Source organism: Actinomadura chokoriensis (assembly GCF_041463665.1).
Taxonomy (GTDB): Bacteria; Actinomycetota; Actinomycetes; order Streptosporangiales; family Streptosporangiaceae; genus Spirillospora; species Spirillospora chokoriensis_A.
Genome location: NZ_JAXCEJ010000004.1, coordinates 1 through 112376, shown reverse-complemented (window position 1 = coordinate 112376; position 112376 = coordinate 1). Strand labels below are relative to the sequence as shown.

The following is a 112376-nucleotide window of genomic DNA, read 5'->3' as shown; positions in this document are numbered from 1 at the left end:
CCATGTCGATGAGATCATCCGTCGTGTCGCCCATGGCGGACACGACGACGACCACGTCGTTTCCGGCCTTCTTCGTAGCGACGATGCGCTGGGCGACCCGCTTGACGCCTTCGGCGTCGGCGACGGAGGAGCCACCGTACTTCTGCACGACAAGGGCCACGGGTGGGCGCTCCTCGGATCGGGGTCAGACGTTCCGGACGACGAGTCTACCGAGCCCCGCCCGATGGATCACAACGAGGTAACTTCCGCCCGTGGCCGGCGCCGTCGTGCTCGCAGTCCCCCGGGCGCCCGCATCGTGCCCGCGAGGGCGCCTGCAGGAGATGTCCGCCCCTGACACACAATGTACCGTGACATGAATTCCATGGGGCATAAGTAGAATTATCCTGATTGTTGGCTCCGGTCACGATGCGCGGGCGAGTGGCACACCGAGGGAGGCCCTGCGCATGAGCCGGCGGAAATCGCGAATACCTTTCGTGTCCCGATTCTCCGAATGGAGCCGCGAGCGCCCCTCCTGGATGCTCTGCGAAGCAGTTCGCGCGAACGCCAGGGAATTGGAAGCATCGCTGAAGGCCGTCCAGGCGAAGCGACCGGGTTCCGCCGAGCGCGCGCACCTCGTGTTCCACGCCCGCCAGGCATTGGACAGGGCGCGCACCGTCGTCGACTTCAACAAGCATCGGCGGGGCCCGACCGCCTCACACGTGACCACGGCGCAGATGCACGTGAATTCCGCGCGCACCATGTGGTTGAAGGCGCTCCCCGTCGAGGATCTCGCACCCCACCTGCCGGACCTGTTCGCCGTCATCAAGCAGCACCTCCCGGCCGGCGACACGCGCAGGATCGCCGCCGAGGACGTCGCGCGGAACATGGAGCAGGCCCGGCAGGCGAACAAGGACCTCAAGCCGTCCTCACACGAGTTGCGCGCCGTGCTGGAGGCCGTCGACGCCGCCCGGGAGGCATCGCTCAGGGAGAAGATGCGCGCCGTGAGCTTCGTGCGCATCGTCCAGTGGGTGACGGTCCTCCTGTTCTGCCTGGCGATCGGCATCGCCGTGGTCGGGTTCATCTGGCAGTCCGCCGTGCCGCTGTGCTTCACGCCGACGAACGGTTCCCAGGCGGGGTCCGTCATCGTCTGCCCCAGCAGGTCACGCGCGGTGCCCTCCGGCGCCCAGGCAGGGCCGCTCGTCGGCCGGGTCGCCACACCGGCGGACTACGCCATCGTCGAGATCGCCGGGCTGACGGCGGCCAGCATCGCGGCGGCCACCGCCCTGCGCAAGGTCCGCGGAACCTCGAACGGCTTCGGCATCCCCGTCGCGCTGGCCCTCCTGAAACTCCCCACCGGGGCGCTCGTGGCCGTGCTCGGGCTCCTTCTCCTGCGCGGCCAGTTCCTCCCGGGGCTGAGCGCCCTCGACACGTCCGCCCAGATCATCGCCTGGGCGATCATTTTCGGCTACGCGCAGGAGCTGTTCACCAAGTTCGTGGACAGGCAGGGCCAGGCGGTACTGGAAGGCGTGCGCGGAACCGCCGATCCGGAGCCGGAGCGGGAGATCGCCGCCCCGGCCGCGTCGGCGACCACGCCCACGCCGCCGGTACCGCCGGTGCCCCCGCCGAGCAGCGACGGCGCACGGAAGACCCGGTTCATGCCGGGCATGCCGGGCCGGCATTGAAGGTTGAATGTTCCATTTTTCAGCGCTTTGTCTGATATTCACCAAAGAATATCGTGACCCTACCTTTTACTTAATTCTGCCCTGGCCGACCTTGATACGTAAATGCTTCGGACGAATAGTGAAGAGGAGGGTAGCCGACGCACCGAAAGGACGATCATGACCGAGCACAAAGTTCAGCAGTCCGCAAAGGCCCCGCCGTGGCCCGGGCGATACATCAAGCAGCCGCCGCCCATGAAGGGCGATGACGTCCGCACCTGGCAGATGCAGATGCGCAAGCGCGGTTGGACGAGCGTCGTCGTCGACGGCATCTACGGCCCGCATTCGGAGGAGGTCTGCCAGGCCTTCCAGAAGGAGAAGAAGCTTCAGGTCGACGGCATCATCGGCCCGAAGACGTGGGACGCGACCTGGACCGCGCCGATCACGTGACCCGGCGTGGCACCCGGCGTGCCACCGCGATCACCGGAGGCGGACGTGCCGAACCCGTACGGCACGTCCGCTGACGCATGTCCCGCCCAGCAGGCCCTCCCGCATGCCCGCCCACCCACATTGCCGATCTTCTTCGCGGACCTCCCGGAAGTGGGGCAAGGCGTCTATGTAGTGGCGGGGGGCCGTGGTGCACCCCGTCCACTGGCGATCCGCCCTGCCCACGCCGGCACCCGCTCGGGGCGTGCGCGGCGGTGACCGAGCCGATGGGAGGGCCGATGGCCGCGTTCGATGAGCTGCCGCGCATGCGCAGGGGGCCGCTTCACGCGCTGTACGCGGCGCTGCGGCGGCGTGCGCCGCAGGTGTCCGCGGCACGACCGGACGCCGCCGGGGGCGGCACTGGGGACGGCGCAGGTGCCGGGCTGCGCGTCGCGTACCGCGGGCAGGCCGCCGTGGTCGTCTGGGACGACGACCTCGGCCAGTACGGGTGGAGCTTCGGTGACGCCGGCCGGCTCGGCTCGGATGTCGAGAAGGCCGCCGAGCTGGTGGCGTGGACGCTGGGCGCCACGGTGAGTTCCGGCGGCGCCGACTAGCCGAGCCGTGGTGTCAGGCGGTGGCGGCTTCGGGGGCGACGTCCAGGCGGGTGTTGGCGAGGAAGGCGTGCAGGGCGCGCAGGGCCGCGCCCGCGTGGTTGCCCCAGTGGTTGAAGTAGGAGTACTGCCACCACCACAGCGCTTCCAGAGGACGGTCCTGGTTGTAGTGGCGAAGCCCGTGGACGAGGTCGCTGGCGACGTCGACCAGGTCGTCCGACAGGCGGTAGGACGTGGTCTCGGTGTCCTTGTAGGGGTCGAACACCTCGACGTACTCGTCCAGCGCGACGAGGCGTTCGGACAGGCCCTGCCGGACGGCGTCGAGGTCGGGGTCGTCGCCGACCTCCGGCTCCCAGTTGTCCGGGAGGATGACGTCGGCGCTGGCGCCGAGCTGCGCACCCGCCAGGATGACCTGCGACACTTCGAGGAGGAGCAGCGGGATCGCGTGCGCCCCGCCGTCGCCGCGGGCGACCGCCTCGAGTCCGTTCAGGTAGTTGTCGACGTGGCACGCCACGCGCTCGGCGAGGGCGTTCCAGTCCTGCGGGCTGTTGGTGTCAGACATCGAGCAGCCTCCGTCCTTCGAATGCGCGGCCAAGCGTCACCTCGTCTGCGTATTCGAGGTCGCCACCCACCGGCAGGCCGCTGGCCAGACGGGTGACGGTGATGCCCATGGGCTTGACGAGCCGGGCGAGATACGTCGCGGTCGCCTCGCCTTCCAGGTTGGGGTCGGTGGCGAGGATCAGCTCGGTCACCGTCCCGTCCGCGAGCCGCTGCATCAGCTCCCGGATGCGCAGGTCGTCCGGGCCGACGCCCTCGATCGGGCTGATCGCGCCGCCGAGGACGTGGTAGGTGCCGCGGAACTCGCGGGTCTTCTCGATCGCGACGACGTCCTTGGACTCCTCCACGACGCAGATGATGTGGGGGTCTCGGCGCGCGTCACGGCAGATCCGGCATTCCTCTTCTTCGGCGACGTTCCCGCACGTCTTGCAGAACCGGACCTTGTCCTTGACCTCCTTGAGCGCCTTGCCGAGCCGTTCGACGTCGGCCGGGTCGGCGGCGAGCAGGTGGAAGGCGATCCGCTGCGCGCTCTTGGGGCCGACGCCGGGCAGCCTGCCCAGCTCGTCGATGAGGTTCTGGACCACCCCTTCGTACAACGGACCCCTCCTTTCCTAGTCTCCGGTCATCCAGGTCATTCTGGTCAACCAGGTCGTCGTCCTGGTCTGCACGGCACGATTGTCCTGCTCGTCCTGCTCGCGTCCGCTGGTCGTTCGCCGGTCAGGAGCCCTGGCCGCCGAGGCCGGGGAAGCCGCCGGGGAGGCCGCCGCCTCCGCCGCCTCCGCCGAGGCCCGGAATGCCGCCTCCGCCACCGAGCCCCTGAGCGAGCGGACCCATCTTCTCCTGCTGCAGCTCCTGCGCCTCGCGGACGGCGTCCCGGATCGCGGCGAGGACGAGGTCGGCGACGGTCTCCGCGGTGTCGGCCGGGTCGTCGACGTCGATGGCCTTCGGGTCGATCGACAGGCCCATGACCTCGCCCTGCCCGTTGACCGTGGCGGTGACGAGCCCGCCGCCGGCGGTCCCCTTCACCTCGGCCTCCGCGAGTTCGCGCTGCGCGGTGAAAAGCTGCTGCTGCATGGCCTGCGCCTGCTGCAGCAGTTCCTGCATGTTCAACTCACCACCGGGTTCCACGGTGCACTCCCTCTTCCGGCCCCCGAGGGCCTTCTCTCTGGCGCTCCGCCAGCCTCCGGACGTCCGTCCCCCGAGACTACGGGTTCGCGCCATGATGCGGTAAGTACGCCCGTCACGATCTTGGCGAGAGGACTCCCACACCAACGGCACGCCGAACAACCCGCTCAGGCCGGGTGCCCGGGGATCGCACCCCGGGCACCCGGCCTTTCGACGCCATCGTCCGGAGTCGTCAGCTCGCCGCCCGCTTCACGAGCTCGGTGATCTGGGCCTCGCTGCCGGCGGTCAGCTCCGTCAGCGCGAAGGCCGTCGGCCACAGGACGCCGTCGTCGAGGCTCGCCACGTCGTTGAAGCCGAGGGTCGCGTAGCGGGCCTTGAACTTCGCCGCGCTCTGGAAGAAGCAGAGCACCTTCCCGTCCTTGGCGTAGGCGGGCATCCCGTACCAGAGCTTCGGGACGAGGTCCGGGGCGGCGGCCTTGACGATCTCGTGGATGCGCTCGGCGATGGCCCGGTCCGCGTCCCCCATCTCGGCGATCTTCGCGACGACGTCGCGCTCCCCGTCCGCCCTGGCCTTGCCGCCGCGCGCCGCCTTCTTCAGCTCCCGGGCGTGCTCCTTCATCGCGGCCCGCTCTTCGTCGGTGAACCCGTCGAACTTGGCGGCGGTGGTCTTGGTGCTCTTGGTGTTCTTCGGCGTCGCGTTCATGCTGGGGTCTCCCTGTGCCTCGGTCGGTCGGTGGCGGAAGGCCGGGTGGTCAGCCCCACGCGCCGGCGATCTGCCGGGTGGTGGCGTTGAGCCGGTTGAACAGGTTGGTGACGCCGATCATCAGGACGATCGCGGCGAGCTGCTTCTCGTCGAAGTAGGTGGCGGCGGCGTCCCAGAGCTCGTCGCTCACCGCGTCGGGACGGTCGGCGAGACGCGTCGCGGCCTCGGCCAGCGCGAGCGCCGCGCGCTCCTCGTCCGAGAAGTACGGGGCCTCCCGCCAGGCGGCGACCGTGGCCAGCCGCTCGTCGCTCACGCCCGCCTTGCGGGACGTCTTGGCGCCGGCGTCGACGCAGGCGCTGCACCCGTTGATCTGGCTGACGCGCAGGTGCACGAGTTCCAGGATCTGCCCGTCCACCCCGCCGGAGTGCACGGCCTTGAAGACCTCCTGGATGGGCCCCATCGCACCGGGCAGGACGACGGCGGGGTTCTGCATACGGGACTGCATCTCGGTTTCTCCTCTTATGGGCCGGTGCCCCGTTCCTTCGGGGCATGACCCCATCACAGCCGGGCGGGCCTACGATGACGATGGCGGTGGGACGCCCTGGGACAGCTGGAACGGCTCTGAGCTGCGGCGATACGGCCCAGAGAACTCCCGCCAGGATGGGACGGCGGGGCGGGGGAACGGTGGTCATGCAACAGCCGGCGCGGAACGCCGAACCTGAGGAGGAACTCGCGGCCCGGCTGCGCCTGATCCAGGAGCTGTCCGGACGCGGCGTCCGGGCCCTCGCGCGGGACACGGGCCTCAGCTCGTCGTCGCTGTCGCGCTACCTCAGCGGCCAGACGGTGCCGCCCTGGCCCGCGGTGATCGCGCTCTGCCGCCTGGTCAAGCGCGACCCCCGCCCGCTGCGTCCGCTGTGGGAGCGGGCTTCCAACCCGCTGCCGGCGCCGCCGAAGACCAGCCGCCAGGTCCAGCCGCCGCCTCCCGGAGCGCCGCGCCCCGCCCGCAACGATCTGCCGCGCGACGTGCCCGACTTCACGGGACGCGAGGCGGAACTCGCCGCCGTGCTCGCCGCCGTGGAGAGCGACCGGGTGGTCGCCGTCGACGGCATGGCGGGCGTCGGCAAGACCTGCCTGGCGGTGCACGCCGCGCACCGCCTCACCACCGGCTACCCCGACGCCCAGCTGTATGTGGACCTGCACGGGTTCACCACCGGACGGGAACCGCTCGGCCCCGACCCCGCGCTGCGGACGCTGCTCGCCGCCCTCGACGTCCCGTCCGAGAGGATCCCGCAGGACGGCGGCATCGAGGCGCTGGCCGCCTGCTGGCGGTCGGAGCTGGCGCATCGGCGGGCCGTCGTGGTGCTCGACAACGCGGTGGACGCCGAGCAGGTCCGTCCGCTGCTTCCGGGCGCGGGCCCGTCCGTCGCGCTGATCACCAGCCGCAACCGGCTGCTGGGTCTGGACGAGGTGCCGCCGGTGTCACTGGACGTCCTGTCTCCGCGGGAGAGCGCCGAGCTGCTGGCCCGCGCCTGCGGCGACCCGGGCGGATCAGACGGCCGGGTGGCCCGCGAACCGGAATCGGCCGCCGAGGTGCTGCGGCTGTGCGGCCATCTGCCGCTGGCGCTGCGGCTGGCGGCGGCGCGACTGCGGCACCGTCCGGGCTGGACCGTCGGGATCCTCGTCGAGCGGCTGGCGGAGGGGGCGACCGAGTTCGACACGGCGTTCGCCATGTCCGTCCGGCAGCTGGACCGGGCGCGGCAGCGCTTCTTCCGGCTGCTGGGCCTGCTGCCCGGCTCGACGTTCGACGAGTACGTCGCGGCGGCGCTGGCGGAGGTACCGGTGCGCTCTGCCCAGACCATGCTGGAGGACCTGCTCGACGCGCACCTCGTCCAGCAGCCGTCGGCGGGCCGCTACCGGCTCCACGACCTGGTGCGCCAGCACGCGCGCCGCGCCGCCGCCGAGCAGGACTCTCCCGCGGATCTGGAACGGGCGCTGGGCCGCGTCCTCGACTACTACGTGCACACCGCTGCCGCCGCCGATGGCGCGATGTCGTACCTGTCCCCCGCCCGGGAGGTGTCCGCCGGTCGGCCTCCGTCCGAGTTGCCGAAGTTCACCGGCAAGCATGCGGCGCTCCTCTGGTTCACCACGGAGTACGCCAACCTGATGGCCGTCTTCGAGGCGGCGGCGGGCGCCGGAGCCGACGCGCACGTGTGCGAGCTGCCGCGTTTCATGCGGGCCTACTTCGCGCGGCGCTGCGGAACCACCCACCTGAACGTCCTGTTCGAGCACTCACTTGCCGCCGCCGAACGCCTGGGGGATCCGCTGCAATTGGCCGAGGCGCACAGCGACCTGGGCTTCGCCCGCTACAACGCGGGCCGGATGGCGGAGGCGGACGCCGCCTACACCGCGGCGGCACCGCTGCTGTCCCAGGCCGGGGACACCCGCTCCGAAGCCGAACTGGCCATGCGCCGCGGCTACCTGGGATGGGACGAGGGCCATGTCGAGGAGCCGCTCGACCTGTTCCGGCTGGCGGGCGAACTGTACGCGGACGCGGGCTGCCCGATGGGCTCCGCCCACGCGACCGCGTACGAGGCCTGGGCGAGGCTGCAACTGGGAAACCGCGAGGAGGCGGCACGTCTGGCCCGCAGTGTGCTGGACATCCCGCACACCGATCCTGCATGGCCCCCGGTGCTGACGGCCCGGATCACCCTCGGCGTGGCCATCGCCCACGACGAGCCGGGCGAGGCCACAGAGCAGCTAGAGCAGGCACTGGCGGCGTCCCGCGAGGACGGCCACAGGCACAACGAGGCCTGGTGTCTCAACTGCCTGGGCGTCGCGCTGCGCCACATGGGCCGGTACGAGGAGGCGCTGACCGCCCACCGCCAGGCGTTCACCCTTCTCGACGAGCTGTTCGAGGAACACTGGAAGATCCACTTCCTGAACGGCTACGCCGAGACCTGCCGCCTGGCAGGCCTCCCTGATGAAGCGCTGCCCCTGCACCGCCAAGCCTTGGACCTGGCCCCGAAACTGGGCTACCGCTACGCGGAGGCCCTGGCCCACGAGGGAATCGCCGCCATCCTGGTCTCAACGGCGCCGTCCACCGCCGCCGACCACCGCACGGCTGCCCGATCCATCCGCCAGGCCCTCACCCCCTGACGGCCGCGCCGCGCGAAGCCGTTCACCCAACGTCCTCGGGCTTGCTCAGCCTTCGCGCGATAGGGCGCTAAGACGTGGCCTTACAAGGACGAGTTGTCGATCTCGCGGATGATCTGGCCGCCGAGTTCGCGCTGGATGAGGGCCATGCCGTTCATCTCGGCCTCGCTGCCGTCGGCGTCCGCGTCGCCTTCGGGGTCGACCTCGTCGCTCTCGTCCACGGGCATGGGTTCGGGGGGCGGCGGAGGCTCGTCCGGAGGCGGCGGCATCGGCCCCGGGTCTGCCTGCCTCGACGTCCTCTCGCCGTTCGCCGGGCGGGGGACCGGGTTCGGGGACGTGTTCGACCGCGCGCCCTGGGACGCGGACTGCGGCGCTCGGGCCTGTTGCGCGTCACCGAAGCCGCCGGATGGGGCCGCCCCTCCGCCGTTTCCAAATCCGGAGGAGGACGACGGAGAGCCGAAACCGCTGCCGGGGCCGTTGCCTGGACCATTGCCGGCGCCTGGTCGTCCGCCGCCTCCGGGGCCCTGGTTCGGGGGACGTCCGCCCCCGGCGCCGCCTCCGCCCACAACGGTCTCGATGCGCCAGTCGACGCCCATCCGCTCCTTGAAGACATCGCGGAGGACGGTGTCGCGACCGCCGTTGACGAAGCCAAGACGGCGCCCTTCGGCATCGAAGCCCAGTGTCAGCACCTTGCCGTCGAGCGACACCGGCTGCACCCCGGACATGATGACCATCCAGGTGGCGCGGCTCTTCTGCTTGACCGCCTCGACGACGTCGGGCCAGAGCCGCTGAACGGCGGAGAAATCGAATCCGCCCTCGGCGGCCGCAGAAGACGCCCCAGAGGGGGTCTGGGCGGAGCCTGACGCGTTCTGGGGGTGGCCGGAGGTGTTCTGGGGAGAGTTTGACGTGTTCTGGGCGGAGCCTGATGTGTTCTGGGCCGGGCCAGCCGAGGTCTGGGCGGCACCCGCGCCGGGTGCGCTGTGGCGGTTATCCACAGAACCGCGTTCTGGCGGTGCCGTGGGGGGGCGGGGGTTGACACTAGAAGTGGGGTCGCCCCCCTGGGCGGGCGGGGGTTGCTCTCCTCGCGATTGAACTACCGCACCGCGTTCCTGTTCCTGGACCGGTGCTCCTTGCACTGAGGGCGCGGGCGGAGGCGCGGGCGGGGCAGGCGCGGGCGGGGCAGGCGCGGGCGGGGCAGGCGCGGGCGCGAAAGCCTGCGTCGGGCCGCCCCCGCCGCCCTGGCCCCCGGCGAAGCCGCCTTGGCTGGCCTGGCGTTCCAGGCGGTCGAGGCGGGCGAACATCGACGCCTCGTCCTCGTACGCCGCCGGCAGCAGGATGCGGGCGCAGATCAGTTCCAGCAGCAGCCGCGGGGACGTGGCGCCGCGCATCTCGGTGAGCCCGGTGTGCAGCAGGTCCGCAGCGCGCGTCAGCTCGCCCGGCCCCATCGAGGACGCCTGGCGCCGCATGGCCTCCAGTTCGTCCGGCGGGGCGTTCAGCAGGCCCGAGCCGCCGGCCTCCGGGAGGTTCGACAGGATCACCAGGTCGCGGACGCGTTCCAGCAGGTCGGTGGTGAAGCGGCGCGGGTCCTGGCCGCTCTCGATCACGCGGTCGACGGCGGCGAAGACGGCGGCGCCGTCCCGCGCCGCGAAGGCCGCGATGACCTCGTCCAGCAGGGCGGAGTCGGTGTATCCGAGCAGCGAGACGGCTCCCGCGTACGTGATGCCCTTCTCGTCCGACCCGGCGAGCAACTGGTCCAGGATCGACAGCGTGTCGCGCGCCGACCCGGCTCCCGCCCGCACCGCCAGCGGCAGCGCGGACGCCTCGTACGGTACGTTCTCCGCCTGCAGGATCTCCTCGACGAGTTCCTGCAACACTCCCGGCGGGATCAGCCTGAACGGGTAGTGGTGGGTCCGGGACCGGATCGTCCCGATGACCTTTTCCGGCTCGGTGGTCGCGAACACGAACTTCAGGTGCGGCGGCGGCTCTTCGACGAGCTTCAGCAGCGCGTTGAAGCCGCCGCTGGTGACCATGTGCGCCTCGTCGATGATGTACACCTTGAAGCGCGCCGACACCGGAGTGAAGAAGGCACGTTCCCGCAGGTCGCGGGCATCGTCGACGCCACCGTGGGACGCGGCGTCGATCTCGATCACATCGATGTGCCCGGTCCCGGACGGGCCGAGCGCGACGCATGAGTCGCACTTGCCGCATGGTTCGGGGGTCGGTCCCTGCTCGCAGATCAGCGAGCGGGCGAGGATCCGGGCGCTGGACGTCTTGCCGCAGCCGCGCGGACCGCTGAACAGGTACGCGTGGTTGATCCGGCCGTTGCGCAGCGCCTGCTGCAGGGGCTCGGCGACGTGCTCCTGCCCCTTCAGCTCGGCGAACGTCGCTGGCCGGTACTTGCGGTACAGCGCCAGACTCATCGGGGCCCGCCCTCCTGGAGAAGCAGAGCGTCAGAAGCGAAAGGACCCCCCGCACACCCGCCAGAGCCTGTTTATCCTTGCTGCCTTCCGGCCCTGGGGAGGTTCACAGGGTGACGCCATGCGAGGGGTCTGCTCAGAGTCTATGACATCCCCGACCCTGGATTGCCACGCTTCCCGCGTAGTCTCCGCCTCATGCCCACCTCGCCCCAGGACACGCTCCTGCACATCGCCGAACGAACGCACTGGGAATCCGCTCGCGCCACCGGTGTGTCGTACACCATGTCGACGCTGGGCCGGACGCTGGACGAGGAGGGCTTCATCCACTGCTCGTCCGACATGGCCCAGGTGGACGGCGTCCTCGCCCGCTTCTACGGCGCCGTCCCGAGGGAAGACCTGGTCCTGCTGCTCATCGACGTGCCCCGGCTGGACGTTCCCGTCCGCTACGAGCCCGTTGGCGGCGACTTCTTCCCGCACGTCTACGGACCGATCCCGGTCTCCGCCGTAATTGAGGTCAGGTCACTGCCCGGGAACCGGTAGGCTTTCCCGTGGAGGATTCGCCTAGTGGCCTAGGGCGCACGCTTGGAAAGCGTGTTGCGTGCAAGCGCTCGCGAGTTCGAATCTCGCATCCTCCGCCACACCGAGGCCGGTGCCCGACGCGGGCACCGGCCTTTCGCATCCGCACCGCACGCTGGACCGCGCGGCCACCCGCCAGCCGACGGACGGCGCAGCGATGCGCATGAGGATCCCGCCGCGCAGCTCAAGCGCCCGGGCGACGCGTCCGCCCCCCGGTCCGCCCCCTGATCCGCTCCGTCAGTTACGCCGCGTTCGGCGCGAAGACCCGCGCGACGCACCGCAATCCGTTCGTCGTTTCGGAACTAAGTGACGGATGCCCTGAGCTGGGATGTAAGTGGTTTACCGATTGCGCCAACTCAAGTGACGCGTGTTGTTACGTTGCCTTCTCCGGGAAAGTACGGACGCCGTAGACTCGAAGGGTGATCTTCAAGGCGGTGGGTGACGGAAGGCCCTATCCGGACCACGGGCTCTCGTCCCGGGACTGGGCCAAGATCCCGCCTCGCCAGATACGCCTCGACCAGCTCGTCAGCACCAAGCGCGAGATGGATCTGCAGTCGCTGCTGTCGAAGGACTCCACGTTCTACGGCGATCTGTTCCCGCACGTCGTCCAGTGGCAGGGTGAGCTCTACCTGGAGGACGGCCTGCACCGGGCGCTCCGCGCCGCGCTGCACCAGCGGCAGGTCCTGCACGCCCGCGTCCTGGACCTGGACGCCGTCGACCTGACCTGATCAGCGCGTACGGGCGGGTTCCAGCACGGGACGCTTCTCCGGCCGGGCCTGCGGACGGGCCGGGCGGACGAGCCCGGGGCGCGCGGCCAGCAGCCCGAAGACGACCTCCGGCGCGACCAGGACGAGCAGGAGGACGAGCGGGACGTCCCAGCCGCCCGTGGCGTCGTGCAGCACCCCGACCGCGAGCGGGCCGGCGGCGGCGAGGAGGTAGCCGCCCGTCTGCGCCATCCCGGACAGCCCGGCGGCCACGGACGGGCTCGATGAGCGCAGGCTGAGCAGGGTGTAGGCGAGCGGGAACGCGCTGCCGGTGCCGATGCCGAGGACGACGACCCACGTCCAGCCCGCCGACGGGGCGAGCAGCAGCCCGCCGATGCCCACGACCATGGTGGCGGCGACGGCGCCGACCAGGGGCCGCTGGTCGGGCAGCCGGGCGGCGAACACGGGGACGACGAAGCCCAGCGGAATGCCGACGATCATCATGGCGGACACCATCATCCCGGCGGCCGCGGGCGTGTACCCGGCGTCCCGCATGATCTCCGGCAGCCACGACATCAGGACGTAGAACATCAGCGACGCCAGCCCCATGAAGGCGGCGACGTACCAGGCGGTCGGTGAGCGCAGCAGGGATCCCTCGTCGCGCGGAGCCGAGACGGGGACGTCCGGTGCGCGGCGTCCGCGGACGGCGAGCGGCCCCCACACGAGCACGGCGACCAGGGACGGGACGGCCCAGACGGCGAGGGCGAGCCGCCAGCCGCCCGCCTCGCCCAGCGGTACCGCGAGCCCGGCCGCGATGGCGCCGCTGGCCGCCATGAGCATCATGGCGACGCCGGTGAGCGAGCCCACGCGGGACGGGAACGCGCGCTTGATGACGGCCGGCATGAGGACGTTGCCCATCGCGATCCCCGCGCCCGCGAGGACCGTTCCGGCGAACAGCGACACCGGCGACTGCACGACGCGCAGCACGATCCCCGTCGTGATCATGACCAGGGATCCGGCGATGGCGGCCTCGGCGCCGAACCGCCGCGCGACGACCGGCGCGACGCCGGCGAAGACGCCCAGGCACAGCACCGGCAGCGTCGTGAGGATCCCGACCTCGGTGCCGGACAGCCCGAAGGCGTCCCGCAGGTCGCCGAGCACCGGGGAGATCCCGGTGATCGCGGCCCGCAGGTTGACCGTCAGCAGCACCAGCCCGGCGAGCGACCAGACGGCCGTCGCACGGGAACCCGGAGTCGTCGCAGAACTGTTCATCTCACCTTGCTCGTCATCGCGTCATCCCGGCGTCGACCGCCGGGTCACATTCATGTACTGGCCGCGTTCATGTACTGACCGCGTTCATGTACTGACCGCGTTCTGACTGACCGTGCCGCCCGCCTCAGTCGCGGCGCGGCATCGTCCGCCCGTCCGCTCAGCGGGAACGGTCAGGGCCCATGCACGGGTTTGCGTCCCGGCTCGGGAGCGGACGGGGTGGTGGAGGCGAGGATCCGGTCGAGGCACGCGTGGGTGGCCCGGGTCGCGGCGTCGGCGTCGCCCGCTTCGACGGCGGCGGCGATGGGGCCGTGCGGGACGTCCGCGTGCTCCAGGAGGACGCCGGCGGCCCCGATGCTGGCCCGCAGCGCGACGCTGAAGTCGCGGTACAGGTCGGTCAGGACGCGGTTGTGCGTGGCCTCGACGACGGAGGTGTGGAAGGCGAGGTCCGCCTCGACGAAGGCGGCGTGCTCACCGGCCGCCCAGGCGGCGTCGCGGCGCGCGAGGGCGACCGCGATGGCGGCGATGTCGGCTTCGGTGCGGCGGGTGGCCGCGAGCCGCGCGGCCTCGACCTCCAGCCCGCGCCGGACCTCCAGGATCTCGATGAGCTCCGCCGTCTCCAGCCGCCGCCGGACGGCCCCGGACAGCTCGCTCGTCGCGCGCACGTACGTGCCGTCGCCCTGCCGGCTTTCGAGGAGCCCGGCGTGGATCAGGGCGCGGACCGCCTCGCGGACGGTGTTGCGGCCGACCCCGAGCGTCTCGGCGAGCACCGGCTCCGGCGGGATCTTGGCGCCGACCGCCCAGTTCCCCCCGACGATCTCGTCCCTGAGTTGGCCGATGACCTGGTCGACCAGCGACGACCGCCGAGCCGTGCGCAACGTCATCTCGAACCTCCGGTCAACCAGTCATCCCATGTTTAGCCTAAAGCCAGATCAGAGCGCGGATTGTTCCCATCCACGGGGAGATGCGTCACATCGCCCCGTCGCGAGGACGGGGCGATGGCGGTGCCGGAGAGACTCGCGTCGTCAGATGCCCGGGTCGTCGTGGGGGCCGTGCAGGGACGGGGTCCTCACGCCGGACGGCGTGGACGTGATGGAGGCCGAAAGGCCGGCGGCCTGGAGAGCCTTGCGGTACGCCGTGGCGGCGCGTTCGGTGTCCTGGACGAGCTCGAACAGTTCGCCCAGCTCCCGGAACAGGTGTGCAGCCGGACGGCCCGGGGGGAGCGTCCCGAGCTGGTCGGCCGCGGCGCGCAGGACGACCTGGGCGGCCGTGCGGTCGCCTTGCGCCACGCGTGCGCGCGCGAGGACGAGCCTGGCCAGAACGGTCTTCTGCGTGCGCACGGCGAGGTCGCTGCCGGGCTGCGGGGTCACGGTGTGGGCGCTCGTGGGGGCGGCAAGGGCCAGGCCGGTGTCGAGGAACCGTTCCAGCGTGGCGATCGCATCGTCCAGTTCGCCGACGAGGACCAGCGCGCGCGCCTTGGCGATGGTGCTCTCGGTGGAGTCGTCACCGTCGAGACCCGTCGTCCCTTGGAGGAGGTCCAGGGCCTCTTGCGCGGCCTCACGCGAGCCTTCTGGCCGTGGACGTTCGAACTCGCCGACCGGCATCGCCCCTGGCGGTGCGACGACCGAGAACGGGAAAACGCCCCTGAGCAGCGCCTTGGCGCCGGCGAGGGCGAGCCGAGCGCGGCTCTGCACGGGCGTGGCGTCGGTACGTGCCGCGAGGGCCTGGTCGGCGAAGTACAGGGAGTCGCCGACGGTCCCCCCTTCCAGCGCCCGCATGCTCGCCCGCTGGTAGTGGACGCTCACCGGCTCGGTCTCCGCGGACTGCTCCGGGTGGAGGAGGCGCCGTCCGAGCTCATGCGCGCGCGCCGGGTCCGAGCGATCCACGTAGGCGAGGAGCAGGACGCGTCCGGCCTCGGTGAACTCGCTGCCGACGCTGAGCCCGAGCTGTTCGAGCCGTTCGACGGCGCGCTCGCCGAGCGCGATCGCCTGCCCCAGGTCGCCGACGGTGTGGTAGCACCTGGCCAGCGCGATCACGGGCGGCAGCCAGCTGGCCCGGCCCGGGTCGCGTTCGGCCTGCTCGCGCAGCTCCTCGAACAGCGCGATGGCGGCGTCGGTCCGGCCGAGCTCCTCCAGGGCGCGGGCGCGGCCCCAGCGGGCACGGGAGGTCAGATCGGGGTCGTCGCTGCGGGCGATCACCTCGTCGAAGCCGGTCTCGGCGGTGGCGGCGTCGCCGCGCAGCAGCGCCAGGTGGGCGTGCCGCTCCCGGACCTCGAGGTGGGCGCGCTGCTCCGGCTCGACGCCCTCGGCGAGGTACTCCGGGGTGCAGCCGAGACGCTCGGCCAGCATGCGCAGGACGGTCGGGGTCGGCGTGCGCTTACCCGACTCGATCAATGAGATGTAGCTGTCGGAAAGGTCGTGACCGGCGAGCTGTGCCTGCGACAAGCGTCTGGTCAGCCGCAGGTTGCGGACACGTTCGCCGACATTGCCTGGACCCGGCATGTGGACTCACTTAGCGGAAGGAAACAGGCGGCTGGGGTGCCGACATGATTGCACATTGCGGGTAATCGCACATCGAGAGCAATGAAGCGGGGATCGTGCCGCGACGTCTGTCACCCCGCCGACGGTATCCGAACGGGCCCGCAAGATCTCGAACACCGCCGATATTGACCAGTCGGCCGCGCTTTCCGGCCACATGCCCGCCTCGGGGCGGCTGCTCCGGCGCGGGGCGGATCTCCCGGCGACCGTCCGGCACGGCCCGGGAGGACGTCTACGGCTCGGGGTCGGGGCCGCCCGCCGGGCCCGGGCTGGTCGGGACGTCGTCCTGCCGCTTGGGCCGGCGCGGCGGCGGGGGCGGGGGGAGCGTCTTCTCCACCGGCTCCGGGTTCTTGTTCGGGAAGATCATTTCGCAGACTTCGAGGTACAGCTGCTCGGGGTAGGGCAGGTAGTCCACGTTCGTGAGCGCCTGGTCCTGGCCGGCGGACTCCAGGATGAACTCCCCGTAGCCGAGCATGCGGCCCGCGATCGTCCGCTTGAAGCTCATGTCGGTGACCTTGGCCAGCGGCATCATCGCGACCTTGCGGGTGATCAGGCCGGTGGTCAGCAGCATCCGCTGGTTGGTGATCACGAAGTAGTCGACGGACCATTCCGCCACGCGCCAGACGAACCAGGCGAGCAGGATGAGCCAGCCCCACCAGATCCAGCTGATGACCGTCCCGGCGTCGCTGGCGACGGTGTTGCTCAGCACGCCCGCGATGATCAGGCCGCCGAGGACGAGACCGACCGGGACCATCAGCACGGCCGGATGCCGGCGCACCGTGATCACCTGGTTCTCGTGCGGGAGGAGGTACTTGTTGACCGACGCGGGCGCCGAGTCCCCGGGGGTGACGAGTCTCATGGCGGCCCCGTCAGGCGAGCGCGTCGACGAAGGTGGCCAGGGAACCCGCGGCGGACGCGAGGCCGTTGGCCGCGTTCTCGACCGACTGCGCCGCGCCGTCCGGCTGGTTGATGACGTAGAAAGCCACGAAGGCCACCGCGGCCCACGTCAGGTACTTCTTGGCGGGCACGGCAGCCTCCCGGAGCGTTGACCCAGACCCCGGGTTCAGTTTCGCACAGTGCGTCCTACCGGCAAAGCAAGGCCTGTGGCGCGTTGCCGTGACCGGATGGACGCCGATTCAGCACCCTGCGACGCAGGGCCGGCCGGACGTCCCGTTATGGGGCGTTGTCCAGCGACGACCTGCTCGCCTTGCGGCGCTTCTCGGCCGCGACCGTCGCGAGCACCTCCAGGTGCCGGCGCGCGATGCGTTCGACGAGGTCGGGGGGCGCCGCCCCCGTGACCTCCTCGGCGCCGTAGCGCGCGGCGGAGACGCACCGGTTCACCGTGTCGGCGCCGTGCACCCCGTCGAACTCCTCGGTGAGCCGCTCGCCGATCGCCGCGTAGCGCGGCAGATCGTCCCCATGGTGAGCCATCATGTTTCCTCGGCCTCGCTCGCACCGCCCGGTCCGTTACCGGTCCCCTGTGCCGGGACGGTGGAGGGGAACGCGCACCGGCGTTCCGTAGGAGGTTGTTACCCCTTGCGCCCCGGAACGAACATCGCTGGTCACGTCCGGTTTCGGGCCGCAGGCCCGGCCCCGCCGGGGGACGGGCCGGGGGAGGAGGTCAGACGGCGCCGTACAGGCGGTCCCCCGCGTCCCCGAGGCCGGGCATGATGAAGCCCTGCTCGTTGAGGTGGGAGTCGATCGCGGCGGTGACCACCCGGACCGGCGCCGAGATGTCGGCGAACGCCTGTTCCAGGTACTTCAGCCCCTCCGGCGCGGCGAGCAGGCAGATCGCGGTGACGCCGTCGGCGCCGCGCTCGAACAGCAGCCGGATCGCGGCGGCGAGCGTCCCGCCGGTGGCGAGCATCGGGTCGAGGACGTAGCACTGCCGCCCGGACAGGTCGTCCGGCAGACGGGTCGCGTACGTCTCCGCCTGCAGCGTGCCCTCGTCCCGGATCATGCCGAGGAACCCGACCTCGGCGGTGGGCAGCAGCCGCGTCATCCCGTCGAGCATCCCGAGCCCGGCGCGCAGGATCGGCACGACGAGCGGCTTCGGGCTGGCGAGCTGGACGCCCTGAGCCTCGACGAGCGGGGTCTTGACGGTCGCCTCCACGACCCGGACGTCGCGGGTGGCCTCGTAGGCCAGGAGGGTGACCAGTTCGTCCGCCAGGCGCCGGAAGGTGGGGGAGTCGGTGCGGACGTCCCGCAGCGTGGTGAGCTTGTGCGCGACGAGGGGGTGATCGACGGCGAGGGTCTGCATGGGCTCACCGTAGCCCAGCGGGCCGCTCGGGCGGGACCGGGCCGATCTAGGATAGGACGCCGCTGAGCTGGGCACCATGGCGATATGAACAGCGAGAGCGATCAACAGCCGGGAGGACCGGCGCGGGCGGGCGAATCCGCGCCCGATCCGCCCGATCCAGCCGGTCCGGCGGTGCCCCCGCGCAAGGCCGCCGCCGCTCCCGGACCCTCCGAACCCCCTGCCACCGGCCCTGTTTCCGGGGCCGCGCCCCCGTCCGCGGACGCCGCGGTGACCGATGTCACAGGTAAGGCCGGAAGCCAGACCGACGCCGCGAGCAGGACCGACGCCGCAGGCGAGGACGTCCCGGCGCGGCCGGGCCCCCAGGGCGACATCTCCCCCGAGCAGGTGCGCGATCATCTGCGCCGCCGCGCGATCTTCCTGCGCGAGCTGGCGGAGGCGCGGGAGCTGCGCCGCCGGGTGACGCCGCACCGGTCCCGCCGCGCGCGGATCCACGCGCAGCTGCGCCGCCGCACCTTCCGCATCAATTGATGCGGATTGGATAGGTTCTTGGCGCCAGGTACCAATATGTGGTGCCGCCTCCCGGGCTTGGCCGCGGGTGCGGCGCCGAGTTTGACGGTGGGGCACGCGAGCGCGCGCCGCATCTGCGACCATGCCCTGGCAGGAGACGCGCCGGTGGGGTGGAAATGACGGATGTGGACGCGACGGACTTCGCCGTCGTGGTGTACCGGGAAGACGAGGGCTGGGAGGCCGAGATCCTCCCGGTCGCGTTGACCGAGGACCTCGCGGGGCTGATCCATGCCCTGCGCCAGCAGCCGAGCCTCGGCGGCACGGTGGGGCTGGTCTCGGTCGGCGACGACTTCTTCGTCGCGATCCGCCTGCTCGGCGACGAGGTGATGGTGTTCCTGTCGGACGTCACGGCCTCGGTCGACTGGCCGCTGGCCCGCCAGGTCCTCGACTACCTGGACATCCCGGTCCCCGACGACGAGGAACTCGACCAGGTCCTCCCGGTCGGCGACATGTCGATCTTCGCCGATCTCGGGCTGGACGAGATGGAACTCGGCGCGATCTCCGGCGACCTGGAGCTGTACCCGGACGAGATGCTGCTGAGCATCGCCGGCCGCATCGGCTTCGCCCCCGCCTTCGAGCGCGCCCTGGACGCCGTCGCCTGACCGCGCGGTCAGGCGGGTCGGGCGGGTCACCCGGCGCCGGGGAAGCCGTGTGCCCGGGCGTAGGCGTTGAGGCCCGCCCAGTCGTCGCCGGTGTGGCTGTGCGCCGGGTCCAGGCAGCCGAGGCTGATCGGGCGCCTGGCGTCGTAGCGGGGTGCGCGCAGGTCGGGCGGGCCGGTGAAGTCGAGCACCTCGGCGATGTTGCGCGCGGCGGCGTCCCGTACGGTCAGCGGTTCCAGGCCCCAGCGCCACTCGATCGCCTTCAGGACGGACGTGTGGTCGTACACCTCGTGCGCGACGGCGCCGCGCCGGGCCCGCGGGGAGATCAGCAGGCAGGGGACGCGGAAGCCGCGCAGCCCGGTGCCGAGGTCGGGACGCGGGTCGGGCCCGGCGGGCGGCGGGACGTGGTCGAAGAACCCGCCCCACTCGTCGTAGTTGATCACGAACAGGGTGCGCGGCCAGTTCGGTGAGCTGACGACGGCCGTGTAGACCTCGTTCAGGAACGCCTGCCCGAAGCGGATGTCGGCGAGCGGATGCTCGTCCTCCGACATCCCGGGCAGGAAGATCTCGCCGAGGAAGCCGGGCTCGACGAAGCTGACCGCGGGCAGCCGGCCGTTGCGGGCGTCCCTGCGGAACTCCCCGATGTTCCGGCTGATGTCGAGGTGGCGCAGTCCCCAGATCGCCGTGAGCGGGACGTCGCTGAAGTAGTAGCGGCACGAGATGCCCTTGGCCTTCAGGCGGTCCCAGATGGTGGTGGTCTCGGAGATCGTCAGCGTGTTGGAGATCCGGTCGGTCTGGCCCGCGTGCTGGAAGATCCGGTTGGGGAACGTGCACGACATGACGGCCGGGAAGTAGCGGTCGCAGACCGTCCAGTCGAGGGCGGCGCGGCCGTGGAAGCCGAGGTCGGGTGCCTCGTAGTAGCCGATGGAGAACACGTCGTTGTCGCCGGCCCGCAGCCATCCGTCGCATGCGCCGTCGTTGTACTCGACGCGTCCGCCCTCGTAGGAGTGATCGGGGTCGGAGAAGCCGCAGCCCCAGGGCGCCTTCAGGTGGTGGGTGGCGTGCTCGTTGCCGTCGGCGTCGGCGAAGGTGAGGCCGGCTTGGCGGCCGTCCGCGCCGGGCAGCCAGCCCATGTAGTGGTCGAAGGACCGGTTCTCCATCATCACGACGACGATGTGATCGATGCCGGATTCCTCCGGGTCGGGGAGTTCGCCGACGGGTGCGCGCCTCGCCGCCGCGAGCTGGGCGGCATGGGCCTCGGTGGACGACCCTCCGGCGGCGCTCGTCGCGAGGACCGCCGCGGCGCCGGCCGTCCCCGCCAGAAATCCGCGCCTCGTCAGCTCGTCCGCGCCCATGGCACTCCTCCCGGATGGGGACCGCTGTGGAGTATCCGGACTCACGGGACGCGGGGGAAGGACGGGCGGCCGTCCGCCACCGGACAAAATCCGAAGTTTATTCACAACCGCCTCCGGGCACCCGATGCCCGATTCACCCCGTGAAAGGGGTGTGACCACGGCAACCCTGTGGGTCACAATGAGCACGTGTCATACTTCGCCGCCGTGTTCGCGCAGACCCCCCAGGGCTGGGTCGGCACCGAGGCCGTGCTCGCCGAGGCGGACCACGTCGACGACGTCGCCGACCTGATGCGGGAGGCCGCCGTCGAGTCCTACGGCGACCCGGTGCTGCTGATGATCGAGCAGGACGACGACTGGTTCGCCGTCGTCCGGCTGGACGGGGAGGGGGAGCCGCGCGCCTACGTGTCCACCGTGCGCGAGGACGGGCTCGGCTCGCTGTTCCAGCAGCTCGTCGGCGAGGTCCCCGACGGCGACTCCGGCGGCGACCCGGCCCTGCTCGAAGACCTCGGGCTCGACGCCAAGCGGCTCACCGACCTCGGCGAGCGCGCCCTCCCCGGCGACGCCCTCCTCGCCGTCGCCGAGCAGGCCGGCTTCGGTGAAGAGTTCGACCGCCTCCGTGACTGACCCCCGCGATCCGGTCGCCGAGGGCTTCGTTCCGGCGATGCGGCTGGCGCTGGACGAGGCGCGCAAGGCGTTCGAGGACGGCGAGATCCCGGTCGGAGCGGTCGTCCTGGACGCGTCCGGCGAGGTCATCGGCGCCGGCCGCAACGACCGCGAGCGTTCCGCCGACCCGACCGGGCACGCGGAGATCGTCGCGATGCGGGCCGCGGCGGCGTCCCTCGGAACGTGGCGGCTGCCCGGCTGCACGCTCGTCGTCACGCTGGAGCCCTGCACGATGTGCGCGGGCGCGTCCGTCCAGGCCCGCCTCGACCGCGTCGTCTACGGCGCGGTCGACCCGAAGGCGGGCGCGGTCGGCTCGCTGTGGGACGTCGTCCGCGACCGGCGGCTCAACCACCGGCCCGAAGTGATCGCCGAAGTCATGGCCGACGAGTGCGGCGCACTGCTTATCGAGTTCTTCGCGCACCGCAGAGTCAGGTAGGCTCTCCTGCGGTGGTGTCGCCTAGTGGACGAGGGCGCACGCCTCGAAAGCGTGTGAAGGGCAACCTTCCGTGGGTTCGAATCCCACCACCACCGCCACGTTGAACAGTCAGAACGCCAGGGGCGACGCCTTACGAGGTGTCGCCCCTGGCGCGTTCACGCTCGGCATGCTGCGGAAGCCCAGAGCTCACTCTGACCGCTCAGGGATTGTCCACCCAGGCCTGCAACCTTATCCCGCTGGTGTAGTTGGTCATATAGTTGTACAGGTGACCGTTATTTGCATTGCACTCCACAGTCGCCGTTTCGAGGTGCTCGGTGTGCGGCAAGGTGGCGGAGCATTGCGCGAGCAGCCATTTGAGGTGGCTCGACTTCACATAGAAGATGACGGCCGACCCCCCGTCGCCCCCGTAATTTCGAAACGTTCCACCGACATTGCATCCGGAGTACTTGTCACACGGTCCCCGAAATTCAATGGAAACGGTTCTGAATTTTGGCGACCTTCCGCCGGGGGGCCTCGCTTCCACCGCGGGCGGCGCCGCAGCGCTGGTCGGAGTCGGTTTGCCCAAGATCTCCTTGAGCAGGTTCACGCCGGTGAGCTCTTTGAATCCGATAAGACTGGTGATGATCGCGGCAACGATCCCCGACCATGCGGCAATGCTGCGGCGATTCTCCTCCACGCCCACCCCCGAGAAGAAGAGAGAAATCATCCGCGCTGCGCATGTCGCACGTCAGCGGACCCCGGAGTATATCGTACCAAAAATTATGGTCTGCCCATATTGGGGCGAAGGCTAGGCCGGAATAGGTATCGTGGGGGATCTCGAGGGGCGCAACCGGCAATCGATACCTCGATTGCAGGCCGCGTTGGCTCGATAGCGGCGGACGAAGTCTTCTCAGCCGACCGTGACCAGTGCTACGCCGGCGACGGCGACGGCCATGCCCACGCGCTGGATGACGCGCAAGCGCTCGCTGTAGGCGACCCTTGCGAGCAGCACGGTGATCGCCGGGTAGAGGGACGTGAGGACGGCGGCGAGGCTCAGCAGGCCGTTGTGGACGGCCATGAAGTACAGGACGTTCGCGCCCGCGTCCAGGCTGCCGGACAGCAGCGCGAGCGCGACCAGCGTCCGCCCGGAGACCTTCGGGCCGAGGTCGCGTCCGCGGAGGGCCATGAACAGCAGCGCCGCGGCGACGATGACCAGGTTGCCGACGCGGGCGCCGACGATCGGCCAGAGCCCGCTGCCGTCGCCCGCCGCCTTCAGCAGGACGAAGAAGACACCGAAGCAGGTTCCGGATACGGCGGCCATGATCGGGCCGGAGTCCAGCAGCCGCCGGCCGGCGACGGCCTTGCCGCCGTCCCCCTCCTCCATGCTGACCAGCCCGATCGCGACCAGGCACAGCAGCACCCCGACCAGGACGGAGGCGTCCAGCCGCTCGCCCCTCGCGATGCCCGCCGCCACCGGCAGCACCGCGGCGGCCAGCGCGGACACCGGCGCCACCACGCTCATCGGCCCCCGGGCCAGCGCCCGGTAGAACGCGATCAAGCCCGCGCCGCCGGACAGGCCCGCCGCGAGCCCCCAGGCCATGGGGCCGGGGCTCGCGCTGCCGCCGCCGAGCAGCGCCGACGCCAGCACGACCGCGAGCCCGATCGGAACGCACCAGGTGAGTGCCTTCAGCGCCGTCGACTTCCGCGCCACGGCGCCGCCGAGGAAATCGGCGACCCCGTAGGCGAGCGCGGCGCTCAGCGCGAGGATCGTGACCATTACCGCCCGCCGAGCAGCCGGCTCTCGACCCGCACGTCCGGCGAGATCGCGCGGAGCCGCTCGGCCAGCCGGTCGCCCGCCTCGGCCAGCCGCTCGATCGGGTACGGCTCAAGGCGTTCGAGCAGGAACAGGCCGTTCTTCGTGGTCTCCGTCAGCCGGGTCCGGACGCACTGGCGCCAGTTCCAGCGCCGGCACGTCACGCCCGCGTCGTCCCGCCAGACGACCTCGCCCGCGTCCGGGTGATCGACGGCGGGCTGCCCGCCCGCGATCACGTCGAACGGCTCGTCCCCCGTGGCCCTGACCAGCCGCGCGGGCCCCTGGTAGGCGTCGAGGTCCTCCCCGCCGATCGGCAGCGCGTACTCGACGCTGACCGCGTTGTAGGCGTCCACGACCCTGTTGATGGACGGGAGGGCGTCCGCGCGGCGGAGCAGCGCGTCGACCGACGGGCGCGTCCGGTTCGGCTTGGCCCCGAACGCCCGGTAGGCGTCGCGCCATGCCTCCACGTGCGGGTCGGCGGCATCCGCCTTCGCGGCGGCCTCGGCCAGCCACCCTTCCGACGCCTCGTCGCCGGGCCCGTTCGCCAGCCCTTCGGCGGTCATGACGAGCACGGCGAAGTCGGGACGCAGTTCCCGAACCGCCTCGTCCACGGCAACCCGTTCCAGCACCCCGAACCCTCCAAACGGTCACTTTAATGAAATCTACATACCACTATACCGACCGCCAGGGCCGGGGCGCGGGGACGCCACCGCGGTCGCTGGGCGCGGCGGGACAGGACTGCGAGAAACTGGTCGCGCGGTGCGGGCGTCGCACGCGTTGGACGTGCTCGGCCAAGGTCGGAGACGCCTCGACCGGCCGGGCGGCCGGGCGACGCGGACAGGCGCGGGAGGGTGATGAGCGAGCAGGAGGCGATCGGGGAGGCCGTGGCGCGGACCGTCCGCGCACTGCGGGCCGGCCACGGGTGGAGCCTGGACGAGCTCGCCGGACGCGCCGGGGTGAGCAAGGGCGTGCTGGTCGGGCTGGAGCAGGGCCGCGGCAACCCGAACCTCGGGACGCTCATCCGCATCTCGGACGCGCTCGGCGTGCCGTTGACGCGGCTCGTGCAGGTGGAGGAGGAGCCGCCGGTGCGGATGTTCCGGCCCGAACGGCACGTCGTCCTGTGGGAGGGCGAGCACGGCGGGACGGGGACGCTGCTGGCGGGCAGCGACCCGAGGCCGTCGCTGGAGCTGTGGCACTGGGTGCTCCTGCCTGGGGAAACGCGGGAGAGCGACGCGCACGTCCCGGGCACCAAGGAGATCGTCTACGTGCAGCAGGGCACGCTGACCCTCGGCGTGGACGGCCGGACGGACCTCGTCGAGCGGGGAGCCGCCGCCGTGTTCGTCGGCGACCGCCCCCACTCCTACGGGAACGCGGGCAAGGACGAGGTTCACTTCGTCCTCGCCGTCCTGGACCTCTGACGGGGGCGGGCGGGTCAGGAGGGTCAGGAGGTCAGGCGGACGGGCATGGCCAGGTAGCGGTAACCGGTGTCGGTCTCGGGCGGGGCTTCCTCGTCCTCCTTCTTGTCAGGGTCGTCCTTCTTGTCGGGGATCGCGGTGAGGAGCGCGGCCTTGGTGGGGCCGGCGCATTCGAGCCTGGCGTACTCGGTGTCGATGCCGGCGAGGCCGTCCAGCAGGTACTGGGGCGCGAAGGCGATGTCGATGTCGTCGCCGGTGAGGGACGCGGCGAGCGCTTCGTTGGCGCGGGCGGAGTCGCCGGTGGCCGCGCGGATGCGGACCTCGTCGGCCGTGAAGCCCAGGCGGACGGGGGTGCCGCGCTCGGTGACGAGGGCGGCGCGTTTGATCGCCTCGACGAACGGGGCGACGCGGATCTCGGCGACGGACGACCAGGTGCCGGTGAGCCGGGACCTGTAGTTGATGTACTGGTCGTCAAGGAGGCGGCTGGTCATGCTGCGGCCGCCGCCGGAGACGCCGATGAGCGTGTCGGCGGTGCCGCCGAGGTTGATGGCGACCTCCGCGCCGCGTTTGATCGACTTGGCGGTGTCGGCGAGGGTGCGGGCGGGGACGACGACGCCGGCGGTGAAACCGGGATCGTCGGGCGACCAGGTCAGCTCGCGGGCGGCGATGCGGTAGCGGTCGGTGCAGGCGAGCCACATCGTGTCGCCCTCGATGTCGATGCGGACGCCGGTGAGCATGGGCAGGGTCTCGTCGCGTCCGGCGGCGGGGGTGACCTGGGCGACGGCGGTGGCGAACAGGTCGCCGGGGACGGTGCCCGCGCGGGCGGGCGGCTCGGGGAGGGTGGGGTAGTCCTCGACGGGCATCGTGAGCAGGCCGAACTCGGCCGGGCCGCAGCGGACCACGACCTCGGAGCCCTTCGTGAAGACCTCTACCGGCTGCGGCGGAAGGTTGCGGACGATGTCCGACAGCAGGCGGCCGGGGACGAGGGCGCGGCCCGGCTCGGTGACGTCGGCGTCCTCCCGGGCGTGCGCGGACACCTCGTAGTCGAACCCGGCGAGGGTGAGTTCGCCCTTGTCGGTGACCTCGACCAGCATGCCCGCGAGGACGGGCAGGGCAGGGCGCGTCGGCAGCGTCCGCGCCGCCCACGCGACGGCGTCGGCGAGCGTCTGCCGGTCGACTCGGAACTTCACCTCGATCAGCCTCCAACGGTGAACGGCTACGTGGAGCACGTTAGCCGCCGCCTCTGACAGCCGGTCAGAAAAGTGTCGTCACCCCGCCGCTGGTGCTGGTCTTGCGCTCGAAGTCGAGAAGGTATCGCTTGCGGTCGAGGCCGCCGCCGTAGCCGGTGAGGGAGCCGGTGGAGCCGACGACGCGGTGGCAGGGGACGACGACGCCGACCGGGTTGCGGCCGTTGGCGAGGCCGACCGCGCGGGACGCGGAGGGGCTTCCGATCTCGACGGCGAGCTCGCCGTAGGTGATGGTCTCGCCGTAGGGGACCTCCTGGAGCGCCGCCCAGACGCGCTGTTGGAAAGGCGTCCCGTGGAGGGCCAGCGGCACGTCGAACTCGGTCAGTTCGCCGGCGAAGTAGGCGCTGAGTTGGGCGGCGACGGTCGCGAAGGGTTCGCTGTCCGCGTCGGCGAGTGCGCCGAAGGTCTCCTCGGAGGGGAGGTGCCGCTGCTTCTCCATGTAGAGCCCGGACAAGGTCAAGGCACCGTCTGTGGCCACCAAGGTGAGAGGGCCGACGGGGCTGTCCAGGACGACGTGTGTAGGCATGAGGTTCCTCAGTGAGTGGGGAGCAGGTTGATGGGGTGGTCGCCCGTGGCCCACAGGTACTGGACGGCGTACGCCCGCCAAGGGCGCCACTGGGCGGCACGCCGGGTCAGGGCTGCCGGGGTGGCCGGCAGGTCGAGGGTCTTGGCGGCGGCCCGGATTCCGAGGTCGCTTGGGATGAAGGCGTCCGGGTCTCCGAGAGCACGCATCGCGATGGTCTCGATGGTCCACGGGCCGAAGCCGGGTAGCTCGGACAAGCGCGCGCGGGCTTCTTCCCAGTCGCTCCCTACGCCAAGGTCGATCGCACCGGTCGCGAGTCCGTCGACGAGGGTGAGAAGGGTGGTGCGTCGGGTTTTCGGGAACGCGAGCGTCTCCGGGTCAAGCTCCGCCAATGCGGACGGCGTCGGGAAGAGGTGCGTGAGCCCGCCGTCTGGATCGTCTATGGGTTCGCCGTAGGCGGCGACCAGGCGTGAAGCATGTGTGCGGGCTGCGGCCGTCGACACCTGCTGCCCCAGGACGGCTCGCACGGCGAACTCGGGGGCGTCCACGGTGCGGGGTACACGTCGTCCCGGAGCCTTGTCTACCAGCGGGGCGAGGACGGGGTCGCTGCGGAGCAGGTCGTCCACCGCGACGGGATCGGCGTCTAGATCGAGCATCCAGCGGCAGCGGCTTATCGCGATCGTGAGGTCGCGCAGGTCGGTGAGGCTGAGCGTGCAGGCGACGTGGTCGGGCTGGGGCCGGAGGGTCGCGATGCCATGTCCGTGGGGGAGCCGCATAGCGCGGCGGAACGAACCGTCCCGCCACTCCTCGACGCCTGGGACGGCGGTGGCCGTGAGGTGGCCGAAGAGGTTGTCCGGGCAGAGCGGCGCACGGAACGGGAGCCGCAGGGACAGCGCCCCTGAACCGGCGGGCGGATGCCCTTTGGCGACACGTTCGCGCAACCCGGTTGGAGTAAGCGCGAACACGTCGCGGACGGTGTCGTTGAAGGCGCGGATACTGGCGAACCCCGCCGCGAACGCGACATCGCCCATAGGGAGGGAAGTCGTTTCGATGAGGAGTCGTGCTGTCTGAGCACGCTGGGCTCGTGCTAGAGCAAGTGGGCCGGCTCCCAGTTCAGCATTGAGCTGGCGTTCGATCTGGCGTGTGCTGTAGCCGAGCCGTCCCGCGAGGCCGGTCACGCCTTCGCGGTCGACGACACCATCGGCGATAAGGCGCATGGCCCGCGCGACGACGTCCGCTCTGTGATTCCACTCGGGCGAGCCAGGGGACGTGTCAGGCCGGCATCGCTTGCAGGCGCGGAATCCTGCCTGCTGCGCTGCGGCGGCGCTGGGATAGAAGCGCATGTTCTCGCGCTTGGGCGGGGCGACCGGGCAGCTCGGACGGCAGTAGATCCCGGTGGTCACCACACCGCCGAAGAACCATCCGTCGAAGCGGGCGTCCTTCGACTGGACGGCCCGTACGCACCTTTCCACGTCCTCGTGCATGCACCCAGCATCGCCGATGGCGATACGTCCTCACTAGCGAGAAAACGACATCATCATCGACGGCACTACGATCGTCCCTTTGAACAGCGGGAGGGAAAACGTGGAGCACCTGCCTCGGCGACAACTCCGAATGCCGCTTCGAGTCTGTTTCGCTGATGCTCGAATACCAGTCGCACGAGTACGAGTTGGGCATGGACGGCGGGATCGAGCAGGCCGAACAGAACTTCCGCGAGGGCGTCTCCGGCCCGGCACCCGACGACGAGGGCGCTCGGCCGCTGCCGGGCGTCGGCGACGAGGCGACCATCGTCACGTCCACCCACGGCGACCCGAATCGCGTCACCCAGGTCCAGATCTCCGCGCGCAGGGGCAACGTCAACATCTGGCTCTCCTACACGCCCAGGCTGGAAGGCAGGGACTCCATGGAGGAGGCCGTCGCGCTCGCCGAGCGCCTCGCCCGCACCGCGGCCGACAGGGTGGTGCTCGACTGACCCGGGGTGGTGCTCGACTGACCCGAAGCGGTGCTCGACTGACCCGGTGCTCGACTGACCGGGGTCGTTCTCGATGACCGGGGATGACGTCCCAGGTAATCGATCTTCCGTCGCGACGTTGGCAACGTAGTGGTCACCGGGGGCCGAACCCGGGTGATCAGACGGGAGCCATGAAATGAGCGATGTTCAGCAGCGGGTCGAGCGCTACCTGGCGATCTGGAACGAGACCGACCCGGCCGCGCGGCGGGCGGCGATCGACGAGCTGTGGACGGAGAACCCCGTCTACGTCGACCCGCTCGGGGTGGCCGAGGGGCGGGACGCGATCGACGCGTTCGTCGGCGCCGCGCAGCAGCAGTTCCCCGGCCTGGTGTTCCGCCCGGCGGGCACCGTGGACGCCCACCACAACGTGGCCCGCTTCACCTGGGAGCTCGGCCCGGAGGGCGGGGAGGCGATCGTCGTCGGTTTCGACGTGGCGGTGTTCACCGAGGACGGCCGCTTCGACCGCGTCCACGGCTTCCTCGACAAGGTGCCCGCCTGAGACGACCGGCGGCGTGCCGGAGCCGTCCGGCACGCCACCGATCGTTCAGAGCCGGCGTACTCAGAGCTGGCGTGGTTCAGAGCTGGCGTAGCGCCCCGCCGTCCACCGTCCATTCGGCGCCCGTGACTTGGGCGGCCAGGGGCGACAGCAGATAGGCGATGACCCGCGCGACGTCCTGCGGAGTGCCCAAACGTCCGGCAGGGAGGCGTCGCTCCTCGCGGACGAACCGCTCTATGGCGTCCTCTACCGGCAGCCCGTACTGGACGGCCAACTGGTCGGCGAACCCTCCGGGCTCGTCCCAGAGTCGGGTTCGTGTAGGGCCAGGCGTGACGATGTTGGAGCGGATGCCACAGCGGCCGAACTCCCCCGCGAGCGTCTTGGACACCGACAACAGGGCCGTCTTGGACGCCGCATAGTCGACCAGGGGCGTGTCAGGGAAACGCCCGGCCTCGCTGGAGATGTGGACGATGCTTCCCGCTCCCTGGTCGATCAGGGCGGGGAGCGCGGCACGCGCCATGCGGACGGCCGCGTGGAAGTTGAGTTCGAAGGTGGCGTGCCACTGCTCGTCGGTGACGTCGAGGAATCCGATCCGGGATACGAGGGCTCCGGCGTTGTTCACCAGGCCGTCGAGCCGTCCATGCCGTTCGAGGGCGATGTCCACCACGCGCTGGGCGGCGGCGGGGTCGGTGAGGTCGGCGGCGACGTCGGAGGAGGTGCGCGCGACGCCGACGACGTGGGCGCCTTCGCCGACGAGCAGCCGGGCGGTCGCCTCGCCGATCCCGGCGGACGCGCCGGTGACGACGAAGACCTTGCCGTCGAGTTCGAGATCCATGGTGCTGCCCTTCAGGCACGGCGGAGGAACGAGCCCACGAGGGCCGCTCCGGCGAGGACGATCGCGACGTTCACCGCGGTCGCGGCGTGGACGCCGCCGAGGACGGACGTGTTCGCGGTGGCCACCGCGCTCATCACGGGGATGCCGAGGGTGATGGCGACCTGCTGCGTCATGGTGGCGAGGCCGGTCGCGAGGCCCTGCTCGCCGTCCGGCAGCCCGGACGTCGCGATCCCCATGAACGCGACGATCGCGACGAGGTTCCCGAATCCCCCGATCGCGGTGGCGGCGAGCAGCAGGCCGAGCCCGCCGCGCGACTCGCCGAGACCGAGCAGCGCGGCCGTCGCGGCGGCCTGCAGGACGAGCCCGGAGACCAGGGTCGTCCGGCCGCCGAGCCGGCCCATGATCCGGGGCGCGGCGACCCCGCCGGCGAACGTCCCGGCGCCGAGGATGCCCAGCGCGAGGCCGGTGGCGAGCGGCGAGAAGTCCAGGACCTGCTGCAGGTAGAGCGTGAGCAGGAACACGAGCGACGTTTCGGTGGCGAAGGCGACGAATCCGCCCACGTTGCCCCAGGTGACGGTCCGGCGGGTCAGGACGTGCACCGGCGCGAGCGGAGCCGGCGAGCGCCGCTCGACCAGGACGAACGCGACGAGCAGGGCGGCGGCGGCCACGAGCGCGGCGACCGCGGGCGCGGTCCAGCCCCGCGATCCGGCCGTCGTGATCCCGTACACGAGGGCGAGGAGGCCGCCGGTGACGGTCACCGCGCCCGGAACGTCCAGCTTCGCCCCGTCCCGGGCCCGGCTCTCGGTGACCACCGCGGGCGTGACCGCGAGGATCAGCACCGCGACCGGCACGTTGACCAGGAACGCCCAGCGCCAGCTCAGCAGGTCGGTGAGCACCCCGCCGAGGATCGCGCCGACGGTGAACCCCGCCGACATCAGCGCGCCGCTGAGCCCGAGTGCACGCGTCCTGAGCGGCCCTTCCGGGAAGGACGTGGTGAGCAGCGACAGGGCGGCCGGCGTGGCGATCGCCGTGGCCAGCCCTTGCAGGACCCGCCCGAACAGCAGCATCGCCGGTGACATGGCCAGCCCGCCGACGAGGGACCCTCCGGCCAAGAGAGCCATTCCTGCGAGCAGCATCCGGCGCCGTCCGAACAGATCGGCCACGCGACCGAACAGGAGCGTGAAACCGGCGGCGGGGAGAGCGAACGCCGTGGCGATCCACTGAAGGCCGTCCAGGCTGAAGCCCAGTCCCCTGCCGACGACGGGCAACGCCACGTTCAGGATGGAGAAGTCGATGGCGAGCATGAACTGCGCGCCGAGAAGAAGGGTCAGTACCAGCTTGTGCCGCGACGACATCCGCTCGATGGGAGCGGAGACTGCGGTGGTGAGTGCGGTCATGCAGGAGACCATCGCTGCTTAGGACGCGCCTACCCAGCCCCCGCTCGTTCGTACTACTCCCAGTAGCAGGCTTAGGAACCTGGGAGGGACGGCGAACTTGGCTCCGTGGCGTGAAGGCCGTCCGGTAGCGATCTTCCTAGGCTCGACAGCGTCCGGCCTGATCGACCAGAAGGATCCCCCATGCGTGGCCAGTTCTTTGCCCTCGCCGTAGCCGCGGTCAGCGTGACCGCGCTGAGCGCCTGCGATGTCGCCTTCGGATCGACATTCGAGGACGACGCCTCGTTGAAGGGAAAAGTCACCTCGGTGCAGTTGGACGACATCGGGTCCGGCCGTGTGACCATCCGCGGCGGAGCTTCCGTGGCGTCCCTCCATCGTTCCGTGAAGTACCACGGTGACAAGCCGGCCGGGCCGACGCACCGGATCGAGAACGGCGTGCTGAAGCTGCGCGGCTGCGGCTCGCGCTGCTCGGTGCGCTACACGCTCGATCTGCCGGCCGGCCTCCCCGTCAGCGGCAACACCTCCAGCGGCTCCATCGACCTGTCCAGGGTGGGCGCGGTGAACGTGGCGACCAGTTCGGGCTCCGTCCACCTGGAAGACGTCGCCGGTCCGGTCAAGGCGAGGACGTCCAACGGCAGGATCGAGGGAAGCGGGCTCAAGGGCGGCGGCGTCGACGCCCAGACCTCCAACGGAAAGATCGCCCTGACGCTCGCGACGCCGCAGGACGTCCGTGCGAAGACCTCCAACGGTGAGGTCACGGTCACCGTCCCGGCGGGGCGGTACCGCGTGACCACGCGCACCGGCAACGGCGACCGGAAGATCGGCGTCCCGAACGACGCGTCGGCCCCGCACTCGCTCGACCTGACCACCAGCAACGGCGACATCACCGCGAAACAGGCCGGATAGCCTCGGCCGCATGGCGCGCAACGGTGAGCTCGGCGAATTCCTGAAGTCGCGGCGGGCGCGGCTGCGGCCCGAGGACGCCGGCGTCCCCTCCTACGGGACGCGGCGGCGCGTGCCCGGGCTGCGGCGGGAGGAGCTCGCGCAGCTCGCCGGCGTCAGCGTCGCGTACTACATCCGGCTGGAGCAGGGGACGGCCGACGGCGTCTCCGCCGAGGTCCTGGACGCGGTCTCGCGGGCGTTGCGGCTGGACGGCGACGAGCACGCCCACCTGCACCGCCTCGCGCATCCGCCGCGCCGGGCGCCCGGCACCGGACCGCCGCGCCTGCGCGCCCCGCTCCAGCACCTGCTCGACTCGATCACGCACGCGCCCGCGTACGTCGTCGGCCATCACACGAACGTCGTCGCCTGGAACCGGCTCACCGCCGCCGTGTTCGTCGACCTCGCGAGCGTCCCGGCGGACGAGCGGACCTGGTCGCACCAGATCCACCTGAACGACGACTACAAGGCCCGGCTGGGCGCCAACTGGCCGACGGTGGCCGCACGCAACGCCGCCTATCTCCGGTTCCGTTCAGCCCAGGACCCGGACGACCCGGACCTGCGCGCGGTCATCGACTGCCTGCGGGAGAGGAGCCCGGAGTTCCATCGGATGTGGTCGGCGCACCACGTCGCTGATCTGACGCACGGCGAGGCCCGTATCGAGCACCCGGACGTGGGACGGCTCGTCCTGCCCTACGAGACCCTGCACCTGCCCGGCGACCCCGACCTCAGCCGCCTGATGCTCTACGCGGCCGAACCGGGCTCGCCCTCCGAGGCGGCTCTTCACAAGCTGGCCGAGACGTCCACCTGCCGCTCCAGCGCCGACCTCGCCGACCCTGGTGCGGCCGCTCCAGCCTGACGCGCCATCGGGTCGAGTCCGGACGGCGGTGTATCACCGGCTCACTGGACCGCCGTACGGAAGTGGGCCTCGCGGTCGAGGGTCGCGAGGGCCGTGTTCAGCAAGGCGATCACGGCGAGACCGATCGCGGCGGCGGTGTGGCCGACGCCGTAGAGGGCCAGCGCGCCGGAGCCGAACACGACGGCCTTCACCAGCAGGACGAGCGGCAGCGCGACCTTGAACCGGGCGCGCGGCGCGGCGAGCAGGCCCCACAGGACGATCGCCGCCGCCGGCGCCGCGAGGCCGAGGACGACGTTGATCAACAGGTTCCCGCCGGTCGCGAAGCCCCACCACGCGAGCGCGACGATGGCCGCGACCTCCACGAGGAAGGCGAGGCCCTCGTTGACCACATGCAATGGCCCAGGTAGACGCACGCCGATACCGTACTCGGTGTGGACGAGATCTCCTGGCGGGAGGGCGGCCGGGACCATCGCGTCCGCTGGCGGTCGGAGAGCGGCGCGCCCCCGCCCCGCCGCGTCGTGGTCGCCGACGACGAAACCCGCGCGGACCACGCCTACCGGCTGGCCTGCGAGGGCACCGCGCTGCTGTGGCGCGGCGACTTCCAGAACGCGCGCCAACTCCTCCAGGCGATGGCGCGCCGTATCGACCGTCCTCCGCGCCGGCGTAAGGGGAAGCCTCAACCGTCCCAGGTTCAGGCTTTTCACCTTTATCGTCAGGCACGAGCCCAGCGCGCGCGGACGCTAGGCATGCTTCTCATACCTGTCGACCCGGGACATGTCATCCCGCTACGTCGGGCACCATCCGTTCAGGACGCCTGCACGGAGGCTCATGGGCCGGACGATCAGCCCTACGTCACCTCGCTGCGTGAACTGCTCGGGCTGATCGGCGCGCATGAATGGCGCGAGAAGGGCGTGCCCGTTCCCGCGCTTGGCGGCGACCGCGTCCATCCTCATTACGGGGTCTTCTCTCCGGTCCGAGGGGAGTACGTAGACCTGGTCGGCGAAGCCCCGCTTCCGCCGACGAAGACGGCGTTCGACATCGGAACCGGCACAGGCGTCCTGGCGGCGGTTCTGGCCCGCCGCGGCGTGGAACGCGTCGTCGCCACCGACCTCGACCCGCGCGCGCTTGCCTGCGCCCAAGAGAACGTCAACCGGCTGGACGTTGCGAAGCAGGTCGAGGTCGTCCAAGCCGACCTGTTCCCGCAAGGACGGGCCGGGCTCATCGTCTGCAACCCGCCGTGGGTTCCCGCCAAGCCGAGCTCTCCCCTCGAACACGCCGTCTACGATCCGTCCAGCCGGATGCTCCGAGGCTTCCTCGCCGGTCTCGCCGACCATCTGGAACCGGATGGAGAAGGCTGGCTGATCCTGTCCGACCTGGCCGAACACCTCGGGCTCCGCACCCGCGACGACCTGCGCACGCTGTTCGAATCGTCCGGCCTGCAGGTCGCCGGCAGGCTCGACGCCAAGCCCGTCCACCCCCGGGCCGCCGACCGGGACGACCCCCTCCACGCGGCCCGCGCCGCCGAGACGACGTCCCTCTGGCGCCTCCGCCGCTGACCTGCGGCGTATCGCCCACGAGGAGCAAGTCTCACGTGTGGCTGCGGTGGGCGGTTTCGGGGCCGATGACGCGGAGGAGGGCGAGGGCGTCGGACGTCGCGGTGCCGGGAGGCGGGGTGAACACGACGAGGCGCTGGTCCTCGGCCGGCGTCAGCAGGACCTCCGCGTCGAACTCGATCGGCCCCACCTGGGGATGCAGCACCCTCATCCGGGCGGTGCGGCGGACGGCGACCTCATGGCGTTCCCAGAGCCGGGTGAACTCGTCGCTCGCCTCGCGGAGCCGCCGGACGAGCGACCGCGCCGGTCCGTCGGAGCCCCGGCGGGCGACGGCGGCGCGCAGGTCGGCGACGTGCAGGCGGCTGTAGTGCTCGTGCTCCTCCGGCGGGTACGCCTCCCGGACGAACGGGTCACTGAACCACCGCCAGACGATGTTGCGGTCGGCCCCGTCCACGGTGCAGACGCAGCCGAAAAGGGATTCGGCCGTGGCGTTCTGCACGAGCAGGTCGCCGAGGTCCCCGATGATCTGCGCGGGCGTCTCCTCCAGCCGGTCGAGGAGGTGGAGCAGGCCCGGCCGGACGTGCTCCCCGGCGAACGGCCCGGCGGGCGGGCGGTGCCCGGCGAGTACGTACAGGTGGTCGCGTTCGTCCCGCGTCAGCCGCAGCGCGCGGGCGAGCGCGGCGAGGAGCTGGGCGGACGGCTGCGGGCTGCGCGCCTGTTCCAGGCGCATGTAGTAGTCGGCGGACATGCCCGCGAGCTGCGACACCTCCTCGCGGCGCAGCCCCGGCGTGCGCCGCCGCGGCCCGGACGCCAGGCCGACGTCGTGCGGGCGCAGCCGCTCCCGCGAGCGACGGAGGAAGTCGGCGAGGTCGCGGCGGTCCATGTCCATGCCTCAATGATCCGCGCTCGCGGCCCGGCTGAGACTGGGACCGCCTGTCCTAGCCAGAGCGGTCCGCTCCTCACCCGGGCCGCCCGCTGGCAGCGTCGAGGCCATGACGAACCTCACCGTTGGAAACGCCCGGATCACCTACCGGACGGAGGGCTCCGGACCCGCAATCGTCCTCGTCCACGGCGCGGGCCCCGGCTCGGTCATGTGGGACGCGCTCGTCGGTAGCTTCACCGACCGCAACACGGTCGTCCTGCCCGACCTGGCCGGCTCCGACCCCGCCGAGGACGGCGGCTCGCCGCTGACCATCGAGGCGCTCGCCGCCCAGGTCATCGCCGTGATCGAGGACACCGGCGCCGCCCCGGTCGACCTGGTCGGCTTCTCGCTGGGCGCGCCGACGGCCGCCGCCGCGGCCGCGCTGCGCCCCGACCTCGTCCGGCGCCTGATCCCGATCGCGGGGCTCGCGCACGGCGGCGACGAGTACCTCCAGCAGCTGATCGCGCTGTGGCTCGCTCTCGCCGGCACTCCCGAAGGCTTCGGGCGGCTGGGGGCGGTCACCTCCTTCAGCCGCCGTTTCCTGAACGAGATCGGGCACGAAGCGGCCGAGCAGTCCCACGGCTTCATGCGTCCCACGGACGGCATGCAGCGCCAGCTCGACCTGGTCCGGCGACTCGACGTCCGGGAGCTGCTCCCGAAGATCGAGGCGCCGACGCTCGTCGTCGGCTGCACCCGTGACCAGACGGTTCCGGTCGAGAACCACCGGGAGGTGGCCGCGCTCATCGAAGGCAGCGAGTACACCGAGTTCGACAGCGGGCACGTCCTGATGGCGGAGCGGCCGGACGAGTTCGTGAAGCTCGTCCGGAGCTTCCTCGACCGCCCCTAGGCGATCGTCGTCATGGGCGCGACCGACGCCCTCGGTCGCGCCCTCGCCTCCCGGTCTCAGGCTTCCGCGACCTCCCAGATCGGACGGGCCTGGACCCGCGATATGCGCCAGCCGTCCGGCGTCCGGGCGGCCTCCAGTTCGTAGCGTTCGCCCAGCAGGCGCGGCCCGCCCTCGTTCGCGAAGACGACGAGGAGGTTCGCGCTGATCGCGGCCTTGGCACCGTCCACGTCGACGAGCGGATCGGTGATGAAGTGCTGGGTCGGCACCGCGTGGTTGCGGCGCGCCTGATCGATGAGAGCGTCGACGCCCTTCGCGACGCCGCCGGGGGTGTGCGCCTCCGCGTCTTCGGTGAAAAGGTCGCGCCCGTCCCCGGGGCTCTTGTCGTCCAGCCACCGCCCAAGGCGGCTGGCCAGTGTGGACAGCTCCTGACGATCGTCCATGACCGTCCTTTCGTTGGCGCAATCAACGTTGGACCAGCCAACAATATACTTCGTTGGCGTTCCCAACAAGCCGTAGGATGAGCGGCATGACGACGGCCGAAGCCCGGACGCCCGCGCGACTCCGGCACGCCCCGAGCTGGCTGATCAACCTGGTCTCGGCGCACAGCCACCGCCTGGTCGGCGCCGGCTTCGCCGCCGCGGGCGCCCGCGGCTACCACTACCGGCTGCTCGCCGCCCTCGACGAGTACGGCCCGTCCAGCCAGGCCACGCTCGGCCGCCACACCGGGATCGACCGCAGCGACGTCGTCGCCGCGCTGAACGAGCTCGCCGCCAAGGAGCTGATCGACCGCTCCCCCGACCCGTCCGACCGGCGCCGCAACATCATCACGCTCACCGCGGACGGGTCCCGCCACCTCCAGGAGCTTGACGAGGTGCTCGCCCGCATCCAGGACGACCTTCTCGCCCCGCTCACACCACCCGAACGCGAGCAGCTCACCGGGCTGCTGACCCGCCTCGCCGACCACCACGCCAAGAGCCGATGACCGATCGCGCACGCGTGGCGCCCGACCATGGGCCCGCCTCGAAAGGAGCCGCCATGCCGCCCGCCATCCGGCTCGTGGAACTGCCGCCCGCCGCGATGACCGCGCTGCTGGACACCGACCTGCCGCGCGCCACCGCCGCCGCCGGAATCCCCCTCACCGGCTACTTCACCACCGACGAGGCGAAATCGCTCTGGCGATTCCGCCTCGCGCAGCTCGACCGCGACCCGTCCCACGCCCCCTGGATCGTGCGGGCCGCCGTCGCCGAACCGGAAGAGCACGTCGTCGGCCACGCCGGCTTTCACGGGGCGCCCGAGAAGGGCACGGTCACGATCGCCTACTCCGTCGACCCGGCCCACCGCCGCAAGGGCTACGCCCGCGCGATGCTCGCCGCCCTCCTGGAACGCGCCGCCGCCGAACCGTCCGTCACGACCGTCCGCGCGACGATCAGCCCCGACAACGAGGCGTCGCTCGCCACGATCGCGGGCCACGGCTTCGTCCACATCGGTGAGCAATGGGACGAGGAGGACGGCCGCGAACTGGTCTTCGAACGCCCCGCCCGCTGAAGCGACGCGAGAACCGGAGGACACGCGATGTCGCCACCGCCGAACCCGACGCTGGAGCCACTGAAGCCCCTCATAGGCGAATGGACGATCGAGGTCCCCCAGTTCGGGGAAGGCCAGGCCCGAGCGACGTTCGAATGGCACGACGGCGGCGCCTTCCTGCGCATCCGGACCGAGGCCCCCGCCCCCGTCCCGTCCTCCACGCAGCTCATCAGCCGGGACGACTCGACCGACGTGTACACCGTCCTCTACTACGACTCGCGCGGCGTGTCCCGCGTCTACGAGATGTCCTTCGACGGGGAAGTCTGGCAGTTGTGGCGGAACGCTCCCGGCTTCGACCAGCGTTTCTCCGGAACGCTCAGCGACGACGGCCGCACCATTCACGCCGCCTGGGAGAAGTCCCTGGACAACGCGACCTGGGAACACGACTTCGACCTGATCTACACCAAGTCCCCCGCTTGATCATTTCCCCTCCTTCAACAGGGAGGCGGCCCGGCGAGCGGCACCCGGATCGGCGGCGGCAAGCGCTCCGAGCAATTCGTCAACGTCCGAGACGGAAACGGACGCCTTCCAGGTCCCGCCCTCTTCCCGCGTGATCGTCCACCCTGGGAAGAGGTGCTGAAGCAGCAGCAGAATGACGGGCATGCTCATCGTCTCCGCCGTGGCCCGAGTCAGCGAAGCCTGGCCCACGTGACCTTTCCGCCCTCGTTGAGGGGCCGCACGCCCCAGGCCTGCACCAGCTGCGCCATGAGCAGCAGCCCCCGGCCCGACGTCGCCGCCTGGTCCGCCGCCCGGATCACGGGACGCCCCTCACCGGCGTCCCACACCTCCACCGCCACGGGCCCGTCGCTCTCGTCACGGAACACCCGCACGACGATCGGCCCCTCCCCGTGCCGGTACGCGTTCGTGACCAGCTCGCACACCACGAGCCGTCCCACGTAGTCGTCGTCGATCCCCCATTCCGCGAACCGCTCGGCGAGGAAGCGCCGCGCGCGACGGGGAGCGTCATCCGTCGGCTCCAGAACGATCGTCGGGACCTCTGGGGCCAAGGCCGGTGCTGTCATCAGGAATCACCTCGGGCACTCTCTGCAATTTCCTGTAACTGAGCGTTGCCTGCGAGATGATGGACGGGAGACACAAAGCACGTGGTCGCGGGCATCATTGCGACTCTGCGTTCATCGCCGTTCATCATTCGGTCATCACCGGTCGGAGGAAGACGACATGCCGCAACGCCCCAAGCGCCTCACCCCCTCGCGCGGCCCACTGGACCTGTTCGGCTCCGAGGTACGGCGCTACCGCGAGATGGCGAGCCTGTCCCTCGCCCAGCTCGCTGATCAGATCCCGTTCTCCGCCTCCACGATCGGCGAGATCGAGCGCGGCGAGTCCGGCTGCGACCGGGTCTTCGCCGAACAGTGCGACCGGGTGCTGGACACCCGCGAGGCCCTCGCCCACCTGCACGACGGCCTCTTCGACGGCCGCTCCGCCGCCTTCCCGGAGCACTTCGCCGACTGGCCAGATTACGAGTCCCAGGCCGAGACGATGCGAGCCTATGAACCACTCGTGATCGACGGCTTGTTACAGACGCCGAGCTATGCCGAAGTGCTCCTGTACGGCGACCAGAAAGCAGTGCAGGGCCGGTTAACTCGGCAAGCCATTCTCGCCAGGGACGAACCAGCTCCGCCGAGATTGATATACATTCTCCCGGAACGGGTGCTGCGGTCACGCGTCGGGACCTCCGAGGTGATGTACGACCAGCTTCACCGGATCGCCGACGCCGTATCGCCGCGCTTGTCCGTCCAGGTGATCCCGGACGGTGCCCCACATCCAGGCAACTTGGGAGCGTTCAGAATCGCGACCCTGCCGGGAAACTCGCGAATCGCTTACACTTCGTCCGAGCCTCAAGGCAAGATCTTGGATGGGGCGTCTGACATAGAACGGCTACACGAGCGGTTCGCGGACATCGCCACCTATGCGCTACCGGCAGAGCTGTCGGTGGGGCTGATCAGGGAGATTGCAGACGAAGTATGGAAGCCATGACCCCTCGCCTCGCATGGCGGAAGAGCAGTCACAGCAGTTCACAGGGAGACGCCTGCGTCGAACTGGCCGACTTCGGCGAAACCGTGGGCGTCCGAGATTCCAAAGACCCCAACGGCCCCAAGCTAACCATCACGCGCGACGGCTTCCGTACTCTGCTGGCAGGCATCAAGCGCTGAACCGGTGCACAACGGAGGACCGATGGAAGACCTGATCACTCGGCCACTGTGGAAGAAGTCGAGCTACTCCGGCAGCGACGGAGGACATTGTGTTGAGCTTGCCCGGCTAACGGGGGCCGTCGGTGTCCGCGACAGTAAGGACCCGCACGGACCCAAGCTGCTCGTCACCCGCAACGAGTTCGCAGCTCTACTCACGGCCTTGGGGCGCTAACACATCGAGCACCATCCCAACGTCCTGACGGCGAACGCCAGAAGGAGATGGAAGCCATGACCGCTCGCCCCGTGTGGCGCAAGAGCAGTTACAGCAGCTCACAGGGAGACCACTGCGTCGAACTGGCCGACCTCGGCGAAACCGTGGGCATCCGAGACTCCAAAGACCCCAACGGCCCCAACGGCCCCAAGTTGACCATCACGCGCGACAGCCTCTGCGTCCTGATGGCGGACCTGAAGCGCTGAACCGGTGGACAGCGGAGGAGTGATGGAAGACCTGACCCCCGAGATCGTGATCTGAGCCGGTAGCGGCGGGTTCGTAACGCAGGACAGCCGCACGATGATCTTCGAGTTGTGACGCAAGAAGAATCGTGCCTGCTGCGCCGACCCTGGCGGTCTGCGCCATCACCTGCGTCCACACCCGCACCACCGCCGGCAGACCTCCAACGCCCGCCGTCCCCGACGATCTGCCGCCGCCCTCCTGCTCTGAGCAGGCGGCTTTCATGGTCGAACCAGGACGACTTCCCCATCAAGCAACGCGAGAGCTGACGAAACTCCCTCTCAGGAGTCGGCGGTGGTCCGGCTTCGTTCAGCAGCGATGTTCATCAAACGGCGTACTGGTTCGCCCTGGTTTCAGCACGGACAGGTGGTAGCGCAGCAAGCGGCTCTCGTAATCGTGGAAGCCCTCCACCGCCCGGCGGGACATGGCGTCCTGCTGCCATATGCCGGTTTCCCGTACGCAGACGGCTCGTTCATTTCGTCTCGCCAGAAGGTGGTCTTGTCCGTAGTTTGATGATCGCGTGGAGAGCCGGAGGGAGCGAGGCGTTGTGGTGAGGGTGCTGTCTGGGCGGTATGAGCTTCTGGAGCCTTTGGGGCGGGGCGGTATGGGGGTTGTGTACCGGGCACGCGATCGGGAGCTGGAGCGGATCGTGGCGGTCAAGGTGCTGCCGGCGGAGATGCTGCGCGATGAGGGCTCCCGGGCCCGGTTCCGCCGGGAGGCGCGGGCGGTGGCGAGCCTGTCGCATCCCAACATCACGGTCGTCTACGACATTGGTGAGGACACTAGTGCGGGGGAGGCGGCTCCGTATCTGGTGATGGAGCTGGTGGAGGGCGGGACACTGGCCGATCTGCTGCGCCAGGCGCCGCCTACCCCTGCGGAGGCCGGGCAGATCACGGTGGCGGTCTTGGAGGCATTGGAGCACAGCCACGGGCGGGAAGTGGTGCACCGCGATATCAAGCCCGCCAATATCATGGTCCACCGCACTGGCGGCCGGACCCGGGTGAAAGTGATGGACTTCGGGATCGCCAGGCTCATGTCGGAGACGGCCACCCGGCTGACCGCCACCGGAATGCGGATCGGTACCCCGTTCTACATGTCGCCGGAACAGGCCGACGGCAAGCCCGCCGACGCCCGCTCAGACCTGTACTCCACCGGATGCGTGCTGTATGAGATGCTCACCGGTCGGCCGCCCTTCACCGGGGACTCGCCCACCGTCGTGCTCTTCGGACATCTGCACAAGACCCCGCGACCGCCCTCACAGTTGACCCCGGACCTTGCCCCCTTCTGGGACGAGTTGCTGGCGACCGCGCTGGCCAAAGACCCCGCCCAACGCCACTGCGATGCCACGATGATGCGGCAGGCCATCGAAACCGGCGCAGCGGCCTTCACCACCCAGTCGCCTCCGCCGGCCCCGTCCCCCTCGGCCACCAGGCTTCACGTCCCCACGTCCATCGAACCGGCGCCTGCCGAACCGGAAGCCCAGGCACCCGTCTCTCCCGGTCTCGGGGATCGGGCCGCGCCCGCGACGCAAGACCACGTCGCTGCCGCGCCGCACCAGATCCTGACTCGCCGCCGACTGCTCACCGGACTGGGAGCGGCAGGCCTGGCCGCCGCCCTGCCGACCGCTTACTACACCTTCACCCGGAAAGACACCGCCACCCTCCTCGGCCAGCCCCTCACCGGCCACAACGGCGTCGCCCACTCAGTGGCGATCAGCCCGGACGGCAGAATCCTGGCCGCCGGCAGCGGAGACAAGACCGTGCGGTTGTGGGACGTGGCCACCCGCGCCCTACTCGGCCAGCCCCTCACCGGTCACAACGACGGGGTCTCCTCCGTGGCGTTCAGCCCGGACGGGAAGCTCCTGGCCACTGGCAGCTATGACAAGACCGTGCGGTTGTGGGACGTGGCCACCAACACCTCCATCGGCCGTCCCCTCACCGGCCACGACGGTGTGGTCTCCTCGGTGGCGTTCAGCCCGGATGGCAAAATCCTGGCCGCCGACGGCGACGAAACGGTCCGGTTCTGGGACGTGGCCACCCGCACCTCCAGCGGCCGCCCCCTCACCAACCACAACAGCTCCCTCTCCGACGCAATCACCGCAGTGGCGTTCAGTCCGGACGGCAAAATCCTGGCCGTCGACGATGACGAAACGGTCCGGTTGTGGGACGTGGCCACCCGCACTCCCATCGGTCGCCCCCTCACCGGCCACGACAACTGGGTCTCCGCCGTTGCGTTCAGCCCCGACGGCAAGATCCTGGCCACCAGCAGCAGTGACAAGACCGTGCGGTTGTGGGACGTGGCCGCCCACACCCCCATCGGCCGCCCCCTCACCGGCCACAACGAGTTCGTCCAGTCGGTGGCGTTCAGCCCCGACGGCAAAATCCTGGCCACCAGCAGCGATGACGAGACCGTGCGGTTGTGGGACGTGGCCGCCCGCACCCCCATCGGTCGTCCTCTCACCGGCCACAACGACTGGGTCTTGTCGGTGGCGTTCAGCCCGGACGGCAAAATCCTGGGTACCGGTAGCAGGGACGGCACGGTGCGGTTGTGGCGACTGTGAAGAGATCGGACGGTGGACGAAAGCCAGCCACCCGAAGTCGAGAGTCACACAACAACCGACGGTTTCGATGGTGGGAGCCCGTCAGAGACGTTGCCGCAAGATCAAACAACCCGTCCACGGCGTGCCACGCCGTTCAGTTGTGCACGCCTAGGGTGAACCAAGTGGACACCGAGGCATTGCGATCGTTCATCCGGGCGGCCGAGCTCGGACAGTTGCAACGTGCGGCCGATGAGCTGGACGTGACGCAGCAGGCGGTCTCCAAGAGGATCGCCGCCCTGGAGCGGGAGCTGGGGGTTCGCCTGTTCACCGCAGTCAGGCCGGGCTCCCGGGCTCTTCGGATCGACGTTCTCGGCCTGCGCCATCGACGTGGCGGAGAACGTGTGGATCGGCGCCGGCGCCACCATCCTGCCCGGCGTCAGCATCGGCCGGGACTCCGTGGTCGCCGCCGGCGCCATCGTGGCCGATGACGTCCCGCCGGCGACCCTGGTGACCGGCGGTAAGGCGACCACGCAGCGACAATGGTGACCACGGCCGCCCCACGCCCAGAAACCGGTGAAACTGATCGGCCGCTGTTAGCCTCTCCGGCATGAAGCGGGGATTAGCCGTTTTGGTCGGAATTGCCGTCGCGGTGGGAGTGTCGGCCGGGACGGCGACCGGGCAGCTCTGGGTCGGACGCCAATGGCGGGTCGTCGTGCCCGACCAGGAATACAGCGCGGGCACGGACACCTGGCCGTTCCAGCTTGTGCTTCTTGTCTGGTGTGCTGCCAGTGCCGCTGCTCTGGGCGCGGCCTGTGCCCGCCCGATCCTCGGCGAGGTGTGGTGGCGGTACGCGGCCGTCGTCCCCGCGGGCGTGGGTGCGCTGGCTCCGCTGGAGATGGCGACGTCGTGGGCCGCCGGCGCCGGACTGAGCGCGGACCCGGTGGCCGGAGCGACCAAGGCGATGCTGGTCGGCGCGCTGGTCGGCGCGTGCATCGGCGTCACGGTCCTCGTCCGGCCCGCAGCCGCCAGGTGCCTCGCCGTTTGGGTGGGGTTCGTGTGGCTCTGCGTTGCCGGTGAGGTCGCCCTGGACGATCCCGTGAGACCCGGTGAGAGTGTCGTTCCGGCGCATCCGTTGGGACTGCTGACGCCGTCCCTTGAGGCGGAGGACACCGAGTGGCTCGTAGGGCTGCTGCCACCGGTGCTGCTTGCGGCCGTCCTGGGATGGTGGGTCGCGCGCCGGGGTGAGCGTTGGCCCCTGTACGCGGCGGTGGTCGGTCCGCTACTGATGATCGCTGTGCACGCCGCGGTACCACCGCTGCCTGGCGGTGACAGCGACGGCGACCACTATCTGCTCCGGAGTGACCTGATGGCCTGGGTGCTGGTGACCGCGCTCGGGGCCGGCGTCGCCGCCCTCGGGGCCCTGGTCGGCCGCCGCTGGAGCGGCCGGGACAAGACGTAGCCTGCGGGCCGACGGTGACTCCGGCTGCTGCGCTCACCACGTCCGGTGGCCTGCTGGTCGCGGCCGGGTCGATCGCGGCGTGGACGCCATCGGGCGACGGCACGCTCGACGCGGGCGCGGCCGTCCTCGCCTTCGGCACCGCCTCGGCGCTTCGGAACGGCCGGGCCCTGGCGTCGCGGGCCGTCCCGTCGTCTTAGGACGGCGGGGCTGGGTGGGCTTGCAGCCATTTCTGGGCCCGGGTGCGGGATGCCCGCGACAGCCAAGCGTCCTGGACGATCTCGGCGAGTTCGCGCAGCGTGAGCTCACCGACCCGGCTACCCCGCAGCAGCACCGAGGGATGGCCGTCGAAATGCGGGGTCGTGAAGAACGGCGACGCCTCGTCCTGGACCAGCGCCAGCTTGTCGGACTCGGACGGCACCCAGAACACGATCACGTCCGGGTAGCGCTCTCCCGTGACGGGGTCGACCGCGTCAGGGCGCGGGTTGCGGAAGAACACGAACGACTTGCCCCCGACCTGGTAGACGGGGTTCTCGCGCGACCCGTGCACGGTCGTGACGTGGGGCATGCCCAAGGCCAGTTCGTGCACGTCCTCGACCCGGGCAGGGCGTTCGTCTCCCCGCATGCCCGCAGCGTAACCGAGCGGGCGGAGCCTACGGCACCTCCGCGCCCTGGGTCTGCGCGCCGGAGACCTCGCGCTCGATCTGTTCGAACTGCGCGCCCATCGCCTCGGCGAGCGCTTTGGCGGCCGAGAGCGGGCGCACCATGACGGTGAGGTCGTCGATCAGGCCGTCCCCGTCGAGGTGCAGGAAGTCGCATCCGTGCACCTGGAGCCCGTTCACCGTCGCCTTGAAGATGAGGGCGTGGTCACGGCCGTCCGCGCTGACGATCTCCCGCACGTAGCGGATGTCCTGGAACACCCGCGCGGCGCCCCGCACGATCGCCGCGGTGATCGCCTTTCCCTCGTACGGCTTGAACACCACCGGGCTCGTGAACACGGCGTCGTCCGCGAACAGCGCCTCCAGGGCCGCGAGGTCGCCGGCCTCCACGGCCCTTCGGAACGGATGCATGGGAGCTCCCCCGATAGGAAACTAATTGCCTAGGTGCGGATGACACTAATCGTGCGCTCGATCACTCGTCCAGGGCCGTGCCTCGTGGGGACGGTCACAAAGTTGATTAATGGCCGACACACCCAATGCCGCCAGTACGCTCGGAACATGTCGCTGCGCAACGCGGTCCTGGCCACGCTCCTGGAAGGCGAGGCCTCGGGGTACGACCTGGCGAAGAGCTTCGATGCCGGGGTCGCCAACTTCTGGATGACCACCCCGCAGCAGCTCTACCGGGAACTCGACAAGATGGCGGCGGAGGGCCTGATCCAGGCGCGGGTCGTCCAGCAGGAACGCCGCCCCAACAAACGCGTCTTCTCCCTCACCGTCGCCGGGCGCCGCGCCCTCCACGACTTCACCGCCACCCCGCCGCGCCCCGGCGCGATTCGCGAAGAACTCATGGTTCAGGTGCAGGCGATCGACGCGGGCGACACCCGCGCCGTCATGAACGCCATCCGCGAACGCATGACCTGGGCCGAGTCCAAGGTCGCGCGCTTCGAACGCCTTCGCGCCCGCATCCTGGACGGCCGCACGGAGGAAGAGCACCTCGCCACCGCCGACCGCATCGGCCCCTACCTCACCCTGATGCGCGGCCTGGCGTTCGAACGCGAGAACCTCCGCTGGTGCGAGCAGGCCCTCGCCATACTCAGTCGCCGCACCACCCACCACACCTCGAGGTGAGGTGCCGGCCGGCTACTGGGCCATGTCGACGAAGCGGCTGTAGTGGCCCTGGAACGCGACGGTGACGGTGGCGGTCGGGCCGTTGCGGTGCTTGGCGACGATCAGGTCGGCCTCGCCGGCGCGCGGCGACTCCTTCTCGTAGGCGTCCTCGCGATGCAGCAGGATCACCATGTCCGCATCCTGCTCAATTGACCCAGATTCCCGGAGATCGGACACCATGGGCTTCTTGTCCGTTCGCTGCTCGGGACCTCGGTTGAGCTGCGACAGCGCGATGACCGGGACGCCCAGTTCCTTCGCGAGGAGCTTCAGCGACCGGGAGAACTCCGAGACCTCGACCTGGCGGCTCTCGACCCGCTTGCCGGACGTCATCAGCTGCAGGTAGTCGATGATGACGAGCCGCAGGTCGTGCTGCTGCTTGAGGCGCCGGCACTTCGCGCGGATCTCCATCATCGACATGTTGGGCGAGTCGTCGATGAACAGCGGCGCCTCGGCGACCTCGCTCATGCGGCGGGCGAGGCGCGTCCAGTCCTCGTCTTGCATGGTGCCGGAGCGCATCGCGTGCAGCGCCACCCTCGCCTCGGCGGACAGCAGCCGCATCGTGATCTCGTTGCGCCCCATCTCCAGGCTGAAGAACGCCGAGGTCAGACCGTGCTTGATGGACGCCGCACGGGCGAAGTCGAGCGCCAGCGTCGAGTTGTGCGTCGGGATGCAGGACCGCCCCGCCAGGTACATGTGGTCGTCGTTGTCGACCTGGACGCACCGCACCGGCACGCTCTCCACAGGGCGGACGTCGACGATGTGGCGCGCCTGCGTCTTCCGGTCGACGTCCGCCCGTTGCCGGGCTGCTTTGCGTGCTAGCCGGAACACCGGCTCGGCGGGCGTGAAGCTGAGTTCGTGCGCGGGCTCCCCGGTGGAGTCGGTCGTCAGTTCAACGCGGTGGCCGAGGCTGAGCAGGAGTTCGCGCACCCCTTCGGCCACTCGTGCGGAGGAGAAGACGAGGTCGACACGTCCGTTCGCGGACACGTGTCCGCGAACGTCGAGCAGCCCTGCCAGCAGGGCCCGCCGCTGAGCAGCGGAGGCCCGCAGGTATCGCGACGGGATGTGCTTGCCGTCCAGCAGACCGAGGGAGCCGAGGTGGGGGCTCAACCCGGGCAGGAGGCAGCAGCCCGGAATCGCCTCCGGGACGACCTGCTGACCGGTCGCTTCGATCTGGGCGATGACGTCGCCGTCAAGGCACGTGATCCGGCCGTCTTCGTCCTCTCCGGCACCGAGCCACGCGCCGAGGACGTAGGGGGCGGCGGGCAGATCGGCCTCGGGGAGGTCGAAAGCGGCGGCCACCTCCACCGCATGGACGAAACGCCCCTCGTGCTGGAGGCTCGCGAAGATCTCCTCGGTCGTCAGGATCTGGGAGCTCGCGGTACTCCCCGGACGATCGGCTTGTGGCAGGTGATGGGGCGTGGTGCCGTGGGACGCTCGGTCGCGAGACCCTCCTCCCGCACCGGTCACGCTCGGCGTTTCTGGGGCGTGCGAGGGACTGCACCGGGAAACCCCCGTCCGCTGAGTGCCGGACGGCCCGGCCGCGGAACCCGCCATGGCAGCACGGCGCGGGACTTCGCCGTGGAGTTCGTCCACAAGCACCCGGTGACGCTGGCCGGAAGTGGGGCGGGCCAGACCGAAGGCGACAAGACCGACTTCGTTGGTCGTGCCCAACGTGCCCAGGCCGGCGCCCTCTTCCAGGTGCGTCGTGGTGCGCCACTGGTGCTGGGCGTCGGCGACGATGACCTCGCCGCCGGAGAACTCGACCTCGTAGCAGGGGCGGCCGTGCATCACTTCGGTGGCGGCGACGACGCGGGTCGGCTTGCCGTCGGCTCCGATCAGGAGATCCCCGACCTGGACGTCACCCATCGTCGTCCAACCCGTCGGGGTCGGAAGCGCCGTAGTGACATCGACCGCCTTGCCCATGGCGGGACGGGCGGCGACGACGATCATCTGGCCGGGGTGCAGGCCGTTGGTGAGGGCGTCGAGGTCGGCGAAGCCGGTGGGGCAGCCGACCATCTGGCCGCCGCGGCTGCCGATGGCCTCGATCTCGTCCAGCGCGCCGGGCATGATCTCCGACAGCGCGACGTAGTCCTCACCGGCGCGCTTCTCGGCGATGGCGAAGACCTCCGCCTGGGCGCGGTCGAGCACCTCGTCGGCGTCGGCGCCGTCGGCGGCGTAGCCCATCTGGACGATGCGGGTGCCGGTCTCGACGAGGCGGCGCAGGATCGCGCGCTCATGGACGATCTTCGCGTAGTACCCGGCGTTAGCGGCCGTGGGCACCAGGGAGATCAGGGTGTGCAGGTAGGGGGCGCCGCCGATCCGGGCGATCTCGCCGTTCTTGGTGAGCTCCCCGGCGACGGTGACCGCGTCGGCGGGGTCTCCGCGGCCGTAGAGATCGAGGATGACGTCGTAGATGATCTGGTGCGCGGGACGGTAGAAGTCGGGGGTGCGCAGCAGTTCGACGACCTCGGCGATGGCGTCCTGGGAGAGGAGCATGCCGCCGAGGACGCCCTGCTCCGCCGAGATGTCGTGCGGCGGGGTGCGTTCGAACTCGTGCTCCTGTGGTCCGATGTCGGCCACGCTCACGGTCGCACCCCCTTCATCTCGGTCGCCGGCGCGCGCCCCGTCCGCCCATCGCCGACCGTTCGTCCCACGTTTACCTGACGCGTCGGACATTCTCGCGAGCCCGCGCGGCCCGGAGCAAAGCCGCCTGTGGACAAACCTGTGGACTCCCTGTGCAGACACGCCGGTCCAGTTGTGCACGACCTGTGGACAACTTTGTGGATTCTCCATGGACCACCCAGGGATTGGTGCGCTGACCTGCAATAACGTCGTCCACCGGCTGTGCGGGAAAGAAAGTCGGCCGGTCACGGCAATGTAAGGATTGAAGTTCTTAAGAGGGTTACACGGGTGGTAGCCTCGGCGCGGTGACGACCTCCCGGCGGCTCGCGACCGCGCACGACCGCGAGATCCTGCGCCTGGCCGTGCCGGCCTTCGGCGCGCTCGTCGCCGAACCCCTGTTCCTTCTCTCGGACTCGGCGATCGTCGGGCACCTCGGCACCGCCCAATTGGGCGGGCTCGGCGTCGCCGGCCAGGCGCTGACCACGCTCGTCTACCTGTGCGTTTTCCTCGCGTACGGAACGACGGCCGGGGTCGCGCGGCAGGTCGGCGCCGGCGACCTGCGGGCCGCGATCAGGCAGGGCATCGACGGGATGTGGCTCGCGGTCGCCATCGGAGCGGTGCTGGTCGTCGCCGGCTGGCCGCTGGTCCCGTGGATCGTGGACGCGTTCGGGGCGTCCCCCGGCGTGACCCCGTACGCCGAGACCTATCTCAGGGTGAGCCTCTTCGGCATCCCGTCGATGCTGGTCATCCTCGCCGGTACCGGAGTCCTGCGCGGCCTGCAGGACACCCGCACCCCGCTCCTCGTCTCCATCGGCGGGTTCTCGGCGAACCTGCTGCTCAACGTGCTGTTCGTGATCGTCCTGGAGTGGGGGATCGCCGGCTCGGCCTGGGGCACCGTCCTCGCCCAGACGGGCAGTGCGGCCGTCTACACGGCCGTCGTACTGCGGGCGGCGCGCCGGCACGGGGCTCCGGTCCGTCCCGACCTGGACGGGTTGCGGACGTCCGCGACGGCGGGCTTCGGCCTGCTGGTCCGGACGGCCGCGCTCCGCATCGTCCTCATCGTGGGGACGTCGATCGCCGCCCGGATGGGCGACGCGGAGATCGCCGCGTACCAGGTCGGCTTCCAGGTGTGGACGCTGCTGGCGTTCGCGCTCGACGCCATCGCGATCGCCGGGCAGGCCATCACCGGACGCTATCTGGGCGCGTCCGACATCACGGGCACGCGCGCGGTCACGCGCCGGATGGTCTGGTGGGGCGTCGGCTGCGGCATCGCGTTCGGGCTGATCATCCTCGCGGTGCGCCCGTGGCTGCCCGGCCTGTTCAGCTCGGACGGCGACGTCCGCACCCTACTGCTCGCCTCGCTGCTCCTGGTCGCGGTGCTGCAGCCGGTCGCGGGCGTCGTGTTCGTCCTGGACGGCATCCTGATCGGGGCCGGAGACGGCGCCTACCTGGCCGTGACCACGCTGGTCGCGACGGTCGTCTTCCTGCCGGCGGCCATCGTCCTGTACCGGGCGGACGCCGGGCTCATCGGGCTCTGGTCAGCGATCGGCCTGTGGATGCTGACCCGCATGCTCACGCTGGGCCTTCGCGCCCGCGGCGACCGATGGATGGTCACCGGCGCCGTCCGCTGACGCTCGGAATCCGCGATTCTCACCCGCACCGCATGCCCCACCCGCTACGATTCGAACATGTGTTCCACACACGGCGAGCGGATGGCCCGGCTGACGCAGGCGATCGACGACCTGGCGGCCGAGGGCCTGGCCGGGCTGCCTCCGGAGACCCTCGTGGAACGGGTGGCCGGCATCTGGTCCCTGATCGAGGGCATCGATCCGGAGATAGCCCGCCGCCGGACCCGCTACACCACCCCCGAGACGTAGGCTGCGGCCGTTCAGCGACGTCACCGCAGTCCGAGGCGGGTGGCCGTCCGACAGCGCCGAGATCAGGGCAGGTCGCCGAGAGGAGGGAACAGCGGCAGGTCCGTGTCGCCGGTCAGGTCGTCCTCCGGGCCGGTCGGGTGGTCCGGGCTCGGGCTGGGGGAGCCCTCCAGGCGGGTGGCGACCGCCCTGCGGAGTTCGGGCAGCCGCGCGTAGAGCCTGTCGCCCGGACAGGACGTGTTGTTGTAGTCACGGTGCCCGACAATGGCCTTGGACGGTTCGAGGTCGTACTCGCGGCACAGCCACACGCACACCTCCACCAGGGACCTCCACAGGCTGCCGGGAACGGCCCGGGACATGTACGTTCCCTCGTTCTCGATCCCGATCGTGTGGCTGTTGTGGTGCAGGACCTGCGCGCCGACCGCGAGGCCACCGGCCCGGATCGCCTTGAGGCTGTGGTGGCGGCCCTCCATCACGATGCCGCCCCGGCTGATGGTGAGCTGCTGGCCGGTGTCGTCCCAGCCGTTCTTGTCCATGTGGAAGTTCTGGATCAACCGGGACAGGGCTAGGGCGTGGGCCAGAGACCGGTCCTCGGAGTTCGCCGTCGCCGTGTGGTGGACGATGATGTGGTCCGGTGGCCGCCTGCGGACCTTGGTCGGCCGCCTGGGCGCTCTCGCACGCCACTGCGCGCGCGTGTAGATGCGCGGATCATCCGCTGTGAACAGGGTGCGGGCCGCGTTCTCCGCGGGCTCCTCCGCCATGGCCCCGTCCCGGAGGGGCGCCGCCATGGACAGCATCTCCAGCAGGCCGGCCCCGGCCACGCCGCCGATGATCGCCCGCCGGGTCACCGGTGTGCAGTGCCATCCCTCGCCGCCCGCGCCGTCCCCCGAATGCGCGATCAACACCGGCCCCCTCCGTCCGGACGATCAACTGATCACGGAACGTAATGGCCGCTCTGTTGATCACCCAAACACAGGGAGGTTCAGGGACGTTTCACATGAAACCCAGCGCGCAAAACCTGGGTTTGGACGCCTGCCGCCCTGCCCTTGTGAAAGAGATTGCGGGATCGGGAGCCGCGCAGACCGCCGGCGGTCTGCGGCCGGCCCGCGGCGGCGCGGTCTCCTGCGCCGGCCGGACGGGCGGACGCCGAACGGAGGGGCGGACGCCGAACGGAGGGGCGGACGCCGAACGGAGGGGCGGACGCCGTACGGCCCCCAGCCCGGGCGGGCTGGGGGCCGTACGCGCGGACGCGAAGTGTCAGGCCTCGACGACGTTGACGTCGATCGTGGCGTTGACGTCGCTGTGCAGGCGGACGCTGACCCGGTGGGTGCCGACCGTCTTGATCGGGTTGCCGATCTCGATGCGGCGGCGGTCCAGGTCGGGACCGTCGGCGGCCTTGACCGCCTCGGCGATGTCGGCCGCGGTCACGGCGCCGAACAGGCGGCCGTTGCTGCCGGTCCGGGTGCGCAGCGTGACGCGCAGGCCGCCGAGCCGGTCGGCGACCTCCTTGGCGTGCTCGACGGTCGCGATCTCGCGGGCCGAACGCGCCTTCTTGATGGAGTCGATCTCCTTCTCGGCGCCCCGGGTCCACTTGATCGCGAATCCGCGGGGGACGAGGTAGTTGCGGCCGTAGCCGTCGCGGACCTCGATGACGTCACCGGGCTCGCCGAGCCCGGAGACCTGCTGGGTCAGGATGAGCTTCATGATCTATACCCCCGGCCTCAGCGCGCGGTGCTGGTGTACGGCAGCAGCGCCATCTCGCGGGCGTTCTTGATCGCCGTGGCGACGTCCCGCTGGTGCTGGGTGCAGTTGCCGGTCACCCGCCGAGCACGGATCTTGCCGCGGTCGGAGATGAACTTCCGCAGCAGGCCCGTGTCCTTGTAGTCGACGTAGGAGATCTTCTCCTGGCAGAAAACGCAAACCTTCTTCTTCGGCTTGCGGGGAGGTGGCTTCGCCATCGTGGTGCTCCTTTGGGAGAGCCCCGCTCACGCGGGAATGGACGTGTACTTGGTGTTGCCGTGGTCGTGCCGGAGCGGCGCGCCCTGAACGGCGGGTCTAGAAGGGCGGGTCGTCGGAGTATCCGCCGCCACCGCCGCCGCCGGTGGCCCAGGGGTCGGCGGGAGCGCCGCCCTGCTGGCCGCCTCCGAAGCCGCCGCCGCCCTGCTGGCCGCCGCCGCCTCCGAAACCGCCGTCCTGGCCGCCGCCACCGCCACCGCCGAAACCGCCGCCGCCCTGGCCGCCACCGCCGCCGAAACCGCCGCCACCGCCCTGCCGCTGGGTCTTGTTGACCTTGGCGGTGGCGTTGCGCAGCGACGGGCCGACCTCGTCGACCTCGATCTCGAAGACGGTGCGCTTCTCACCCTCGCGGGTCTCGTACGACCGCTGCTTGAGGCGTCCCTGCACGATGACCCGCATGCCGCGCTGCAGGGTCTCGGCGCAGTTCTCGGCGGCCTGCCGCCAGACGTTGCAGGTCAGGAACAGGGCCTCGCCGTCCTTCCAGTCGTTCGACTGGCGGTCGAAGAACCGCGGGGTCGAGGCGATGCGGAAGGACGCGACCGCCTGGCCGCTCGGGGTGAAACGCAGATTCGGGTCCTCGACGAGGTTCCCGACGATCGTGATTACGGTGTCGCCTGCCATGGGGCTCGCTCCGGCTGCTGTGAGGGCTGAGCCTGGCTCAGTGGACCTCGGGGCGGATGACCTTGGTACGGAGGATCGACTCGCTCAGGTTGAGCTGCCGGTCCAACTCCTTGACCGTGGCAGGCTCGGCCGACAGGTCGATCACCGCGTAGATGCCTTCGGACTTCTTCTGGATCTCGTACGCCAGGCGCTTGCGGCCCCAGACGTCGACCTTCTCCACGCTGCCGCCGTCGTCGCGGACGACCTTCAGGAACGGGTCGAGGGCCGCGTTCGCGGTGCGCTCGTCGATGGCGGGGTCGAGGATGGTCATGAGTTCGTAACGACGCATGCTGTGTCCCTACCTCCTCTGGACTGGTGCGGTCACGGTCTCTCCGTGACAGGAGGGCTCTTGCGTCTCCCGCGGCGGCGCCGGACCCCGGATCGCCGGGTGCACCTGCCGTGGGACCGGTACAGGCTACCAACAGTCGGCCAGCGTACGAGCCGGTTCCCGCCGCGGAGCGCCAGCGGAGCGGTGGGGACCGGCTCGTACGCCCCACGGGGGTGTGGGGGTCGCCCCCCACAAACGACCACCCGCCGGTTCCCGCCGCCGAGCGCCAGCGGAGCGGTGGGGACCGGCTCGTACGCCCCACGGGGTGTGGGGGTCGCCCCCCACAAACGACCACCCGCCGGTTCCCACCGCCGAGCGCCAGCGGAGCGGAGGGGACCGGCTCGTACGCCCCACGGGGGTGTGGGGGTCGCCCCCCACAAACGACCACCCGCCGGTTCCCACCGCCGAGCGCCGGCAGAGCGCGCGTCAGCGGCGCGGGCGGGCGCGGGCGGTCTTGGTACAGCGGCGGCGTTCCAGCTCGGCCATGATGTCGGCCATGCGGGCGCGCATTCGGGCGGTCTGGGTCGTCAGCAGCGACAGCTCCTCCACGAGCTCCGCGTCACCGATGAACCCCAACTCCACTTTCGTCACGGTGTGCACCTCCTGCTCTCCCCCGCTTCCCCTCGGGGGCGGACCCGAGCCGGTGTTCTCGAATCCATGTTCGACAGTACCGGGTGCCGCCGACATTTTCCGCTCGCCCGCACTGGTTGATCTCCCCGCCATGGGGGAATTCCTTACCCATATGGTCCGCCCGGTCCCGCGTGCACCATGTGCCCCGAGCGCGGGAGTACGACCTGGAGGAGATCCCGATGCCGCAGGAGGCAACCGGCGCGCAGCAGCCGGCCACCCGGACCGAGACCCAGACCGAGCAGGAGTCCCATCGGCTGCAGGCCGTGCTCGCGGTGGCCGCCATCACCATAGGCATCGCCGCCCTGATCCTGGGCTGGATCCCGGCGACCCACCTGCCCGGCGCGGTGCTCGGCGTCATCGGCCTGCCGGTCGCGCTCTACTCGCAGATGATCTCGGCGACGACCAACGAGCGCTGGCTGAACGTGATCGGCATGATCGCCTCCTTCATCGGCGCCGGCTTCGCCCTCAGCAACGGAGGCTTCTCCATCTGACCCCTGTTTCCTCCGCCCCCGGCCCGCGCCCTGACCGCGGCGGGCGAGGGGCGTTCGCGGTGTCGTGGGGCGCGGTTAGGCTCGGGGCATGCGCATTGGAGCCCACGTCGATCAGAACAACCCGCTCGACAACGCCCGCGCGGTCGGGGCCGACGTCGTCCAGTTCTTCCTGGGCGACCCGCAGGGATGGAAGAAGCCCGTCCTGCCGGAGGGCGTCGAGGCGCTGGCGGGCTCCGATGTGGACGTCTACGTGCACGCGCCGTACACGATCAACGTGGCGACGTCCAACAACCGGATCCGGATCCCGAGCCGTAAGAACCTCACCCAGCAGCTCGAGGCGGCGGCGTCGATCGGGGCCAAGGCGCTGATCGTGCACGGCGGGCACGTGTTGAAGGACGACGATCCCGAGACGGGTTTCGAGAACTGGCGCAAGGTGTTCGAGCGGATCGAGTGCCCGATTCCGGTCTACATCGAGAACACGGCGGGCGGCGGGAACGCCATGGCGCGCAAGTTCGACCGGATCGCTCGGCTGTGGGAGGTGCTGACCGGCGTCCCGGGGCTGGAGTCCAAGCTCGGTTTCTGCCTCGACACCTGCCACGCGCACGCGGCGGGGGAGGAACTCGTCGACGCCGTCGACCGGATCAAGGCCATAACCGGCCGCGTCGACCTCGTGCACTGCAACGACAGCCGGGACGCGTTCGGGTCGGGCGCCGACCGGCACGCCAACCTGGGCAGCGGCAACATCGAGCCGGAGCTGATCCTCGCCGTGGTCAGGGCCGCGGGCGCCCCCGTAGTGGTGGAGACGCCGGCGGCGGGGCAGGCCGACGACATCTCGTGGCTGCGCTCGAAGCTCTGACGAGGCCGCAGTCAAGATCGTCCGCTGGGAACCCCGATCGCGCGCGACGCATCTAAACCGCGTGCGACCAGCCTGACGACAAAATCCGAAGGGCACGTCACACTGGCATAATCCGGAACCCAGCCCTCAGCGCACGAGCGTTCTCTCCGGCGGCGGGCGCGCGAACCGATCGGGATGCACATGGCACAGCCCCCTTACGACCCCTACGGCTACGGGGCGCAGGATCCCTACGCCCAGTCCTACTCCCAGCAGCCCCCGGCCGTGCAGCACCACTACTACGGGGCCTCGATGCCGATCGCCCCGCCGACGAACGGGATGGCCACCGCGTCGCTGGTCTGCGGGCTCATCGGCTTCTTCGCGTGCGGTGTCACGTCCGTCCTGGCGATCATTTTCGGGCATGTGTCGCTGAGCCAGATCAAGCGGACCGGCGAGGGCGGCCACGGCATGGCCGTCACCGGCTTGATCCTCGGCTACCTGATCAGCGCGGGCTGGCTGCTCATCCTGCTCTTCTACATCCTCGGGATCGCGATGTTCGCGGCGAGCAGCAGCGGCACCACGTACTGACGCTTCAGGCGAGCCGGGGGACGCCCGCCACCTCCACGCCCACGCTGGACATCAGCACCGTCATGGGGGTGGGGGTGTCGCGCCACGCCTTGACCGCGTCACCGAACACGTCGAGGACGATCCGCAGCGACTTCTGGTCGGCGTCGGCCAGCTCCGCCCAGGACTCGTACAGCACCAGGTAGCCGTTCTTCGCAGGCGTCCAGGACAGGTCCTCCAGGCAGGCGACGAGGTCGTCCCAGTCGCCGTCGGCCAGCGAAGGCACCTCGAACACGTCCGCGCACAGCCGCAGGAACGCGCCCTTGTCGCGGGCGCGGCGGCCGTCCAGGTGGAAGCCGCGCCAGCCGGCCTCCTCGGCCCGGTCCGTCCAGCGCTTGTCGCCGACCGCGCCCGGCGTCGGAGACGTCCGCCATTGGTAGACGCCCGGCTTCAGCCGTCCCGCGAGCAGCTGGTTCAGTGCTTGGTTAGCGTCCACGTCCTCTCCCGGCAGTTCCCGCGTCCCCGCGATCGGTTCCCGCCGAGGGGCGCCGGCGAGTCGTACCGTGGCGGCCCCTCAGCCCGCCGCGGTCACTTCCCCGGCATCCGGCACGGAATCTCCCCGCGCAGGCAGATTCCGGCCACGAAACTTTCCCGCACGGCGTCCGCGATCGTCGCGTGGTGCTCCCCTCCGACCGCGTCGACTCGCTGACCAGCACTGATGCGCTTGAAGCGATTTTGACGTCGTCCGCCACCGGAGAAGATGGACTTGAGTCTCCAGCGGGTGGAGGGCTCAGGGTGAGGGGTCATGGACGGCCCGCCCGTCCCGTCGTCGACGAGCTGGTCCGCGCCTACGCCGGCGCCTCCGGCGCCGCGGACGGCGCGGGTCTCCGGCGCGAACTGCTGGCGCGCATGGAGATCGGGAACGACCGGCGGGCGGAGCGCTACTGGCAGCTGCTCGCCGTCATCAACGGCTGGCCCGTCCAGCCGACGCTGGCCCCGGTGTTCGCGTGGTTCATCGGAGGGCTGCGCGCGGCCGAGTCATGAAGGCACGGGGACGGTGGTGCGGCGGGCGCCGCGCCAGCGTCCCAGGGAGATCACGTCGGCGGCACCGTCGAGGACGCCGCCCGCCGGGTCGTCCTCCCCGTCCGACCGGACGACGTCGCCGGACGGCCGCAGGATGTCCCACACCACCAGGACGGCGAGCGCGAGGACGGTCGTGAACCGGGCGAGCAGCGCCAGCGAGTAGACGTCCTGGCTGATGCCGCCCTCGGGCGCGTCCAGGCTCAGCACCGCCGACACCGTGCCGGACAGGTCCGCGCCCGGCGTCTGGCCGGACACCGACAGCAGGAACCACCAGATGCCGAAGAAGTAGACGATCTCCCCGAGCTGCCAGACGACGAACGCGGGCAGCTTCGGACGGGCCATCGCCGCGAGCGGCAGCAGCCACAGCACGTACTGCGGCGACCAGACCTTGTTCGGCAGCATGAAGGCGACCAGCACGAGGAACATCAGCTGCGCCAGCCGCGGCCGCCGCGGCGCGGCCAGCGCCAGGACGGCGATGCCCGCGGCGAGGACGAGGAACGTCCCGGTGCCGAGCAGGTTGAGCCGGTCGGTGTCGGTGGCCGGCCCCGGCAGGCCGTGGTCCTGCAGGACGAAGAAGATCGACCCCCAGTCGATGCCGCGTTCCTGGCTGAAGGTGTAGAACTCCTTCCAGCCGTCCCACGCGAAGATCATCACGGGCAGGTTGGCGAGCAGCCAGGTCGCCGCGGTGCCGGCGAGCAGCCGTCCCATGGCGCGCCACTGCCCGGCGCGGACGCACAGCAGGACGAGCGGGCCGAGGAACAGCAGCGGGTAGAACTTCGCGGCGATCGCCAGCCCGAGCAGGGCGCCCGCGAGGGCCGGGCGGCGCGCCGACCAGGCGGCCACCGCCAGCGCGGACAGCGCGACCGCGAGCAGGTCCCAGTTGATGTAGGCGGTGAGCAGCAGCGCGGGGGACAGCGCCACCATCAGGCCGGTGCGCAGCGAGCGCCGCCCGGCCGCGTACGCCGTGGCGAGGACGGCCACGACCGCGAGGACGGCCAGCAGCAGCGCGGTGACGTTGTAGAACGCGATCCCGCGCGCGTCCAGCCCGAACGGCTGGACGAGCCACGCGACCAGCTGCATGAAACCGCCGCTGAGCACCGGGTATTCGACGTAGTGGATGTCCGACCCGGTGAACGAGTCGAAGTACGGGAGCTTGCCGTCGCTCAGCCCGCGCACGTAGTACAGCGGGTAGATGTCGGTATAGCAGGCGTTCGTCGTCGTCTTGAGGAAGTCGAACCGCGCCGACGCGCAAGGCTGCTTCTGCAGCCAGCCGAGCAGGCACACCAGGGCGGTGAGCCCCGTCAGCACGGGCGCGAGCCGCATCAGCCGGCCGGGGGGCGAGGCGGGGCGGTCCGCCGTGTCGCTGCCGGCGGACATCGCGAGCCTCTCAGAAGACGACGACATGGACAGCAAGAGTATTCGTCCCGGGCAGGACCGGCGATCACGGGCCGTTCCCTTTTCCGGGCGCGCGACGGCCGGAAAAGGGAACGGCCCGGAACCGCCGCAGGTTCCGGGCCGTCTTCCGTCAAGCGGCTAAGTGCCGGCGCCGGTGTTCGGATTCGTCTCCTCGGGCCGGCAGACGGGGTTGTTCTTGTGCTCGGGCTTCGCGCACCACCAGTCCTTGTTTCCGGTGGGCGGAAGGTCGGGGTTGCAGCCCATCGGCATGTTGAACTGGTTGCAGGGCACGTCGTCGTTCGACGGCACCGTCGGCGTGATCGTCGGCGACGGGCTGGTCGACTGGCAGCCCGGCTGGGGGGTCTGCTGCCCCTGCCCCGGACGGCAGTTCGGCGAGGTCGTCGGGCTCGGCGTGTTCGTCGGGGTCGGGGCCGGCTTGGCCTTCGCCCACGGGGCGATCTGGCCGCCATTGACCGCCGGCGGGAACTGGCTGATCTCCTTGCCCTCCAGCGCCTTCAGCATGAAGCGCTTGAACAGGTCGGCCGGGACCGTACCACCGTAGACCTGGCTGTAGTTGCCGACGCCGATCAGCGACTTGCGGTTGCCCTTCTTGTCCTGCCGCCACATCGCCGCGGACGTCGCCAACTCCGGCGTGTAGCCGACGAACCAGGCGGACTTGTTCTCGTCCGTCGTACCCGTCTTGCCGGCGACCGGACGGGAGCCGAGGCTCGCCCGCGTACCCGTACCGCCGGACTGGACGACCGCCTGCATCGCCGACGTGGCGTCCGCCGCGACGCCCTCGTCGAAGGCCTGCGTCGGCTTCTGCCAGGGCAGCTTTTCCAGCGGCTTGTTCTCGTTGTTGACGATCGTGTGGCCCTTGGCGTCGGTGATCTTGGCGATCACGTGCGCCTCGCGGTGCTTGCCGCCGGCCGCGAACGTCGAGTAGACCGAGGCCATCGTGACCGGTGTCGCGTCGATGACGCCGAGCGGCAGCGAGGTGTAGGTCGGGTCTAGTCCCTTGGTCTTATCCGGGATGCCCATCTTCTTGGCCATGTCGATGACGTTCGACAGCTGGACCTTCTGCCCCAGCTCGACATAGGCGGTGTTGATGGACATCGCCGTCATCTGCTTGAGGTTGTAGACACCGTTCTCGGAACGGTTGTCGTTGGTGAACGTCGCACCGGCGATCGTCCGCTTGTAGCGGCCGTCCAACGTCGTCTTCAGGCTGATGCCCTGGTCGAGCGCGGTCGCCAGCACGATCGGCTTGAACGACGAACCTGGCTGCACGCTGCCCTGGAAGGAGTTGTCGAACTGCTGCTTGCGGAAGTCGGGACCGCCGTAGGCCGCCACCACCCCGCCCGTCCTCGGATCGACCGCCGCGAGACCGAACTGGATGTCCGACTTGAGGCCGTTCTCCTTCTTGAGCTGCTTGACGACCACGTTGGTGTAGTCCTGCAGCTCCTTGTTGAACGTGGTCGTGATGCGCAGGCCGCCGCTCGCCAGCCGCTCCCGGTCGATGCCGAGCCGCTCCAGCTCGCTGATCACGCGGGCCTCGAGGTAGCCGGCGTTCGGGTCGGACGGGGCGTCGCTCCAGACCTTCTGCGTCTGCGGGAACTCCGCCGCCGCGCGCTTGGTCTGGTCGAGCCAGCCCTTCTCGACCATCCCGTCGAGGACGTAGTTCCACCGGTTGACCAGCGCCTGCTTGGCCGGGTTGGACGTCGGTCCGAGGGTGACGAAGTAGCCCGGCCGCTGGATCAGCGCGGCCAGCATCGCCGCCTGCGAGTAGTCGATCTCGGTGACGGGCTTGTGGAAGAAGGCGCGGGAGGCCGCCTGGACGCCGTAGGAGTCGCGCCCGAACGGGACGGTGTTCAGGTACAGCTCAAGGATCTTCTCCTTCTTCATCTCCTTGCCCATCCGGACGGAGATGAGGATTTCCTTGAGCTTGCGGCTGACCGTGCGGTCCTGGCTGAGGTTGGCCCAGTAGTTGCGGGCGAGCTGCTGGGTGATCGTCGAGGCGCCGGCGACCTCGCCGCCGGTCGCGGCGCGGAAGATCGCGCCCGCGATGCCGGTCGGCGATATGCCGGGCTCGCTGTAGAAGTTGCGGTCCTCCGCGGCGAGCACCGCCTTCACCACGTGGTCCGGCACCTTGTCGAGCGGGATGTCCTCGCGATGGGTGCCGACCCGGGCGAGCGTGGCCCCGTTCGCGTAGGTGATCACCGACTCCTGGCGGAGCGCGTCCTGCTGCGCCTTGGTCGGCAGGGGGGTGTTGGCGTACGCGACGACGACGAGCACCGCCATGCCGAGGATCAGCACGCTGACGACGGCGACGGTGATCTTCCAGGACGGAACGTACCGCCGCCAGCCGGTCTTCTTGTCCGCGTCGTCGGCGTGCCTCTCGCGCCGCCGTCCGCGGCTCTCGTCGCCCCAGAAACCGTCGCCGCCGCCGGAGCCCCCACCGGGACCGCCGCCCGGGCCGCGCCCGCCGGGACCGCCCGGCCCGCCGGGACCGCCCGGCCCGCCGGGACCGCCCGGCCCACCGGGGCCGCCTGGCCCGCCTGGGCCGCGTCGCGGCGGAGGACCGCCGGGACCCGACCGGGAGTTCGCGGGCGGAGCGGCACGGCGCCGCCCGCCGCCGGGGGCGCCTACTCGCGAGGGCCCCCCGGAACGGCCGCCCGGCCGGCCACCGGTGCGCGGCGCCCTGCCGGGCGTCGGCCCGCCGGACGGCCCAGGGGTCGGCCCGCCGGACGGCCCACCGCGCCCGCCGGACGGCATGCCCGCGGAGCCGGGACGGGGGGAGCCCCTCCGGCCAGAACTCTCTCCGAAGTCCGGTCCGTATCGGCTTGGGTTACTCACGCGGCCTCATCAACTGGGGGACGGCTATGCGTCGTCCGAGCGTACTGTGCACGCGTGGCCGCGAAAGCCGGTGAGGCGGGGCTGCCGTTCATCCGGCCGAGCGGGCGCGCGTGATCGGTGCCGCTGGCGTGCGGCAATTCCCGACCATGCTTCATGTCACACCCCCAGTTTTTTAATGTTCGGTTCGGGCGGCGGTGACCTGCCGGTTCATTCCGGCGGCCTTGCCAGCAGGGCCAGTGGCGCCAGGCTCTCCGTCTCGATTCCGGCGGCGCCGCCTCTCTTGCGGCAGGCCGGATCGCCTCGGTGGATCTGGCACCACCATTGGGGCGGCGGGTCGCTCGGCGGCTTGTTCGGGTCGCAGTTTCCGTTCGAGAACGGCGACTGGCACGCCGGGAGGTCGCCCGTGTCACCGCCGTCGCCGCCATCCTGGCAGCGCGGGTCGAACTTGCCGAGCCGGCCCTTGCACCACGGCGGCTTGTCGTCCTTCTCCTTCTTCGGCGGCTTCGCCCACTTCTGCACGATCCCGCCCCACGCGGGCGGCGGGAACGCCTCGGCGTTCACGCCCTGGAGCGCGTTCGACATGTAGTGCCGCCAGATGCGGGCGGGGATCGTGCCGCCCTGCACCTCGCCGATCTGCGGCAGGATGACCGACTTCTTCTTCCCGTCCGGGCCCGTCGCGTCGTTGTAGATCGTCACCGCGGTCGAGACCTGCGGGACGTACCCGACGAACCACGACGCGACGTTGCGGTCGGTGGTACCGGTCTTGCCGGCGGCCTGGCGTCCGTCCGGCAGCGCCGCCGCCGTCGCCGTACCGCTCTTGATGACCTGCTGCATCGCGTACGTGGCGTCCGCCGCGACCTTCGTGCTGAACACCCGGTGCTTCTCGACCTTCGGCTTCAGCCGGATCCGCTTGTTGTCGCTGTACTTGACCACCCGGATCACGTGCGGCTGGTGGTACACGCCGCCGTTGGCGAACACGGCGTAGCCCGCCGCCTGCTCGACAGGACGGATGTTGTTGACGCCCAGCGCCAGGTTCAGGCAGCACTTGTGCGGCGTCAGCAGGTCGGGCGCGATACCGGCGTCCGTCTCGGTCTTGATCGCCTCCTGGATGCCGACCTTGCCCATCAGCTGGATGAACGCGGTGTTCACCGAGTCCTTCGTCGCCGTGATCAGGTTGATCGCCGGGCCCACGTCATGGCTGTTCGGGACGATCACCGCGTTCGGGTCGTCCTTCGACACGACGCTGCCGTCCGGGCCGATCGGGGTCTTCGAGCGTCCCTCGACGGTGCTCTTCAGGCTGTAGTTCTGCTTGAGCGCCGTCGCCAGCACGTACGGCTTCATCGCCGACCCGGCCTGCGCCGAGCCCTGCCACACGTTGTTGAACGACTGGTCCAGGTAGTCCGGCCCGCCGTAGAACGCCACGACCTCGCCGTTCGCCGAGTTCACCGACACCAGCCCGACGCGGATCTTCTTCTTCGCGAGCTGCCTCGGGTTCACCTGCGGGACGGTGTGCTCGGCCGCCTGCTTGGCCATCGCCATCCGCCTGCGGTCGAAGGTCGTGTAGACGCGCAGGCCCGCGGTCGTCAGCTCGGTGCGGTCGAGCTTCTGCCGGCCGAGCTCCTCCATGGCGCGCGTCAGCATGTAGCCGCGCTGGCCGCCGTACAGCTGCCGGTCGCTGCCCGGCTTGCTGATCTTGGGCAGCCGCTGCGCGTACTTGCCGGCGTCGGCCTCCTTCAGCTTGCCCATCGAGACCATGCCCTTGAGCGTGTACTGGTACCGCTCGGTCAGCCACGCCTGGCTGTCCTTGCTGCCCGGGTCGCGGTTCGGGTTCTGGATGATGCCGCCGAGGACGGCCGCCTGGTCGGGTGTCAGCTCCCAGACGTCCTTGCCGAAGTACTCCCGGGACGCGGCCTGGACGCCGTAGGTGTCGCGGCCGAAGTAGATCGTGTTCAGGTAGAGCTTGAGGATCTCGTCCTTGGTGTACTTGTCCTCGAGCTTCAGCGAGATGAACAGCTCCTTGAACTTCCGGTTCACCGTCCGGTTGTTCGGGTCGGAGTAGTAGTTCTTCGCCAGCTGCTGCGTGATGGTGGAGCCGCCGCCGGACCCGCCGGTCAGGTTGCTCCACACCGCCCGCGTGGTGCCCCTGATCGAGAAACCGGGGTCGGTGCGGAAGCTGCGGTTCTCCGCCGCCAGCACCGCGTCCTGGACGAACGGCGGGACCTGCTTCAGCTCGACGCTCTGCCGCTTCTTGCCGATGCGTCCGATCTCGGTGCCGTCGGTGTAGTAGAAGATCGACGCCTGGTCCTCGACTCCGGCGACGGTCGGCTCGGCGGGCGTCGGCGTGTTCGCGTAGGCGACCCAGATCATTGTGAGGAACGCCACGAAGCCGAGCGCGGAGAGGCCGGCCACGACCTTCCAGGACGGGATGAACCGCCGCCATCCCTCTTCCCGGGACCGCAGATGCCCGAGGAACCCCTTCTTGGGCCCTGGCGGCACACCATGCCGCCTGGGCCCGCCCGGGCCTCCAGGTCCGCCAGGTCCACCGGGACCGCCCGGGCCCCCCGGCCCACCGGGACCGCCCGGCCTCGGGGGGCCGCCCGGCCCGCCAGACCTGTTCGCCGCCCGGACGCCCTTGCTCTGGAACCTGGCGGTCACCTTCGAACCGAGCTCCTGCCCGGCCTTCCCGAGCTCGGCGAGCTTCTCCCGGACACCGGGCTTGGGCACCGCCCGACCGGCGCCTCCCAACCCGGCGGCCCCTGCCATCCCGGCCGCGCCGCCCATGCCAGGCGCCCCCATGCCGGGAGCACCGCCCATCCCAGGCGCACCCATGCCCGGAGCACCGCCCATACCGGGAGCACCGCCCATACTGGGAGCGCCGGGTACCCCGGGCGCGTTCAAGGGTCGCGGCCCACCGGGCGCCCCCGCACCGCCCGGACCGCCAGGCCCACCGGGGCCCTGGCCCATGCCGTTCCCTCGGGAGCCGGCACCGCCCGGCCCGTACCCGCCCTGCCCTGGACCACCGGGAACGCCGGAACCAGGTGGCGGACCACCAGGCGAGAGCTGCCTGCCCGACGGGGCGAACCCGCCGGACGTGCCAGATCCGCCCGGCAGGAGCTCTCTGCCGGGCACGGCTGACCCCGCAGACGAGGCGGGGCCACCAGACGCGAACGGCCCGCCCGGCGCGGGAAACCCGCCGGACGCGGCGGGCCCGCCCGGCCGCCCGGCCGCTCCGCCGGCGCCCGCAGAACCTGCTGCGCCCGCTGGGCCTGCCGGTCCGCTCTGTGGGGGCGGGGGGCCGAGGACGGAGTCCGCACCGGAACCACCGGAGGGGGCCGCGTGGCGGCCCTGGGAGCGCGGAGCGGGTGCTGAGGGGATCGCGGGAGTCGGCGCGGTCGGAGCGCCGCCGCCCAGCGGGGCGGCCGGTCCGCTCGGGACGGAGTGGCCGCCCATGAAGCCTGGGCTCTGGCCGGCCTCCGGTGTTTCCGGGGCGCCAGGGTTTTGTGGCACGCCGGGCAGACCGGTGGACTCGCTGCGGGCACCCGAAGGCCCGGGATCGCCGGATTCGCCGGGACGGGGGTTCTGCTGCCCGCCCGGCCTCTGCGACCCGGGTTCCGGTCGGGGCTGGCTTGGATTACTCACGCGACCTCATCAACAGGGGACAACGGTTGTTGCCAGGGGCTGGGGAGGCCCCCGGCCCTTGTTGCGACTCGTGCGCCGTCCGAAGAGTACTGTGCGGGCTGGTGAGCGGGGGGAGCGCGTGCACGGCTGAGACCCGTCCCGGCCGGTCGGCGCCCCTGCCGAAGGAACGGCCGGGTGGATCCTCCCTGCGCGTCTGCCGCCCGGGGCTCCGCTCCCCGTGACCGGACGCTCGACATGGCCAGGTGGTTCCAGCCGCAACTTTGGCATACTTCGGCCACATACACCCTGAATTCGCCGTATTCGGCGTCCTACCTCGGCGGTCGTCCCGCCCGCGAGGCGGAAGATCGTCTCCACGCGGGCGGGCGCGGGCATCAGCGGTCACGCCATCTGGTACGCCCTGCCGCCCCGGCGCGGCTCGATCCCGCCGCGGCCTTCCCCGCGGCCGGGGTTCCGAACGGCCCCACTTGCCAGGACGGGGCCCACTACGTATCTTGTCGATGTATCGAGTCGATACATTCGCTCGATACATCGGATCGAGACATCGGCTTCTGCGGAAGAAGGACCGGGATGGCGGCCAGGAAGGGCGCGGGCGTGCTGGAGCTCGCCGTGCTCGGGCTGCTTCACGAGGCCCCCATGCACGGCTACGAGCTGCGCAAGCGGCTCAACGCCCTGCTGGGCATGTTCCGGGCGTTCTCCTACGGGTCCCTCTATCCGTGCCTGAAGCAGCTTCTCGCGGACGGGATGATCGTCGAGGACCGTTCGGACGAGGCGAACACGCCGCTGGCACTGCAGAGCCGCCGGTCGAAGATCGTTTACAAGCTCACCGCGGACGGCAAGGAGCGCCTCCAGCAGCTCCTGACCGAGGCCGGCCCGGCCTCGTGGGAGGACGAGGGGTTCGGCGTGCACTTCGCCTTCTTCTCCTACACCCGCGCCGACGTCCGGCTGCGGATCCTCGAAGGCCGGCGCAGCCGGCTGGAGGAGCGCCTGGAGAGCGTCCGCGCCGCCCTGGCGCGGACCCGCGAGCGCGTCGACTCCTACACCCTGGAGCTGCAGAACCACGGGCTGGAGTCGGTCGAGCGCGAGGTCCGGTGGCTCAACGAGCTGATCGGGCGCGAGCGGGCCGAGCAGGAACAGCAAGCACAGCAAGCACAGCAAGCACAGTCAGCTAAGCGAATTGACCAGGACATGCCTCGGGACGAGGGTCGCTGAGAGAGCGGCCCGGCGCCTTCGGGGGCGGGTGAAACACCACATGTTCCGCAAGAGAGAAGGAGCAACCGGATGGGTTCGGTGCGCGTAGCCATCGTGGGTGTGGGCAACTGCGCCTCTTCACTCGTCCAAGGTGTCGAGTTCTACAAGGACGCGACCCCCGACACGCGAGTCCCCGGCCTGATGCACGTCCAGTTCGGTGAGTACCACGTGGGCGACGTGGAGTTCGTCGCGGCGTTCGACGTGGACGCCAAGAAGGTCGGGATGGACCTGTCCGAGGCCATCCACGCCAGCGAGAACAACACCATCAAGTTCGCCGACGTCCCCCCGACCGGCGTCACCGTCCAGCGCGGGCACACCTTCGACGGCCTGGGCGAGTACTACCTCGACATGGTCGAGGAGTCCGACGCCGAGCCGGTCGACGTGGTGCAGGCGCTGAAGGACGCCGAGGTGGACGTCCTGGTGTCGTACCTGCCGGTGGGCTCGGAGGAGGCCGACCGCTTCTACGCCCAGTGCGCGATCGACGCCAAGGTCGCGTTCGTGAACGCGCTGCCGGTGTTCATCGCCAGTGACCCCGAGTGGGCGCAGAAGTTCACCGACGCGGGCGTCCCGATCGTCGGCGACGACATCAAGTCGCAGGTCGGCGCGACCATCACGCACCGCGTCATGGCCCGCCTGTTCGAGGACCGCGGTGTCGAGCTGCTGCGCACGTACCAGCTCAACTTCGGCGGCAACATGGACTTCATGAACATGCTGGAGCGCAAGCGCCTCCAGTCCAAGAAGATCTCCAAGACGCAGTCGGTCACCTCGCAGATCCCGCACGAGATGGCGAAGGCGGACGTGCACATCGGCCCGTCCGACCACGTGCCGTGGCTGGACGACCGCAAGTGGGCCTACGTCCGGCTGGAGGGCAGGTCGTTCGGCGACACGCCGCTCAACCTGGAGTACAAGCTGGAGGTCTGGGACTCCCCGAACTCCGCCGGCGTCATCATCGACGCCGTCCGCGCCGCGAAGATCGCCAAGGACCGCGGCGTCGGCGGCCCGATCCTGTCGGCCAGCTCCTACTTCATGAAGTCGCCGCCGGAGCAGTACAACGACGACCAGGCGCACGAGGCCGTGGAGAAGTTCATCCGCGGCGAGGTCGAGCGCTGAGCGGACCCCGGCCGAGGCTGAGAGTCTGATCACAAAGTTCCCCAAGGGACGCCCTGAGAGTGGACATTCCACTGTCAGGGCGTCCTTACTTTGAGACAGAAAACGGTGATGTACCGGCCCTTTGTCACTCTGTGGCCCTACTGTGACACCGCCGGTGACTGCGCGCCGGGTTCGGAATGTTCGAGGTGAGAACGTGACGGCACGCGAGATGTTCAAGGTGACGGTGGGTCTGACGGGGCTGGTGGTGGGCCTCGCGGGGTGCGCGGGGGGAGGTGACGACGCGTCCGCGGCGGGCCGGCCCCAGTCCGGCGGGACGCTGCGCGTCGTCGGGTCGTCCGACGTCGAGCACCTCGACCCGGCGTCGGTGTCCAGCGTCGGCGCGTACGGGCTCGCCCGCACGTTCGCCCGGACGCTGTTCGGGACGCGGGCGTCCAACGACTTCCAGGAGACGGTCCCCGTCCGGCCCGACGTGGCCGAGCGCCTCCCGACCCGCGAGAACGGCGGCATCAGCAAGGACCGCCGCACGTACACGGTGCGGCTGCGCGAGGGCGTCCAGTGGAACACGACGCCGCCGCGTCCGGTGACCGCGCATGACTTCGTCCGCGGCTTCGGACGGCTCTGCAACCCCGCCGCCCCGTCCATGGGCAAGGGCTACTTCATCTCGACGCTCAAGGGGATGGAGGCGTTCTGCCGCGGCTACGGCGGCGTCGACGCCAAGGACGCGGGCGCGATCGCGGCCTACCAGCGCGAGCACGAGATCGAGGGAGTCCGGGCCAAGGACGACAGGACGCTGGTGTTCCGGCTGCGGCGTCCCGCGAGCGACTTCCTCAACCTGCTGACGCTGCCCTACACGGCCGCCGCGCCGAAGGAGTACGACGCGTACGTCCCGGACGGACCGGAGTTCCGCCGGCACACGATCTCGAACGGCCCGTACCAGATCACCGAGTACCGTCCCGGGCTGTCGTACCTGCTCGCCCACAACCCGGCCTGGCGGGCGGGCGCCGACCCGGTCCGCGAGCGGCACGTCGCCAAGATCCGGATCACCCTCGGGCAGGACTCGCCGGAGGCCGTGCAGCAGCAGATCGAGCAGGGCAGCGCCGACCTCGCGTGGGACCAGCCCGTCCCGACGTCCGCGATCCCCCGGCTGCGGGACGACCCCCGGTTCGCGATCAGGGAGACGCCGAACAACAGCCCGTACCTGGTGTTCAACACGCGCGGCCCCGGCAACGGCGGCGCGCTCGGCAAGCGGGAGGTCCGGCAGGCGCTGGAGTACGCGATCGACCGCAGCGCCCTCATCAAGATCGTCGGCGGACCGTCGGTGGCGCGGCCGCTGCACACGGTGATCCCGCCCGGGAACTCCGGGTACGCCGCCGTCAACCACTACCCGACGCCCGGCGAGTCCGGCGATCCCGCCAAGTGCCGCGAACTGCTCGCGAAGGCGGGTCACGCCAAACTCAGGCTGAAGTTCCCCTACCGGACGAACAGCGTCCACAAGCTCATCGCCGAGTCCATCGCCGGGAACCTCGACGCCTGCGGCGTCGACACCGACCTCGTCGCCGACTCGGGCGGCTCCTTCTACGCCGGCACGCTCGGCACGCCCGCGCGCGGCGCCGCGGGCGAATGGGACATCGCAGCCCCCGGCTGGGTGCCCGACTGGTACGGCAACAACGGCCGGTCGATCATCCAGCCGCTCTTTGACGGCCGCACCCGCGGGCAGAACACCACCAACTACGGCGGCTACGACAACCCCCAGGTCAACGCCCTGATCGACGCGGCCCTCACCGCGCCGGGCGCCGACCGCGCGGCGGGCTACTGGCAGCAGGCCGACCAGAAGATCATGGAGGACGCCGCGATCGTCCCGCTCCTGGACCGCGCCCAGACGCTCTTCCACTCCTCCCGCGTCCACGGCGCCCTCTACGTGCCCACCACCGCCGCCTACGACTACACCCGCCTCTGGCTCAGCTAGCCCCACACGGCCGGCCCCGCATCGACGGCGCCGGTGCCGGTTCTTGCCGAAACCGTGGGCGTCCGCGCAGGTCGCCGCTCGGGCGGCGGATGGGCGTGGGCGGCGGGCGGACCACGTATGGTGATCGCGTGAGGGCTGGTCAGGTGCAGGGGATCCTGCGCGGACGGGATTTCCGGCGGCTGTACGCGACGCGGCTGGCCTCGCAGTTCACCGACGGCGTGTTCCAGGTGGCGCTGGCGGGCTACGTCTTCTTCTCGCCCGAGCGGCAGACGACGGCCGGCAAGGCCGCGGCGGCGTTCGCGGTGACGCTGCTGCCGTACTCGGCGCTCGGGCCGTTCGCCGGGGTGTTCATCGACCGGTGGCGGCGGCGGCAGATCCTCGTGTGGACGCCCGCGCTGCGGGCCGTGCTCGTGCTCGGCGTCGCGGGTCTCGTGGCGGCCGGGCAGGACGGCCCGGGTTTCTTCTTCGGCGTCCTCCTCGTGCTGGGCGTCAACCGGTTCTTCCTCGCGGCGCTGTCGGCGGCGCTGCCCCACGTGGTCCGGCGCGACCAGCTGGTGACGGCGAACGCGTTCACGGTCACGTCCGGGACGATCATCGCGTTCGTCGGCGGCGGCGCCGGCTACCTGCTGCGCCGCCTGGTCGGCGCCGGGCACGAGGGGACGGCGCTGATCCTCGGTTCGGCGGCGGCGATGTTCGTGCTGGCGGGCCTGATCGCGACGACGCTGCCGAAGGGGCTGCTCGGGCCGCACCGGTCCGCGGACGGCGTGCCCGACGCGACACGGGTCCGGGACGCGCTCGGCGGTGTCGTGTCCGGGCTGGCCGGCGGGGCACGGCACATCGCGCGGCGGCCCCAGGCGGCGCTGGCGCTCGGCGCGATCTCCTTCCACCGGTTCCTGTACGGCATCGTCCTGATCATGACGCTGCTGCTGTGCCGCGCCCGCTTCGCCGACGACCCCGACGAGGGGCTGGAGACGTTCGCGCTCATGCTCGGGGTGTCCGGGGCCGGGTACTTCGCGGCGGCGCTGATCACGCCTGCGGTGGTGCGCCGGATCAGCAAGCAGGCGTGGACGGCGTGGCTGCTCGCCATGGCCTCCGTGAGCCTGCTCCTGCTGGGCATGTCGTTCGCGGAGCGTCCCTGGGCGGTCGGCTCCTTCCTGCTGGGCGTGGTGTCGCAGGGCGTGAAGCTGTGCGTCGACACGACCTTGCAGGAGATGATCGACGACGCCTACCGGGGGCGGGTGTTCGCCGTCTACGACATGCTGTTCAACGCGATGTTCGCCGCCGCCGCGGCGGCGGCCGCCACCTGGCTTCCGCCGGACGGCCACGCGGCCCCGACCCTGCTGGTCGTGATCGTCGCCTACGCCGCCGGCGCCATCGCCTACCGGACGGCCGCGTCCCGCATCCGCCGGCCCGCGCACGCCTTCCGCTGACCGGGCGGGCGGCTCAGAGGGACTCGGCTATGGCGTGGAGGGCGGCGGCGATGTGCAGGACCTCGTCGTCCGTGCAGACGTACGGCGGCATCGTGTAGACGAGGTTGCCGAACGGGCGCAGCCAGACGCCGTGCGCCATGGCGATCTCCTGGACGGACGGGACGTCCACCGGCTCCCGCGCCTCCACGACGCCGATCGCGCCGAGGACGCGGACGTCCGCGACGCCGGGCAAGCCCGCCGCGTCGTCGAGTTCGCTGGTCAGGAGGGCCTCGATGGTGTCCACCTCCTCCCGCCAGTCGCGCGACAGCAGCAGGTCGATGGACGCGGACGCGACGGCGGCGGCCAGCGGATTGGCCATGTAGGTGGGGCCGTGCATGAGGACGCCCGCCTCGCCGGACGCGATGCCGTCGGCGACGCGGTCGGTGCACATCGTGGCGGCCATCGTCAGGTATCCGCCGGTCAGCGCCTTGCCGAGGCACATGATGTCGGGGACGATCTCCGCGTGGTCGCAGCCCCACATCTCGCCCGTCCGGCCGAACCCGGTGGCGATCTCGTCCAGGATCAGCAGCAGGCCGTGCTCGTCGGCGAGGTCGCGGAGCGCGCGCAGGTACTCGGGGGCGTAGAAGCGCATGCCGCCCGCGCCCTGGACGATCGGCTCGACGATGATCCCGGCGAGTTCGCCCGCGTGCTCGGCGGCCAGCCGGGACAGCTCGTCCAGATACGCCTCGTCGGGGTCGGCGGAGTACCCGAGCGGAGGCGGCGGCGCGAACACGTGTTTCGCGAGGACGTCGCCGAACAGGTGGTGCATGCCGTTCACCGGGTCGCAGACGGCCATGCCGCCGAACGTGTCGCCGTGGTAGCCGCCCCGGACGGTGAGCAGCCGGTTCCGTTCGGGGCGCCCCAGCGACCGCTGGAACTGCAGCGCCATCTTGATCGCGACCTCGACGGCCACGGACCCGGAGTCGGCGAAGAACACCTTCGTCAGCGGCTCCGGCGTGATCTCGACCAGGCGCTCGGCGAGCCGCACGGCGGGCGGGTGGGTGAGCCCGCCGAACATCACGTGCGCCATCTTGCCGAGCTGCCCGGTGACGGCCGCGTTCAGCTTCGGGTGGTTGTAGCCGTGCACGGCCGCCCACCACGACGACATCCCGTCGATCAGCTCGGTGCCGTCCGCGAGCGTCAGGCGCACGCCGTCCGCCGAGACGACCGGCAGGACGGGCGCGGACGCGGGCATCGGCGCGTACGGATGCCAGATGTGCTCCCGGTCGAACGCCAGCATCCGCTCGGCCTCGCGCGGGCTCATCCGCCCAAGCTGCAAGGGGATCACGCGTCGTCACCCCCGGCGGGGAGGATGCCCTCGGCGGCGGCCCAGCGGCGGAGTTCGTCCGCGGCGGCGTCCTTGCCGATGATGCCGCGGTCCAGGCGGAGCTCCAGGAGGAACTTGTAGGCGCGTCCTACGAGCGGGCCTGGGGTGATGCCGAGGATGTCCTGGATCTCGTTGCCGTCGATCTCCGGGCGGATCGCGGCCAGTTCCTCCTCCTGGGCGAGCCGGTCGATCCGCACCTCGAGGTCGTCGTAGGTGCGGCGCAGCCGGTCGGCCTTGCGCTTGTTGCGGGTCGTGCAGTCGGCGCGGGTCAGCTTGTGCAGGCGCGTGAGCAGGGGCCCGGCGTCGCGGACGTACCGGCGGACGGCCGAGTCCGTCCACTCGCCGGTGCCGTAGCCGTGGAACCGGAGGTGCAGCTCCACCAGCCGCGACACCTCGTTGATGACGTCCTTCGGGTAGCGCAGCGCGGTGAGCCGCTTGCGGGTCATCTTGGCGCCGACGACCTCGTGGTGGTGGAACGACACCCGGCCGCCCGGCTCGAACCGGCGCGTCCGCGGCTTGCCGATGTCGTGCAGCAGCGCCGCGAGCCGCAGGACGAGGTCGGGGCCGTCCTCTTCCTGGGCGATCGCCTGCTCCAGCACGATGAGCGAGTGCTCGTAGACGTCCTTGTGCCGGTGGTGCTCGTCGATCTCCAGCCGCAGTTTCGGCAGCTCCGGCAGGACGTGCGCGGCGAGGCCCGTGTCGACGAGCAGCGCGAGGCCCTGCCGCGGGTACCGGCCGCAGATCAGCTTGGACAGCTCGTCCCGGACCCGCTCCGCCGAGACGATCTCGATGCGGGACGCCATGTCCGTCATCGCCTGGACGACGTCGGGCGCGACCGTGAACCCGAGTTGGGAGGCGAACCGGGCGGCGCGCATCATCCGCAGCGGGTCGTCGCTGAAGGAGTCCTCGGGCCTGCCGGGCGTCCGCAGGACCTTGCGCTGGAGGTCGGTCAGGCCGCCGAACGGGTCGACGAACTCGTGGCCGGGCAGCCGCGCCGCCATCGCGTTCACGGCGAAGTCGCGGCGGCGCAGGTCCTCGACCAGGGAGGTGCCGTAGGAGACGTCCGGCTTGCGGGACTTCGGGTCGTAGGACTCGCTGCGGTAGGTGGTGATCTCCAGCTCGACCCCGTCCTTGCGGAGGCCGACCGTGCCGAAATCGATGCCGATCGTCCAGTGCGTGTCCGCCCAGTCGCGGATGATCTCCAGGGTGCGTTCCGGGGGCGCGTCGGTGGTGAGGTCGACGTCCTTGGTCGGACGGCGCAGCAGCGCGTCCCGGACGGGCCCGCCGACCAGCGCCAGCTCGTGCCCGGCCGCCGCGAACCGGGTGCCGAGGTCGTCGGCGACGGGCGCGATCCCGCGCAGCAGCTCGGCGATCGCGGTCAGCCGCGAGGCCTCTGGGGTCACGTTCTGGTTGGGCACGGCCATCGAGCGTATTTCCTTGACTGACGGGCTGACAAAGGACTTTGTGGCGATCGGCGGGGTCCCGCGCGGGAGGCTTTGCGGGCCGGAGCCGGACGGGCCCCTTCACATGCCTTGATCCACGGGTTACGTTCTGGACACCCCGATGACGCCAGCGCGACCGCCGGTGAGCCTCCCGCACGACAACGGTAGCGGGATCCCCAAGGCCACGGACCGCCGCACGTGCGGCTGAGGCGCATCGTGAGGGTTTACGTGACGTATGACGCGAGTTAGGCCACTCGTTCCGGGTATGTGGGGATATTCCCTGCAGAGTGCGAAGCACGGGGACACAGCGAACCAGTTCCGGGGGTGAGCGGGGAGACCCCCGCGGGATGGAGCCGAACATGAAGGACGCTCTCGCCATCCACCGCGCACTGCTCGAATGGGAGACCGTGCACGAGATCGTGCGGTTGCCCGTCGCGATGGCCCACGCCGACGAACTGCCGAAGGCCCTCGGCCTCCCGGCGGAACGGTGCCTGGTGACGCGCGTCTACTCCTGCGACGGCGACCGCCGCGGCCGCCGGTTCCTGACCGGCGTGATCGTCCCGGCGGGCGAGCGGCCGCCGATCGAGGCCGTCCGGCGCACCGTCGGCGCCCGCAGCGTCCGCCCGGCGCACCCGGACGTCGTGAACGCCGTCACCGAGTACGCGGCCGGCCTGGTCTGCCCGCTCCTCCTGCCCGACACGATGCCGCTGCTCGTCGACCACCGCCTCGCGGACGCCCTGGACAGCGACGACGTCGTCTACACCGCGACCGGCGAGGCGTCGACCGCTCTCGGCATCCGGGGCGAGTCCCTCTACGCCCTCTGCCACGCGAAACCGATCGACACCCTCGTCCCGCCGCCGCTCAAGGCTCCCGCCGGCGGCCCGCGGACCACCCGGTCCCCCGCCTGATCCCGACCGCGCCCGACCCGACATGTCAGACGCGGGACGGACTACCATCGACGCCGTGGTGCGGGAAAAAATCGCCCGCCGTCCTGAGGCGGCCGGTAAGGCGTGAGGGCGGTCAAACGCGCGGTGGCGCTGGCCGCTCTGCTGCCCTGCGTGGCGATGGCGGCGCCCACGACGCTGGCGTCCCCCGCCTACGCGCGGCGCACGTCCGCGTCCGCCCAGGTCATGACGAAGGCCCAGGTCGCCATGGCGCTCACCAAGGTCGACCCGAAGACCGTCACCGCGACGTCGCCGATCGAGATCTCCGGGCTGGCCAGGAACCGCAGCGGCCGCCAGTTGCCCGGCCTCAGCGTGCGGCTGCGCTACAGCGTCCAGCCCGTCACCAGCCGCAGCCAGCTGGACCAGTTCGCGGCCAGCCCGCCGAACGCGCTGCCGGCCACCGGCCCGGAGAAGCAGATGCCCGGGGCGGCCACGCCCGGAGTGAAGCAGAGCTGGACGTTCAAGACCACGGCCAAGGAACTGGGCCTCCGCGCCCCGGCGGGCACGCCCGGCGTCTACCCGGTGGGCGTCGAGGTGCTCAACTCCGCTCGCCAGGTCGTCGGGGGCCTCACGACGTTCGTGACGTTCATGCCGAAGGAACGCCATTTCAACCCGGTGGCGGTCAGCTGGGTCCTTCCGCTGGCCGACCGGATGCACCGCACCAACGACCGGACGTTCATCGACGACGACCTCGCCAAGGCCGTGGCGCCCGGCGGCCGGCTCAGCAGGCTGGTCGACGCGGCGTCCGGCACCGGGACGCCCGTCACGTGGGCGATCGACCCGGCGCTGCTGGACGACGTGCAGCAGATCGCGTCCGACGACTACACGGTCCGGGCGCCCGGTGCGAAGAAGGGCGAGCGGAAGACCAAGAGCGCCGCCGCGGCCACCTGGCTGACCGCGCTCAAGGACGCGTCGAAGAAGGACCCGTACTTCACCCTCCCCTACGCCGACCCGGACGTCGTGGCGCTCGTCCGCCGCAAGACGCCCCGCGACGTCGGCGTCGCGTTCGACGAGCGGAACACCGCCGTCGCGTCGAAGGTCCTCGGACGCGCCGCGAACGCCCATGTCGCCTGGCCGCCGTCCGGCGCCGCGGGGCCCGGGACGGTCGACCAGCTCGCCAAGAACGCCCTGAAGGACGGCGGCTCGTTCCTGATGAGCAGCTCGCAGTTCCAGGACCCGGCGGCGGGTGCGCTCCCGAACGCGACGACGACGCTCCAGACGCACCAGGGCGCCAGGAAGGCGCTCCTGTACGACGAGAAGCTCAACCAGATCGTCAGCGAGGGCTCCGGGACCGGAGCGCTGCTGACCGAGCAGCGCTTCCTGGCCGAGACGGCGATGATCGCGGCGGAGGCGCCGAACCGGCAGCGCACCGTGGTCGTCGCCCCGGACCGGTACTGGAACCCGACCGGCTCGCTCGCGAAGAACCTGCTGAAGTACACCAAGGCCGCGTCCTGGATGAACGAGGTCCAGCTCAGCAAGATGGAGTCGGCCGAGCCGCAGGGCCGCGTCTTCAACGGCTACAGCGACGACTACCAGCAGTACGAGCTCGGCGACGCGCACCTCTCCCAGGTGCAGGCGATCTCCCGGCAGGCCGCGGCGTTCCAGGCGGTGATGAGCGGCCCGGTCAAGATCTCCTACGAGCGGGCGATGCTGCGCATGGAGTCGGCGGCGTGGCGGACGTCACCCCGGCAGGCCAGGGCGGCCCGCAAACAGGTGGAGGACGAGCTCACTTCCGAAATGCGCCTCGTCCGCATCGTCACCACCAAGAGCAAACGGGTGCTCATGGGGGGCAGCTCGGGCCGGCTGCCGGTGCTCGTGGAGAACAGGCTGTCCGGCCAGGCGGTCAAGGTCCGGCTCGTCGCGACGTCGGAGAACAACGCCAAACTCCGGCTCGGGACGCTGACGGACGAGGACGCGGTCATCGAACTGCGTCCCGGGGAGCGGGCCCAGCGCTGGATCCCCGCGCAGGCGGCCGGCAACGGCAACTTCCACATCCAGGTGGAGTTGCGGAGCGCCGGCCCGGACGGCCGGACGTACGGCGGCGGCGAGTCGATCACCGTGACCGTCACCGGCTACGGACGTCTCGCGCTGCTCATCACCGGCGGCGGACTTGCCGTACTCTTCGTGGGCGTCGGAGTGCGGGCCATCAGAGCGAGGCGCCGCCGGAAAGCGGAGGCAGCCGGTGACGGGTCGACCGGAATGGGATCGGCGGGAGCAGGGGAGCAGGGGAGCGGATTCCCCGGCCCCGGGTTCCCAGGGGCCGGGATACCCTCCGCCGAGTTCCCCGGGGTATCCGGGGCAGGGCTATCCGGCGCAGGGCAATCCTCCGGGCCAGGGATATCCACAGGGCCCGGCGCAGGGACCTCCGCCACAGGGACCGGCGCAGAGGCAGCCGGGGCAACCGGGGCAGCCGGGTCCGGCGGGCCCGCCGCCGCGGAGCACGCCGAATCCGGCGGGGTACCCGAGCCCGCCGCCGACGGGCAGGCCCCGGCGCCCGGGGAACGCCGCCGCCGAGACGGCGATTGACATTCCCCTCCCCGCCGGGAACGCGCCCGTGGCCGAAACGGTCATTGACACGCCCCTCCCGGCGTCCGGCGAAGACGAAGGGGAGGGCGACGGCGGGAAGGGCTCGGGCGGCATCCTCCGCTCCGGCGCGATCATGGCCGTGGGCACCCTCGCGTCCCGCGTCACCGGCTTCCTGCGCACCGCCGTCATCGTCGCTGCGCTCGGCACCGGGCTGCTCGCGAACGCCTACAACACCGCCAACACGATCCCCAACCAGATCTACGACCTGCTGCTCGGCGGCATCCTGACGAGCGTCATCGTCCCGCTGCTGGTGCGGGCCAAGCAGCGCGACCGCGCCTACGGCGAGCAGTACGAGCAGCGCGTGTTCACCCTCGCGGTGATCGGCCTCGGCGCCCTCACCGTCGTGGCGGTGCTGTGCGCGCCGCTGTTCATCGACGTGCTGGCGGGCAGCTACACCGGCGACCAGCGCAAGGTCGCCATCCTGTTCGCGCAGTTCTTCCTGCCGCAGCTGTTCTTCTACGGCGTCGGCGCGTTCGCCGGGGCCATCCTGAACACGCGCGGGAGCTTCGGCGCGCCGATGTGGGCGCCGGTGCTGAACAACCTCGTCGTGATCGCGGTCGGCGGCGCGTTCCTGGCGATCACCACGGGCCGCGTCGACCCGTCCAGCATCTCGGACTCCCAGCTCATGCTGCTGTCGCTCGGCACGACCGGCGGGATCGTCCTGCAGACGGTCGCGCTCTGGCCGTCGCTGCGCCGCGTCGGGTTCCGCTGGCGGCCGCGCCTCGACTTCAAGCGCGGCGAGATCGGCGAGGTCGCGCGGATGGCCGGCTGGACGCTGCTCTACGTCGTCGCCACCCAGGCCGCGCTGGCCGTCGTCACCGCGCTGGCGAACGCCGCCGGGAACAAGGCCGTGGACGCGGGCCTCGGCGAAGGCTACGGCTACACCCCGTACTTCAACGCCTACCAGCTCTTCCAGCTGCCCTACGCGATCGTCGGCGTCTCGGTGATCACCGCGCTGCTGCCGCGGATGAGCCGGTTCGCCGCCGAGGGCAAGACCGCCGACGTGCGCGCCGCGTTCTCCAGCGGCCTGCGGCTCTCCTCGGTGATCATCATGCCGGCGGCGGCGCTGATGCTGGTGCTCGGCCCGGAGATCACCACGGTGCTGTTCGCGCACGGCAACACCTCGCCCGACGACGCGCTGGTCATCGCGCGGGTCATGCAGATGTTCGCCATCGCGCTCGTCCCGTTCTCGATCTACCAGCTCATGCTGCGGGTCTTCTACTCCCACGGGGACACGAGGACGCCCGCGCTGGTCGGCCTCGTCGTCACCACGTCCAACATCGCGATGGCGTTCACCGCCTACAACGTCCTCGACGTCGAGTGGATCGTCGTCGGCATCGCGGGCGGGTTCGCGATCACCAACGTGGTGGGCACCGTCACGTGCTGGCTCGTGCTGCGCCGCAAGCTCGGCGGCATCGACGGCCGGCGCATCATCGGCGGCCACCTGAAGCTCCTCGTCGCGATCTGGCCGCTGATCGGGTTCGCCTACGCCGCGCACACCGTCGCCGACGCCGCCACGGACACCTCGACGCTGCTTCCCGCGCTGGTCACCCTGGTCGCCGGGTCCGTCGGCGGCGGCCTGCTGTACGTGCTCTTCGCCAAGCTGATGCGGGTGGAGGAGATCCAGACGACCATCGCCACGTTCGCGCGCCGGCTGCCCGGCCGCTGAGCGCCGGGCGGCGGGCCGCCGGGGGACCAGGCGGGCGAACGCCTCCCAAAGTTAAAAAGGACGCGCGACGATAAGGCGGCCACTCAGGCGAGTAACCACTACCATGTGGGGGATTACGGCCTGCGGGGCGACACCCTGGGGAACGCAAAAGAGGAGGGTCGGAGGCGTAAGCTGCCACGCCACGAACATGGGATCTGACCACCTGTGCAGGACGCTGCCGTGAGCACGTCAGTCATCGAACCCGGCACGCGCCTCGCCGGCCGCTACCGGCTCGAGGAGCGCATCAGCGATTCCGGCGGATCGTCGCTCTGGAAGGCCATCGACGAGATCCTCGCGCGGGCGGTCGCCGTCCGCACCTTCGACCCGAAGTTCCCCCGGGTCGCCGAGGCCGTCACCTCCGCGCGGTCGGCCAGCAGGCTGACCGACCCCCGCCTGACCCAGGTGTTCGATGCCGACGACTCCGGCGAAAGCGCCTATGTCGTCAGCGAATGGGTGGCGGGCGAAACCCTCGAGGGCATGCTCGGCAAGGCCCCGCTGGAGCCGGGGCGCGCCGCGACGCTGCTGTACGAGGCGTCCGAGGCGATCGCCGCCGCGCATTCCGCCGGGCTGGCGCACCTCTGCCTCACCCCCCGCGACCTCGTCTGGACGACCGGCGGCACCGTCAAGATCCTCGGCATCGCGACCGACGCCGTGCTCGGCGACCGGCACGCCGAGGACCCCGCCGCCGAGGACGTCCACGGCCTCGGCCGGATGCTGTACGCGGCGCTCACCGCCCACTGGCCCGGCGACGAGGGCGTCTCCGACCTGCCCGCCGCGCCCGCGTCCGGCGGGGTCCCGCACGCGCCCCGCCAGGTCCAGGCCGGCATCTCGCACGCGGTCGACGCGATCGTCTGCCGCTGCCTCGGCATCGGCGCCGCCGAGCCGCTCGCGTCCCCCGCCGACCTGGCCAAGGCGCTGCGCGGCGTCCCGCGCACCCCGCTGCCGCTGTTCGCCGGGCTCGGCAGCACCGCGCCGCCCGCCCCGCGTCCGGCCGCCGCGCCGCAGCGTCCCGCTGCACCGCCGCCCGCCCCTACGCGGCCGCACCGGCGGCCCGCGCACGAGCAGCAGGCGTCGTCGCACGTCCCGCCACCGCGTGCCCAGCACGGGGCGCCGCCACCGCCGTCGTCCACGGCCACCCGCGCCGCGCCCGCGCACGGGCACGGCGCGCCCAAGCGACCCGCGAACCGGGCGCTGCTCGGCGTCGCCGCCGCCGCGCTGACCGTCATCGTCGGCATCGGCGCGTGGGCGCTGTCCAGCTCCGGCTCGAAGGACGATCCCGGCACCAACAACTCCGTGGACCCGAAGAAGTCGAGTGCTCCTCCCTCCCCCTCCGCAGCCTCGCTCAACATCCAGAGCGCCGAGGGGGTCGACCCTGTCGGCGACGACGGAGGCGAGGGCAAGGAGAAGGGCCGCCTGGCCGTCGACGGCAAGAGCGGCACCACGTGGCGGAGCTCCTACTACACCTCCGCGGATTTCGGCCGCCTCAAGAACGGTCTCGGCCTGCGCCTCGACATGGGGAAGACGGTCGACATCAGCCAGGTCAAGGCTCAGCTCCCCGGGGCCGCGTCCGGAGGGGCCGCGATCCAGCTGAAGATCGGTGACACGCCTGATCCGAACGCGATGCAGAAGGTCCAGACGACCGTCACGCAGGGGGCCGGAGCCACGACGTTCCAGCTCGACCGGCCGCACGCCGGGCGCTACGTGCTGCTCTGGTTCACCAAGCTCTCGCGCGGTAGCGACGGGCAGTTCCGCGCCGAGGTCAGCGAGGTCTCCGTCCACGGCTCGCCGAGCTGATCCGGCCTGCCCCCTCGGCCGCGAGGCGACCGGTTTCACTCGGTGCGCGGGCGTGGATTCTCGAGATGACCAAGCCGCTTCTGAAGACCGGGTAACAACTTCGCGGCGGTTGGAGCGAGCCCAAACGGGCTGTGACGTGGGGCGGTGCTTGTCGGTATCGTGCCTGTGAGCAAACCCATCCCCTCGACCCAGGAATCTGTGGTGCTTACCCCAGCAGACGCGGCTGATGAGAGGCGCTCGGCGGCGGCTGGGCATTTCGTGCACGGAAGCGGCAGCTCATGACGTCGGTGAGCGTGCATCGCGTCGGCGAGGTGCCCGACAAGGAACTCCTCGCAAGGCACGCCCAGGGGGACCCGCACGCGTTCGCCGAACTCGTCCACCGGCACCGCGACCGCATGTGGGCCGTCGCGCTGCGCACCCTCGGCGACCCGGAGGAGGCCGCCGACGCGCTGCAGGACGCGTGCCTTTCGGCGTTCCGCGCCGCCGGACGGTTCCGCGGGGACGCCGCCGTCACCACCTGGCTGCACCGCATCGTGGTGAACGCCTGCCTGGACCGCATCAGGCGCAAGTCCGTCCGGCCCGCGACGCCGATGGGCGACGACGCGACGTTCGACGCCGTCGCCCCGAAACTGCCGGACCCGACGGACGCGCACGGCGTGTCCCTCGACGTCCGGACCGCCCTGGAGCAGCTGCCGTTCGAGCAGCGCGCCGCCCTCGTCCTCGTCGACATGATGGGCTACTCCGTCGACGACGCCGCGCGGGTCATGGAGGTCCCACCAGGCACGATCAAGAGCCGCTGCGCACGGGGCCGCGCCCGGCTCGCTCCCCTTCTCACCCATCACCGGAACCGACGGGATCGGAAAAACGTCGGAGGTGTGGAAGGAGGTGGCATGCCCCAGTGAACCCCGCACACTATGACTACGACATCCTGGCCGATCTGGCCGAGGGACTGCTCGAAGACGACGAAGCCGCCTCCGTCAACGCACACCTCGACACCTGCGCCGAATGCCGTGAACTGTCCGCCGACCTTGCGGACGTCTCCCGGATCCTGGCGGAGGCACCCGTCCCGTCCATGCCCGCCGAACTGGCCGAGCGCATCGACACCGCCATAGCCGCGGAGTCGATGCACAACGCCACCGTGGTGAGCATGGAGCAGCGGCGCGGAAGGCGGCATTGGCGGATTCTGTCGGCGGCCGCGGCGGCCGTGGTCGTCGTCGGCGGCGGCGCGACGGTCGGCACGATGGCATTGGACGGCGTGAGCGGCGACCACGGCAAGGCGGTGACTCCCGCGCAGGATAATCCCGACCAATCCCGTCCAGAGACTGGAGTGGCGCCGAACGCCGCCCCGGCCACGGCCTTCAAGGTCGCGCGAAGCGGCACCGACTACCGTGCCGGGACGTTGGGCCCGCAGGTCGACCGGCTGCTGGCCGACGCGCAGAAGGTCAGGGCCGCGTCCGGCGCGCCGTCCGCGCAGCTCAGGGGGTGCGTCAACGGCGTCACCCACGGCCTGACGCCCGCCCTCGTCGACAACGCGACATACGAGGGCGCTCCCGCGACCGTCATCGCCGTCCATGGCGACAGTCCCGGCAAGTGGAAGATCTGGGTCGTGGGCCCGGACTGCTCCGCCGGGAGCCGGCACATCCTGAAAAAGCCGGGCAACACCTGACCCGCCGGCCCCGCCGTTCTCGGACGCCCCGAGAACGACTCCACCGCACCCTGTTCACCGGCAGCCCACTGGAGTGGGCGTCGGCGGGGCTCCCGCACGTTCCGCGCGAGGGACGTCAGAGGGAGTCCAGGAAGGACAGGGCGATCGTCCAGGCGCGGTCGGCGGCTTCGGGGTCGTGGTCGGGGAGGTCCGGGTCGGTGAACAGGTGGCCGGCGCCCCAGTAGCGGAAGACCTCGACGTCCGCGCCCGCCTTGCGCATCCGCAGGTACCAGGTGTTCAGCCAGTCGGCGGGTTCCCACGTGTCGGGGTCGGCGACGTGCAACTGCACCGGGACCTCGGTGGACGCGTCGTCCGCGATGTCCGACGTGCCGTGCATCAGCAGCAGCCCGCCGGCCTTGTCGTCGGCGAGGGCGAGGTTCTGCGCGATGGAGCCGCCGAGCGAGAAACCGGCGTAGACGAGGCCGCCGTCGCCGACCAGGGGCGCGGCCGCCGCGACGGCGCGGCGCAGCAGCTCGTCCCGCCCGATCTCCTCCTTGATCTCGATGCCGGCCTCGGGCGTGTCGACGACCCGCCCGTCGTACAGGTCGGGGACGTGGACCTCGTGCCCCGCCGCGCGGAGCCGGTCAGCCGCCCCATGAACCGCCGGACGCAGCCCGTACATCGAGTGGAGGAGCAGAATGCGTGCCATGGACCCCACCCTAGAGGGGGTACGGCCTGGTAGACGGCCGGTCGGAGTGTCCCGGGAATTGCCGGGGCCTAGGATCGGTTGACGCGACTGGCAGGCCGGGTCGTGCGGCACCGACGGCCAACGAGGAGAGGCACAGAACAGTGAGCGACGTCCGTAACGTCATCGTCATCGGGTCCGGTCCCGCGGGCTACACGGCCGCCGTCTACGCGGCTCGCGGCGACCTGAAGCCGCTGGTGTTCGAGGGGTCGGTGACGGCCGGCGGTGCGCTGATGAACACCACCGACGTGGAGAACTTCCCCGGCTTCCCGGACGGGATCATGGGTCCCGACCTGATGGACAACCTGCGCAAGCAGGCCGAGCGTTTCGGCGCCGAGCTGATCACCGACGACGTCACCGAGGTCGACCTGACCGCCGACCCCAAGGTCGTCAAGGTCGGGGACGAGACCTATCTGGCCAAGGCCGTGATCGTGGCGACCGGCTCGGGGTACCGGGAACTCGGCCTGCCGGACGAGAAGCGCCTGTCGGGGCGGGGCGTGTCGTGGTGTGCGACCTGTGACGGGTTCTTCTTCCGCGAGCAGGACATCGCCGTGGTCGGCGGCGGGGACACCGCGATGGAAGAGGCGATCTTCCTGACCAAGTTCGCCCGGTCGGTCACCGTGATCCACCGGCGGGACGAGCTGCGCGCATCGAAGATCATGCAGGATCGGGCGTTCGCCAACGACAAGATCAAGTTCCTGTGGGACAGCGAGGTCGTCTCCATCCAGGGCGACGACCGGGTGACGGGCGTCACCGTCCGGAACCTCAAGAATGGGTCGGAGTCCCCGCTGGAGATCACCGGGCTGTTCATCGCGATCGGGCACGACCCGCGCAGCGAGCTGTTCGCCGGTCAGCTGGAGAGCGACACCGACGGCTACCTGCTGGTGGACGCCCCGACCACCCGGACCAAGATCCCCGGTGTGTTCGCGTGCGGCGACGTGGTCGACCACATCTACCGGCAGGCGATCACCGCGGCGGGCAGCGGCTGCTCCGCGGCCATCGACGCCGAGCGCTGGCTGCAGGACCAGGACGCCGCCGAGACCGTCCCGCAGGCCTGACCGCCTGTGGGATGACCACCTGAGGCATGACCGCCTGAAGGCCTGGCCGCCGACCCGAGCGGCGCCGCGCCCGGCGCACCGCCATCCGCCCCGCGACGGGTCGCGCCGATCGGCCGGCAGCCGGGCGGGGCTCGCCGACGCAATGACTGTTCGTCGGGCGGCGACCCGGCCGACGCGGCCCGCCGCCCGCCGCCCGAGCGAGAACGAAGGAGAACCATGAAAGCCGTGACCGACGCCGACTTCACGACCGAGGTCCTCGACAGCGACAAGCCCGTCCTGGTCGACTTCTGGGCCGAGTGGTGCGGACCGTGCCGGATGGTGGCGCCGATCCTGGAGGAGATCTCCAAGGAGCACGGCGACAAGATCGACATCGTGAAGCTGAACATCGACGAGAACCCGCAGGTGCCGCAGAAGTACGGCATCATGCAGATCCCGACGATGAACGTCTACAAGGGCGGCGAGGTCGTCAAGCAGATCATGGGCGCCAAGCCGAAGGCCGCCCTCCTGCGGGATCTCGCCGAGTTCATCTGAGCCGCTCGTCCGCCGAGCCGCTCGATCCGGACCGCCTCCCGTCTCCCGCGGCGAGCGCGAAACCGTGTGGGCCCGCACTCCACTGGATGGAGTGCGGGCCCACACGCATCAAACCGCCTCAGAACGCCCTAGACGGGTCGTAGCGCCCCCTCCGGGGTCATGGAGCCCAGCAGCCGTTCCAGGGCCACCTCGACGTCCTCACGCCATGACAGGGCTGACTTCAGCTCCAGCCGCAGCCGCGGATACCGGTGATGCGGCCGGACGGTCTTGAACCCCACCGACAGCAGATAGTCGGCGGGCACCATGCACCCGCCCTCCTCGCCCTTCAGGTCGCCGAACGCCTCGATCGCCTTCACCGTCCGCCGGGTCAGGTCCTTGGCGACGCCCTGGACGAGCATCCGGCCGAGGCCGCCGCCCGCGAACTCGGGCAGGATGTGCGCGGTCATCAGCAGCACCGCGTCCGCGCTGACCGGGCTCGTCGGGAACGCCACCGAGCGCGGCACGTACAGCGGCGGCGCGTACATCACGAACCCCGCCGGAACGTTGTCCACGTACGCGATCTTGCCGCAACTGCCCCACTCCAGGAGCGTCGAGGAGATCCACGCCTCCTTCTCCAGGCCCGCGTCGCCGCTGTCCAGCGCGCGGTCCCGGCTGACCGGATCCAGTTCCCAGAACACGCAGCCGCGGCAACGGTGCGGCAGATCATCGAGATTGTCCAGCGTGATGTTGACGAGACGACGCGACACCGGGTCGGCACCCCCTGCCTCGATTCCTCGCCCGCCGGGCCTGGAACCCCTGGCGGCGGAACTTCCCGGCAACCAACCGGGACCCGCGGGCATCGTATCGGACAGGAGTTTCCCCAACCGCACGCCGCGCCACACCCGAAGCGGTCAGGCATGGCCGTCATGCCGTAGTTTGCAGGGAAGCCATCACACCCGGAGGTGCCTCGTGGAACAGCATTCGCGTACGGACGTCTACTCCGATCGCTACGCCGCCCGCGCCGCCGGCATGGTGCCGTCGGAGATCCGGGCCCTGTTCGCGATGGTCGCCCGACCGGAGATCGTCTCCCTCGCGGGCGGGGCGCCGTACGTGTCGGCGCTGCCCCTCGACGCCGTCGGCCGGATGCTCGGCGACCTCGTCGCCGGCAAGGGCGCCGAGATGCTGCAGTACGGCTCCGCGCAGGGGGACGAACTGCTCCGCGAGCACATCTGCGAGGTCATGTCCCTGGAAGGCGTCCAGGCGTCGCCGGACGACGTGGTCGTCACCGTCGGCGCCCAGCAGGCGCTCGACCTCGTCACCAAGATCTTCGTGAATCCGGGCGACGTCGTCCTTGCCGAGGCGCCGTCCTATGTCGGCGCGCTCGGCACGTTCGCGTCCTACCAGGCCGACGTCGTGCACGTGCCGCTGGACGAGGGCGGGCTCGTCCCGTCCGCGCTCCGCGAGACGCTTGCCTCGCTCCGCGCGCAGGGGCGCAGCGTCAAGTTCCTCTACACCGTGCCGACGTTCCAGAACCCCGCGGGCGTCACCCTCACCACGGCGCGCCGCGCCCAGATCCTCGAGATCTGCGCCGAGTACGACATCCTGATCGTCGAGGACAACCCGTACGGGCTCCTCGGCTTCGACGCCGATCCCATGCGGGCCCTGCGCGCGGACGACTCCGAGCGCGTCATCTACCTCGGCTCGTTCTCCAAGACGATCGCGTCCGGCCTCCGCGTCGGCTGGGTGCTGGCGCCCCACGCGGTACGGGCCAAGCTCGTGCTGGCCGCCGAGTCCGCGATCCTGTGCCCGTCGAACTTCTCGCAGCTCGCCGTCCGCGAATACCTCGCGACGCAGCCGTGGCGGGAGCAGATCAAGGACTTCCGCGAGCTGTACCGGGCCCGCCGTGACGCGATGCTGGACTCCCTTGACCAGCTGATGCCGGACGGTTGCACATGGACGCGGCCGGCCGGTGGCTTCTTTGTCTGGCTGACACTCCCCGAAGGCCTGGACGCCAAGGCGATGGCCCCGCGCGCGATCGCCGACCGGGTCGCCTACGTCCCCGGGACCGGCTTCTACGCGGACGGCACCGGGCACCAGCACATGCGGCTCTCGTACTGCTTCCCCGAGCCCCACCGGATCCGGGAGGGCGTCCGGCGGCTCGCCGGGGTGATCGAGAAGGAGATCGGGCTGCGCGACATGTTCGGCGGTGCGGTCGGCGGCGGCTCGACGGGCGTCCAGGCGCCGGGGCCGGACGTCGTCTGAAGGTTTCACGTGAAACGCGCGCCGACGCGGCCCTGTCCGGCCGGCGCGCATCGCATCATCCAAGAGAGGCACCAGCGTTGGAACTCGGGCATGTCGTCGTTCTGGCCGGCGGGCTGTCGTACGAGCGCGAGGTGTCGCTCAGGTCCGGCCGTCGCGTCACCGACGCGCTCCGCGCCCGCGACATCCCGGTGGAACTGCGCGACGCCGACGCGACGCTCCTGGACTCGCTGAGGGACGACCCGCCGGACATCGTCTTCCCCCTCATGCACGGTGCCGCGGGCGAGGACGGCTCGATCCGCGACGTCCTCGAACTCGTCGGCGTGCCCTATCTCGGCGCCCGTCCGGACGCCTGCCGCGTCGCGTGGGACAAGCCGACCGCCAAGTCCGTCGTCCGCCGCGCCGGCCTCCGGACGCCCGAGTCGGTCGCCCTCCCGAAGGAGGTCTTCCACGACCTCGGCGCCGCTTCCGTCCTCGACCGCATCGTGGGCGCCCTCGGCCTCCCCCTGTTCGTCAAGCCGACCCGGGGCGGCTCGGCCCTCGGCGCGTCCGTCGTGCACGAGCCGTCCGAGCTCTCGGCCGCCATGGTCGGCTGCTTCGCCTACGGGGACGTGGCCCTCGTCGAGCGCTACATCTCCGGCACCGAGGTGGCCGTCAGCATCATCGAGCAGGACGGCGCCCCCACCGCCCTCCCGGCCGTCGAGATCGTCGCCCCCGGCCGCCTCTACGACTACACGGCCCGCTATGACGCCGGCGACACCGAGTTCGTCACTCCGGCCCGCCTCACCCCGGACGCCGCCGCCCGTGCCACGTCCGCCGCCGTCACCGCCCACCGCGCCCTCGGCCTCCGCGACATCTCCCGAACCGACCTCATCGTCTCCCCGGACGGCGAGGTCCACTTCCTCGAAGTCAACGTCGCCCCCGGCATGACCGAAACGAGCCTCTTCCCGCGCGCCATCAGCGTCGCCGGTCTGGACTTGGGCGAAGTCTGCGAGTCCCTCTTCCTGAACCGCCTGACCTGACCGCCCAGCAGCACGCAACAGGCGCTCAGTTTCACGTGAAACACGCGAAGGCCCGGCGGCTCACGGGCCGGGTCATCCTGAAGGACGTCGTCCCAGCGAGGCTGCTCGGTCGACCCATCTCTAGCTGCACTGACCGGGGACGTCGATCCACTACCGGCCGTTGACGCTGCGACCGAAGTCGGTGGCGAGCCAATGCGCGATGGAGCGAGAGGGGAACTCCCGGGGGCGGTGCGTTCCGCTTAGGCAGCCGTGTCTCTCATACGGTCGAGGCAGAAGAGCGCCAGTCGTCGGGATCAGGGTCGAATGCGACGAGGTACCAGCGCTGCCAGCGAAGAAGGTGACGAAACAGCTCGACGGGTTCGCAGAGACTCAGCTCGGAAGATCTCTCGGCGGGGCCGGCTACTTGCCGCCGGACGGAAAGGGCCCGGTCTAGCGATCGGCCTCGCCCGTCGGGTTCTCACCGGAGGGCTGGGCCGGGAATGCCCGCCCCGTCGAAGGGTTCGGGCTTCGGTCGACCAGGGCTTCCAGCCCCTCCCCTGAGAGGTGAGGGACTGCCGCCGTCACTCGACCCGCGAGGAGAAGGACGATCGCCTTGAGCGGGCCGGAGACGTCCGGTCCCTCGCCACGCGACCAGGGCGCGTCCGTGGCCGCGATGCGGAGCCCGCGAAGGCGCTTCTTCGCTCCGAATCCGAAGGGCGGGGGGATCTGCCAGATGCGGTCGGCCGCCACCAGCGCGGGACGTTCCGGCATCGGGAAGTCACGGCCGAGCGGGACGAAGATGTCCTGGGCATGGACGAGGATGTCCAGGAGCGGCTCCTTGGTCGTCGTGCCGGGGGCGAGTCGCCGCGAGGCGGCGACCCTGCGCAGCACGGCGATCAACTCATCGGTCGGACGGGCGGCCCGGTCGATCGCCGTCTCGCGAATCAGCCTGTGGAAGCTGCCGCGCGCACGCGCGAACTCGCGCAGGGCCATGCTCCAGGTGATCTCCGGGGCCAGGCCGACGTGGGCGACGACGTCGCGAACACGCCATCCCTCGCACAACGACGGCTGTTCCCATTCGCCCGGGTCGAGTTCGGTGAGGGCCTCCGCGACGGCCATGCGCTGTTCCCCGATGTGCCGCCACATCTCGTCACGATCCACCCGAACCTCCTGAGGCCGAACTCCCGGGAGCCCGTTCTCGCCGGAAGATATTGGGTGCGGTGACCTCCCGTCCACAACGGCGCACCGGGTCGCCGAGGATCATGCCGGATTCGGGTGTCCTCCGTGGGGGCGGCCACCGCGTCCCAGCAACTGTCCGGCAGCCCCCGAGGAATGCTGGAGAGAGCTGAGCGGCGATGTTTCACGGGAAACATCGGGGGAGTCGGCCGCAATGAGAAGCGCCCCGGACCAAGGAGGCCCGGGGCGCCATGCGTTCGGCCGGGGGTCAAGCGTCGTCCTCGTCGGGGGCCATCGACTTGATGATGCGGTCGAGGTCTTCGAGCGTGGCGAACTCGACCACGATCTTGCCCTTGTTGCGGCCCATGTCGACGCGGACCCTCGTGTCGTACCGGTCGGAGAGGCGGTCGGCGAGTTCCTTCAGGCCGGGGGCGACCGGCTGCTTCCGGCGGCCCTGCCGCGGCGCCTTCACCTCGTCGTCCCCGACCTCGCGGAGCGCGATCATCTCCTCAAGGGCGCGGACGGAGAGCCCCTCCTGGACGATCCGGTGGGCCAGGTGCTCCTGGGCCTCGATGCTGTCGAGCGAGAGCAGCGCGCGAGCGTGTCCGGCGGACAGGACACCGGCCGCCACCCGGCGCTGGACGGCGGGCGGCAGGTTCAGCAACCGGAGCGTGTTGGTGATGTGCGGGCGCGACCGGCCGATGCGGCTGGCGAGCTGCTCGTGGGTGGCTCCGAAGTCCTGCAGCAGCTGCTGGTACGCGGCGGCCTCCTCCAGCGGGTTGAGCTGCTGGCGGTGGAGGTTCTCCATGAGCGCGTCACGGAGCAGATCGTTGTCACCGGTGTCGCGGACGATCGCCGGTATGACGTCGAGCCCGGCCATCTGGGACGCCCGCCAGCGGCGCTCCCCCATGATCAGTTCGTAGTCGTGCTCGTCCGACGGGGACTTGCGGACCACGATCGGCTGCAGCAGTCCGACGATGCCGATCGACTCGGCGAGCTCCTGCAGCGCCTGATCGTCGAAGTGCTCGCGCGGCTGGCGCGGGTTCGGCGTGATCGACCCGACCGGCAGCTCCGCGAAATGGGCGCCGGCGACCGGTTCGAGAGCCGGTCCGGGGGCGGCGGTGCCGTTCGTGATGGGGCCGCCCGGGAATCCGGGCTCACCCGCGCCGTCCGGTTCGCCCGGCGTCGGCGGGGGTGGAGCGGTGGGGATGAGGGCGCCGAGCCCCTTGCCCAGACCGCGTCGCTGCTGGCTCACTGGGCAGATCCTCCGTGGGCCATCTCCGAGGCGGCTTCGCTGTAGGCGAGCGCGCCACTCGAACCGGGGTCGTAGGTCATGACGGACTGCCCGTAGCTCGGGGCCTCCGAGACCCGGACGCTGCGGGGGATCACCGTGTTGAGCACGACGTCCCCGAAGTGGTTCCGGACGTCCTCGGCGACCTGCGCCGCGAGGCGCGTCCGGGCGTCGTACATCGTGAGCAGGATCGTGGACACCTTCAGTTTCTGGTTGAGGTGCGCCTTGACCAGGTCGACCGTGCGGATCAACTGCCCGAGCCCCTCCAGCGCGTAGTACTCGCACTGGATCGGTATGAGCAGTTCGTCCCCGCCGACGAGGGCGTTCACCGTGAGCAGCCCGAGGGACGGCGGGCAGTCGATCAGCACGTAGTCGAACTTCTCGGTCTCGTAGGCGTCCAGGGCCCGCCGGAGCCGCGACTCGCGGGCCACCTTCGAGACGAGTTCGATCTCGGCGCCCGCGAGGTTGAGGGTGGCGGGCGCGCAGAACAGGTTGGGGATCTCCGGGGCGGGGACGACGATGTCGGCCATCGCCATGTCCTCGATCAGCACGTCGTAGATCGACGGGACCTCCGCGTGGTGGTCGACGCCGAGGGCGGTGGACGCGTTGCCCTGCGGGTCGAGGTCGACCACGAGCACCTGCGCGCCGTGCATGGCGAGGGAGGCGGCGAGGTTCACCGAACTGGTGGTCTTGCCCACGCCGCCCTTCTGGTTGGCGATGGTGATCACGCGGCATCTGTCCGGCCGCGGCCACTCCCGTTCCCTGCGGCCCGACATCGCTTTGAGCGCGGTGACCGCTGTTTCATGTGAAACCTTGGCGTCCTTGAGCGCCTCGCGCACGAGTTCTGACTCCCCCTGACTCGGTCCCTGGCGCGGCACCGGCGGATGCGCGCCGGCATGCGTCGGGACATATCCCACGTTCTCCGCGGTTCCGGACGTCGTGGTACCCCACATCGCGTGTCCGGAGGGCGTGGTCCCCGGGCCCGAGACCTCCTGCGCCCCACCCGTGGACGCCGTCCACGCAGCCTCGCCCGCACCGGTTCCGCCCGCGCCGGGCGGCTGCTCGTCGGGGGATTCGTCGGCGCGGTCAGGCCGGCCCAGTCCTGGTCCCGTGCTCATGAAGACCTCTTCCTCGACCCTTTGGCACGCCGGGGCGCGCGCTGTCGTCGCCCGACAACCTCTCCTCGGCCGGCGACCACACGGACGAGTGTTGTCGGCGGGTCGACCATACCGCGCCCGACTTGAAGCAGTTCCGCCGAACGCGCTCCCAGCCGCTTCAGGACGGGCTCTGCCTCGTCCAGCTCGGACCGGGCACGCTCACCCTTGAGCGCGAGGAGCTCCCCGCCCGGACGCAGCAGGGGGAGGGCCCATCTCGCGAGGCGTTCGAGAGGGGCGACGGCCCGCGCGGTGGCCACGTCCACCGAGAACTCCTTCACCACCTCCTCGGCCCTGGCCCTGCGCACTTCGACGTTGTCCAGGCCGAGCGCCTCGACGCACTCCTCCAGGAAGGTGGTGCGGCGCAGCAGCGGCTCCAGCAAGGTGATCCGCAGGTCCGGCCGGACGATCGCGAGGACGATGCCGGGGAGGCCCGCCCCGGAGCCGATGTCCACGACGTGCGCGTCCGCCGGCACGGCCTCGGACACCACAGCACAGTTGATCAGATGCCGTTCCCAGAGCCGGTCGACCTCGCGCGGCCCGATGAGCCCGCGTTCGACCCCGGCCTCCGCGAGGAACGCCGCGTAACGCTCCGCGACCGGCAGCGCGTCACCGAATACCTCACGTCCAGTCCCCACCAGACGAATCGTTCCACAAAACGGGGCGGCGGCGTACATGCGCAACGTCCGGTGCGGCCGTCCGGGCACCGAGTTGCCCACCCCTTGCGATATGGCAAGAACCACGTGACCCCTGCGCATATTCGTGGCTCGTCGGGTAGAGGTGCTGTGTCGCCCGACCGTCCCCCCGGAAGGAGCTCCGACAATGGGAATCGGAGTCAGTCTCGCATTCATCGCCCTGGGCGCGATCCTCGCGTTCGCCCTACGCGTCGACCTCAGCGGCGTCGACATCCAGATGGTCGGGTGGATCCTGATACTGGTGGGGCTCATCAGCATGGCCTTCACCCTCAAATACACGCGGCCGCGGCGCGCTGCCGGCCGGGTCGTCGGCGCCGACCCCGCCTACGGGGACGAGCCCGGCACGATCGTCCGCGAGGAGCACATCATCGAGGACCCGGCGCCGGTCGGCCGTCCGGCCGAGCGAGTCGAACGGGTGATCGAACATCCGGCGGACCAGGGCATCACGCACGGCCACGCCGCGCAGGACCCGAGCATCGCCCAGGATCCCGCGCACGCGCAGGACCCGGCCGAGGCAAACGTCATCCCGTCCGCCGCAGGCGCCGGGGACCGCATCCCGCCGCAGCGTCGCAGGTGGCGGCGCACCGCTCGGCGATAACGGCGGTTACACGGACACGGGTACACGCTCGGTGTGCTCGGGCGGCGAGGCACACCGAGCGGCAGGGGCCCCGCGCCCGCCAGGGCGCGGGGCCCTCTTCGCAGTGCCCGGCCGGTTATCCACAGTTCGTCGTTCGTCTTCCATGCGGGCATGGGGGAGTTGACCATGGAGGTAGCCGGTCCGCCCCCGGGCGGGAGGGGCCTGCTCTTCTCACACCCGCTGGTCTCAAACCGGCTCGCCTCACACCCTCTGGGCATGCGAACGGCCCCCGTGCGGGGTGCACCGGGGCCGTTCGGAGGTTCGATCCAGGCGCGCCGTCCCGGTTCGGGCGGACGCCGGACGAGGGTCAGGCGGGGTAGACGACGACGTAGCGGTCGGGCTCCTCGCCCTCGGACTCGCTGCGCAGGCCGGCGGCGGCGACCGCGTCGTGGACGATCTTGCGCTCGAACGGGGTCATCGGGGCGAGCGGCTTGGACTCGCCGGCCTGCTTGACCTCGTCCGCGACGTCCGTGCCGAGCTTGGTGAGCTCGGCGCGGCGACGCTCGCGGTAGCCGCCGATGTCGAGCATGAGGCGGGTGCGGGCGCCCGTCTGGCGGTGGACGGCCAGGCGGGTCAGCTCCTGCAGTGCCTCCAGGACCTCGCCGCGCTTGCCGACCAGCTCGTCCAGGGAGGCGCCGACGACGGCGACGAGGGCGCGCTCGCCCTCGACGTCCATGTCTATGTCGCCGTCGTAGTCACCGATGTCCAGCAGGCCCTCGATGTAGTCGGCGGCGATCTCGCCTTCCTGTTCGAGCGCTTGGACGTCGACCTCGGTGGTGTCGGTCTGGCTCAACGGGGTCTCCTTCTCCGGCACGTGCTCGGGGTTCAAACTAGCGCTTCTGGGTGCCGCTGCGCTTGCTGCGCGGCTTGCGGGTCGGCTGGTTGCGCACGACCTTCTGCTTTTCCTCGGGCTCGGGGGCCGGCTCCGGCTCCTTCTTCAGCCTGGCCTTGGCCTTGACGCCGGACGGGGACTGGCCGTTCTTGGACCCCGCGGGTTTAGCGCCGGCGGCCTTGGTCTTCGAACCGGCAGCCTTCGAACCGGCAGTCTTCGAACCGGCCGTCTTCGCGCCACCGGCCTTGGCGGTGGTCTTCGCGGCGTCCTCGCCGTTGGTGGCGGGCGGCGGGTACTTCTTGTAGATGTAGTGCTGCTGCGCCAGCGTCCAGGTGTTGGACGTGACCCAGTACATGAGGACGCCCAGCGGGAAGCCGAGGCCGAAGAGGCCGAACAGCGGCGCGAAGAAGACCATCATCTTCTGCGCCTGCATCATCGGGTTGGCGTCGTCGGTGACCGGCTGCCGCTTCATGCTGGCCCGGACGGTGAAGAACGTCGTGACGGAGCTGATCACCACGGCGATGCCGGTGACGACGATCGCGGTCCAGCTCTTGGGGTCGGCGCCCCACGCGTTCAGGAAGGTGTCCGGGATGTGCGCACCGAAGATGTTCGCGTTCTGCGCGCTCGCGACCAGGTCGGAGGAGACGGCGAAGACGCTCTGCCCGGGCTTGGCGTCCGAGATCCGCTTCAGCGTCTGGAACAGCCCGATGAAGATCGGCATCTGCACCAGGAGCGGCAGGCAGCCCGACAGCGGGTTGGCCCCGTTCTCCTGGTAGAGCTTCATGACCTCCTGGTTGAGGCGCTGCTTGTCGTTCTTGTACTTCTTGCGCAGCGCCTGAACCTTGGGGTTCAGCTCCTGCATCTTCCGTGAGGCGTGGATCTGCTTCACGAAGAGCGGGACGAGTATGAGCCGCAGCAGGACGGTGAGCAGGATGATCGCACCGCCCCACGCCCATCCGCTGTCCTTGGGGACGACCGTGCTGAGCCCCGCGTGAATCCACACGATGAGCTGAGAGACGATCTCGTACAACCAGTCAAGCACCGGGCCGCTCCTTGGGCTCTGCTAGGGCGTGGCCGCTCTCCTCGCGGCCGGAGTTCGAGGAGGCCGCCGCGGATCGCTGCTGAGGGGCCGTCCCCTCAGAGTCCCCGGAGAAGACGGACGGTCCCTGTGAGAACGCGTCCCCGGACTCTAGGGATTCCCTGGAGGGGGTTCCGCCGGCCGTCTTCTTAGGCGGCACGGGGTCGTAACCCCCGGGGTTGAAGGGGTGGCACCGCGCGATCCGGCGGGCCGTCAGCCACGTGCCGCGCAGTGCCCCGTGGACCTGGAGCGCCTCCAGGCCGTACGCGCTGCACGTGGGGTGGAAACGGCACTGCTGCCCGAGCAGGGGACTCAAGAAGCGGCGGTAGGCGCGGACGAGAAGGATCAGCACGTACGCGACGGGGCCGGGACGGCCCGCCTCGTGCTGCGCGGGGGACGCGGCCCCCTGCCGACTCCTCATCTTCGCCCCTTGGACGCGGGCCGCAGCAGCCGGTCGAGTGCCGACTCCAGATCCGCGGCCAGTTCGTCTGGACGCGCCTTTCCCGCGCGGGGGTTGGCGCGCACTACGAGCAGGCTACCCGCTGGGAGCCGGTCGAGGTGCGGGCGCGTCAGGTGGCGGAGCCGGCGCCGTGCCGTGTTGCGGACGACGGCGTTGCCGACGGTGCGCGCCACGATGAACCCGACCAGCGGCGGTGCGTCCGCCGCCGGCGCCTCGTCCCGGTGGAGCAGGTGAACCACGACAGTCGGCCGTCCGGCGCGGCGACCGCGCCGGACGGCCAGCGTGAAGTCGTCCCGCCGCCGCATCCGGTTGCCGGACGGCAGCACAGTGCCGGGTGGCTCAGACCGCGACGCGGGCGCGGCCCTTGCCGCGCCGGCCGGACAGGATCGCGCGGCCCGCGCGCGTGCGCATGCGCAGCCGGAAGCCGTGCTTCTTGTGGCGACGACGGTTGTTCGGCTGGAAAGTACGCTTGCTCACTTGAGGCTCCAGTGCTGCGGTCGTTCGGCTACGGGTCTTGGTCTCGATAACTCGCACCGGGGCCGCGTCCGGTCCCCCGCAGCGGGGGCCCACCCGGACTCGCCTGGAGGGGCTGCCGGCGGGCACGCGGCATCTCCGTCGATGCGACTCGACCTCAGCACGTTACGGGCTTCCCGGCCACGCGGTCAAACGGAGCGCACCTCCGCGCAGCCCCTATCCCCGGCGTCCCAGGTGCAGGGTGTGACGAGGGACGTTCGTGTTGCGGGTGGGGGTGGCAGCGGTTAAGGTCAACCGGGCGAGCCGACACCCTTCGACTGATTCGACGGTCCGGTGTCGGTGATCTGCCCCTTAAGCCCCCGCACTCTCCGCACGCCCCCTTTCGAGACCGCTTCCGCACCGGCCCGCGAGAAGGCCGGAGTCTTCCCGACCTCGATTCCAGTGACCCTCCTCACGGGTTTTGCACAGGCGCCGCATGCCTATGCACAGCATGTGGACAACTCTGTGGACAACTCGTGAGAGAGTAAGTCTTCCGCGTCACGGCCGTGCCATGCGAGGCGAGCCGTATCCCGTGGGAGAGCCGGGTAGTCAGGTACTCCGTACGGCGGAGTCGGTGGAGGGGGGACCTCGCGCATGGACGGTCAGGATCTCGGATCGGTCTGGGCCCGCACCCTCACCGCACTGGCCGAGAGCGATCTGTCTCCGAGTTACCGCGCCTGGCTGCCGATGGTCCGCCCGCTCGCGCTCGTCGAGGGGACCGCCCTGCTGGCCGCGCCGAACGAGTTCGCCAAGGACGCGCTGGAGACGCGGCTCCGGAACCTCATCACGCAGGCCCTTTCCCACGAGTTGGGTAGGGAGATCCGTGTCGCCGTGACCGTCCAGCCGGAGCCGCCAGGGTCGGCCAGCGGCTCCGCTCCAGGTCCTGGTTCCCGGTCAGGGGAGCCTCTTTCCGCCCCCGTTCCCGGGCCCGGTACAGGGCTCGGCATGCACGAGCCTCCTTCTTCTTATGGCGAGCCATACGGTGAAAGGTCGCACGACGACCGTGACCGGGATCGTCCTTACAGCAACGACCAGTCCTACGGTGACTCGTCCTACGGGGACCGGTCCGAATATGGGGAGCGGTCCGACCGCCCTTACTCGGAGTCGCCGTACGGCGACCAGCCCTACGGCGAACAGGGGTACCGGTCTCAGTCGGGAGTTACCCACAGCCCCGGTCCGCCCGGAGGTTATCCACAGGCTGCGGATGACGAGCGCGGTACTTATCCCCCTGCCCCGCGTCCACCGTCCTATGGGACGGGCCCAGGGGGGCGTAACCCGTTCGAGGGTCGCGCCTTTCCCGGCTATGGCGGGCAGGAGGGGTTCGGGGGCGAGCCTCCAGGACGGCCGCCGCACTCTCATCTGAACGACCGCACGCTTGGGCCGCTTCGCGGTCGTCCGGAGCAGCGCCGTCCAGAACAGCAGGGCCGCGAACCCCAGCACGGTGGGAACGAGCCACCGCTAGGGCACGCGGACGACTTCCAGAGCGGGGAGACGCCGTTCACCGGGGCTGAGCAGCCGTACCGCGGCGAGGAGCCCTACCGGGGTGAGAGCGCCTTTCGCGACGAAGAAGGCGCCGATCCCAGGGCGACCGGTTCCAGAGCTCCTGCCCCGGGGCAGGGCTCGGGTTCGGGGGCGGGCGCGTCCGAGCACGCACGCCTCAACCCCAAGTACACGTTCGAGACGTTCGTCATCGGCTCGTCGAACCGGTTCGCGCACGCTGCGGCCGTCGCCGTCGCCGAACAGCCGGCCAAGGCGTACAACCCGCTGTTCGTCTACGGCGACTCCGGCCTCGGCAAGACGCACCTCCTCCACGCGATCGGGCATTACGCGCAGAGCCTCTTCAATGGGGCGCGTGTGCGTTATGTGAGCTCAGAGGAGTTCACGAACGACTTCATCAACTCGATCCGCGACGGAAAGGCGGACGGCTTCCGCCGCCGCTACCGGGATGTGGACATCCTCCTCGTCGACGACATCCAGTTCCTGGAGGGCAAGGAGCAGACGCAGGAGGAGTTCTTCCACACCTTCAACACCCTGCACAACGCCAGCAAGCAGATCGTGATCTCCAGCGACCGCCCGCCCAAGGAGCTCGTGACGCTGGAGGACCGGCTGCGCAACCGGTTCGAGTGGGGGCTGACGACCGACGTCCAGCCGCCCGAGCTGGAGACGCGGATCGCGATCCTGCAGAAGAAGGCCCGCCAGGAGGGCCTCGCCGCGCCGCCGGACGTGCTGGAGTTCATCGCCTCGCAGATCGCGACGAACATCCGCGAGCTGGAGGGCGCGCTGATCAGGGTGACGGCGTTCGCGAGCCTCAACCGGCAGTCGGTGGACATGAAGCTCGCCGAGATCGTCCTGAAGGACCTCATCCCCAACGACTCCGGCCCCGAGATCACCGCCGCGATGATCATGGCCCAGACGGTCGAGTACTTCGGCACGACGATCGAGGACCTGTGCGGGCCGTCCCGCTCCCGGATGCTCGTCACCGCCCGGCAGATCGCGATGTACCTGTGCCGCGAGCTGACCGAGCTGTCCCTCCCCAAGATCGGGCAGCAGTTCGGCGGACGCGACCACACCACGGTCATGCACGCCGAACGCAAGATCCGCTCGCTGATGGCCGAGCGCCGCGCGATATACAACCAGGTCACCGAGCTGACCGGACGTATCAAGCACCAGGCCCGCAAGCGCTGACCGGCCGCTTCGTACACACTGTGGACAGTCCCGTGTCACCCCTGTGGACGAGGCGCCGCCGGACTGTCCACACCCTGTCGAAGGCAAAGAACCGACAAAATGCGCGCTTCCCCAGACAACCGGAGCCGCTACTCACAGGTTGTGGAAAACCCTGGGGATTTTCGTGGATAACCCGGTGGGCAACCGTTGGAAAAGCTGAGGATGAAGGGTGGACGGATGTGGACCGGCTGGGCGCCCCCGCCGACGCCCTGGGGACAACCGGTGGACGACCTGGGGAGGAGTTGGGGAAGTCCTGGGGACGCGCCTGTGGGCGGACCCCTCGATCACTCGCCCGCTGTACACAGGCCGCCGAACCCGAGGACATACCCGTGGAGAACTCGTGGAAAACCGGGGGATGACATGAGGATGACGTGTGGGGACAGTTTCGCCGTCCCCAGGCGCTCCCGCGCCGTCCACCGCCCATGCACAGCCCCCGTGGACAGAGATACGCGGTCTGACCTGCGAAAACAGCCTCTGTCCACACTATCCACGGCCCCTATTACTAGTACTGCTCTACTTCTCTATCCAAGGAAAGATCCATCTCAAGTCAGGGCCTGGGGACAACCTGCCCCGAGCTCCCAGGTCCGGCCGAGATCACCGCACCCTTGTCCGACACCCGCAGGAGGCTGGTCCCGTTGAAGTTCCGCATCGACAGAGATGCCCTGGCCGACGCCGTCGCCTGGACCGCGCGTACGCTGCCCGTCCGGCCCCCGGTGCCCGTCCTCGCGGGCATGCACCTCGTCGCCGGGGGCGAGGGCAACGGTGACCGGCTGAAGCTGTCCGCGTTCGACTACGAGGTCTCCGCCCAGGTGTCCACGGAGATCGACGTCGAGGAGGCGGGGACGGCCCTGGTGTCCGGGCGCCTCCTCGCCGAGATCTCGCGCAGCCTTCCTCCCCACCCTGTGGAGGTCACGACGGACGGCGCGAAGGTGATGCTCCGCTGCGGAAGCGCGAAGTTCACACTCCTCACCATGCCTGTGGAGGACTACCCGACGCTGCCGGAGATGCCGCCGGCCGCGGGCTCGGTGGGCAGCGACGAGTTCGCCGCCGCCGTCTCCCAGGTCGCGATCGCCGCGGGCAAGGACGACACGATCCCGATGCTGACCGGCGTCCGGGTGGAGATCGAGGGCGAGACGGTCACGCTGGCGTCCACCGACCGCTACCGGCTGGCCGTCCGCGAGCTGCACTGGAAGCCCGAGCGTCCCGACTTCTCCGCCGTCGCGCTCGTCCCGGCGCGGACGCTCGCCGACACCGCCAAGTCGCTGACCGCCGGCGCCGAGGTGTCGATCGCGCTCGCCGGGACGGGCGGCACCGGCGAGGGCATGATCGGCTTCGAGGGCGGCGGCCGCCGGACCACGTCCCGCCTGCTGGACGGCGACTTCGTCAAGTATCGGTCGCTGCTGCCGAGCGAGTACGCGGGGCTCGCCGAGATCTCGACCGCGCCGTTCATCGAGGCCGTCAAGCGCGTCTCGCTGGTCGCGGAGCGGAACACGCCCGTCCGGCTCTCGTTCAGCCAGGGCGAGGTCGTCCTGGAGGCGGGCACCGGGGACGAGGCTCAGGCCGTGGAGGCCCTTGAGGCGTCCCTGGAGGGCGAGGACATCGACATTGCCTTCAACCCCGCGTTCCTCCTGGACGGCCTGTCAGCGATCGGCTCCGACATGGCGCGGCTGTCGTTCACGACGCCGACGAAGCCGGCCGTCCTCACCGGGAAGCCGCCGCAGGACGGGGAGAACCCGAACTACCGTTACCTGATCATGCCCGTCCGGCTGTCCGGATGAGGACCGTGCCCTAGGGCATGCCCCGGGGCACGCCGGGGACGACGGCGGGACGCGCGCCGGGCGGCCGCGGCCGCGCACGCGCGGTAAGGGCACGCGCAGTACACGCGCAGTAAGGGCACAGGCAGTCACGCACAGGGGAGAGTGAGCTTCATGGAGCTTGGGATCATCGGCCTGGGCAAGATGGGCGGCAACATGGCCGAGCGGCTGCGCCGCGGCGGCCACACGGTCGTCGGCTATGACCGCGACCCGGCGGTGAGTGACGTCGGGTCGGTCGAGGAGCTGGTCGAGCGGCTGTCCCCGCCGCGTGCCGTGTGGGTGATGGTGCCCGCAGGCAAGCCCACCGCGGACATCATCCACAGCCTGGGGGAGATCCTGCGGCCCGGCGACCTCGTCATCGACGGCGGTAATTCACACTATGTGGACGACCAGAAGCACGGCGAGGAGTTGGCGGCCAAGGGCATCGGGTTCGTCGACTGCGGGGTGAGCGGCGGCGTGTGGGGCCTGGAGAACGGCTACGCGCTCATGGTCGGCGGTGGCGACGACGACGTGAAGCGGATGATGCCGATCTTCGAGACGCTGAAGCCGGAGGGGGAGTACGGCTTCGTCCACTCGGGCAAGGTCGGTGCGGGCCACTACGTGAAGATGGTCCACAACGGCATCGAGTACGCGATGATGCAGGCGTTCGGTGAGGGCTACGAGCTGATCGAGGCCAGCCCCCTTGTCACCAAGGTGCCGGAGACCTTCCTCAGCTGGCAGGAGGGCACGGTCATCCGTTCCTGGCTGCTGGACCTGCTGAACCGCGCCCTCGCCGACGACCCGGAACTGGACGATCTGCGCGGCTACGCCAACGACTCGGGCGAGGGCCGCTGGACGGTGCAGGCCGCGATCGAGCACGCCGTGCCGCTGCCCGCCATCAGCGCCTCGCTCTTCGCCCGGTTCGCCTCCCGCCAGGACGACTCCCCCGCCATGCGGGTCGTCGCCGCCCTCCGCAAGCAGTTCGGCGGCCATGCCGTGGAGGCCATCGGCGACGGGGACTCCCCCGGCGCCGACGTCACTCCGCCGAAGGTCTGACCGAACCGAGGATCGGAGGTCTGGCCGCGCCGACCGCGAAGTTATCCACAGGATGTGACTTCCGGTCCGGCTCCCTGTGACGTGTCCACGAGGCGGGAGGCTCTACGCTCGTGTCTCGTGCACGTCGCCCACCTTTCGTTGCAGGACTTCCGCTCGTATCCGGCCGCCGAGGTCGCCCTGGAGCCGGGAGTCACCGCGTTCGTGGGGCCGAACGGGCAGGGCAAGACGAACCTGGTCGAGGCCATCGGATACGTCGCCTCGCATGGGAGTCACAGGGCCGCGACGGACGCGCCGCTCGTCCGGCATGGGGCGCCGCGTGCGATCGTCCGGGCCGGGGTGGTGAAGGACGACCGCAAGGCGCTGATCGAGCTTGAGATCAACCCGGGTAAGGCGAACCGGGCGCGGCTCAACCGGTCCCCTGTCCCCAGGCCAAGGGAGATCCTGGGGATGTTGCGGACGGTCCTGTTCGCTCCGGAGGACCTCGCTCTTGTGAAGGGCGACCCGGGGGAGCGGCGCCGGTTCATGGACGAGCTGCTCACCGCGCGGGCTCCGCGCTTCGCCGGTGTGCGTTCCGACTACGACCGCGTCCTCAAGCAGCGCAACGCCCTGTTGAAATCGGCGGCCGCGCATAGGCGCTCCCCTGGCCAGGAGGTCCTCGCGACCCTGGACGTGTGGGATTCGCATCTGGCGCGCACCGGGTCGGAGCTACTGGCGGCACGGTTGAGCCTGGTCGAGGCGCTGCGTCCGCTGGCGGCGCGTGCCTATGCGGCCCTTGCTCCGCACAGCGGCGCGGCCGACCTCATCTACAGGAGCTCGCTGGGGGACGCGGAGTTGTCCACAGACCGTGGACAACTCGCCGAGCAGCTGATGAAGGCCGTGGGCGAGTCACGCAAGCAGGAGCTGGAGCGGGGCGTGAGTCTCGTGGGCCCGCACAGGGACGATCTCGTCCTGCGCCTGGGCGAGCTTCCGGCACGCGGCTACGCGAGTCACGGCGAGTCGTGGTCGTTCGCGCTGGGCCTGCGGCTCGCCGCGTTCGAGCTTCTCCGCGCGGACGGCGACGACCCGGTCCTCATCCTGGACGACGTGTTCGCCGAACTGGACACGGGGCGCCGCAGCCGCCTGGCCGGCATGGTGGCGCCGGCGGAGCAGGTCCTCATCACGGCGGCCGTCCCCGCCGACGTGCCGGCCGAACTGACAGGGGGGTCGTATACCGTCTCCGACGGCAGGGTCGTCCGGGACTGACCGATCGCAAGGCGCTCTCGTGCCGGGAAGGAGCGAGCGCGTGGGTGATGATCCACAGGATGTGCACGACTCCGGCGCGGACGGGGCGCCTCCGGCCAAGTCGGGGATCGAGCTGGCCCGCGAGGCCCTGGCCCAGGCGAAGGCCGACGCGCTGAAGCGGGGCACGCTCCCCGGCCAGGGCGGCAAGCGCACGGGCGGACGTGTCGTCCGGGTGAGGGACCCCGGACGCGGCGGTGACCCGAAGCTGTTCGGCGCGGCGATCCGCGACCTGATGGCGTCGCGCGGCTGGGAGCAGCGGGCGGCCGTCGGCGGCGTGTTCGGCAACTGGGCGGGCATCGTCGGCGCCGAGCTGGCCGAGCACACCCGTCCGGACCACTTCGAGGACGGCGTGCTGACCGTCGCCGCCGACTCGACGACGTGGGCGACGCAGCTGCGCCTGCTGTCGTCCACCCTGGTCAGGCGGCTGAACGAGGAGCTCGGGCACGGCACCGTCCGCCGCGTGAAGGTGGTGGGCCCGTCGTCCGGCCCGCGCCGGACCGGCGCCTGGCGGGTGCGCTGAACCGGTCCCGGCGGGCGCGCCGAACCGGTCCCGGTGGGGGTGGGAACATCTGTTCGGGGCGCGGCGGTTCGGTTCAGCGGCCAGCGCCACGTAGGCCAGAGAACCCCCCGGGCCCTATGGGGGGATGTGGCTCCAGGGGGAATCGGCCGCCACACGCGCACACAGCGCTTGGGAGTGCCACTTTTTGTCGGCCCACCCGGTAGAATGCATGTGGGTTCAGGATGCTGCGCCGCCATGGGGTGCCCGGGGCTCTGACCAACGCGAACAGAGCACAACCGGGTGCCTACATGTGTGTTACGGGGCACACCGCGCCTCCCTCGGGCGCGGAGCGGCGGACATCCCCGGCAGGAGGATCTCCTTTGGCGTACGACGCTAGTTCGATCACTGTCCTTGAAGGGCTTGAGGCGGTTCGCAAGCGCCCCGGCATGTACATCGGCTCGACCGGTGAGCGCGGCCTGCACCACCTCGTGTACGAGATCGTGGACAACTCGGTCGACGAGGCCCTCGCCGGCTACGCCGACGACATCGTCGTGACGCTGATGGCCGACGGCGGCGTCAGCGTGCGCGACAACGGCCGCGGCATCCCGGTCGGCGAGCATCCGGTGGAGAAACGTCCCGCCATCGAGCTGGTGCTGACGACGCTGCACGCGGGCGGCAAGTTCGACGGCAAGTCCTATGCGGTCTCGGGCGGCCTGCACGGTGTCGGCTCCGCCGTGGTGAACGCGCTGTCCACCCGTATGGAGGCCGAGGTCCGCCTCGACGGCCACGTATGGCGCCAGTCGTACACATGGCGCGGCCCGGAGACCGAGCTCCGCAAGGGCGAGGAGACCGACGAGACCGGCACCCTCATCACGTTCTGGCCCGACTCCGAGATCTTCGAGACCACCGAGTGGAACTTCGAGACCCTCTCCCGCCGCATGCAGGAGATGGCGTTCCTCAACCGGGGCCTGTCCATCACGCTGCGGGACGAGCGTCCCGACCACTCCAACGGCGAGCCGCACGTCGTCCGGTACCACTACGAGGGCGGCATCGAGGACTTCGTCCGCTACATCAACGCGCGCAAGGACGCCGCCCACGAGTCGGTGGTCTACTTCGACGACGACACCAAGGGCATGTCGTTGGAGATCGCGATGCAGTGGAACTCGTCCTACGCCGAGTCCGTGCACACCTTCGCGAACACCATCAACACGGCTGAGGGCGGCACCCACGAGGAGGGCTTCCGGGCGGCGCTCACCACGATCGTCAACCGGTACGCCCGCGACAAGGGCCTGCTGCGCGACAAGGACGACAACCTCACCGGCGAGGACGTCCGCGAGGGCCTCACCGCGATCATCTCCATCAAGCTGGCCGATCCGCAGTTCGAGGGCCAGACCAAGACCAAGCTCGGCAACACCGAGGCCAAGTCGTTCGTGCAGAAGGCGTGCAACGAGCACCTGCGCGACTGGTTCGAGGAGAACCCGGGCGAGGCCAAGGAGATCATCAACAAGGCGTCGCAGGCGGCGCGGGCGCGGGTCGCGGCGCGGCAGGCGCGCGACCTGACCCGCCGCAAGAGCCTGCTGGAGTCGACGTCGCTGCCCGGCAAGCTGTCGGACTGCCAGTCCACCGACCCGGCCAAGTCCGAGCTGTACATCGTCGAGGGCGACTCGGCGGGCGGCTCCGCGAAGGGCGGCCGCAACCCGCACTTCCAGGCGATCCTGCCGATCCGCGGCAAGATCCTGAACGTGGAGAAGGCCAGGATCGACCGGATCCTGAAGAACAACGAGGTGCAGGCGATCATCACGGCGCTGGGCACCGGCGTGCACGACGAGTTCGACATCACCAAGCTCCGGTATCACAAGATCATCCTGATGTCGGACGCCGACGTCGACGGCCACCACATCAACACGCTGCTGATGACGCTGCTGTTCCGGTTCATGAAGCCGCTGATCGAGGCCGGCCACGTGTACCTGTCGCAGCCCCCGCTCTACAAGATCAAGTGGGACGCGCGGGGCACCGAGGCCGACTACGCCTTCTCCGACGCCGAACGCGACGCGATCATCGAGGCGGGGATCGCCGCCGGCAAGCGCGACCCCCGGCCCCGCGACCAGGTGCAGCGCTTCAAGGGCCTCGGCGAGATGAACGCCAACGAGCTGTGGGACACCACCATGGACCCCGACAACCGGGTCCTGCTCCAGGTCCAGCTGGACGACGCGGCCCAGGCGGACGAGCTGTTCAGCGTGCTCATGGGCGAGGAGGTCGAGCCCCGCCGGGAGTTCATCCAGCGCAACGCCAAGGACGTGCGCTTCCTCGACATCTGAGGTGCGCGCCCGCGCCGGGCTCCCCGCGGCTCGCTCCCACGGCTCCCGCAGGCCCGGCCCGCGAAGGCAGGCGCACTTCTTCCCCGCTGAGCTTCCCACCGAGCAGAAGAGGTTTTGAGAGTGACGGACGTGACCACAGAGGGCGGCCACCACGGCGAACGGATCGAACCGGTCGACATCCAGGTCGAGATGCAGAAGAGCTATCTCGACTACGCGATGTCGGTCATCGTCGCGCGCGCGCTGCCCGAGGTACGCGACGGCCTCAAACCCGTCCACCGCCGCGTCCTGTACGCGATGTACGACGGCGGCTACCGGCCCGACCGCGGCTACTTCAAGTGCGCCCGCGTCGTCGGCGACGTCATGGGGAACTACCACCCGCACGGCGACTCCGCCATCTACGACGCGCTCGTCCGTCTCGCGCAGCCCTGGTCGATGCGGTACCCGCTGGTCGACGGCAACGGCAACTTCGGCTCGCGCGGCAACGACCCCGCCGCGGCCATGCGGTACACCGAGTGCCGCATGGCGCCCCTCGCGATGGAGTTGCTGCGCGACATCGACAAGGAGACCGTCGACTTCTCCCCCAACTACGACGGCCGCTCGCAGGAGCCGGACGTCCTGCCGTCCCGGTACCCGAACCTGCTGGTCAACGGGTCCGCCGGCATCGCGGTCGGGATGGCGACGAACATCCCGCCGCACAACCTGCGCGAGGTCGCCGACGGCGTCAAGTGGTACCTGGACAACTACGGCGCGTCCGACGAGGAACTGCTCGAGGCGCTCATCGAGCGGATCAAGGGCCCCGACTTCCCGACGGCCGGCCTCATCGTCGGCCGCAAGGGCATCGAGGAGGCCTACCGCACCGGCCGCGGCTCCATCACCATGCGGGCCGTCGTCGAGGTCGAGGAGATCCAGGGCCGCACCTGCCTCGTCGTCACCGAACTTCCGTACCAGGTCAACCCCGACAACCTCGCTCTCAAGATTGCGGACGGGGTCAAGGACGGCAAACTCGACGGAATCGCCGACGTCCGTGACGAGACGTCCGGCCGGACCGGGCAGCGGCTCGTCATCGTCCTCAAGCGGGACGCCGTCGCCAAGGTCGTCCTGAACAACCTGTACAAGCACACCCAGCTGCAGGAGACGTTCGGCGCGAACATGCTCGCCCTGGTGGACGGCGTGCCGCGCACCCTGCGCGTCGACCAGTTCGTCCGGCACTGGGTCGCGCACCAGATCGACGTCATCGTCCGCCGCACCCGGTTCCTGCTCCGCAAGGCCGAGGAGCGCGCCCACATCCTGCGCGCCCTGCTGAAGGCCCTCGACCGGATCGACGAGGTCATCGCCCTCATCCGGCGTTCGCCGTCCGCCTCGGAGGCGCAGCAGGGCCTGATGCGGCTGCTGGAGATCGACGAGATCCAGGCGCAGGCCATCCTCGACATGCAGCTGCGCAAGCTCGCCGCGCTGGAACGCCAGCAGATCACCGACGAGTACGACAAGCTCATGGCGGAGATCGCCGACTACAACGACATCCTGGCCTCGCCCGAGCGGCAGCGGCAGATCGTCGCCGACGAGCTCGCCCCGATCGTGGAGAAGTTCGGCGACGAACGGCGCACCGAGATCATCCCGTTCGACGGGGACGTGTCGTACGAGGACCTCATCGCCGAAGAGGACGTCGTCGTCACCATCACCCGCGGCGGCTACGCCAAGCGCACCAAGACCGACCTGTACCGGGCGCAGCGGCGCGGCGGGAAGGGCGTCCGCGGCGCGCAGCTGAAGCAGGACGACATCGTCGACCAGTTCTTCGTCACCTCGACCCACAACTGGATCCTGTTCTTCACCAACAAGGGCCGCGTCTACCGGGCCAAGGCGTACGAACTGCCCGACACCAGCCGCGACTCCCGCGGGCAGCACGTCGCGAACCTGCTGGCCTTCCAGCCGGACGAGCGCATCGCCCAGGTCATGGACCTCCGCGACTACGACGTCGCGCCCTACCTCGTCCTCGGGACGAAGATGGGCCGCGTCAAGAAGACCGCGCTGCGCGACTTCGACTCGCCCCGCACCGGCGGCATCATCGCCATCAACCTCGTCGAGGGCGACGAGGTGATCGCCGCGCGGCTGGTTTCCGCCGACGACAACCTGCTGATGGTCTCCACCGGCGCCCAGGCCATCCGGTTCCGCGCCGACGACGAGTCGCTGCGGCCGATGGGACGCGCCACCTCCGGCGTCATCGGAATGCGCTTCGAGGAGGACCAGGAGGTCCTCAACATGCTCGTCGTGCACAACGGCGAGGACGACGTCCTGGTCGCCACCAGGGGCGGCTACGCCAAGCGCACCCCGGTCGACCAGTACCCGCTCCAAGGACGTGGGGGTAAGGGGGTCCTCACCGCTAAGATCGTGGAATCGCGCGGGATGTTGGTAGGGGCCCTGATGGTCGGCCCGGACGACGAGGTGTTCGCGATGACGTCGAACGGCGGCGTGATCCGCACCACCGCCGCGGAGATCAAGCAGTCCGGCAGGCAGACCATGGGCGTCCGCCTGATGAACCTCGCCGACGGGGACAGCGTGGTGGCCATCGCGAGGAACGTAGAGTCCATGGAGGACTCAGACGACGGCGAAGGGGGCGACGGTGAGTGATGTACCCCGCATCGTCACCGAGCCGCTAGGCCAGGAGGACACGTGAGCACCGAGCCCGGCAAGAACGAGGGCGGGCCGTCCGGCGAGGCCTCCCCGGGGACGGGCGGCGCCGGCAAGAAACCCGGCGCCAAGCCCGGGTCGGCCAAGCCCGGGTCGGCCAAGCCGGGAGCGGCCAAGCCCGGCTCGTCCAAGTCCGGGTCGAAATCGGGCAAGACCGTGGCCGCCGCGTCCGCCAAGTCCGGGCGGGACGAGACGACCGTGGACATCGACCCGGACAGGTCCGCCGCCGACTCTGACGCTTCGGAGACTCCGTCGGGCTCCGACACGACCAGGATCGACCTGGCGAAGATCGAGGACAAGCCGGCGAAGGACGCCGACAGCCCCGAGATCGCCCCGGTCAAGGACCCCGCCGAGTCGTCCTCCCCCTCGCCGCCGTCACCCCCCTCTCCCTCGTCGTCCTCGTCCTCCTCCGGCTCGGCGGGCTGGGCCAAACCCGCCGAGCCGCCCGGTTCGGTCTCGGCAGGACGTACGGAGAACGCCGCAAGGCCGTTCAAAGCGGCGAAAGCGTCCCCCGGCAACTCGTCCCCCCGCCCCTCCGGACCCTCCGGGCCTGCCGGGCCCGCGGCCCCCGCCGGGCCGGGCGGCCCCGGCCGCGGCTTCGCCGGCACCGTCCTCAAGGACCGTCCCTCCAGCGCCGTGGCGCCGACGAACTCGTCCAAGCCCTCGAGCGGCAAGCCGGCGCGCAAGGCCCAGCTCCAGCTGGCCCGGCTCGAACCGTGGTCGGTGATGAAGTTCAGCTTCGTCATGTCGCTGGTCTGCTTCGTCGTCCTGCTCGTCGCCGTGATCGTCCTGTACGTGATCCTGTCCGGCCTCGGCGTGTTCGACGCCATCGGCGACACGGTCAACAGCCTCACCAAGAATCCGGGTGAGGCCACCGGCAGCGTCGACGCAGGCAACTGGTTCTCCTTCGTCCGCGTGTTCGGCTACACCGTGCTCGTCGGCGCCCTGAACGTCCTGCTCATCACCGCCCTGTCCACGGTCGGCTCCGTCATCTACAACCTCGCCGCCGACCTGGTGGGCGGCGTCGAGGTCACCCTCAAGGAGGCCGAGTAGCCCCGCCCGGCCGCCGCCCGGCAATCGATTTCCGGTTGTCCGCCCAGATGAGGTAACCTCTCGTTGCGCCGCCAGGGGCGGCGGCACACTCCGGGCCTATAGCTCAGTCGGTTAGAGCGCATCCCTGATAAGGATGAGGCCGGTGGTTCAAGTCCACCTAGGCCCACCAGATCAACGCAGGTCAGAGGCTGGTTCCGGGTAAATCGGAACCAGCCTTTTGATCGTTTGGCACTCCTATGGCACTCGGACCTCGTGCCATCAGGCAGGTACTCCACCACGTGCCCGCGAACATGCCCACCGCCGAGCCGGTTGTCGAGAATCCGGAAGGCGTGGGTCACCTCCCGTATCTCCTCGACGTCGGCTGCGCCGATGCGACGGCCAGTGCCTTGGACGGGGTTTGCGTGGGCGGCGATGTTGATGAGATCCAGCGACGGTGAAGTGTCGATGGATAGGCGAAGGCTCTTGTGACCCGGACCTAGCGGGTGGGGGGCTGCCCGGCGTGTGGGTCACCCTGCCGGGTGTTCTGGCGGCAGGGTGAGGAATCACGGGGTTTCTGGAAGGTGGTCGTGCTGGTCACGCCTGTCCCAGCGATCCGGGCCTGCCGCAGGGGCGGTGCAGAGTTGGGCGGTCAAAGTGGTGTAGGCCCATTCTTCCCACTCGTCCGGCGACCAGCCGCGATCCTGGACAAAGAGCAGGTACTGCGGGCTGAGCGGCCCGAACAGCAGGTCGGCGGCCATCGCGACGGAGACGTCTGAGCGGGCACCGGGCTTGCCGGCCAGCGTCTGGGCCGCGGCGTACTGCACGGTGTAGCGCGGATCGGGACCGTCGGGCCAATGCGCGGCGATCTGCGGATCGGCGGCCGCGATCAGCGGCATGATCGGGGCGACCCGGCCCAGGATCTCGCGGGTGCCGTGGACGTGCGCAATTGCCCGGCTGCGGTGGGCTCGGCGCACGCGGCGCGAAACCACTCACGATCCATGGTGGCGACCGGTTCGGTGTCCCCGGCAATGGATGTGTCGACGACGTCCTTGAACAGCGTGCGCTTGTTGCCGAAGACGAAGTAGACGGTCTGGACGGCCACGCCCGCCTGGTCCCCGACCTCCTGCAGGCTCGTCGCTCCGTAACTCTGCGCGACGAACAGCTCGCGAGCCGCCTTGATGGCCCTTTCACGGGTGCGGCGGGAGCCCTCGGCTCGCTTGTCCGGCCGCTTGACCTTGTCCATATTGGGAGCATAGCTCTAGAGTACGTCACTAAAGTTCAACTCTATATTTCTGGAGGAGACGATGGACCAGTCCAACGCCACCCGGAAGCCGGAACCGGACCTGGCCCCAACCCAACGAGACCCTGAGGAGGAGTCCGTCCACCGCGCCCTGGAGGGCTTCTACCGCACCGGCAAGCCACCGTGGGACACCGGCGTGACGCCGCCTGAGCTCGTCGCCCTGGTAGAAGGGCGCGGCGCGCTGCCGCCTGGCCGCGCCCTGGAACTCGGCTGCGGTACGGGGACCAACGCCATCTACCTCGCCCGGCACGGCTGGGAGGTGACGGCCGTCGACCTGATCGACCGAGCCGTCGACCAGGCCAGAAAGAAGGCTGCGGCGGCAGGAGCGGCAGTACGGCTACTGCACGGAGACGCCACCCGCCTCGACGAGCAGGACGTGCCGGGCCCCTTCGACCTGTTCTTCGACCTGAGCTGCTACTGCGGGATCCCGCTGCACCGCCGCGACGCCTACGCCGCCGGGCTCACGCACCGCGCCGCTCCCGGAGCACGATTGCTGATGTTCGGGTACGGCCCCGAGCCGCTCGGCAATCCGACCACCGAGATCACGTCGTGGGCGGCGGGCGTCACAGCCGACGAGCTCCGCGCCAGGTTCCCCGGCTGGGAACTACTCGACGTCACACCGGGCACCAACCCGGTGCCGACCTTCTGGTTCACGCTGCGCCGCAACGCCTAGGAAGCATCAGCCAGCCGGTGTTCTCCCGAGGCCACGAGCCTGCCGTAGTAGCGGGCAAACACCGGCCGGCATCACGCCCGCCCGAACGCCACCATCCGGGGTTCCCGCCCCCGAACCCCTTGCCCCCTGAACGATGAGGAAACCCAGACATGAACCTGCTGCTGTGGATCCTGCAGGCGGCACTCGCAGCGCTGTTCGGCGCCGCGGGCGCGATGACCTCGGCCCAGCCGAAGGACAAGCTCGAACCCAAGCTGCCCTGGACGGCCGACTTCTCCACCCACACCGTGCGCTTCATCGGGCTCGCCGAACTGGCCGGTGCGCTCGGACTCATCCTTCCCGCCGCCACCGGCCTCGTCCCGATCCTCACCCCACTGGCGGCCACTGGCCTAGCTCTGCTGATGGCGCTGGCCGCGCTCACCCACCTGCGACGCAAAGAGTCCACAGCGATCGTGCTCAACGCGGTTCTGCTGATCGCAGCGGCAGTCATCGCCTGGGGACGCTTCGGCCCCCACGCGCTATAGAAGGCCCCGTGACAGCAGCGGCCGCTCGGCGGTGAACAGCTCACCGACTCCGAGCATGGCGATCCGACGATCAGGAGTGTTGCTCAACAGCCGCTGCGCCGACTAGTGCGGTGTCCACCAAGGTTCACCGGTGCGTCGACTTGCGGCGTGTTGTTGGTATGAGCGCGGGCGGTTTCTAGTGTCTGTTGCAACGAGGTCCTTCTGGAAGGATCTTGTTGTGCCAGGACGTCGTCTTACGCTTGGTGAGCGTGCGCAGATTGAGGTGTTGTTCGGTGAGGGCCGGTTGATTCCGCAGATCGCGGAGGTGATCGGCCGGCACCGGTCGACGGTGTGGCGGGAGGTGCGGCGCAACAACTCCTACCGG

The 112376-nt window shown here is 70.4% G+C and carries 116 protein-coding genes, 3 tRNA genes, 1 other RNA gene and 3 pseudogenes (1 of these 123 running past the window's edge); 65 read left to right on the top strand and 58 right to left on the bottom strand.

The window, feature by feature from the left end:
* Window positions 1-160, bottom strand: the 5' portion of a protein-coding gene (locus SM418_RS09150) for an aspartate kinase (protein ID WP_371940378.1). 1115 nt of this gene lie to the left of the window's left edge; only the first 160 of its 1275 coding nucleotides appear in the window; it begins with the start codon at window positions 158-160; its stop codon lies off the left edge, out of view.
* A gap of 391 nt (window positions 161-551) precedes the next feature.
* Here SM418_RS09150 and SM418_RS09145 point away from each other — a divergent pair, with 391 nt between their 5' ends.
* From SM418_RS09145 to SM418_RS09135, 3 genes are all read left to right on the top strand, one after another.
* The gene (locus tag SM418_RS09145) at window positions 552-1661 is read left to right on the top strand and encodes a hypothetical protein (protein WP_371940379.1); all 1110 of its coding nucleotides are present in this window, start codon (window positions 552-554) and stop codon (window positions 1659-1661) included.
* Window positions 1662-1817: 156 nt separating this feature from the next.
* Entirely contained in the window at window positions 1818-2087 is a 270-nt protein-coding gene (locus SM418_RS09140) for a peptidoglycan-binding domain-containing protein (protein WP_371940380.1), read from the top strand.
* A gap of 275 nt (window positions 2088-2362) precedes the next feature.
* A complete protein-coding gene (locus SM418_RS09135) occupies window positions 2363-2677 on the top strand; it encodes a hypothetical protein (protein ID WP_371940381.1) in 315 nt (104 codons plus the stop codon).
* Between the two features lie 13 nt (window positions 2678-2690).
* Here SM418_RS09135 and SM418_RS09130 read toward each other — a convergent pair whose 3' ends face one another.
* From SM418_RS09130 to SM418_RS09110, 5 genes are all read right to left on the bottom strand, one after another.
* On the bottom strand, window positions 2691-3236 hold the full coding sequence (locus tag SM418_RS09130) for a DUF5063 domain-containing protein (protein WP_371940382.1): 546 nt from the start codon (window positions 3234-3236) through the stop codon (window positions 2691-2693).
* Window positions 3229-3828 (bottom strand): recombination mediator RecR, encoded by a 600-nt coding sequence (recR, locus tag SM418_RS09125; protein WP_021598842.1) that lies wholly within the window; start codon window positions 3826-3828, stop codon window positions 3229-3231. The genes SM418_RS09130 and recR overlap by 8 nt, the downstream gene beginning before the upstream one ends.
* Before the next feature lie 121 nt (window positions 3829-3949).
* A complete protein-coding gene (locus SM418_RS09120) occupies window positions 3950-4336 on the bottom strand; it encodes a YbaB/EbfC family nucleoid-associated protein (protein WP_371940489.1) in 387 nt (128 codons plus the stop codon).
* Window positions 4337-4589: 253 nt separating this feature from the next.
* Complete coding sequence (locus SM418_RS09115; protein WP_371940383.1) at window positions 4590-5060, bottom strand: iron chaperone; 471 nt, start codon at window positions 5058-5060, stop codon at window positions 4590-4592.
* A 49-nt stretch (window positions 5061-5109) separates the two neighbouring features.
* Window positions 5110-5565 (bottom strand): carboxymuconolactone decarboxylase family protein, encoded by a 456-nt coding sequence (locus SM418_RS09110; RefSeq protein ID WP_371940384.1) that lies wholly within the window; start codon window positions 5563-5565, stop codon window positions 5110-5112.
* Window positions 5566-5750: 185 nt separating this feature from the next.
* On the opposite strand from SM418_RS09110, the gene SM418_RS09105 reads away from it, so the two are divergent.
* Window positions 5751-8216, top strand: coding sequence for a tetratricopeptide repeat protein (locus SM418_RS09105; protein WP_371940385.1), 2466 nt, complete (start codon window positions 5751-5753; stop codon window positions 8214-8216).
* Window positions 8217-8296: 80 nt separating this feature from the next.
* On the opposite strand, the gene SM418_RS09100 is transcribed toward SM418_RS09105, so the two are convergent.
* Together SM418_RS09100 and ffs are read right to left on the bottom strand one after the other, a co-directional pair.
* Window positions 8297-10633 (bottom strand): DNA polymerase III subunit gamma and tau, encoded by a 2337-nt coding sequence (locus tag SM418_RS09100; protein WP_371940386.1) that lies wholly within the window; start codon window positions 10631-10633, stop codon window positions 8297-8299.
* A 37-nt stretch (window positions 10634-10670) separates the two neighbouring features.
* An RNA gene (ffs, locus tag SM418_RS09095) (signal recognition particle sRNA small type) lies at window positions 10671-10766 on the bottom strand.
* A 59-nt stretch (window positions 10767-10825) separates the two neighbouring features.
* Between ffs and SM418_RS09090 the strand changes: the two genes are divergently transcribed.
* The 3 genes from SM418_RS09090 to SM418_RS09080 all read left to right on the top strand — a co-directional run bounded on the left by SM418_RS09090 (window position 10826) and on the right by SM418_RS09080 (window position 11934).
* Window positions 10826-11170: a DUF952 domain-containing protein gene (locus tag SM418_RS09090; RefSeq protein WP_371940387.1), complete on the top strand. Its 345-nt coding sequence runs from the start codon at window positions 10826-10828 to the stop codon at window positions 11168-11170.
* Between the two features lie 10 nt (window positions 11171-11180).
* Window positions 11181-11268, top strand: a tRNA-Ser gene (locus tag SM418_RS09085).
* Window positions 11269-11625: 357 nt separating this feature from the next.
* On the top strand, window positions 11626-11934 hold the full coding sequence (locus SM418_RS09080; RefSeq protein WP_371940388.1) for a type II toxin-antitoxin system VapB family antitoxin: 309 nt from the start codon (window positions 11626-11628) through the stop codon (window positions 11932-11934).
* Here the strand turns inward: SM418_RS09080 and SM418_RS09075 are convergent, their stop codons facing one another.
* From SM418_RS09075 to upp, 7 genes and pseudogenes are all read right to left on the bottom strand, one after another.
* Complete coding sequence (locus SM418_RS09075; protein ID WP_371940389.1) at window positions 11935-13182, bottom strand: CynX/NimT family MFS transporter; 1248 nt, start codon at window positions 13180-13182, stop codon at window positions 11935-11937.
* Window positions 13183-13352: 170 nt separating this feature from the next.
* Window positions 13353-14063 (bottom strand): FadR/GntR family transcriptional regulator, encoded by a 711-nt coding sequence (locus SM418_RS09070; protein WP_371940390.1) that lies wholly within the window; start codon window positions 14061-14063, stop codon window positions 13353-13355.
* 141 nt (window positions 14064-14204) lie between these two features.
* Window positions 14205-15680, bottom strand: a complete 1476-nt coding sequence (locus SM418_RS09065; RefSeq protein WP_371940391.1) for a helix-turn-helix domain-containing protein — start codon at window positions 15678-15680, stop codon at window positions 14205-14207.
* Between the two features lie 385 nt (window positions 15681-16065).
* Window positions 16066-16575, bottom strand: a pseudogene (locus SM418_RS09060) (PH domain-containing protein); the annotation flags it as partial.
* 10 nt (window positions 16576-16585) lie between these two features.
* Window positions 16586-16744 (bottom strand): hypothetical protein, encoded by a 159-nt coding sequence (locus SM418_RS09055; protein WP_371940392.1) that lies wholly within the window; start codon window positions 16742-16744, stop codon window positions 16586-16588.
* A gap of 145 nt (window positions 16745-16889) precedes the next feature.
* Window positions 16890-17147, bottom strand: a complete 258-nt coding sequence (locus SM418_RS09050) for a hypothetical protein (protein WP_371940490.1) — start codon at window positions 17145-17147, stop codon at window positions 16890-16892.
* 190 nt (window positions 17148-17337) lie between these two features.
* Window positions 17338-17976 carry a uracil phosphoribosyltransferase gene (gene upp / locus SM418_RS09045; protein ID WP_371940393.1) on the bottom strand — a complete coding sequence of 213 codons (639 nt, stop codon included), beginning with the start codon at window positions 17974-17976 and terminating at the stop codon, window positions 17338-17340.
* A 267-nt stretch (window positions 17977-18243) separates the two neighbouring features.
* Here upp and SM418_RS09040 point away from each other — a divergent pair, with 267 nt between their 5' ends.
* Both SM418_RS09040 and SM418_RS09035 read left to right on the top strand, forming a co-directional pair.
* Window positions 18244-18504 carry a hypothetical protein gene (locus tag SM418_RS09040; protein WP_371940394.1) on the top strand — a complete coding sequence of 87 codons (261 nt, stop codon included), beginning with the start codon at window positions 18244-18246 and terminating at the stop codon, window positions 18502-18504.
* Between the two features lie 155 nt (window positions 18505-18659).
* A complete protein-coding gene (locus SM418_RS09035) occupies window positions 18660-19145 on the top strand; it encodes a tRNA adenosine deaminase-associated protein (RefSeq protein ID WP_371940395.1) in 486 nt (161 codons plus the stop codon).
* Window positions 19146-19171: 26 nt separating this feature from the next.
* Here SM418_RS09035 and SM418_RS09030 read toward each other — a convergent pair whose 3' ends face one another.
* Window positions 19172-20497: an alkaline phosphatase family protein gene (locus SM418_RS09030; protein ID WP_371940396.1), complete on the bottom strand. Its 1326-nt coding sequence runs from the start codon at window positions 20495-20497 to the stop codon at window positions 19172-19174.
* Between the two features lie 186 nt (window positions 20498-20683).
* Here SM418_RS09030 and SM418_RS09025 point away from each other — a divergent pair, with 186 nt between their 5' ends.
* The 3 genes from SM418_RS09025 (at window position 20684) to SM418_RS09015 (ending at window position 21694) form a co-directional block, all read left to right on the top strand.
* A complete protein-coding gene (locus SM418_RS09025; RefSeq protein ID WP_371940397.1) occupies window positions 20684-21121 on the top strand; it encodes a tRNA adenosine deaminase-associated protein in 438 nt (145 codons plus the stop codon).
* 37 nt (window positions 21122-21158) lie between these two features.
* On the top strand, window positions 21159-21596 hold the full coding sequence (tadA, locus tag SM418_RS09020) for a tRNA adenosine(34) deaminase TadA (protein ID WP_371940491.1): 438 nt from the start codon (window positions 21159-21161) through the stop codon (window positions 21594-21596).
* 10 nt (window positions 21597-21606) lie between these two features.
* Window positions 21607-21694, top strand: a tRNA-Ser gene (locus tag SM418_RS09015).
* A gap of 101 nt (window positions 21695-21795) precedes the next feature.
* Here the strand turns inward: SM418_RS09015 and SM418_RS09010 are convergent.
* The 3 genes from SM418_RS09010 to SM418_RS09000 all read right to left on the bottom strand — a co-directional run bounded on the left by SM418_RS09010 (window position 21796) and on the right by SM418_RS09000 (window position 24017).
* Window positions 21796-22302 carry a hypothetical protein gene (locus tag SM418_RS09010; protein WP_371940398.1) on the bottom strand — a complete coding sequence of 169 codons (507 nt, stop codon included), beginning with the start codon at window positions 22300-22302 and terminating at the stop codon, window positions 21796-21798.
* A gap of 183 nt (window positions 22303-22485) precedes the next feature.
* A complete protein-coding gene (locus SM418_RS09005) occupies window positions 22486-23352 on the bottom strand; it encodes an EamA family transporter (RefSeq protein ID WP_371940399.1) in 867 nt (288 codons plus the stop codon).
* A complete protein-coding gene (locus SM418_RS09000; RefSeq protein WP_371940400.1) occupies window positions 23352-24017 on the bottom strand; it encodes a B3/B4 domain-containing protein in 666 nt (221 codons plus the stop codon). The genes SM418_RS09005 and SM418_RS09000 overlap by 1 nt, the downstream gene beginning before the upstream one ends.
* 225 nt (window positions 24018-24242) lie before the next feature.
* Between SM418_RS09000 and SM418_RS08995 the strand changes: the two genes are divergently transcribed.
* Window positions 24243-24806 carry a helix-turn-helix domain-containing protein gene (locus tag SM418_RS08995; RefSeq protein WP_371940401.1) on the top strand — a complete coding sequence of 188 codons (564 nt, stop codon included), beginning with the start codon at window positions 24243-24245 and terminating at the stop codon, window positions 24804-24806.
* Window positions 24807-24829: 23 nt separating this feature from the next.
* On the opposite strand, the gene dnaN (SM418_RS08990) is transcribed toward SM418_RS08995, so the two are convergent.
* The 3 genes from dnaN (SM418_RS08990) to SM418_RS08980 all read right to left on the bottom strand — a co-directional run bounded on the left by dnaN (SM418_RS08990) (window position 24830) and on the right by SM418_RS08980 (window position 28057).
* A complete protein-coding gene (gene dnaN / locus SM418_RS08990; protein ID WP_371940402.1) occupies window positions 24830-25993 on the bottom strand; it encodes a DNA polymerase III subunit beta in 1164 nt (387 codons plus the stop codon).
* Between the two features lie 64 nt (window positions 25994-26057).
* Window positions 26058-26576 (bottom strand): methylated-DNA--[protein]-cysteine S-methyltransferase, encoded by a 519-nt coding sequence (locus SM418_RS08985; protein WP_371940403.1) that lies wholly within the window; start codon window positions 26574-26576, stop codon window positions 26058-26060.
* An 8-nt stretch (window positions 26577-26584) separates the two neighbouring features.
* Window positions 26585-28057 carry an AlkA N-terminal domain-containing protein gene (locus SM418_RS08980; RefSeq protein WP_371940404.1) on the bottom strand — a complete coding sequence of 491 codons (1473 nt, stop codon included), beginning with the start codon at window positions 28055-28057 and terminating at the stop codon, window positions 26585-26587.
* Window positions 28058-28212: 155 nt separating this feature from the next.
* Between SM418_RS08980 and SM418_RS08975 the strand changes: the two genes are divergently transcribed.
* On the top strand, window positions 28213-28545 hold the full coding sequence (locus tag SM418_RS08975; protein WP_371940405.1) for a hypothetical protein: 333 nt from the start codon (window positions 28213-28215) through the stop codon (window positions 28543-28545).
* Window positions 28546-28720: 175 nt separating this feature from the next.
* The gene (locus tag SM418_RS08970; protein ID WP_371940406.1) at window positions 28721-29083 is read left to right on the top strand and encodes a nuclear transport factor 2 family protein; all 363 of its coding nucleotides are present in this window, start codon (window positions 28721-28723) and stop codon (window positions 29081-29083) included.
* 76 nt (window positions 29084-29159) lie between these two features.
* On the opposite strand, the gene SM418_RS08965 is transcribed toward SM418_RS08970, so the two are convergent.
* The gene (locus tag SM418_RS08965; protein ID WP_371940407.1) at window positions 29160-29915 is read right to left on the bottom strand and encodes an SDR family NAD(P)-dependent oxidoreductase; all 756 of its coding nucleotides are present in this window, start codon (window positions 29913-29915) and stop codon (window positions 29160-29162) included.
* A gap of 11 nt (window positions 29916-29926) precedes the next feature.
* Window positions 29927-31312 (bottom strand): MFS transporter, encoded by a 1386-nt coding sequence (locus SM418_RS08960; protein WP_371940408.1) that lies wholly within the window; start codon window positions 31310-31312, stop codon window positions 29927-29929.
* A 180-nt stretch (window positions 31313-31492) separates the two neighbouring features.
* Here SM418_RS08960 and SM418_RS08955 point away from each other — a divergent pair, with 180 nt between their 5' ends.
* Together SM418_RS08955 and SM418_RS08950 are read left to right on the top strand one after the other, a co-directional pair.
* Entirely contained in the window at window positions 31493-32215 is a 723-nt protein-coding gene (locus SM418_RS08955; RefSeq protein WP_371940409.1) for a DUF4097 family beta strand repeat-containing protein, read from the top strand.
* Window positions 32216-32225: 10 nt separating this feature from the next.
* Window positions 32226-33107 (top strand): helix-turn-helix domain-containing protein, encoded by an 882-nt coding sequence (locus tag SM418_RS08950; RefSeq protein ID WP_371940410.1) that lies wholly within the window; start codon window positions 32226-32228, stop codon window positions 33105-33107.
* A 41-nt stretch (window positions 33108-33148) separates the two neighbouring features.
* Here the strand turns inward: SM418_RS08950 and SM418_RS08945 are convergent, their stop codons facing one another.
* A complete protein-coding gene (locus SM418_RS08945; protein ID WP_371940411.1) occupies window positions 33149-33520 on the bottom strand; it encodes a YrdB family protein in 372 nt (123 codons plus the stop codon).
* An 18-nt stretch (window positions 33521-33538) separates the two neighbouring features.
* On the opposite strand from SM418_RS08945, the gene SM418_RS08940 reads away from it, so the two are divergent.
* A complete protein-coding gene (locus SM418_RS08940) occupies window positions 33539-34663 on the top strand; it encodes a 50S ribosomal protein L11 methyltransferase (RefSeq protein WP_371940412.1) in 1125 nt (374 codons plus the stop codon).
* Between the two features lie 31 nt (window positions 34664-34694).
* Here SM418_RS08940 and SM418_RS08935 read toward each other — a convergent pair whose 3' ends face one another.
* Window positions 34695-35549: a helix-turn-helix transcriptional regulator gene (locus SM418_RS08935; RefSeq protein ID WP_371940413.1), complete on the bottom strand. Its 855-nt coding sequence runs from the start codon at window positions 35547-35549 to the stop codon at window positions 34695-34697.
* A 103-nt stretch (window positions 35550-35652) separates the two neighbouring features.
* Between SM418_RS08935 and SM418_RS08930 the strand changes: the two genes are divergently transcribed.
* A complete protein-coding gene (locus tag SM418_RS08930; protein WP_371940414.1) occupies window positions 35653-36429 on the top strand; it encodes an alpha/beta fold hydrolase in 777 nt (258 codons plus the stop codon).
* Window positions 36430-36485: 56 nt separating this feature from the next.
* Here the strand turns inward: SM418_RS08930 and SM418_RS08925 are convergent, their stop codons facing one another.
* The gene (locus tag SM418_RS08925; RefSeq protein ID WP_371940415.1) at window positions 36486-36869 is read right to left on the bottom strand and encodes a nuclear transport factor 2 family protein; all 384 of its coding nucleotides are present in this window, start codon (window positions 36867-36869) and stop codon (window positions 36486-36488) included.
* Between the two features lie 86 nt (window positions 36870-36955).
* On the opposite strand from SM418_RS08925, the gene SM418_RS08920 reads away from it, so the two are divergent.
* From SM418_RS08920 to SM418_RS08910, 3 genes are read left to right on the top strand one after another with little or no spacing between them, the layout of a single operon-like run.
* Window positions 36956-37411 (top strand): MarR family winged helix-turn-helix transcriptional regulator, encoded by a 456-nt coding sequence (locus tag SM418_RS08920; RefSeq protein WP_371940416.1) that lies wholly within the window; start codon window positions 36956-36958, stop codon window positions 37409-37411.
* A gap of 53 nt (window positions 37412-37464) precedes the next feature.
* Window positions 37465-37974, top strand: coding sequence for a GNAT family N-acetyltransferase (locus SM418_RS08915; protein WP_371940417.1), 510 nt, complete (start codon window positions 37465-37467; stop codon window positions 37972-37974).
* A gap of 27 nt (window positions 37975-38001) precedes the next feature.
* The gene (locus tag SM418_RS08910; RefSeq protein ID WP_371940418.1) at window positions 38002-38433 is read left to right on the top strand and encodes a hypothetical protein; all 432 of its coding nucleotides are present in this window, start codon (window positions 38002-38004) and stop codon (window positions 38431-38433) included.
* On the opposite strand, the gene SM418_RS08905 is transcribed toward SM418_RS08910, so the two are convergent.
* The gene (locus tag SM418_RS08905; RefSeq protein WP_371940419.1) at window positions 38434-38616 is read right to left on the bottom strand and encodes a hypothetical protein; all 183 of its coding nucleotides are present in this window, start codon (window positions 38614-38616) and stop codon (window positions 38434-38436) included.
* A 26-nt stretch (window positions 38617-38642) separates the two neighbouring features.
* Entirely contained in the window at window positions 38643-39035 is a 393-nt protein-coding gene (locus tag SM418_RS08900; RefSeq protein ID WP_371940420.1) for an ATP-binding protein, read from the bottom strand.
* A gap of 157 nt (window positions 39036-39192) precedes the next feature.
* Between SM418_RS08900 and SM418_RS08895 the strand changes: the two genes are divergently transcribed.
* The 9 genes and pseudogenes from SM418_RS08895 to SM418_RS08855 all read left to right on the top strand — a co-directional run bounded on the left by SM418_RS08895 (window position 39193) and on the right by SM418_RS08855 (window position 44869).
* The gene (locus SM418_RS08895) at window positions 39193-40008 is read left to right on the top strand and encodes a helix-turn-helix domain-containing protein (protein WP_371940421.1); all 816 of its coding nucleotides are present in this window, start codon (window positions 39193-39195) and stop codon (window positions 40006-40008) included.
* Entirely contained in the window at window positions 39996-40184 is a 189-nt protein-coding gene (locus SM418_RS08890) for a DUF397 domain-containing protein (protein WP_371940422.1), read from the top strand. Before SM418_RS08895 ends, SM418_RS08890 begins: the two co-directional genes overlap by 13 nt.
* A gap of 22 nt (window positions 40185-40206) precedes the next feature.
* Window positions 40207-40395 carry a DUF397 domain-containing protein gene (locus SM418_RS08885; protein ID WP_371940423.1) on the top strand — a complete coding sequence of 63 codons (189 nt, stop codon included), beginning with the start codon at window positions 40207-40209 and terminating at the stop codon, window positions 40393-40395.
* A gap of 56 nt (window positions 40396-40451) precedes the next feature.
* Window positions 40452-40640, top strand: a complete 189-nt coding sequence (locus tag SM418_RS08880; RefSeq protein ID WP_371940424.1) for a DUF397 domain-containing protein — start codon at window positions 40452-40454, stop codon at window positions 40638-40640.
* Between the two features lie 554 nt (window positions 40641-41194).
* Window positions 41195-43234, top strand: coding sequence for a protein kinase domain-containing protein (locus SM418_RS08875; RefSeq protein WP_371966053.1), 2040 nt, complete (start codon window positions 41195-41197; stop codon window positions 43232-43234).
* Window positions 43222-43533: pseudogene (locus SM418_RS08870) on the top strand (helix-turn-helix domain-containing protein); the annotation flags it as partial. The gene SM418_RS08875 and the pseudogene SM418_RS08870, both read left to right, overlap by 13 nt.
* A gap of 67 nt (window positions 43534-43600) precedes the next feature.
* Window positions 43601-43759 carry a DapH/DapD/GlmU-related protein gene (locus SM418_RS08865; RefSeq protein ID WP_371940425.1) on the top strand — a complete coding sequence of 53 codons (159 nt, stop codon included), beginning with the start codon at window positions 43601-43603 and terminating at the stop codon, window positions 43757-43759.
* 82 nt (window positions 43760-43841) lie between these two features.
* The gene (locus tag SM418_RS08860; RefSeq protein ID WP_371940426.1) at window positions 43842-44672 is read left to right on the top strand and encodes a hypothetical protein; all 831 of its coding nucleotides are present in this window, start codon (window positions 43842-43844) and stop codon (window positions 44670-44672) included.
* A gap of 14 nt (window positions 44673-44686) precedes the next feature.
* A complete protein-coding gene (locus SM418_RS08855) occupies window positions 44687-44869 on the top strand; it encodes a hypothetical protein (RefSeq protein ID WP_371940427.1) in 183 nt (60 codons plus the stop codon).
* Here the strand turns inward: SM418_RS08855 and SM418_RS08850 are convergent.
* Window positions 44866-45294, bottom strand: coding sequence for an MmcQ/YjbR family DNA-binding protein (locus tag SM418_RS08850; protein WP_371940428.1), 429 nt, complete (start codon window positions 45292-45294; stop codon window positions 44866-44868). The two genes, SM418_RS08855 and SM418_RS08850, sit on opposite strands and share 4 nt — an antisense overlap.
* 28 nt (window positions 45295-45322) lie before the next feature.
* Window positions 45323-45739 (bottom strand): nuclear transport factor 2 family protein, encoded by a 417-nt coding sequence (locus SM418_RS08845; RefSeq protein WP_371940429.1) that lies wholly within the window; start codon window positions 45737-45739, stop codon window positions 45323-45325.
* Between the two features lie 147 nt (window positions 45740-45886).
* Between SM418_RS08845 and SM418_RS08840 the strand changes: the two genes are divergently transcribed.
* Window positions 45887-46456, top strand: coding sequence for a PadR family transcriptional regulator (locus SM418_RS08840; RefSeq protein ID WP_371940430.1), 570 nt, complete (start codon window positions 45887-45889; stop codon window positions 46454-46456).
* Window positions 46457-46468: 12 nt separating this feature from the next.
* On the opposite strand, the gene dnaB is transcribed toward SM418_RS08840, so the two are convergent.
* On the bottom strand, window positions 46469-49081 hold the full coding sequence (gene dnaB / locus SM418_RS08835; protein WP_371940431.1) for a replicative DNA helicase: 2613 nt from the start codon (window positions 49079-49081) through the stop codon (window positions 46469-46471).
* Between the two features lie 341 nt (window positions 49082-49422).
* Here dnaB and SM418_RS08830 point away from each other — a divergent pair, with 341 nt between their 5' ends.
* Together SM418_RS08830 and SM418_RS08825 are read left to right on the top strand one after the other, a co-directional pair.
* Complete coding sequence (locus SM418_RS08830) at window positions 49423-50748, top strand: MATE family efflux transporter (RefSeq protein ID WP_371940432.1); 1326 nt, start codon at window positions 49423-49425, stop codon at window positions 50746-50748.
* 57 nt (window positions 50749-50805) lie between these two features.
* Window positions 50806-50994: a hypothetical protein gene (locus SM418_RS08825; protein ID WP_176401727.1), complete on the top strand. Its 189-nt coding sequence runs from the start codon at window positions 50806-50808 to the stop codon at window positions 50992-50994.
* 62 nt (window positions 50995-51056) lie between these two features.
* Here SM418_RS08825 and SM418_RS08820 read toward each other — a convergent pair whose 3' ends face one another.
* The 6 genes from SM418_RS08820 to SM418_RS08795 form a co-directional block, all read right to left on the bottom strand.
* Window positions 51057-51896 carry a peptidoglycan recognition protein family protein gene (locus SM418_RS08820; protein ID WP_371940433.1) on the bottom strand — a complete coding sequence of 280 codons (840 nt, stop codon included), beginning with the start codon at window positions 51894-51896 and terminating at the stop codon, window positions 51057-51059.
* Between the two features lie 352 nt (window positions 51897-52248).
* Window positions 52249-52695 carry a 50S ribosomal protein L9 gene (gene rplI / locus SM418_RS08815; protein WP_371940434.1) on the bottom strand — a complete coding sequence of 149 codons (447 nt, stop codon included), beginning with the start codon at window positions 52693-52695 and terminating at the stop codon, window positions 52249-52251.
* Between the two features lie 17 nt (window positions 52696-52712).
* The gene (rpsR, locus tag SM418_RS08810) at window positions 52713-52949 is read right to left on the bottom strand and encodes a 30S ribosomal protein S18 (protein ID WP_019631633.1); all 237 of its coding nucleotides are present in this window, start codon (window positions 52947-52949) and stop codon (window positions 52713-52715) included.
* A gap of 97 nt (window positions 52950-53046) precedes the next feature.
* Complete coding sequence (locus SM418_RS08805) at window positions 53047-53628, bottom strand: single-stranded DNA-binding protein (RefSeq protein WP_371940435.1); 582 nt, start codon at window positions 53626-53628, stop codon at window positions 53047-53049.
* Window positions 53629-53665: 37 nt separating this feature from the next.
* Entirely contained in the window at window positions 53666-53956 is a 291-nt protein-coding gene (gene rpsF, locus SM418_RS08800) for a 30S ribosomal protein S6 (protein WP_371940436.1), read from the bottom strand.
* Window positions 53957-54421: 465 nt separating this feature from the next.
* On the bottom strand, window positions 54422-54586 hold the full coding sequence (locus SM418_RS08795; RefSeq protein ID WP_371940437.1) for a hypothetical protein: 165 nt from the start codon (window positions 54584-54586) through the stop codon (window positions 54422-54424).
* 218 nt (window positions 54587-54804) lie between these two features.
* On the opposite strand from SM418_RS08795, the gene SM418_RS08790 reads away from it, so the two are divergent.
* From SM418_RS08790 to SM418_RS08780, 3 genes are all read left to right on the top strand, one after another.
* On the top strand, window positions 54805-55116 hold the full coding sequence (locus SM418_RS08790; protein ID WP_371940438.1) for a hypothetical protein: 312 nt from the start codon (window positions 54805-54807) through the stop codon (window positions 55114-55116).
* 88 nt (window positions 55117-55204) lie between these two features.
* Window positions 55205-55972, top strand: coding sequence for a deoxyribonuclease IV (locus SM418_RS08785; RefSeq protein ID WP_371940439.1), 768 nt, complete (start codon window positions 55205-55207; stop codon window positions 55970-55972).
* Between the two features lie 180 nt (window positions 55973-56152).
* Window positions 56153-56536: a DUF4190 domain-containing protein gene (locus SM418_RS08780; RefSeq protein WP_371940440.1), complete on the top strand. Its 384-nt coding sequence runs from the start codon at window positions 56153-56155 to the stop codon at window positions 56534-56536.
* A 4-nt stretch (window positions 56537-56540) separates the two neighbouring features.
* On the opposite strand, the gene SM418_RS08775 is transcribed toward SM418_RS08780, so the two are convergent.
* Window positions 56541-57008, bottom strand: a complete 468-nt coding sequence (locus tag SM418_RS08775; RefSeq protein WP_371940441.1) for a barstar family protein — start codon at window positions 57006-57008, stop codon at window positions 56541-56543.
* Between the two features lie 299 nt (window positions 57009-57307).
* Here SM418_RS08775 and SM418_RS08770 point away from each other — a divergent pair, with 299 nt between their 5' ends.
* Window positions 57308-57556: a hypothetical protein gene (locus tag SM418_RS08770; RefSeq protein WP_371940442.1), complete on the top strand. Its 249-nt coding sequence runs from the start codon at window positions 57308-57310 to the stop codon at window positions 57554-57556.
* Here SM418_RS08770 and SM418_RS08765 read toward each other — a convergent pair.
* From SM418_RS08765 to SM418_RS08750, 4 genes and pseudogenes are all read right to left on the bottom strand, one after another.
* Complete coding sequence (locus tag SM418_RS08765; protein WP_371940443.1) at window positions 57551-58999, bottom strand: glycosyltransferase family 87 protein; 1449 nt, start codon at window positions 58997-58999, stop codon at window positions 57551-57553. The two genes, SM418_RS08770 and SM418_RS08765, sit on opposite strands and share 6 nt — an antisense overlap.
* Window positions 59000-59128: 129 nt before the next feature.
* Window positions 59129-61843: a transglycosylase domain-containing protein gene (locus tag SM418_RS08760; protein ID WP_371966052.1), complete on the bottom strand. Its 2715-nt coding sequence runs from the start codon at window positions 61841-61843 to the stop codon at window positions 59129-59131.
* A 207-nt stretch (window positions 61844-62050) separates the two neighbouring features.
* Entirely contained in the window at window positions 62051-64339 is a 2289-nt protein-coding gene (locus tag SM418_RS08755) for a transglycosylase domain-containing protein (protein ID WP_371940445.1), read from the bottom strand.
* Between the two features lie 1139 nt (window positions 64340-65478).
* Window positions 65479-65772, bottom strand: a pseudogene (locus SM418_RS08750) (hypothetical protein); the annotation flags it as partial.
* Between the two features lie 277 nt (window positions 65773-66049).
* Between SM418_RS08750 and SM418_RS08745 the strand changes: the two are divergent.
* The 4 genes from SM418_RS08745 to SM418_RS08730 all read left to right on the top strand — a co-directional run bounded on the left by SM418_RS08745 (window position 66050) and on the right by SM418_RS08730 (window position 71236).
* Window positions 66050-66691, top strand: a complete 642-nt coding sequence (locus SM418_RS08745; RefSeq protein WP_371940446.1) for a PadR family transcriptional regulator — start codon at window positions 66050-66052, stop codon at window positions 66689-66691.
* Window positions 66692-66760: 69 nt separating this feature from the next.
* Window positions 66761-67840, top strand: a complete 1080-nt coding sequence (locus tag SM418_RS08740; RefSeq protein WP_371940447.1) for an inositol-3-phosphate synthase — start codon at window positions 66761-66763, stop codon at window positions 67838-67840.
* A gap of 193 nt (window positions 67841-68033) precedes the next feature.
* Window positions 68034-69806 carry an ABC transporter substrate-binding protein gene (locus tag SM418_RS08735; protein ID WP_371940448.1) on the top strand — a complete coding sequence of 591 codons (1773 nt, stop codon included), beginning with the start codon at window positions 68034-68036 and terminating at the stop codon, window positions 69804-69806.
* Between the two features lie 128 nt (window positions 69807-69934).
* On the top strand, window positions 69935-71236 hold the full coding sequence (locus SM418_RS08730; RefSeq protein ID WP_371940449.1) for an MFS transporter: 1302 nt from the start codon (window positions 69935-69937) through the stop codon (window positions 71234-71236).
* A 13-nt stretch (window positions 71237-71249) separates the two neighbouring features.
* Here the strand turns inward: SM418_RS08730 and SM418_RS08725 are convergent, their stop codons facing one another.
* On the bottom strand, window positions 71250-72539 hold the full coding sequence (locus tag SM418_RS08725; RefSeq protein WP_371940450.1) for an adenosylmethionine--8-amino-7-oxononanoate transaminase: 1290 nt from the start codon (window positions 72537-72539) through the stop codon (window positions 71250-71252).
* A gap of 20 nt (window positions 72540-72559) precedes the next feature.
* Window positions 72560-74026 (bottom strand): CCA tRNA nucleotidyltransferase, encoded by a 1467-nt coding sequence (locus SM418_RS08720; RefSeq protein ID WP_371940451.1) that lies wholly within the window; start codon window positions 74024-74026, stop codon window positions 72560-72562.
* 377 nt (window positions 74027-74403) lie between these two features.
* On the opposite strand from SM418_RS08720, the gene SM418_RS08715 reads away from it, so the two are divergent.
* The 6 genes from SM418_RS08715 to SM418_RS08690 all read left to right on the top strand — a co-directional run bounded on the left by SM418_RS08715 (window position 74404) and on the right by SM418_RS08690 (window position 82742).
* Window positions 74404-74952: an aminoacyl-tRNA deacylase gene (locus SM418_RS08715; protein WP_371940452.1), complete on the top strand. Its 549-nt coding sequence runs from the start codon at window positions 74404-74406 to the stop codon at window positions 74950-74952.
* Between the two features lie 102 nt (window positions 74953-75054).
* Window positions 75055-77514 (top strand): DUF6049 family protein, encoded by a 2460-nt coding sequence (locus SM418_RS08710; RefSeq protein WP_371940453.1) that lies wholly within the window; start codon window positions 75055-75057, stop codon window positions 77512-77514.
* Between the two features lie 28 nt (window positions 77515-77542).
* Window positions 77543-79243 (top strand): murein biosynthesis integral membrane protein MurJ, encoded by a 1701-nt coding sequence (murJ, locus tag SM418_RS08705; RefSeq protein WP_371940454.1) that lies wholly within the window; start codon window positions 77543-77545, stop codon window positions 79241-79243.
* 219 nt (window positions 79244-79462) lie between these two features.
* Window positions 79463-81076, top strand: a complete 1614-nt coding sequence (locus SM418_RS08700) for a protein kinase family protein (protein ID WP_371940455.1) — start codon at window positions 79463-79465, stop codon at window positions 81074-81076.
* Window positions 81077-81354: 278 nt separating this feature from the next.
* Window positions 81355-81978: an RNA polymerase sigma factor SigM gene (sigM, locus tag SM418_RS08695; protein ID WP_371940456.1), complete on the top strand. Its 624-nt coding sequence runs from the start codon at window positions 81355-81357 to the stop codon at window positions 81976-81978.
* Window positions 81975-82742 (top strand): anti-sigma factor family protein, encoded by a 768-nt coding sequence (locus tag SM418_RS08690; RefSeq protein ID WP_371940457.1) that lies wholly within the window; start codon window positions 81975-81977, stop codon window positions 82740-82742. The genes sigM and SM418_RS08690 overlap by 4 nt, the downstream gene beginning before the upstream one ends.
* 115 nt (window positions 82743-82857) lie before the next feature.
* On the opposite strand, the gene SM418_RS08685 is transcribed toward SM418_RS08690, so the two are convergent.
* On the bottom strand, window positions 82858-83430 hold the full coding sequence (locus tag SM418_RS08685; RefSeq protein WP_371940458.1) for a dienelactone hydrolase family protein: 573 nt from the start codon (window positions 83428-83430) through the stop codon (window positions 82858-82860).
* 140 nt (window positions 83431-83570) lie between these two features.
* Between SM418_RS08685 and trxB the strand changes: the two genes are divergently transcribed.
* Window positions 83571-84524, top strand: coding sequence for a thioredoxin-disulfide reductase (gene trxB / locus SM418_RS08680; RefSeq protein WP_371940459.1), 954 nt, complete (start codon window positions 83571-83573; stop codon window positions 84522-84524).
* Window positions 84525-84740: 216 nt separating this feature from the next.
* A complete protein-coding gene (trxA, locus tag SM418_RS08675; RefSeq protein WP_371940460.1) occupies window positions 84741-85055 on the top strand; it encodes a thioredoxin in 315 nt (104 codons plus the stop codon).
* 128 nt (window positions 85056-85183) lie between these two features.
* Here trxA and SM418_RS08670 read toward each other — a convergent pair whose 3' ends face one another.
* Window positions 85184-85801, bottom strand: coding sequence for a GNAT family N-acetyltransferase (locus SM418_RS08670; RefSeq protein ID WP_371940461.1), 618 nt, complete (start codon window positions 85799-85801; stop codon window positions 85184-85186).
* A gap of 262 nt (window positions 85802-86063) precedes the next feature.
* On the opposite strand from SM418_RS08670, the gene SM418_RS08665 reads away from it, so the two are divergent.
* Together SM418_RS08665 and SM418_RS08660 are read left to right on the top strand one after the other, a co-directional pair.
* On the top strand, window positions 86064-87296 hold the full coding sequence (locus SM418_RS08665) for an aminotransferase-like domain-containing protein (protein WP_371940493.1): 1233 nt from the start codon (window positions 86064-86066) through the stop codon (window positions 87294-87296).
* Window positions 87297-87373: 77 nt separating this feature from the next.
* Window positions 87374-88315 (top strand): D-alanine--D-alanine ligase family protein, encoded by a 942-nt coding sequence (locus SM418_RS08660; RefSeq protein WP_371940462.1) that lies wholly within the window; start codon window positions 87374-87376, stop codon window positions 88313-88315.
* A 429-nt stretch (window positions 88316-88744) separates the two neighbouring features.
* Here the strand turns inward: SM418_RS08660 and SM418_RS08655 are convergent, their stop codons facing one another.
* From SM418_RS08655 to rsmG, 4 genes are all read right to left on the bottom strand, one after another.
* The gene (locus SM418_RS08655) at window positions 88745-89455 is read right to left on the bottom strand and encodes a maleylpyruvate isomerase family mycothiol-dependent enzyme (protein WP_371940463.1); all 711 of its coding nucleotides are present in this window, start codon (window positions 89453-89455) and stop codon (window positions 88745-88747) included.
* A 283-nt stretch (window positions 89456-89738) separates the two neighbouring features.
* Complete coding sequence (locus SM418_RS08650; RefSeq protein WP_371940464.1) at window positions 89739-90725, bottom strand: ParB/RepB/Spo0J family partition protein; 987 nt, start codon at window positions 90723-90725, stop codon at window positions 89739-89741.
* Window positions 90722-91600, bottom strand: coding sequence for a ParA family protein (locus SM418_RS08645; protein WP_371940465.1), 879 nt, complete (start codon window positions 91598-91600; stop codon window positions 90722-90724). Before SM418_RS08645 ends, SM418_RS08650 begins: the two co-directional genes overlap by 4 nt.
* A 275-nt stretch (window positions 91601-91875) precedes the next feature.
* Window positions 91876-92553 (bottom strand): 16S rRNA (guanine(527)-N(7))-methyltransferase RsmG, encoded by a 678-nt coding sequence (gene rsmG / locus SM418_RS08640; RefSeq protein WP_371940466.1) that lies wholly within the window; start codon window positions 92551-92553, stop codon window positions 91876-91878.
* Window positions 92554-92737: 184 nt separating this feature from the next.
* Between rsmG and SM418_RS08635 the strand changes: the two genes are divergently transcribed.
* On the top strand, window positions 92738-93208 hold the full coding sequence (locus SM418_RS08635; RefSeq protein ID WP_371940467.1) for a DUF6458 family protein: 471 nt from the start codon (window positions 92738-92740) through the stop codon (window positions 93206-93208).
* 346 nt (window positions 93209-93554) lie between these two features.
* On the opposite strand, the gene SM418_RS08630 is transcribed toward SM418_RS08635, so the two are convergent.
* The 5 genes from SM418_RS08630 to rpmH are packed head-to-tail and all read right to left on the bottom strand — an operon-like array spanning window position 93555 to window position 96094.
* A complete protein-coding gene (locus tag SM418_RS08630) occupies window positions 93555-94040 on the bottom strand; it encodes a Jag family protein (protein ID WP_371940468.1) in 486 nt (161 codons plus the stop codon).
* Between the two features lie 37 nt (window positions 94041-94077).
* Window positions 94078-95121, bottom strand: coding sequence for a membrane protein insertase YidC (yidC, locus tag SM418_RS08625; RefSeq protein ID WP_371940469.1), 1044 nt, complete (start codon window positions 95119-95121; stop codon window positions 94078-94080).
* Window positions 95114-95578 (bottom strand): membrane protein insertion efficiency factor YidD, encoded by a 465-nt coding sequence (gene yidD, locus SM418_RS08620; RefSeq protein ID WP_371940470.1) that lies wholly within the window; start codon window positions 95576-95578, stop codon window positions 95114-95116. The genes yidC and yidD overlap by 8 nt, the downstream gene beginning before the upstream one ends.
* Window positions 95575-95922, bottom strand: coding sequence for a ribonuclease P protein component (gene rnpA / locus SM418_RS08615; RefSeq protein ID WP_371940471.1), 348 nt, complete (start codon window positions 95920-95922; stop codon window positions 95575-95577). Before rnpA ends, yidD begins: the two co-directional genes overlap by 4 nt.
* 34 nt (window positions 95923-95956) lie before the next feature.
* Window positions 95957-96094, bottom strand: a complete 138-nt coding sequence (gene rpmH / locus SM418_RS08610; RefSeq protein ID WP_067628126.1) for a 50S ribosomal protein L34 — start codon at window positions 96092-96094, stop codon at window positions 95957-95959.
* 630 nt (window positions 96095-96724) lie between these two features.
* On the opposite strand from rpmH, the gene dnaA reads away from it, so the two are divergent.
* The 9 genes from dnaA to SM418_RS08565 all read left to right on the top strand — a co-directional run bounded on the left by dnaA (window position 96725) and on the right by SM418_RS08565 (window position 109708).
* Window positions 96725-98815 (top strand): chromosomal replication initiator protein DnaA, encoded by a 2091-nt coding sequence (dnaA, locus tag SM418_RS08605; protein ID WP_371940472.1) that lies wholly within the window; start codon window positions 96725-96727, stop codon window positions 98813-98815.
* 674 nt (window positions 98816-99489) lie between these two features.
* Window positions 99490-100632, top strand: coding sequence for a DNA polymerase III subunit beta (gene dnaN, locus SM418_RS08600; protein ID WP_371940473.1), 1143 nt, complete (start codon window positions 99490-99492; stop codon window positions 100630-100632).
* A 141-nt stretch (window positions 100633-100773) separates the two neighbouring features.
* Window positions 100774-101703 (top strand): phosphogluconate dehydrogenase (NAD(+)-dependent, decarboxylating), encoded by a 930-nt coding sequence (gene gnd, locus SM418_RS08595; RefSeq protein ID WP_371940474.1) that lies wholly within the window; start codon window positions 100774-100776, stop codon window positions 101701-101703.
* A 117-nt stretch (window positions 101704-101820) separates the two neighbouring features.
* The gene (gene recF, locus SM418_RS08590) at window positions 101821-102945 is read left to right on the top strand and encodes a DNA replication/repair protein RecF (RefSeq protein WP_371940475.1); all 1125 of its coding nucleotides are present in this window, start codon (window positions 101821-101823) and stop codon (window positions 102943-102945) included.
* Window positions 102946-102985: 40 nt separating this feature from the next.
* Entirely contained in the window at window positions 102986-103504 is a 519-nt protein-coding gene (locus tag SM418_RS08585; protein ID WP_371940476.1) for a DciA family protein, read from the top strand.
* Between the two features lie 359 nt (window positions 103505-103863).
* Complete coding sequence (gyrB, locus tag SM418_RS08580) at window positions 103864-105801, top strand: DNA topoisomerase (ATP-hydrolyzing) subunit B (protein ID WP_371940477.1); 1938 nt, start codon at window positions 103864-103866, stop codon at window positions 105799-105801.
* A 120-nt stretch (window positions 105802-105921) separates the two neighbouring features.
* Complete coding sequence (gyrA, locus tag SM418_RS08575; protein WP_371940478.1) at window positions 105922-108426, top strand: DNA gyrase subunit A; 2505 nt, start codon at window positions 105922-105924, stop codon at window positions 108424-108426.
* A gap of 42 nt (window positions 108427-108468) precedes the next feature.
* Complete coding sequence (locus SM418_RS08570) at window positions 108469-109539, top strand: DUF3566 domain-containing protein (protein ID WP_371940479.1); 1071 nt, start codon at window positions 108469-108471, stop codon at window positions 109537-109539.
* A gap of 92 nt (window positions 109540-109631) precedes the next feature.
* Window positions 109632-109708: transfer RNA gene (locus SM418_RS08565), tRNA-Ile, on the top strand.
* A gap of 373 nt (window positions 109709-110081) precedes the next feature.
* Here the strand turns inward: SM418_RS08565 and SM418_RS08560 are convergent.
* Together SM418_RS08560 and SM418_RS08555 are read right to left on the bottom strand one after the other, a co-directional pair.
* Window positions 110082-110414, bottom strand: a complete 333-nt coding sequence (locus SM418_RS08560; RefSeq protein ID WP_371940480.1) for a hypothetical protein — start codon at window positions 110412-110414, stop codon at window positions 110082-110084.
* Window positions 110405-110761 (bottom strand): TetR/AcrR family transcriptional regulator, encoded by a 357-nt coding sequence (locus SM418_RS08555; protein WP_371940481.1) that lies wholly within the window; start codon window positions 110759-110761, stop codon window positions 110405-110407. Before SM418_RS08555 ends, SM418_RS08560 begins: the two co-directional genes overlap by 10 nt.
* 61 nt (window positions 110762-110822) lie before the next feature.
* Here SM418_RS08555 and SM418_RS08550 point away from each other — a divergent pair, with 61 nt between their 5' ends.
* From SM418_RS08550 to SM418_RS08540, 3 genes are all read left to right on the top strand, one after another.
* A complete protein-coding gene (locus SM418_RS08550; protein ID WP_371940482.1) occupies window positions 110823-111491 on the top strand; it encodes a class I SAM-dependent methyltransferase in 669 nt (222 codons plus the stop codon).
* Window positions 111492-111640: 149 nt separating this feature from the next.
* On the top strand, window positions 111641-112012 hold the full coding sequence (locus tag SM418_RS08545; protein ID WP_371940483.1) for a DoxX family protein: 372 nt from the start codon (window positions 111641-111643) through the stop codon (window positions 112010-112012).
* Window positions 112013-112142: 130 nt separating this feature from the next.
* A partial coding sequence (locus SM418_RS08540; RefSeq protein WP_371966051.1) for a helix-turn-helix domain-containing protein occupies window positions 112143-112376 on the top strand: 234 nt, incomplete at its 3' end.

Coding starts and splice junctions, on each gene's coding strand:
- SM418_RS09140 (WP_371940380.1), top strand. CDS start 1,818: ATGACCGAGCACAAAGTTCAGCAGTCCGCAAAGGCCCCGCCGTGGCCC.
- SM418_RS09135 (WP_371940381.1), top strand. CDS start 2,363: ATGGCCGCGTTCGATGAGCTGCCGCGCATGCGCAGGGGGCCGCTTCAC.
- SM418_RS09130 (WP_371940382.1), bottom strand. CDS start 3,236: ATGTCTGACACCAACAGCCCGCAGGACTGGAACGCCCTCGCCGAGCGC.
- SM418_RS09120 (WP_371940489.1), bottom strand. CDS start 4,336: ATGCAGGAACTGCTGCAGCAGGCGCAGGCCATGCAGCAGCAGCTTTTC.
- SM418_RS09115 (WP_371940383.1), bottom strand. CDS start 5,060: ATGAACGCGACGCCGAAGAACACCAAGAGCACCAAGACCACCGCCGCC.
- SM418_RS09110 (WP_371940384.1), bottom strand. CDS start 5,565: ATGCAGTCCCGTATGCAGAACCCCGCCGTCGTCCTGCCCGGTGCGATG.
- SM418_RS09105 (WP_371940385.1), top strand. CDS start 5,751: ATGCAACAGCCGGCGCGGAACGCCGAACCTGAGGAGGAACTCGCGGCC.
- SM418_RS09100 (WP_371940386.1), bottom strand. CDS start 10,633: ATGAGTCTGGCGCTGTACCGCAAGTACCGGCCAGCGACGTTCGCCGAG.
- SM418_RS09090 (WP_371940387.1), top strand. CDS start 10,826: ATGCCCACCTCGCCCCAGGACACGCTCCTGCACATCGCCGAACGAACG.
- SM418_RS09075 (WP_371940389.1), bottom strand. CDS start 13,182: ATGAACAGTTCTGCGACGACTCCGGGTTCCCGTGCGACGGCCGTCTGG.
- SM418_RS09070 (WP_371940390.1), bottom strand. CDS start 14,063: ATGACGTTGCGCACGGCTCGGCGGTCGTCGCTGGTCGACCAGGTCATC.
- SM418_RS09065 (WP_371940391.1), bottom strand. CDS start 15,680: ATGCCGGGTCCAGGCAATGTCGGCGAACGTGTCCGCAACCTGCGGCTG.
- SM418_RS09050 (WP_371940490.1), bottom strand. CDS start 17,147: ATGGCTCACCATGGGGACGATCTGCCGCGCTACGCGGCGATCGGCGAG.
- upp (WP_371940393.1), bottom strand. CDS start 17,976: ATGCAGACCCTCGCCGTCGATCACCCCCTCGTCGCGCACAAGCTCACC.
- SM418_RS09035 (WP_371940395.1), top strand. CDS start 18,660: ATGACGGATGTGGACGCGACGGACTTCGCCGTCGTGGTGTACCGGGAA.
- SM418_RS09030 (WP_371940396.1), bottom strand. CDS start 20,497: ATGGGCGCGGACGAGCTGACGAGGCGCGGATTTCTGGCGGGGACGGCC.
- tadA (WP_371940491.1), top strand. CDS start 21,159: ATGCGGCTGGCGCTGGACGAGGCGCGCAAGGCGTTCGAGGACGGCGAG.
- SM418_RS09010 (WP_371940398.1), bottom strand. CDS start 22,302: ATGATTTCTCTCTTCTTCTCGGGGGTGGGCGTGGAGGAGAATCGCCGC.
- SM418_RS09005 (WP_371940399.1), bottom strand. CDS start 23,352: ATGGTCACGATCCTCGCGCTGAGCGCCGCGCTCGCCTACGGGGTCGCC.
- SM418_RS08995 (WP_371940401.1), top strand. CDS start 24,243: ATGAGCGAGCAGGAGGCGATCGGGGAGGCCGTGGCGCGGACCGTCCGC.
- SM418_RS08985 (WP_371940403.1), bottom strand. CDS start 26,576: ATGCCTACACACGTCGTCCTGGACAGCCCCGTCGGCCCTCTCACCTTG.
- SM418_RS08980 (WP_371940404.1), bottom strand. CDS start 28,057: ATGCACGAGGACGTGGAAAGGTGCGTACGGGCCGTCCAGTCGAAGGAC.
- SM418_RS08975 (WP_371940405.1), top strand. CDS start 28,213: ATGCTCGAATACCAGTCGCACGAGTACGAGTTGGGCATGGACGGCGGG.
- SM418_RS08970 (WP_371940406.1), top strand. CDS start 28,721: ATGAGCGATGTTCAGCAGCGGGTCGAGCGCTACCTGGCGATCTGGAAC.
- SM418_RS08965 (WP_371940407.1), bottom strand. CDS start 29,915: ATGGATCTCGAACTCGACGGCAAGGTCTTCGTCGTCACCGGCGCGTCC.
- SM418_RS08960 (WP_371940408.1), bottom strand. CDS start 31,312: ATGACCGCACTCACCACCGCAGTCTCCGCTCCCATCGAGCGGATGTCG.
- SM418_RS08955 (WP_371940409.1), top strand. CDS start 31,493: ATGCGTGGCCAGTTCTTTGCCCTCGCCGTAGCCGCGGTCAGCGTGACC.
- SM418_RS08950 (WP_371940410.1), top strand. CDS start 32,226: ATGGCGCGCAACGGTGAGCTCGGCGAATTCCTGAAGTCGCGGCGGGCG.
- SM418_RS08935 (WP_371940413.1), bottom strand. CDS start 35,549: ATGGACATGGACCGCCGCGACCTCGCCGACTTCCTCCGTCGCTCGCGG.
- SM418_RS08930 (WP_371940414.1), top strand. CDS start 35,653: ATGACGAACCTCACCGTTGGAAACGCCCGGATCACCTACCGGACGGAG.
- SM418_RS08925 (WP_371940415.1), bottom strand. CDS start 36,869: ATGGACGATCGTCAGGAGCTGTCCACACTGGCCAGCCGCCTTGGGCGG.
- SM418_RS08920 (WP_371940416.1), top strand. CDS start 36,956: ATGACGACGGCCGAAGCCCGGACGCCCGCGCGACTCCGGCACGCCCCG.
- SM418_RS08915 (WP_371940417.1), top strand. CDS start 37,465: ATGCCGCCCGCCATCCGGCTCGTGGAACTGCCGCCCGCCGCGATGACC.
- SM418_RS08910 (WP_371940418.1), top strand. CDS start 38,002: ATGTCGCCACCGCCGAACCCGACGCTGGAGCCACTGAAGCCCCTCATA.
- SM418_RS08905 (WP_371940419.1), bottom strand. CDS start 38,616: ATGCCCGTCATTCTGCTGCTGCTTCAGCACCTCTTCCCAGGGTGGACG.
- SM418_RS08900 (WP_371940420.1), bottom strand. CDS start 39,035: ATGACAGCACCGGCCTTGGCCCCAGAGGTCCCGACGATCGTTCTGGAG.
- SM418_RS08895 (WP_371940421.1), top strand. CDS start 39,193: ATGCCGCAACGCCCCAAGCGCCTCACCCCCTCGCGCGGCCCACTGGAC.
- SM418_RS08890 (WP_371940422.1), top strand. CDS start 39,996: ATGGAAGCCATGACCCCTCGCCTCGCATGGCGGAAGAGCAGTCACAGC.
- SM418_RS08885 (WP_371940423.1), top strand. CDS start 40,207: ATGGAAGACCTGATCACTCGGCCACTGTGGAAGAAGTCGAGCTACTCC.
- SM418_RS08880 (WP_371940424.1), top strand. CDS start 40,452: ATGACCGCTCGCCCCGTGTGGCGCAAGAGCAGTTACAGCAGCTCACAG.
- SM418_RS08850 (WP_371940428.1), bottom strand. CDS start 45,294: ATGCGGGGAGACGAACGCCCTGCCCGGGTCGAGGACGTGCACGAACTG.
- SM418_RS08845 (WP_371940429.1), bottom strand. CDS start 45,739: ATGCATCCGTTCCGAAGGGCCGTGGAGGCCGGCGACCTCGCGGCCCTG.
- SM418_RS08840 (WP_371940430.1), top strand. CDS start 45,887: ATGTCGCTGCGCAACGCGGTCCTGGCCACGCTCCTGGAAGGCGAGGCC.
- SM418_RS08825 (WP_176401727.1), top strand. CDS start 50,806: ATGTGTTCCACACACGGCGAGCGGATGGCCCGGCTGACGCAGGCGATC.
- rplI (WP_371940434.1), bottom strand. CDS start 52,695: ATGAAGCTCATCCTGACCCAGCAGGTCTCCGGGCTCGGCGAGCCCGGT.
- rpsR (WP_019631633.1), bottom strand. CDS start 52,949: ATGGCGAAGCCACCTCCCCGCAAGCCGAAGAAGAAGGTTTGCGTTTTC.
- SM418_RS08805 (WP_371940435.1), bottom strand. CDS start 53,628: ATGGCAGGCGACACCGTAATCACGATCGTCGGGAACCTCGTCGAGGAC.
- rpsF (WP_371940436.1), bottom strand. CDS start 53,956: ATGCGTCGTTACGAACTCATGACCATCCTCGACCCCGCCATCGACGAG.
- SM418_RS08790 (WP_371940438.1), top strand. CDS start 54,805: ATGCCGCAGGAGGCAACCGGCGCGCAGCAGCCGGCCACCCGGACCGAG.
- SM418_RS08785 (WP_371940439.1), top strand. CDS start 55,205: ATGCGCATTGGAGCCCACGTCGATCAGAACAACCCGCTCGACAACGCC.
- SM418_RS08780 (WP_371940440.1), top strand. CDS start 56,153: ATGGCACAGCCCCCTTACGACCCCTACGGCTACGGGGCGCAGGATCCC.
- SM418_RS08765 (WP_371940443.1), bottom strand. CDS start 58,999: ATGTCGTCGTCTTCTGAGAGGCTCGCGATGTCCGCCGGCAGCGACACG.
- SM418_RS08745 (WP_371940446.1), top strand. CDS start 66,050: ATGGCGGCCAGGAAGGGCGCGGGCGTGCTGGAGCTCGCCGTGCTCGGG.
- SM418_RS08740 (WP_371940447.1), top strand. CDS start 66,761: ATGGGTTCGGTGCGCGTAGCCATCGTGGGTGTGGGCAACTGCGCCTCT.
- SM418_RS08725 (WP_371940450.1), bottom strand. CDS start 72,539: ATGAGCCCGCGCGAGGCCGAGCGGATGCTGGCGTTCGACCGGGAGCAC.
- SM418_RS08720 (WP_371940451.1), bottom strand. CDS start 74,026: ATGGCCGTGCCCAACCAGAACGTGACCCCAGAGGCCTCGCGGCTGACC.
- SM418_RS08715 (WP_371940452.1), top strand. CDS start 74,404: ATGAAGGACGCTCTCGCCATCCACCGCGCACTGCTCGAATGGGAGACC.
- sigM (WP_371940456.1), top strand. CDS start 81,355: ATGACGTCGGTGAGCGTGCATCGCGTCGGCGAGGTGCCCGACAAGGAA.
- SM418_RS08685 (WP_371940458.1), bottom strand. CDS start 83,430: ATGGCACGCATTCTGCTCCTCCACTCGATGTACGGGCTGCGTCCGGCG.
- trxA (WP_371940460.1), top strand. CDS start 84,741: ATGAAAGCCGTGACCGACGCCGACTTCACGACCGAGGTCCTCGACAGC.
- SM418_RS08665 (WP_371940493.1), top strand. CDS start 86,064: ATGGTGCCGTCGGAGATCCGGGCCCTGTTCGCGATGGTCGCCCGACCG.
- SM418_RS08635 (WP_371940467.1), top strand. CDS start 92,738: ATGGGAATCGGAGTCAGTCTCGCATTCATCGCCCTGGGCGCGATCCTC.
- yidD (WP_371940470.1), bottom strand. CDS start 95,578: ATGAGGAGTCGGCAGGGGGCCGCGTCCCCCGCGCAGCACGAGGCGGGC.
- rnpA (WP_371940471.1), bottom strand. CDS start 95,922: ATGCGGCGGCGGGACGACTTCACGCTGGCCGTCCGGCGCGGTCGCCGC.
- dnaA (WP_371940472.1), top strand. CDS start 96,725: ATGGACGGTCAGGATCTCGGATCGGTCTGGGCCCGCACCCTCACCGCA.
- SM418_RS08560 (WP_371940480.1), bottom strand. CDS start 110,414: ATGCCGCTGATCGCGGCCGCCGATCCGCAGATCGCCGCGCATTGGCCC.
- SM418_RS08555 (WP_371940481.1), bottom strand. CDS start 110,761: ATGGACAAGGTCAAGCGGCCGGACAAGCGAGCCGAGGGCTCCCGCCGC.
- SM418_RS08550 (WP_371940482.1), top strand. CDS start 110,823: ATGGACCAGTCCAACGCCACCCGGAAGCCGGAACCGGACCTGGCCCCA.
- SM418_RS08545 (WP_371940483.1), top strand. CDS start 111,641: ATGAACCTGCTGCTGTGGATCCTGCAGGCGGCACTCGCAGCGCTGTTC.